This is a genomic window from Nostoc sp. (assembly GCF_036917815.1).
Classification (GTDB): Bacteria; Cyanobacteriota; Cyanobacteriia; order Cyanobacteriales; family Nostocaceae; genus Nostoc.
The window spans coordinates 57672-172238 of the sequence record NZ_JBALEK010000082.1; the positions used below are offsets into that span (position 1 = coordinate 57672).

At 42.0% G+C, this 114567-nt stretch carries 91 protein-coding genes, 4 pseudogenes and 1 riboswitch (1 of these 96 cut by a window edge); of the genes and pseudogenes, 50 read left to right on the forward strand and 45 right to left on the reverse strand.

Going from position 1 to position 114567, the window contains the following annotated elements; all coding sequences use genetic code 11:
* Nucleotides 1-1029: the 3' portion of an RNA polymerase sigma factor RpoD gene (rpoD, locus tag V7K97_RS24620; RefSeq protein WP_196525044.1), read on the forward strand. Its footprint begins 141 nt before the window's first position; only the last 1029 of its 1170 coding nucleotides appear in the window; its start codon lies beyond the left edge, outside the window; the stop codon is at nucleotides 1027-1029.
* 179 nt (nucleotides 1030-1208) lie between these two features.
* On the opposite strand, the gene V7K97_RS24625 is transcribed toward rpoD, so the two are convergent.
* From V7K97_RS24625 to gyrA, 3 genes are all read right to left on the reverse strand, one after another.
* Complete coding sequence (locus tag V7K97_RS24625) at nucleotides 1209-1394, reverse strand: chlorophyll a/b-binding protein (RefSeq protein ID WP_069073374.1); 186 nt, start codon at nucleotides 1392-1394, stop codon at nucleotides 1209-1211.
* 307 nt (nucleotides 1395-1701) lie between these two features.
* The gene (locus V7K97_RS24630; protein ID WP_334803611.1) at nucleotides 1702-2166 is read right to left on the reverse strand and encodes a GNAT family N-acetyltransferase; all 465 of its coding nucleotides are present in this window, start codon (nucleotides 2164-2166) and stop codon (nucleotides 1702-1704) included.
* Nucleotides 2167-2175: 9 nt separating this feature from the next.
* A complete protein-coding gene (gene gyrA, locus V7K97_RS24635; RefSeq protein ID WP_334803612.1) occupies nucleotides 2176-4722 on the reverse strand; it encodes a DNA gyrase subunit A in 2547 nt (848 codons plus the stop codon).
* A 516-nt stretch (nucleotides 4723-5238) separates the two neighbouring features.
* Here gyrA and V7K97_RS24640 point away from each other — a divergent pair.
* Entirely contained in the window at nucleotides 5239-5643 is a 405-nt protein-coding gene (locus V7K97_RS24640; protein ID WP_334803613.1) for a response regulator, read from the forward strand.
* 205 nt (nucleotides 5644-5848) lie between these two features.
* Here the strand turns inward: V7K97_RS24640 and V7K97_RS24645 are convergent, their stop codons facing one another.
* On the reverse strand, nucleotides 5849-6736 hold the full coding sequence (locus V7K97_RS24645; protein WP_334803614.1) for a tetratricopeptide repeat protein: 888 nt from the start codon (nucleotides 6734-6736) through the stop codon (nucleotides 5849-5851).
* A 145-nt stretch (nucleotides 6737-6881) separates the two neighbouring features.
* Between V7K97_RS24645 and V7K97_RS24650 the strand changes: the two genes are divergently transcribed.
* From V7K97_RS24650 to V7K97_RS24675, 6 genes are all read left to right on the forward strand, one after another.
* Complete coding sequence (locus V7K97_RS24650; protein WP_334803615.1) at nucleotides 6882-7520, forward strand: TetR/AcrR family transcriptional regulator; 639 nt, start codon at nucleotides 6882-6884, stop codon at nucleotides 7518-7520.
* Nucleotides 7521-7734: 214 nt separating this feature from the next.
* Entirely contained in the window at nucleotides 7735-8271 is a 537-nt protein-coding gene (locus V7K97_RS24655) for a hypothetical protein (protein WP_334803616.1), read from the forward strand.
* A gap of 137 nt (nucleotides 8272-8408) precedes the next feature.
* Nucleotides 8409-9971: an efflux RND transporter periplasmic adaptor subunit gene (locus tag V7K97_RS24660; RefSeq protein ID WP_334803617.1), complete on the forward strand. Its 1563-nt coding sequence runs from the start codon at nucleotides 8409-8411 to the stop codon at nucleotides 9969-9971.
* A 119-nt stretch (nucleotides 9972-10090) separates the two neighbouring features.
* Nucleotides 10091-11371, forward strand: a complete 1281-nt coding sequence (locus V7K97_RS24665; RefSeq protein ID WP_442936906.1) for an ABC transporter permease — start codon at nucleotides 10091-10093, stop codon at nucleotides 11369-11371.
* A 267-nt stretch (nucleotides 11372-11638) separates the two neighbouring features.
* Nucleotides 11639-12310, forward strand: coding sequence for an ABC transporter ATP-binding protein (locus tag V7K97_RS24670; protein WP_322704566.1), 672 nt, complete (start codon nucleotides 11639-11641; stop codon nucleotides 12308-12310).
* Nucleotides 12311-12427: 117 nt separating this feature from the next.
* Complete coding sequence (locus V7K97_RS24675; RefSeq protein WP_334803618.1) at nucleotides 12428-13864, forward strand: TolC family protein; 1437 nt, start codon at nucleotides 12428-12430, stop codon at nucleotides 13862-13864.
* Nucleotides 13865-14007: 143 nt separating this feature from the next.
* Here V7K97_RS24675 and V7K97_RS24680 read toward each other — a convergent pair whose 3' ends face one another.
* Nucleotides 14008-16272: a cation:proton antiporter domain-containing protein gene (locus V7K97_RS24680; protein WP_334803619.1), complete on the reverse strand. Its 2265-nt coding sequence runs from the start codon at nucleotides 16270-16272 to the stop codon at nucleotides 14008-14010.
* 420 nt (nucleotides 16273-16692) lie between these two features.
* A complete protein-coding gene (locus tag V7K97_RS24685) occupies nucleotides 16693-17511 on the reverse strand; it encodes a class I SAM-dependent methyltransferase (RefSeq protein WP_334803620.1) in 819 nt (272 codons plus the stop codon).
* A gap of 197 nt (nucleotides 17512-17708) precedes the next feature.
* On the opposite strand from V7K97_RS24685, the gene argJ reads away from it, so the two are divergent.
* Nucleotides 17709-18950 carry a bifunctional ornithine acetyltransferase/N-acetylglutamate synthase gene (gene argJ / locus V7K97_RS24690; RefSeq protein ID WP_334803621.1) on the forward strand — a complete coding sequence of 414 codons (1242 nt, stop codon included), beginning with the start codon at nucleotides 17709-17711 and terminating at the stop codon, nucleotides 18948-18950.
* 565 nt (nucleotides 18951-19515) lie between these two features.
* The gene (locus V7K97_RS24695; protein WP_334803622.1) at nucleotides 19516-19995 is read left to right on the forward strand and encodes a YbjN domain-containing protein; all 480 of its coding nucleotides are present in this window, start codon (nucleotides 19516-19518) and stop codon (nucleotides 19993-19995) included.
* A gap of 353 nt (nucleotides 19996-20348) precedes the next feature.
* Here the strand turns inward: V7K97_RS24695 and V7K97_RS24700 are convergent, their stop codons facing one another.
* Complete coding sequence (locus V7K97_RS24700; RefSeq protein WP_334803623.1) at nucleotides 20349-21332, reverse strand: CHAD domain-containing protein; 984 nt, start codon at nucleotides 21330-21332, stop codon at nucleotides 20349-20351.
* A gap of 179 nt (nucleotides 21333-21511) precedes the next feature.
* Entirely contained in the window at nucleotides 21512-21916 is a 405-nt protein-coding gene (locus V7K97_RS24705) for an NIL domain-containing protein (RefSeq protein WP_334803695.1), read from the reverse strand.
* Between the two features lie 239 nt (nucleotides 21917-22155).
* Here V7K97_RS24705 and V7K97_RS24710 point away from each other — a divergent pair, with 239 nt between their 5' ends.
* From V7K97_RS24710 to V7K97_RS24730, 5 genes are all read left to right on the forward strand, one after another.
* The gene (locus V7K97_RS24710; RefSeq protein WP_334803624.1) at nucleotides 22156-24744 is read left to right on the forward strand and encodes a 4Fe-4S binding protein; all 2589 of its coding nucleotides are present in this window, start codon (nucleotides 22156-22158) and stop codon (nucleotides 24742-24744) included.
* Nucleotides 24745-24986: 242 nt separating this feature from the next.
* Nucleotides 24987-26510, forward strand: a complete 1524-nt coding sequence (locus tag V7K97_RS24715) for a type ISP restriction/modification enzyme (RefSeq protein WP_334803625.1) — start codon at nucleotides 24987-24989, stop codon at nucleotides 26508-26510.
* 165 nt (nucleotides 26511-26675) lie between these two features.
* Nucleotides 26676-26930 carry a hypothetical protein gene (locus V7K97_RS24720; protein WP_334803626.1) on the forward strand — a complete coding sequence of 85 codons (255 nt, stop codon included), beginning with the start codon at nucleotides 26676-26678 and terminating at the stop codon, nucleotides 26928-26930.
* The gene (locus V7K97_RS24725) at nucleotides 26930-27061 is read left to right on the forward strand and encodes a hypothetical protein (RefSeq protein WP_334803627.1); all 132 of its coding nucleotides are present in this window, start codon (nucleotides 26930-26932) and stop codon (nucleotides 27059-27061) included. The genes V7K97_RS24720 and V7K97_RS24725 overlap by 1 nt, the downstream gene beginning before the upstream one ends.
* Nucleotides 27062-27313: 252 nt before the next feature.
* Nucleotides 27314-27652, forward strand: coding sequence for a hypothetical protein (locus V7K97_RS24730; RefSeq protein ID WP_334803628.1), 339 nt, complete (start codon nucleotides 27314-27316; stop codon nucleotides 27650-27652).
* Nucleotides 27653-27943: 291 nt separating this feature from the next.
* On the opposite strand, the gene V7K97_RS24735 is transcribed toward V7K97_RS24730, so the two are convergent.
* Nucleotides 27944-29035: a hybrid sensor histidine kinase/response regulator gene (locus V7K97_RS24735; RefSeq protein ID WP_334803629.1), complete on the reverse strand. Its 1092-nt coding sequence runs from the start codon at nucleotides 29033-29035 to the stop codon at nucleotides 27944-27946.
* Between the two features lie 282 nt (nucleotides 29036-29317).
* Between V7K97_RS24735 and V7K97_RS24740 the strand changes: the two genes are divergently transcribed.
* On the forward strand, nucleotides 29318-29464 hold the full coding sequence (locus tag V7K97_RS24740; RefSeq protein WP_334803630.1) for a hypothetical protein: 147 nt from the start codon (nucleotides 29318-29320) through the stop codon (nucleotides 29462-29464).
* A 321-nt stretch (nucleotides 29465-29785) separates the two neighbouring features.
* Here the strand turns inward: V7K97_RS24740 and V7K97_RS24745 are convergent, their stop codons facing one another.
* Nucleotides 29786-33145: a PAS domain S-box protein gene (locus V7K97_RS24745; protein ID WP_334803631.1), complete on the reverse strand. Its 3360-nt coding sequence runs from the start codon at nucleotides 33143-33145 to the stop codon at nucleotides 29786-29788.
* Between the two features lie 578 nt (nucleotides 33146-33723).
* Here V7K97_RS24745 and V7K97_RS24750 point away from each other — a divergent pair.
* Nucleotides 33724-38655 carry a PAS domain S-box protein gene (locus V7K97_RS24750; RefSeq protein ID WP_334803632.1) on the forward strand — a complete coding sequence of 1644 codons (4932 nt, stop codon included), beginning with the start codon at nucleotides 33724-33726 and terminating at the stop codon, nucleotides 38653-38655.
* A gap of 12 nt (nucleotides 38656-38667) precedes the next feature.
* Entirely contained in the window at nucleotides 38668-39747 is a 1080-nt protein-coding gene (locus V7K97_RS24755) for a hybrid sensor histidine kinase/response regulator (protein WP_334803633.1), read from the forward strand.
* A 488-nt stretch (nucleotides 39748-40235) separates the two neighbouring features.
* On the opposite strand, the gene V7K97_RS24760 is transcribed toward V7K97_RS24755, so the two are convergent.
* The 5 genes from V7K97_RS24760 to V7K97_RS24780 form a co-directional block, all read right to left on the reverse strand.
* Nucleotides 40236-41543 (reverse strand): CO2 hydration protein, encoded by a 1308-nt coding sequence (locus tag V7K97_RS24760; RefSeq protein WP_334803634.1) that lies wholly within the window; start codon nucleotides 41541-41543, stop codon nucleotides 40236-40238.
* Nucleotides 41544-41692: 149 nt separating this feature from the next.
* Nucleotides 41693-43189, reverse strand: a complete 1497-nt coding sequence (locus V7K97_RS24765; RefSeq protein ID WP_334803635.1) for an NADH-quinone oxidoreductase subunit M — start codon at nucleotides 43187-43189, stop codon at nucleotides 41693-41695.
* Nucleotides 43190-43493: 304 nt separating this feature from the next.
* A complete protein-coding gene (locus tag V7K97_RS24770; RefSeq protein ID WP_334803636.1) occupies nucleotides 43494-44207 on the reverse strand; it encodes a carbonic anhydrase in 714 nt (237 codons plus the stop codon).
* A gap of 51 nt (nucleotides 44208-44258) precedes the next feature.
* Nucleotides 44259-46136, reverse strand: a complete 1878-nt coding sequence (locus tag V7K97_RS24775; RefSeq protein WP_334803637.1) for an NAD(P)H-quinone oxidoreductase subunit F — start codon at nucleotides 46134-46136, stop codon at nucleotides 44259-44261.
* A gap of 541 nt (nucleotides 46137-46677) precedes the next feature.
* Nucleotides 46678-46863, reverse strand: a complete 186-nt coding sequence (locus V7K97_RS24780; RefSeq protein ID WP_334803638.1) for a hypothetical protein — start codon at nucleotides 46861-46863, stop codon at nucleotides 46678-46680.
* Between the two features lie 177 nt (nucleotides 46864-47040).
* Between V7K97_RS24780 and V7K97_RS24785 the strand changes: the two are divergent.
* Nucleotides 47041-47355: pseudogene (locus tag V7K97_RS24785) on the forward strand (Uma2 family endonuclease); the annotation flags it as partial.
* A 251-nt stretch (nucleotides 47356-47606) separates the two neighbouring features.
* Here the strand turns inward: V7K97_RS24785 and V7K97_RS32160 are convergent.
* Nucleotides 47607-47759: pseudogene (locus V7K97_RS32160) on the reverse strand (IS66 family transposase); the annotation flags it as partial.
* Between V7K97_RS32160 and V7K97_RS24790 the strand changes: the two are divergent.
* Both V7K97_RS24790 and V7K97_RS24795 read left to right on the forward strand, forming a co-directional pair.
* Nucleotides 47725-47853 (forward strand): pentapeptide repeat-containing protein, encoded by a 129-nt coding sequence (locus tag V7K97_RS24790; RefSeq protein ID WP_334803639.1) that lies wholly within the window; start codon nucleotides 47725-47727, stop codon nucleotides 47851-47853. The pseudogene V7K97_RS32160 and the gene V7K97_RS24790 overlap by 35 nt on opposite strands.
* A 5-nt stretch (nucleotides 47854-47858) precedes the next feature.
* Nucleotides 47859-48329, forward strand: coding sequence for a hypothetical protein (locus tag V7K97_RS24795; RefSeq protein ID WP_334803640.1), 471 nt, complete (start codon nucleotides 47859-47861; stop codon nucleotides 48327-48329).
* A 120-nt stretch (nucleotides 48330-48449) separates the two neighbouring features.
* Here V7K97_RS24795 and V7K97_RS24800 read toward each other — a convergent pair whose 3' ends face one another.
* Nucleotides 48450-49019: a Uma2 family endonuclease gene (locus tag V7K97_RS24800; protein ID WP_334803641.1), complete on the reverse strand. Its 570-nt coding sequence runs from the start codon at nucleotides 49017-49019 to the stop codon at nucleotides 48450-48452.
* Nucleotides 49020-49290: 271 nt separating this feature from the next.
* Here V7K97_RS24800 and V7K97_RS24805 point away from each other — a divergent pair, with 271 nt between their 5' ends.
* The 11 genes from V7K97_RS24805 (at nucleotide 49291) to V7K97_RS24855 (ending at nucleotide 61065) form a co-directional block, all read left to right on the forward strand.
* Nucleotides 49291-50838, forward strand: coding sequence for an FAD-binding oxidoreductase (locus tag V7K97_RS24805; protein WP_334803642.1), 1548 nt, complete (start codon nucleotides 49291-49293; stop codon nucleotides 50836-50838).
* Between the two features lie 23 nt (nucleotides 50839-50861).
* Complete coding sequence (locus V7K97_RS24810) at nucleotides 50862-51566, forward strand: actin-binding WH2 domain-containing protein (protein ID WP_334803643.1); 705 nt, start codon at nucleotides 50862-50864, stop codon at nucleotides 51564-51566.
* A 700-nt stretch (nucleotides 51567-52266) separates the two neighbouring features.
* A riboswitch (adenosylcobalamin-variant (AdoCbl-variant) riboswitch) is annotated at nucleotides 52267-52350 on the forward strand.
* Nucleotide 52351: 1 nt separating this feature from the next.
* Nucleotides 52352-53983, forward strand: coding sequence for a precorrin-3B synthase (gene cobG, locus V7K97_RS24815; RefSeq protein WP_334803644.1), 1632 nt, complete (start codon nucleotides 52352-52354; stop codon nucleotides 53981-53983).
* A gap of 55 nt (nucleotides 53984-54038) precedes the next feature.
* Nucleotides 54039-54665, forward strand: a complete 627-nt coding sequence (locus V7K97_RS24820) for a precorrin-8X methylmutase (protein WP_334803645.1) — start codon at nucleotides 54039-54041, stop codon at nucleotides 54663-54665.
* 2 nt (nucleotides 54666-54667) lie between these two features.
* Nucleotides 54668-55372, forward strand: coding sequence for a precorrin-2 C(20)-methyltransferase (locus tag V7K97_RS24825; protein ID WP_334803646.1), 705 nt, complete (start codon nucleotides 54668-54670; stop codon nucleotides 55370-55372).
* A gap of 260 nt (nucleotides 55373-55632) precedes the next feature.
* Nucleotides 55633-55956 carry an ArsR/SmtB family transcription factor gene (locus V7K97_RS24830; RefSeq protein WP_334803647.1) on the forward strand — a complete coding sequence of 108 codons (324 nt, stop codon included), beginning with the start codon at nucleotides 55633-55635 and terminating at the stop codon, nucleotides 55954-55956.
* Nucleotides 55957-56060: 104 nt separating this feature from the next.
* On the forward strand, nucleotides 56061-57125 hold the full coding sequence (gene arsB / locus V7K97_RS24835; RefSeq protein WP_334803648.1) for an ACR3 family arsenite efflux transporter: 1065 nt from the start codon (nucleotides 56061-56063) through the stop codon (nucleotides 57123-57125).
* 31 nt (nucleotides 57126-57156) lie between these two features.
* A complete protein-coding gene (gene arsC, locus V7K97_RS24840) occupies nucleotides 57157-57564 on the forward strand; it encodes an arsenate reductase, glutathione/glutaredoxin type (RefSeq protein ID WP_334803649.1) in 408 nt (135 codons plus the stop codon).
* Between the two features lie 112 nt (nucleotides 57565-57676).
* Nucleotides 57677-57841, forward strand: coding sequence for a hypothetical protein (locus V7K97_RS24845; RefSeq protein ID WP_334803650.1), 165 nt, complete (start codon nucleotides 57677-57679; stop codon nucleotides 57839-57841).
* A 489-nt stretch (nucleotides 57842-58330) separates the two neighbouring features.
* On the forward strand, nucleotides 58331-58996 hold the full coding sequence (gene arsH, locus V7K97_RS24850; protein WP_334803651.1) for an arsenical resistance protein ArsH: 666 nt from the start codon (nucleotides 58331-58333) through the stop codon (nucleotides 58994-58996).
* Between the two features lie 752 nt (nucleotides 58997-59748).
* Nucleotides 59749-61065, forward strand: a complete 1317-nt coding sequence (locus V7K97_RS24855; RefSeq protein WP_334803652.1) for a calcium-binding protein — start codon at nucleotides 59749-59751, stop codon at nucleotides 61063-61065.
* A gap of 818 nt (nucleotides 61066-61883) precedes the next feature.
* Here V7K97_RS24855 and V7K97_RS24860 read toward each other — a convergent pair.
* From V7K97_RS24860 to V7K97_RS24875, 4 genes are all read right to left on the reverse strand, one after another.
* A complete protein-coding gene (locus V7K97_RS24860; protein WP_334803653.1) occupies nucleotides 61884-62570 on the reverse strand; it encodes a PHP domain-containing protein in 687 nt (228 codons plus the stop codon).
* Between the two features lie 472 nt (nucleotides 62571-63042).
* A complete protein-coding gene (locus V7K97_RS24865) occupies nucleotides 63043-64179 on the reverse strand; it encodes an AIR synthase related protein (RefSeq protein ID WP_334803654.1) in 1137 nt (378 codons plus the stop codon).
* 77 nt (nucleotides 64180-64256) lie between these two features.
* Entirely contained in the window at nucleotides 64257-64463 is a 207-nt protein-coding gene (locus V7K97_RS24870) for a hypothetical protein (RefSeq protein ID WP_334803655.1), read from the reverse strand.
* Between the two features lie 429 nt (nucleotides 64464-64892).
* Nucleotides 64893-65366 carry a hypothetical protein gene (locus V7K97_RS24875; protein ID WP_334803656.1) on the reverse strand — a complete coding sequence of 158 codons (474 nt, stop codon included), beginning with the start codon at nucleotides 65364-65366 and terminating at the stop codon, nucleotides 64893-64895.
* Nucleotides 65367-65489: 123 nt separating this feature from the next.
* Between V7K97_RS24875 and V7K97_RS24880 the strand changes: the two genes are divergently transcribed.
* Entirely contained in the window at nucleotides 65490-65816 is a 327-nt protein-coding gene (locus tag V7K97_RS24880) for a Tn3 family transposase (protein ID WP_442936904.1), read from the forward strand.
* 270 nt (nucleotides 65817-66086) lie between these two features.
* Here the strand turns inward: V7K97_RS24880 and V7K97_RS24885 are convergent, their stop codons facing one another.
* The 3 genes from V7K97_RS24885 to V7K97_RS24895 form a co-directional block, all read right to left on the reverse strand.
* The gene (locus V7K97_RS24885; protein WP_334803657.1) at nucleotides 66087-66689 is read right to left on the reverse strand and encodes a superoxide dismutase; all 603 of its coding nucleotides are present in this window, start codon (nucleotides 66687-66689) and stop codon (nucleotides 66087-66089) included.
* A gap of 499 nt (nucleotides 66690-67188) precedes the next feature.
* On the reverse strand, nucleotides 67189-68796 hold the full coding sequence (locus V7K97_RS24890) for a bifunctional pantoate--beta-alanine ligase/(d)CMP kinase (protein ID WP_334803658.1): 1608 nt from the start codon (nucleotides 68794-68796) through the stop codon (nucleotides 67189-67191).
* Nucleotides 68797-68992: 196 nt separating this feature from the next.
* Nucleotides 68993-70099, reverse strand: a complete 1107-nt coding sequence (locus V7K97_RS24895; protein WP_334803659.1) for a septal ring lytic transglycosylase RlpA family protein — start codon at nucleotides 70097-70099, stop codon at nucleotides 68993-68995.
* Between the two features lie 895 nt (nucleotides 70100-70994).
* Here V7K97_RS24895 and glsA point away from each other — a divergent pair.
* From glsA to V7K97_RS24915, 4 genes and pseudogenes are all read left to right on the forward strand, one after another.
* Nucleotides 70995-71981: pseudogene (gene glsA / locus V7K97_RS24900) on the forward strand (glutaminase A).
* Nucleotides 71982-72332: 351 nt separating this feature from the next.
* Entirely contained in the window at nucleotides 72333-73406 is a 1074-nt protein-coding gene (locus V7K97_RS24905; RefSeq protein WP_334803660.1) for a class I SAM-dependent methyltransferase, read from the forward strand.
* 35 nt (nucleotides 73407-73441) lie between these two features.
* Complete coding sequence (locus V7K97_RS24910) at nucleotides 73442-74227, forward strand: DUF3598 family protein (RefSeq protein WP_334803661.1); 786 nt, start codon at nucleotides 73442-73444, stop codon at nucleotides 74225-74227.
* A 445-nt stretch (nucleotides 74228-74672) separates the two neighbouring features.
* The gene (locus V7K97_RS24915; RefSeq protein ID WP_334803662.1) at nucleotides 74673-75509 is read left to right on the forward strand and encodes an SDR family oxidoreductase; all 837 of its coding nucleotides are present in this window, start codon (nucleotides 74673-74675) and stop codon (nucleotides 75507-75509) included.
* Between the two features lie 111 nt (nucleotides 75510-75620).
* Here V7K97_RS24915 and V7K97_RS24920 read toward each other — a convergent pair whose 3' ends face one another.
* The 10 genes from V7K97_RS24920 to V7K97_RS24965 all read right to left on the reverse strand — a co-directional run bounded on the left by V7K97_RS24920 (nucleotide 75621) and on the right by V7K97_RS24965 (nucleotide 86297).
* Nucleotides 75621-76805: an AbrB family transcriptional regulator gene (locus V7K97_RS24920; protein WP_334803663.1), complete on the reverse strand. Its 1185-nt coding sequence runs from the start codon at nucleotides 76803-76805 to the stop codon at nucleotides 75621-75623.
* Nucleotides 76806-77034: 229 nt separating this feature from the next.
* Nucleotides 77035-77373, reverse strand: a complete 339-nt coding sequence (locus tag V7K97_RS24925; protein WP_334803664.1) for a hypothetical protein — start codon at nucleotides 77371-77373, stop codon at nucleotides 77035-77037.
* A 356-nt stretch (nucleotides 77374-77729) separates the two neighbouring features.
* On the reverse strand, nucleotides 77730-79085 hold the full coding sequence (locus V7K97_RS24930) for an aromatic ring-hydroxylating dioxygenase subunit alpha (protein ID WP_334803665.1): 1356 nt from the start codon (nucleotides 79083-79085) through the stop codon (nucleotides 77730-77732).
* Between the two features lie 125 nt (nucleotides 79086-79210).
* Nucleotides 79211-80005 carry a DUF3598 family protein gene (locus V7K97_RS24935; RefSeq protein WP_334803666.1) on the reverse strand — a complete coding sequence of 265 codons (795 nt, stop codon included), beginning with the start codon at nucleotides 80003-80005 and terminating at the stop codon, nucleotides 79211-79213.
* Between the two features lie 79 nt (nucleotides 80006-80084).
* The gene (locus tag V7K97_RS24940) at nucleotides 80085-80450 is read right to left on the reverse strand and encodes a Lin0512 family protein (RefSeq protein WP_334803696.1); all 366 of its coding nucleotides are present in this window, start codon (nucleotides 80448-80450) and stop codon (nucleotides 80085-80087) included.
* 62 nt (nucleotides 80451-80512) lie between these two features.
* Nucleotides 80513-81823, reverse strand: a complete 1311-nt coding sequence (locus tag V7K97_RS24945; protein WP_334803667.1) for a M16 family metallopeptidase — start codon at nucleotides 81821-81823, stop codon at nucleotides 80513-80515.
* 463 nt (nucleotides 81824-82286) lie between these two features.
* Nucleotides 82287-83219 carry an SDR family NAD(P)-dependent oxidoreductase gene (locus V7K97_RS24950; RefSeq protein ID WP_334803668.1) on the reverse strand — a complete coding sequence of 311 codons (933 nt, stop codon included), beginning with the start codon at nucleotides 83217-83219 and terminating at the stop codon, nucleotides 82287-82289.
* A 204-nt stretch (nucleotides 83220-83423) separates the two neighbouring features.
* Complete coding sequence (locus V7K97_RS24955) at nucleotides 83424-84560, reverse strand: cytochrome P450 (RefSeq protein ID WP_334803669.1); 1137 nt, start codon at nucleotides 84558-84560, stop codon at nucleotides 83424-83426.
* Nucleotides 84561-85446: 886 nt separating this feature from the next.
* Nucleotides 85447-86010 (reverse strand): TetR/AcrR family transcriptional regulator, encoded by a 564-nt coding sequence (locus tag V7K97_RS24960; RefSeq protein ID WP_334803670.1) that lies wholly within the window; start codon nucleotides 86008-86010, stop codon nucleotides 85447-85449.
* 77 nt (nucleotides 86011-86087) lie between these two features.
* A complete protein-coding gene (locus V7K97_RS24965; protein WP_334803671.1) occupies nucleotides 86088-86297 on the reverse strand; it encodes a hypothetical protein in 210 nt (69 codons plus the stop codon).
* Nucleotides 86298-86616: 319 nt separating this feature from the next.
* On the opposite strand from V7K97_RS24965, the gene crtD reads away from it, so the two are divergent.
* The 4 genes from crtD to V7K97_RS24985 all read left to right on the forward strand — a co-directional run bounded on the left by crtD (nucleotide 86617) and on the right by V7K97_RS24985 (nucleotide 90939).
* Nucleotides 86617-88131 (forward strand): C-3',4' desaturase CrtD, encoded by a 1515-nt coding sequence (crtD, locus tag V7K97_RS24970; protein ID WP_334803672.1) that lies wholly within the window; start codon nucleotides 86617-86619, stop codon nucleotides 88129-88131.
* 293 nt (nucleotides 88132-88424) lie between these two features.
* Nucleotides 88425-89564, forward strand: a complete 1140-nt coding sequence (locus V7K97_RS24975; protein WP_334803673.1) for a saccharopine dehydrogenase family protein — start codon at nucleotides 88425-88427, stop codon at nucleotides 89562-89564.
* Nucleotides 89565-89689: 125 nt separating this feature from the next.
* Nucleotides 89690-90022 (forward strand): hypothetical protein, encoded by a 333-nt coding sequence (locus V7K97_RS24980; RefSeq protein WP_334803674.1) that lies wholly within the window; start codon nucleotides 89690-89692, stop codon nucleotides 90020-90022.
* A 530-nt stretch (nucleotides 90023-90552) separates the two neighbouring features.
* Nucleotides 90553-90939, forward strand: a complete 387-nt coding sequence (locus V7K97_RS24985; RefSeq protein ID WP_334803675.1) for a hypothetical protein — start codon at nucleotides 90553-90555, stop codon at nucleotides 90937-90939.
* A 95-nt stretch (nucleotides 90940-91034) separates the two neighbouring features.
* Here V7K97_RS24985 and V7K97_RS24990 read toward each other — a convergent pair whose 3' ends face one another.
* Nucleotides 91035-92291, reverse strand: a complete 1257-nt coding sequence (locus V7K97_RS24990; RefSeq protein ID WP_334803676.1) for a cation:proton antiporter — start codon at nucleotides 92289-92291, stop codon at nucleotides 91035-91037.
* 237 nt (nucleotides 92292-92528) lie between these two features.
* Here V7K97_RS24990 and V7K97_RS24995 point away from each other — a divergent pair, with 237 nt between their 5' ends.
* Nucleotides 92529-92798 carry a hypothetical protein gene (locus V7K97_RS24995; protein WP_292720957.1) on the forward strand — a complete coding sequence of 90 codons (270 nt, stop codon included), beginning with the start codon at nucleotides 92529-92531 and terminating at the stop codon, nucleotides 92796-92798.
* 136 nt (nucleotides 92799-92934) lie between these two features.
* On the opposite strand, the gene V7K97_RS25000 is transcribed toward V7K97_RS24995, so the two are convergent.
* A complete protein-coding gene (locus V7K97_RS25000) occupies nucleotides 92935-94074 on the reverse strand; it encodes a glycosyltransferase family 4 protein (RefSeq protein ID WP_334803677.1) in 1140 nt (379 codons plus the stop codon).
* 63 nt (nucleotides 94075-94137) lie between these two features.
* Nucleotides 94138-95307 carry a glycosyltransferase family 4 protein gene (locus tag V7K97_RS25005; RefSeq protein ID WP_334803678.1) on the reverse strand — a complete coding sequence of 390 codons (1170 nt, stop codon included), beginning with the start codon at nucleotides 95305-95307 and terminating at the stop codon, nucleotides 94138-94140.
* Between the two features lie 785 nt (nucleotides 95308-96092).
* On the opposite strand from V7K97_RS25005, the gene V7K97_RS25010 reads away from it, so the two are divergent.
* Nucleotides 96093-98474: a hypothetical protein gene (locus tag V7K97_RS25010; protein WP_334803679.1), complete on the forward strand. Its 2382-nt coding sequence runs from the start codon at nucleotides 96093-96095 to the stop codon at nucleotides 98472-98474.
* Between the two features lie 117 nt (nucleotides 98475-98591).
* A pseudogene (locus V7K97_RS25015) lies at nucleotides 98592-99101 on the forward strand (DUF2887 domain-containing protein); the annotation flags it as partial.
* Here V7K97_RS25015 and V7K97_RS25020 read toward each other — a convergent pair.
* Nucleotides 99098-99997 (reverse strand): aspartoacylase, encoded by a 900-nt coding sequence (locus tag V7K97_RS25020; protein ID WP_334803680.1) that lies wholly within the window; start codon nucleotides 99995-99997, stop codon nucleotides 99098-99100. The pseudogene V7K97_RS25015 and the gene V7K97_RS25020 sit on opposite strands and share 4 nt — an antisense overlap.
* Before the next feature lie 181 nt (nucleotides 99998-100178).
* Here V7K97_RS25020 and V7K97_RS25025 point away from each other — a divergent pair, with 181 nt between their 5' ends.
* Nucleotides 100179-101360 carry an AGE family epimerase/isomerase gene (locus tag V7K97_RS25025; RefSeq protein WP_334803681.1) on the forward strand — a complete coding sequence of 394 codons (1182 nt, stop codon included), beginning with the start codon at nucleotides 100179-100181 and terminating at the stop codon, nucleotides 101358-101360.
* A gap of 55 nt (nucleotides 101361-101415) precedes the next feature.
* Nucleotides 101416-102021: a Uma2 family endonuclease gene (locus tag V7K97_RS25030; RefSeq protein WP_334803682.1), complete on the forward strand. Its 606-nt coding sequence runs from the start codon at nucleotides 101416-101418 to the stop codon at nucleotides 102019-102021.
* A 538-nt stretch (nucleotides 102022-102559) separates the two neighbouring features.
* Here the strand turns inward: V7K97_RS25030 and V7K97_RS25035 are convergent.
* From V7K97_RS25035 to V7K97_RS25045, 3 genes are all read right to left on the reverse strand, one after another.
* The gene (locus V7K97_RS25035; RefSeq protein WP_334803683.1) at nucleotides 102560-103888 is read right to left on the reverse strand and encodes an ATP-binding protein; all 1329 of its coding nucleotides are present in this window, start codon (nucleotides 103886-103888) and stop codon (nucleotides 102560-102562) included.
* A 339-nt stretch (nucleotides 103889-104227) separates the two neighbouring features.
* Complete coding sequence (locus tag V7K97_RS25040; protein WP_334803684.1) at nucleotides 104228-105517, reverse strand: tellurite resistance TerB C-terminal domain-containing protein; 1290 nt, start codon at nucleotides 105515-105517, stop codon at nucleotides 104228-104230.
* A gap of 143 nt (nucleotides 105518-105660) precedes the next feature.
* Complete coding sequence (locus tag V7K97_RS25045; RefSeq protein ID WP_334803685.1) at nucleotides 105661-107010, reverse strand: ATP-binding protein; 1350 nt, start codon at nucleotides 107008-107010, stop codon at nucleotides 105661-105663.
* Between the two features lie 87 nt (nucleotides 107011-107097).
* Here V7K97_RS25045 and V7K97_RS25050 point away from each other — a divergent pair, with 87 nt between their 5' ends.
* Together V7K97_RS25050 and V7K97_RS25055 are read left to right on the forward strand one after the other, a co-directional pair.
* Complete coding sequence (locus V7K97_RS25050) at nucleotides 107098-107418, forward strand: TMEM14 family protein (RefSeq protein ID WP_334803686.1); 321 nt, start codon at nucleotides 107098-107100, stop codon at nucleotides 107416-107418.
* A gap of 347 nt (nucleotides 107419-107765) precedes the next feature.
* Nucleotides 107766-108416, forward strand: a complete 651-nt coding sequence (locus tag V7K97_RS25055; protein ID WP_334803687.1) for a hypothetical protein — start codon at nucleotides 107766-107768, stop codon at nucleotides 108414-108416.
* Between the two features lie 300 nt (nucleotides 108417-108716).
* On the opposite strand, the gene V7K97_RS25060 is transcribed toward V7K97_RS25055, so the two are convergent.
* The gene (locus V7K97_RS25060; protein ID WP_334803688.1) at nucleotides 108717-109367 is read right to left on the reverse strand and encodes a PAP/fibrillin family protein; all 651 of its coding nucleotides are present in this window, start codon (nucleotides 109365-109367) and stop codon (nucleotides 108717-108719) included.
* A 552-nt stretch (nucleotides 109368-109919) separates the two neighbouring features.
* Nucleotides 109920-110543, reverse strand: coding sequence for a hypothetical protein (locus tag V7K97_RS25065; protein WP_334803689.1), 624 nt, complete (start codon nucleotides 110541-110543; stop codon nucleotides 109920-109922).
* A 628-nt stretch (nucleotides 110544-111171) separates the two neighbouring features.
* On the opposite strand from V7K97_RS25065, the gene V7K97_RS25070 reads away from it, so the two are divergent.
* The gene (locus V7K97_RS25070) at nucleotides 111172-111483 is read left to right on the forward strand and encodes a hypothetical protein (protein ID WP_334803690.1); all 312 of its coding nucleotides are present in this window, start codon (nucleotides 111172-111174) and stop codon (nucleotides 111481-111483) included.
* 283 nt (nucleotides 111484-111766) lie between these two features.
* Here V7K97_RS25070 and surE read toward each other — a convergent pair whose 3' ends face one another.
* On the reverse strand, nucleotides 111767-112447 hold the full coding sequence (gene surE / locus V7K97_RS25075; RefSeq protein WP_334803691.1) for a 5'/3'-nucleotidase SurE: 681 nt from the start codon (nucleotides 112445-112447) through the stop codon (nucleotides 111767-111769).
* Between the two features lie 513 nt (nucleotides 112448-112960).
* Here surE and psb32 point away from each other — a divergent pair.
* Complete coding sequence (gene psb32, locus V7K97_RS25080) at nucleotides 112961-113698, forward strand: photosystem II repair protein Psb32 (protein WP_334803692.1); 738 nt, start codon at nucleotides 112961-112963, stop codon at nucleotides 113696-113698.
* A 73-nt stretch (nucleotides 113699-113771) separates the two neighbouring features.
* Here the strand turns inward: psb32 and V7K97_RS25085 are convergent, their stop codons facing one another.
* Nucleotides 113772-114155 (reverse strand): DUF4346 domain-containing protein, encoded by a 384-nt coding sequence (locus V7K97_RS25085; protein ID WP_334803693.1) that lies wholly within the window; start codon nucleotides 114153-114155, stop codon nucleotides 113772-113774.
* Nucleotides 114156-114567: the final 412 nt, after the last annotated feature.

The window sequence follows — 114567 nt, forward strand, 5'->3', positions numbered from 1 at the left end:
TTAGAGCCTCAGTCTGATGAGGACGACGCAAAGTCTGGAAAAGCCGCTAAATCGCGTCGTCGGACACAAAGCAAGAAAAAGCACTATACCGAAGATTCAATTCGGCTTTACTTGCAAGAAATTGGGAGAATTCGGCTGTTGCGGGCAGACGAAGAAATCGAATTGGCGCGGAAGATAGCCGATTTGCTGGAATTGGAGAGGGTACGCGAAAGACTGTGTGAGCAGTTAGATCGCGATCCTCGAGATAGTGAATGGGCAGAAGCAGTACAACTGCCACTACCAGCCTTTCGTTATCGCCTCCATGTTGGTCGCAGAGCGAAAGACAAGATGGTGCAATCTAACCTCCGTCTTGTAGTTTCAATTGCTAAGAAGTACATGAATCGTGGTTTGTCGTTCCAAGATTTAATTCAGGAAGGCAGTCTCGGTTTGATTCGCGCGGCGGAAAAGTTTGACCATGAGAAAGGTTATAAGTTTTCTACCTACGCTACATGGTGGATTCGTCAAGCAATTACCCGCGCGATCGCAGATCAATCACGCACTATTCGTCTTCCAGTTCACCTTTACGAAACCATTTCTCGGATTAAGAAAACTACCAAGTTGCTATCTCAAGAAATGGGTCGCAAACCCACTGAAGAAGAAATCGCCACTCGTATGGAAATGACCATTGAGAAGTTGCGGTTCATTGCTAAATCTGCTCAGTTACCCATCTCACTAGAAACGCCAATTGGTAAAGAAGAAGATTCTCGATTGGGCGATTTTATTGAATCCGATGGTGAGACACCAGAAGACCAAGTTTCCAAAAATCTTCTGCGCGAAGACCTTGAAAAAGTCCTCGACAGTCTCAGCCCTCGTGAACGGGATGTTCTCAGACTGCGTTACGGCTTGGATGATGGTCGGATGAAAACCCTTGAGGAAATCGGCCAGATTTTCAACGTCACCCGCGAACGGATTCGTCAAATTGAGGCGAAGGCACTTCGCAAGTTACGCCACCCAAATCGTAACAGCGTTCTCAAGGAATATATTCGGTAGTTAATAGTCATTTGTCATTAGTCATTGGTCATTAGTGAATAAACAAAAGACAAATGACCTAGACGCACCAGCGGCTTCCCGCAGGGTAGGACAACTGACAAATGACAAACAAATAAAAACCTGGTAGTGAATTAGCACTCCAGGTTTTTTTATTTATAGGTCATCTTGGATATTAAAACTTACAGGATACCCCAAAAATGTAGGAAGCCTTGACCAGAAAAAACCTCAACCAAAATGGCTGCTGAAAAGCCAATCATTGCCAAGCGACCGTTCCAAATTTCTGCTTGTGGGGTAAAGCCCCAACGCCAAGCATTGCGATCTTCAATTACAGGAGTAGTGACTTTTGTTGTGCTTGCGTTTGTCATGGTTGGAACTCCAAATTTAATTCTTAAGGTTTATTGCCTTATGTAAACTAATATAACAAACATTTTTATAAAGGCAACATTTTTTATACTTTTGTTTCCATACCTTGACATAAATAGGAATAGCTATTTATACATATTAAAACATCTGCCTTCAGTGAGATTTACTGAGATAGAAGAAATGTTATCTAGACTTTCACCTTTATAAACAATATGGTCTTATTAAAATTAATTATCAAGTAATTTATTTACATTGCTTGCTTTCCGGCAGATTTAGTATCTTAAAATAAAAAATTATTGAAAATATAGGTCAGTAGCAGAGAATTTCCATTTCTTTTGAAGTCGAGACAAAACCAAGCTGATCGTAGATATGTTTACCATCCTCAGTGGTGTGAAGCCAGAGGCGTTTTGCGTCAGTTGTTCTCACAAAGCTGATAATTTCCTTTAATAATGCCGTCGCAATTCCCTGTCCTCGCCAGATCGGAATTGTATAAACGTTCATAATGTAGGCTTCTAAGCCTGAGAGATTGCCGTTGTAAGGGGGTCGTTGAAAAAATACCAAGCCGCCAGTGGCAACAATTTGATTATCCACTTCAGCAACCCAAGCGAAAAACTCACCTGACGGCATTTTTTCGCTAAGATATTTTCGAGTTGCTTCTGCTAGGTTTGCGGTGTCAGAGTCACCTTTAATATCCCCAGCCTCCCGCAGGAGTTCGAGACGCAGTTGGATCAGCGCCTCTAAGTCCTGCAAGTTGGCTTGTCGTAGGTTGAACATCACCCTAATTTACGATCGCACTTCGGCAACAGTGATGATTTTTTCATCGCGGTTGAGTTGGAGGATGCTTTCACCTTTGACATCTTTGCCTAAAATCGGCACTGTTTCCACAGGTATTCGCACTACCCGCTCCTTATTCGTCACTAAAGCTACTTCGCCAGATGCGTTGGCGTAGCCCGCCGTTCGCGTAGCGTCTCGTAGAGAAGGCATCGCCATGACCATCCCAGCTAAATTGTCAGTTTTGCTAGCAAATTTCAGCGCTTGCGTACCTAAATCGCCGCGATTAGCCGCTCTCAACTGACTTACAGCCATCCGTTTGGCGTATCCTTCTTGAGTAACTAGCAGCAGTTGGTCATCTTTACCGACAGTCACACAGCCAACCATTTGCTGATTTTTCAGTAACCGAAATGCTTGTAAGCCCATCGCCGTGCGACCCATGACCGGTAATTGTTCATCATTGACTGCAAAGCGCAACAGTCGCCCACCGGAACTAGCTAAAATCAGATGCTCCCCTGGAGCGGTGAACTGAGTAAACGACAATTCATCATCCTCTTTGAGCTTCAAAATCGTGATTCCGCGCCGAGTCAGGTTAGTAAATTCTTCCAGAGACAGACGTTTAATTCTTCCTTGTTTTGTTAAGAGAATCATTTGCCTAGTTTCGAGATTTTCTGGCAGCACAAAGCGGCTGACCACAGCTTCTTGAGCGCCTTGAGCAGTACTACTAAGCATAGTAATCAAAGGTTTTCCCCGTGGAGAACGTCCAGTGGTTAGGGGAATTTCTCCCACATTCACCGGATAGACTTTGCCGCTAGCGCTTAGTATTAGCAAGTCTTTCTCGGTGTTGGTCAACACAGTTTGGATAATAAAGTCATTATCGTGCAGACCATTTTCACTTTTTGACTTTTTCCCAGATGGCTGGATGCGGCGGACATAACCGCGTTGGGTAAATTCTAAAACTGCTTCTTCTGCTGGCTGTTCTAATTTTGGATTTGGGATTTGGGATTTTGGATTGTCTTCCTGGACTTTGTTCTTCTGATCCTCTACCCTAGATTTTTGCTCCTCTCCAATTTTTGTCCGCCGGGGATCGTTGTACTTGCGCTTGAGCGATCGCAAATCTTTTTTCAGCGCCTTGAGTAATTCCCGGCGATCGTTCAGTAATTGCTCTAATAAACTAATTTGTTCACTTATCTGCTCAAATTCTTGCTGCAAATTTTGCTTTTCTAAACCGGTGAGGCGGCGCAATGGCATGGACAAAATTGCATCACCTTGTACATCACTCAAATCTAGTTGGCTGCAAAGGTTAATTTTTGCCGTACTACCATCGGCAGCTTGCCGTAAAATTTCAATTACCTCATCCAAATTAGACAGCGCTTTCAGCAAACCTTCTACCAAATGCACACGACTTTGAGCTTTCCCCAACTCGTAATTGTAGCGACGGTTCAGCGTCTCTTCTCGGAAACTCAAAAATTCTTGCAACAGTTGACGCAAACTTAATTGGCGGGGTTGTCCATCCACTATTGCTAGGAGAATTGCCCCAAAAGTCACTTGTAAAGCAGTTTGGTGATATAAATGCTGGAGAATTTCTTGGGGATTGGTATCGCGTTTGAGTTCAATTACTACCCGCATTCCTTCGCGATCGCTCTCATCCCGAAGATCAGAAATTCCTTGCAAGCGCCCTTGATTTACTAAGTCCGCTACCTTCTCAATCCAGGCTGCCTTATTCACTTGATAAGGCAATTCTGTAATGATAATTGCCGTCCGGCGCTTGCTTCCCCGACTGGCTGGAATTTCCTCCAGAGTTGCGACTCCCCGCAGCAAAATTCCACCTTTACCTGTAGTGTATGCTTCCCGAATTCCCGTTTCACCCATTATTTCCCCACCAGTGGGAAAGTCTGGCCCGGGAATTAGCTCAAATAACTTCTCATCTGACAACTCTGGGTTGTCGATTAAGGCAATTAACCCATCGACCACTTCCCCCAAGTTGTGCGGTGGAACATTTGTTGCCATTCCCACAGCAATCCCAGAACAGCCATTGAGTAACAGAAACGGCAATTGAGCAGGTAGCACCGTTGGTTCTTGCTGGGAATTATCGAAATTCCCGACAAATTCCACAGTTTCTTCACCAATTTCTGTCAACATTCCCTCATGGCTGATGGGTGCGAGGCGCGTTTCTGTGTAGCGCATCGCCGCGGGCGGGTCATTATCGACGCTGCCAAAGTTACCGTGTCCTGCCAGCAAAGGATAGCGGCTAGAAAAATCCTGCACTAGCCTGACTAAAGCATCGTAAACAGATTGGTCGCCGTGGGGATGGTATTTACCCAACACATCACCCACTACACGGGCACATTTTCGATAGGGTCTATCTGGTACTAAACCGAGTTCGTGCATTGCATACAAAATCCGCCGATGCACTGGTTTTAAGCCATCACGCACGTCTGGTAGCGCTCGCCCGACAATCACGCTCATGGCATATTCTAGATAAGACCGTTGCATCTCGGTGTGCAGGGCTGTTGGAATTACCTGTCCCGTTGAGAGAAGGTTTAACTGTTTTGCCATGAGTTTTTTCCCTGAAATTTAACTACACAAAAGCCGATGGAACTCAACACTGCGGCAACCACAGCATAACGGATCAAATAAACTTATCCGCAATATTTTGATAGTCGCAGAAGAAAAAGCAGTAGTATCATCCTTGCTGGCGAGGATGCAATTGACTATTAAAAAGGATGCAGACGACTATAATCTACATAAACTTAGTAGCCATGATACTTACCGAAGAAGAATTCAGGAGCCAGAATCGAGAATGGATTCTGTGGGACTGGATAGAGAATCGAAGTTTAGAGCAAGGGATTTTAAACGCGCGTGTTCGCTCTTAGCGTCTCCCCTTCTCCCAAAGGGAGAGGCTAGCGCCAAGGGAGAAGAAAAAATTCTTTCCGTGACTCTTACCCCTAACTTGACTGCTGGGGTATTCTGAATTCTGAATTCTGTCTTCTGACTCCTTCTGATCATGATTGCATTTGTTAATTTTGAATTCTGGAATTCTGGAATCTCCTCACCTCTATAACTTAAATTCTCATGAAAACTGTTTTAATTGTCGAAGACGATCTAATTAATGCTCGTGTTTTTTCCAAAATTTTGTCCAAGCGTGGCGGCTTGGGTGTAAAACACACTGAAAATGTCGAAGAAGTCATAAAAATTGCCCAATCAGGAGAAGCCGACCTGATTTTGATGGATGTTTCTCTGTCCAGAAGTGTTTATCAAGGTAAATCTGTTGATGGAATCAAGATTACACAGATGTTAAAATCTGATCCAAAAACAGCAAACTTACCTGTTATTTTAGTCACGGCACATGCTATGGAAGGCGATCGCGAGAACTTTCTCAAGCAAAGCGGTGCTGATGGCTACATTTCTAAGCCAGTTGTTGACCATCAACAGTTTGTTGACCAAATCCTCGCACTTCTACCCACAGACAAACACTGAAAATTAACAACTTATTTCAGGAATACTCGCCCGCTAATATTTTTGGGCGACTAGTTCCTGTAATGGTTAGTATATATGTACTATGAAAAGGTACTATTAAGCAAGTGGGGAATCGGGAATGGGGAATCGGGAATGGGGAATCGGGAGAATGAAAAATTACCTCTTTTCCATCTACTCCCTACTCCCTACTCCCTACTCCCTACTCCTATTGCGTAGGCCGTTGTTCAGGAGCTGATGATGAATTTTCTCGTTGCAATAGGGCTGCTTGAATACGGGGTAATTCTAGGAATTTTTTCGTATCAGACAGTAGGCGATCGCCCCAGAGGTTCTCTTTGAGGAAATTCAAATTAGCATAGCGCGAATCGATACGGAGTGCAGCTTCTCCCAAGGTTATTCCTTTTTGACGATCGCCTTTACTATACAGTGCGACTGCCAAGGCCAATAAAGGTTCTGCGGCTTGCTTCTCAAGGGTTATAGCAGATTGCCATCGCTTAATCGCTTCGGGGGTATTACCCTGTTCGTAGTTGATTAAGCCAATATTGTTGAGCGCTGGCCAGAATTTTTTATCTTGGGAGACGGCTTTATCGTACTGCGCGATGGCATCTGGCAATTTACCCAGCAGGTAGTAAGCATTACCCAAATCAAATAACCCTTCTGGATCATTGGGTTTTAACTTTAAACCATCTTGATAATTGACAACAGCAGCCTGGTAATTTTTCTGCTGAAAATTAGCTGAACCCAACGCAAACAAAATATCACCATTTTTGGGGTTGAGAGATTGCGCTTTTTTCAGGCTGGCGATCGCCCCGTCAAACTCTTTAGTTTGCAACTGCAATCCACCTAACAGCAACCACACCTTATCATTCTTCGGAGCCAGTTGACTAGCCAGCCGCGCTCGTGGCAAAGCTAAATCAATCTGCTGAAACTGAGCTAGTTGAGCCGCCTCTTGTGCCAAGCTCAACCCCTGTTTCTCTAACTTTGTCCCATCTAGTTGCAGTGTATGGGGTATTAATGCCTGCGCGTTAGCGGCTTTTGGCATACTCCACAAACTACAGACCATTAGAAAAGAAATCAAACGAACATATTTAGGCACACTACCGCCTTTAAGCCACTAATCAAAGAATCTTTCAGCTAGCTTAAACGATCTGCGCTGTTGACGGTAGCAAAATCTTACGTCATTAGCTCTTGACATCCCCATAACAAAAGAAATACATTAATAAGTATCCACTTACTTATTTATGGCTCGTATACCCAGAATCACCAATCAGCAAATCTTAGAAGCGGCTCGTCAAATTTTCTTACAACAAGGATTTGGTGCTTCAACCTTGGAAATTGCTCAACAAGCTGGTATTTCGGAAGCTTCAATTTTCAAGCGATTTTCAACGAAAGAAGAATTATTTTTTGCGGCGATGGGAATTCCAGAAAAACCCCCCTGGGTGAACGAGTTGGAATCTCTTTGTGGCCAAGGCAATCTCAAAGAAAACCTCACCAATATTTGCTTCCAGATTATGGAATTCTATCGTGAGGTGCTGCCTCTGATCATGATGCTGCGATCGCGAGGCAATGCCCTCCCAGAACTTAGAGGTAAAGAACCAAGACCGATACTAGATGTCAAAGTACTAACTGCTTTCTTAGAGCGGGAGATCAACCAACATCGGCTTCGCCCTTGCGATCCCCAGACAGTGGCTCATATCTTAGTCGGATCGTTAATGAACTACGTTTTTTTAGAGCAGATGTTGTCCCAAGTCAATATACCAACTGCGGAATTACCAATAGGAACTTACTTAAATTCTGGAGATAGCCCCACGGAAATATCAGTATTTGTATTGAGTCTTGTGGATATTATCTGGCAAGGAATTGCACTAAGTCAGGATTAGAAAAACTTATGACTTTAGTCATAGAGCAGTGTGGAATTACTAATGACTTTGGTCATACATCGGTTTAGAGTTTTTGAGTGATAATTAATATGTATGAATTGATACGATGAGGTAGATATCAGACATCTTAATGCTAAAACAAAAGCAAATGTCTAAATTGCTGAATCGGAACCTAAGTAGAATAGAACTTGAATCTAAATAAGGAGTCAATTGTATGTTGAAACCAAACCGTGTATCGATAGTTTTAGCTGCTGCTGCCCTGATCGTTGTTCCCACTCTCTTAACTGCGCCTGCAAGTGCCCAGACGAAAGCCTACGTTGTTGCTCAAAGCGATCAAGGTAGGGATCGCGACGGCAGATCCAATTCTGGAGACTGGAACCGCGACGGCAGATCCAATTCTGGAGACTGGAACCGCGACGGCAGATCCAATTCTGGAGACTGGAACCGCGACGGCAGATCCAATTCTGGAAACTGGAACCGCGACGGCAGATCCAATTCTGGAGGAGTCAGAAACCCTACAGATCAGAGTAATTGGAACCATAACCACGAATACAATGGCAGAGCAGCCAGACTTGGCAATGGTGACATCAGATTGGCTAGTGGGAGAATTATTTATGGTAGAGACTTAGTCAAACTTCGTAATGGTTACTACAGACTTCCTGATGGAGTTATTCTTGGTCCCCATCTGGAATTTTTTGCTCCTGGCTACGTAATTCCTGCTCCTAGACCGCTAATCCAAATAAATCTTTAAAGTGTTGCGATTTTGCCCTTAAACTCTTTTTTGTGAAAATACTAAAAACCCAAGAAATTGTCAGTATATGGCTACCAGGCTATAGTTTTAGGCGTAAATAACTAGCTCGGTAGCCGTTCTTTATAGACAAAGTGGATATGCAGATTGATACACCAAATACCGTAGATTCCCCAGTTCCACTTCCAGAGGTCAAGAAAAAAAAAGGCAGACGTAATTGGCTTTCTTGGTTAATTGCTCTTTGCCTTTTGGGTGGAATTGGCTATGCAGTTTATTACCAAGTAACAGTTGCTCCCCGTCAAGAAGCCAGACGCCGGGTGCTGACAAACCCTGTACAAAGGCAGAGTTTAACAATCACAGTTTCAGCGAACGGAACAGTGAAGCCTGAACGGTCAATCAACCTCAGCCCGAAAAATTCAGGCATCTTGAAAAGACTGTTGGTGAAGGAAGGGGATCTGATCAAACAAGGACAAATTGTTGCCTATATGGATGATTCCAACCTGCGGGGGCAACTTACTTCTGCTCAAGGACAATTGGCACAAGCCGAGGCAAATCTGCAAAAAGCGATCGCAGGTAATCGCCCTCAAGATATTGCTCAATCACAGGGAGCCTTAGACGAAGCCGAGGCGAATCTGCAAAAGGTACAAACAGGTAATCGCTCTCAAGATATTGGCCAAGCACAGGCACAATTACAAAATACTCAAGCCGCTCTCAGTAAAGCAGAAGATAATTTTTTCCGCAATCAACAACTATACAAAGCAGGTGGTATTTCCCTTCAGACTCTCAACCAAACCCGTGCAGATCGTGATGGCGCCCAAGCCACGGTAAATGCAGCAGAGCAAGCACTGGGGTTGCAAAAAGCTGGGTCACGTCCAGAAGACATCGACCAAGCCAGAGCTGTGGTGAGGCAGAGACAACAATCTTTGGCACTTTTGAAAGCAGGATCGCGCCAAGAAGATATTGACGCAGCCCGCGCCCAGGTAACATCTGCTCGCGGCTCCCTGCAAAACATCCAAGCCGAAATCAATGACACAATCATTCGCGCACCTTTTGATGGTGTGATGACAAAGAAGTATGCTGATCCAGGCGCTTTTGTGACACCCACAACTGCCAGTAGTGAAGTAGCTTCTTCTTCTTCTTCTTCAATCTTGTCTCTAGCTTCCACAAATGAAGTTGTCGCCAGTTTAGCAGAAACAAATATTTCCAAAATCAGCCTTGGTCAAAAAGTCTCCATTAAAGCAGATGCCTACCCAGGAAAAACCTTTGAAGGTAAAGTCAGCCAAATTGCTGCCCAAGCAGTAGTAGAGCAAAACGTCACCAGTTTTGAAGTGAGAGTATCACTTTTGGACCCTGAAAGGCTACTACGGTCTGGGATGAATGCGGAAGTAGATTTTCAAGTCGGTCAAGTTCAAAATGTTCTAGTAGTGCCAACAGCCTCAGTGGTGCGCCAAGAAAATGCTACGGGTGTGTTTGTGGCAGGAAAGAATAACAAACCTGTGTTCACTCCCATTGAGACTGGCGTTACCGCGAATAACTTTACCGAAGTTAAATCTGGATTGACAGGAAACGAAAAAGTATTGCTCAGTTTCCCACCAGGATCGCGTCCGCAATCAACACCACGAGGAGGGATTTTGCCTGGTATGGGAGGAGGCGGAGGAGCCGGTGGCGGCAGAGGTCGTTCCGGCGGTGGTTCTCCTCCTTAAAGAAAGAATTCAGGAGTCAGATTCAGGATGAATTCGAGTCCGACTAGCGGATTAATCTGTGGGTTTTTGATTCTGAATTCTGAATTCTGAATTCTCCATTCTTCTTTAAATAAAACCTGATGTTTAAGATATTTAAGGGCTTTTACAAAGCTAAGAATACCCGCACAGTACCATTGCTGGAAATCTTGACAATGGCGGCAGAGACTCTGTGGAGTAACAAATTACGCACAAGTCTAACTATGTTGGGTGTGATTATTGGGATTTCTTCAGTCATTGCCATTACTTCTGTTGGTCAGGGAGTGCAAAAGGGAGTTGAGCAACAGATACAAGCATTGGGTACAGATGTGATCCAAATTTTGGCGGGTGCGGCAAGAAGCGGGAATGTCCGTCAAGGAGTAGGTTCCAGCAGCACCTTGACTTGGCAAGATGCGAAAGCGATCGCTACCCAAGCCCCATCAGCCCAGATGGTTTCTGCTTATCTCCAACGCAGCGCCCAAGTTGTATATGCAGGACAGAATACCTCAACAACTATTTATGGCACAGATTTAAACTACCCAGAAGTCAGAAATACCCACCCCCAGGAAGGGAGATATTTTACTCAGGAAGAACTAGATACTGCCGCACAGTTTGCCATTCTTGGCCCCACAGTCCAAAAAACACTCTTTGAACAGGGTGCCAATGTCATCGGCGAGAAAATTCGGATTCAGGGAGAGGCTTATGAAGTAATTGGGATAATGGAACCTAAAGGTTCTCAGGGACCGATGGATCGAGATGACCAGATTTTCATCCCTCTCACTACTATGTCAAAGAGACTGGTTGGTAACAATGCACTGGTAGGAGTTTCTGTCAATGGAATTTTAGTCAAAGGCGCTAATCAGGAGCAGTTAGAAGCCGCTCAGTTTCAAGCCACCAATCTCTTACGGCTGCGTCACAATATTTATCCGCCCCAAGCTGATGATTTTCGGCTGACTAATCAAGCTGATATTGTGAGTACCTTTACTAGTATTGTGGGTTTATTTACAGTAATGATAGTAGCGATCGCGGGAATTTCTCTAGTGGTTGGTGGCATTGGTATTGCCAACATTATGCTGGTTTCTGTGGTTGAGCGGACGCGAGAAATCGGGATTCGCAAAGCCGTAGGAGCTACAAATTCAGCAATACTTAACCAATTTTTAGCCGAAGCGATCGTGATTTCCATTGTCGGCGGATGTATTGGGATGGCGACTGGTATTTTATTAGCCTTTATAGCTGCAAGCACTTTCAAATTTCCCTTCGTAATTTCTTTATTGTCGATCATTGCTGGCTTTGGACTCTCATTGAGCGTTGGCTTAGTCGCTGGGGTGATTCCAGCACGTAACGCATCCAAATTAGATCCAATCACCGCTTTAAGAAGCGACTAAATAATTCGTAATTCGTAATTCGGGGAGCATCCCAATGAGAGCTTAAATCTTTTCCCTCACCCCCAGCCCCTCTCCCATCTTTGGGAGAGGGGAGACATTAACTCTAGTTCCCCTTCTCCCATCTTTGGGAGAAGGGGTTAGGGGATGAGGGCTATCAAGGTTTTTGCACATTTGGGATGCTCCCGTAATTCGTAACTCCCAACTCCTGTAGAGACGCGATTAATCGCGTCTCTACTCCCAACTCCCAACTCCTAACTCCTAACTCTTATGCCAACGATGATTTGGATGGAATCTATTACCAAAACTTACCACTTGGGAGAAGTTAGTGTTCCAATACTCAAGGGAATTGAACTCTCTATTGAAGAAGGGGAATATGTCTCGATTATGGGTGCGTCAGGTTCGGGTAAATCCACGCTGATGAATATTTTAGGATGCCTGGATCGTCCCACAACTGGAGACTATATTTTTGAAGGCAGAAACCTGACAACTTTTGATGATGATGAATTAGCCTATATCCGCAACCAAAGAATCGGTTTTGTTTTCCAACAATTTAATCTATTGGCGCGGGCGACAGCGCTAGAAAACGTCATGTTACCAATGGTTTACGCTAACTTGCCCAAGCCAAAACGCCGTGAAAGGGCATTAGAAGCCTTGGAAAAGGTGGGATTAGGGGGACGCATAGCTAACCGTCCCAGTCAACTCTCCGGTGGACAACAACAACGGGTAGCGATCGCTCGTGCTTTAGTCAACCGACCGGCATTAGTTTTAGCAGATGAGCCAACAGGTGCTTTAGATACTGAAACTTCTCATGAGGTGATGAGTTTGCTGACTGAACTTAATGACCAAGGGATCACCATTGTCATTGTCACTCATGAACCAGATATCGCTGCTCAAACCAGAAGGATTATTCGAGTTCAGGATGGTTTGATTGTGGGCTAATTTGTTAAGATAAACCCTTTGAGGAGGAAGTTAAAATTTAAACCTCTGTAGATCAATCAGGATGAAAACTTTTGATTGTATCCTCAAAGAAACCCGATTAATGACTACATCTAGATTATGAATTTCAGCTTATTCTTCGTGCATTCTACCTGGGTTAGCGTCGCGTTGGCGGTAGCCTTGCCGTCAGGTATCGCTATTCTTCTTCCAACTTTAGCAGGTGCAGCAACTCCCCTAAAACCCCAGAATTCCTCAAGTTCTGTACAGGTTCCCGATTACCTCAACCCCAATCCCAATCCTCTCCAATTTCCTACCAAACCGGAAGAAGTGAAGATTCAGAAAACTGTATCAATCAGTTTGGCACAAGCTTTGGAACTAGCACAGCGCAACAATCGAGACTTACAAGTAGCCATATTACAGCTAGAAGGCAGTCGTTCAGCCCTACGTCAGTCTCAAGCTGCCTTATTTCCGACTCTGGGAATCAGCAGTAATGTGACTAATAGTGGTAATGGTTTTACTAGCAGTTCATCTCCAGCTAGCACTTCTTTTAATGGTTCAGCACAACTGAATTATAATCTCTATACGTCGGGGAATCGACAAGCGACAATCCAAGCAGCTGAAGAACAAGTACTTGTGAATCAATTGAATGTTGAAACTCAGTATTTGACAGCTAGGTTGAATGCCGCGACTCAATACTACAATTTGCAACAAGCAGATGAACAAGTAAGAATTAATCAGTCTGCTGTGGACAGTGCCCAAGCTAGTTTCCGCGATACTCAAGCCAGAGAAGAAGCTGGAGTGGGTACGCACTTTGATGTGCTGCAAGCTCAGGTAAATTTAGCAAATGCCCAACAAACCCTGACTAATGCTATCTCGCAGCAGCAAATTGCCCGTCGTCAGCTTGCAACTACGTTAAGTTTGTCACAGTCAGTTAATATCACCGCCGGAGATCCTGTAGAGTTAGCAGGTCTTTGGCAGCCAACAATGGAAGAAACTATTATCCAAGCGTTTCAAAATCGTCCAGAATTGCAACAATATTTAGCACAACGTAATATTTACGAGCAACAGCGACGACAGGCACTTTCACAGCTAGGTCCGCAAATTAGTGTGGTAAGTGCCTACAATCTGCTAGATCGGTTTAATGATGGCATCAGCGTTACTGATGGCTATTCAGCAGGAGTTCAAGCAAGTCTAACTTTGTTTGATGGGGGCGCAGCCAGAGCGAGTGCAGATCAATCGAAAGCGAATATTGCGATCGCAGAGACTCAATTTGCTAGCCAGCGCGACCAAATTCGCTTTAATGTAGAACAGTACTACTTTCAATTACAATCCAATTTAAAGAATGTGCAAACTTCTACTCTGGCTTTAAGTGAAGCTAAGGAAGCTCTGGATATAGCAAGGTTGAGCTACCAAGCTGGTGTGAACACTCAAACAGACGTAATTGCTGCTGAAAGTGCCCTGACAACAGCAGAAGGTAATCGAGTCACAGCTATTGTGAATTACAATCTCGCTCTCGCTAATTTGCAAATATTAGTCACAGAGAAAGCTTCCCGCTAAGGTCTAAGGATTTTGGATTTTAGAATTTGCAATTTTGGATTGACCCTGCCTATAAGGGGACTTAGATCGAGGATTTTTTTATATCTGCGCTCGTGTAGCATAGCTATATTCAAGCAAACTAAATGCATCTCAACTTAGAATGACTATGGCACTGTAATAACCGCTACAGGGCAATGGGCTTTACTCAAAATTGCATCCACTCTGTGACCGAAGAAAACACGACCCGTAACCATTCGGATGTTACTTCCGAGAATAATTAGGTCAACTTGCTGGGTTTGGGCAAACTTGAGAATTTCCCTTTCTGGGCTGGTTCCTTGAAGAATATAGGTTTTGACATCAGCACCCAGATTGCGGCCAATTGCTGCTTGCTGTTCGAGCATATCGTGGGCAATTTCCTTGACTGGAGCTAGCGATCGCTGTTCGTAAAGAATATACTCAACCTGTGGCAAATTAATCACGTTAACGATCATCACTAATGCCCCAGTTTGAGCAGCGATCGTACTCGCCATCTCGACGGCATTTTTGCTATATTCTGTCCCCACCGTTGGCACCAGAATCTTTTTCAACTGTTGTTGAGCGATTTTGCATATCTCGCCTTTGGGGTGGGGTATCTGCGACTTCACCACCATCGTTGCACAAGGCGCTTCTTGTACTACCCGGTCTACAAGCAAATTGAACAATGCTTTTTGGGGGCGTATCTTTTCAGAAGCTCCCAGTACAATCAAGTCATAGTTTTTGTTCGCTTCATTCAGAATTACCTCCGCTTTATTACGCCCCGACTCCGTTTTTGTTTGCAGGTTGGTATCAGCAGGTAGCTGCATTTCTTCAGCAACAGTGGCTAGAGCAAGGTCTGCGGCAGTGTCTTTTACCTGGGTGGCCTCCATCCGGCGGGCTCTGCTTTGAGGTTGCTTATCACTCAGGGCATATAAAGATGTAACTTCTATGGAGTTTTGGTGAGCCATGTAACCCACTAGTTGCGCCGCCAGTTGGATGTTGGGGCCACCACTGGTGGGTATTAAGACACGCTGAATCTGCTTGATAAAGCTGCGGCTATCCTGTTCTTCTTGTTCCAAGCGTTTAGCTTCCTCTTCACCCATAACCACCTTCGACAAAGACCAGCGTAAAAGGGGTGGAGCCATTAGGGAAGTGACGATCGCCACCATCACAATAATCGAGTACATCTGGGGATTCAGCACTCCCAGAGATAAACCAATGGTCGCAACGACAATTTCCATCGCCCCGCGAGCATTCATCCCGGAACCCATGGCCAAACCTTCCCAATGACTCAAGCCGCCGACGCGAGAACCAATGTAAGCACCGATAAATTTCCCAACACAGGCCACAGCTAAAACAATCAAGCCAAATAGCAACGTTTGGGGGACTAACAGAGTTACCAAGTTAACTTTCAATCCAGCTGAAGCAAAGAAAATTGGCGCTAGAAAGGCTGCTGTGAATACTTCTAGCAGATGTCCAGCTTCATTACTAAAACGGCGCGATTGACCTGCCAAAATCCCCAGCACGAAAGCACCTAATGCTGCTTCTAGACCTAATGCGTGGGTAAGTGCGGCTGCCGAGAGCGAAAGAATCAGCACAACCGATATACTAGCAGAGATGCCGCCAACGTAGTCATCAACCCAGCGCAAAATCTGGTCTACAATAGTACGCCCAATTGTGAAGGCGATCGCTAAAAACAATATAGCCGCGCTCACAGAATGAAAAATTGTCCCAAAATCAAATTTGCCGCTACTAGCTAGACCTGAAACTACAGAAAGTAAAATCCAGCCGATGGTGTCGTCAGTCATCCCAGCAGCTAAGGTGACTTGACCAATGTCACGGCGAATCAGGTTCAAGTCCATCAGCACCTTAGCAATCACTGGTACTGCCGAAATACTCATTGCTGTGGCGATAAACAGACTGAATACTAATCGCTTATCTGGGTTGGCTAAAAAACTATCTGGCAATAGCCAGCCCAGTCCAAATCCGGTGATAAAGGGTACAATAATTCCACCCAGTGAAATCAATAGAGCCGTTTTGCCCTTACGAAGAATCAGCTTCAGATCCGTCTCCAAGCCAGTCACAATCAGCAAAAATAACACGCCTAACCAAGAAATCACCGAAAGTAAATCAGATTGTTCTTGACTTTTGGGAAAGATCAGCCCCTGTAAGTCTGGAAGGATTAAACCAAATAGAGAAGGGCCAAGCAAAACACCCGCCAATAATTCCCCAACAACGGGCGGTAGGTTAATCCGGCGCATCAACTCACCTAATCCCCGCGCTACCAGAAGTAATAGTGACAGTTGCACCAGCACCAACAGCAGATCATGATGACCGAGAGGTTTAATTAAAGCGTTACCTGCTGCTTTCTGGACGGCGAGTACAGGAACTAACATTAGGGGCAGGTTTTGCATAATGTCCAAAGGTGGGATTACAAATTTTTAAACTGGCTGTTCAAGTAAATCCTGAAAATGTTTACTTCCACATCGGCCTATGAGATTAAACTGTCATTGTCATTAGACATCTGCTGAAAATGATGTAGGCACAATTCGTGAATTGTGCCTACCGAAGATTTCGGGCAATACGCTGTATATTAATTTCACCAGATGTCTATTATTAACGGTAAGGTGATCAGGTGCGATCGCCCACAACCTTCAGAGGTTGTTTGAAAAGTCCTCTTCTTGGTAGCAAAACGTTCTAGATCCCCCTAAATCCCCCTTTTTAAGGGGGACTTTGATTCTTCCCCCTTTTTAAGGGGGGTTAGGGGGGATCTAGAAGTAGCTAAATACTTTTCAAACAACCTTCAGATTAAAAGCAAAGCTTTGCCGATCAACTTATTTTCGAGCGCGAACAAAGAATTTTGTCGTGTCTTCCCAAATACCTTGAGCAGTTGCTAGTTTCTCAATTTCAGCTTTGTACTCAACTTGCAACTGATTTAATTGTTCTTGTGATAATTTTGACAACAGGGGATTACCTTTAAAATTTATATTAATTGCTGTCCTAGATAATCTGTTATCCCGAAGATGGCGATAACGTCCTGATGGCTCAATCTTAATTTCGATATCTCTAAAACCTGCCTGATTAAGCAAATTGTGACATTTTTCTGGAGTCCCCAGTGGTTCCAGGATATATGGTAGTGATACGCCCAAAACTCTGGTGTAGATACTCTGATGAAGAGATGCCATATAAGCAGTTTCGGGAGGACAGGTAAATGCCACAAATCCTCCAGGTTTCAAGAAGCGATACCACTTTTGCAAAGTAGCAAGGATATCGGGAAAAAGTACAATGGCCTCACAGCAAAAGACAACATCAAAACTACTATCATTAAAGTTGAAATATTCTGCATCTGCCTCAATCAACTCGATATTTTGTAATCCGGCTGTGGCCAGCTTAAGTCTTGCTTGATCTAACATTTCAGGAGTCAGATCAATCCCAATCACATAACCCTCTGAACCAACTTTTTCAGCTGCGGGTATCGCCACTAAACCTGTTCCAGTCGCCACATCGAGAATTTTCTGTCCCAGTTCTAGCGGCACAAATTCAAGCAAAAGCTTGGCTTCTAGAGGATGGCGAGTACCTTCCTCATGGTCATAAGTAGTTCTACTACCATAAAATTCTCTTAGTTGCTGCTTATAACTATCCAAATCAGTCATAACCAAATGTCAAATTTTCTCCACTTTATAGTAACTCTTGTTGTGATATTGAGTTGCTTGCTGCTGAACCCAACCCTGACACGTCCATTTCTTGTAAAATAATCAGCCTCCTCAACCTGAAACCTGAAAATTTACCCTCAAAACTTTAAACTATTGAGGGGTTGTTAAAATCCCTCAATAGTTTAGAGTGAAGAATAATGACAGATTGGCAAAAAGTAACAGGTGGCATCACAGCGCCAAGGGGGTATCAGGCGGCGGGAATTACCGCAGGGTTGAAACCTTCGGGGTTACCAGACTTAGCTTTGATATTCTCAGAGGTAGAAGCGATCGCCGCAGGTGTTTTCACCACCAGCCAAGTCAAAGCTGCCTGCGTAGACTATTGTCGCCAACGCTTGCAAGCTAAACATAGCGCTCGTGCCATCCTCTGCAACGCTGGACAAGCAAATGCCGCTACAGGGACTCAAGGCTACCTTGATGCTTTAGAGTCTGCTATGGCAATAGCCCAAGCACTGAACATCCCATCAGAATCTGTGTTATTGGCTTCTACTGGCGTGATTGGTCAAAGAATTAAAATGGATGCTTTACGAAGCGGCATTCCCAAGCTAGTAGCAGCACTCTCAGACACAGGCTCAGATGCTGCCGCCGGAGCGATTGTCACTACAGACTTAGTAACAAAATCCATTGCCCTAGAGACAACTATAGGCGAGCGCCCGGTACGAATTGGCGGCATTGCCAAAGGTTCCGGGATGATTCACCCCAACATGGCAACCATGCTGGCATTTGTGACTTGTGATGCTGTGGTTTCGCCAGCCCTTTGGCAGCAGATGTTAGCAAGGGCGGCTGATAAAAGCTTTAATTCCATTACCGTGGATGGTGATACCAGCACCAACGATAGCTTAATCGCTTTGGCAAACGGTCAATCTCGCACCCCAGCAATTATAGAATGGGGCGCAGAAGCAGAGAAATTAGAGGCGATGTTAACAGCAGTTTGCCAGCATTTAGCCAAAGCGATCGCTCGTGATGGTGAAGGCGCAACCTGTCTAATAGAAGTGGAAGTAACAGGGGCCCATGATGAACTCTCAGCCCGACAAATAGCCAAAACCATCGCTGGTTCATCCTTAGTTAAATCTGCAATCTTTGGACGTGACCCTAATTGGGGACGCATCGCCGCCGCCGGAGGACGTGCAGGTGTGCCCTTTGAGCAAGAAAACCTGCAAATTAAGCTAGGGGATTTTTTAATGTTAGAAAATGGGCAACCTCTGCAATTTGACCGTGCAGCAGCTAGTGCTTATTTGAAAAAAGCATCGGCAGGTGCTTATCTCCAACAGGATACAGTATTAATCTCTGTTAATGTTGGCAATGGTTATGGTGTGGGTAAAGCTTGGGGTTGTGATTTAAGTTATGACTACGTAAAAATTAACGCCGAATACACTACGTGAACTACCCACAATTGTTTACGCTGTAGAGACGCGATGAATCGCGTCTTTACCCAAGGATGTGTTGCAATCATTAATTGAATTGGTATCAGAATAGTCTGACAGTTTCTCATGCTGTAGCTGGATAGGGAAAATGCCTAAGAAGCATATAGAACTTAGAAGAAAGAGATACTTCAAGCTCAGTTCACAAATCGCTCAGTTGGATAAATCGCCGTCAAGACGAAAGATTGATCCTTGTAGAGACGGCGATTTATCGCGTCTTTTAGAGACGGCGATTTATCGCGTCTTTTAGAGACGGCAATTTATCGCGTCTTTTAGAGACGGCGATTTATCGCGTCTTTGGATCTAGAATTTTCATCAAAAAACCTTAACCGAACCGTATTGGGTTAAGCTAATCCTCATTGATTTTTCCAGAATAATTCTTTGTTCCTCCCGCCACCATCTCGCATGGTGGCGGTAAGAACGCTGCAATCAGTAGAGGCAAATCATGAATTGCCCTTACAACTGCGTCCACAAGTTATAAAGTATGTGTAGATCAAACAGCAAGTATGTTGAGAAAAAAATCTGTATGACAAACTACCCAGAAACCTTAACTAGTAACGAATCCACTAAAGAGCTAATCGCCGAGACGACAAGCATTAACCATGTGGAGGTAATTGAAAATGTCATCGATTCTTTGGAACAAGATGATAGTGCGATGGTTAAACAGACTCCACAGGGTGGTTATCTTTGGAAGTTTAAGTACGGGAGTGTAGAAGTATTTGTCAAACTCAACGGGACAACCGATGAAGACACCATAACGGTTTGGTCTACAGTGCTAAATTTACCTGCTAAAGATGAACCCAGATTGCTGCGGTATCTTTTGGAGTTAAACTGCTCCAGCACTTTTGAAGCGCGTTTCGGTATTATTGAAAACCAGGTCGTTGTCATATCGACACGCACCTTAGCCGAGTTATCTCCTGGCGAAGTGTCTCGGCTAATTACCATTGTGGCAACGATCGCTGATAATAACGATGATGCTTTACAATCTGAATTTGGTGCGAGTTAAAGAATTTTTGATTTTGGACTTCGCCGTGACACCTGAATTTCTAATTTTGATTGTGGGTGGGATTGACTGGATTTTGAACTGTAGCTGATTATCTCAAAAACTCCAGCGAATCTGCAAGGACTTCTTTTTGTATACCAATTAAAAAGCGCCTGGGAGTGTTGCCGTGTTTCCACCCCAGACGCTTTTCATTTTTAACTTGCCCCTCACACAATTAGATAATATCACTGCTCTAATCGAAAAGCGAGTATATTGAGTGACACTTTCAAAACTGCACCACCAATTTAGTTTCTCATAAGTGGCTCCCCGATAAATTGGGGGACTTTGATTCTTCCCCCTTTTTAAGGCAGGGCTGTTTAATTTCTTACCCCTGAAAGCGGGTGCAATATTGTTAAATGAAAACTATGCCTGGTTTCAGCTTTCAGATACCGTTCTTGCAAGGGTTGCCACTGCTGCCACGACTGGTAACGATTTTCAGTTAACAAAGTCGCAAGGGTGGGCAACTGAGTCGGAATTTCTGACTTGAAAACATCTGCAAGCCAGTCAGTTAAGACGGCACTATCTTGCATCGTACCCAAAATTTCTTGGATACTTTTCACTTCTGCAATATAAGCTGCGTAAGACTCGCCATATAAGTCAGTAAATAACTCCAACTGGTAGCGTATGCGTTTAGCTTCTTTTCGCAAACTATGAAGAACTTCACCTTTTGTTGTCAATTGCTCTTCTATCTTTTGTGGTTCCCAGTTTTTCTGGATTTTAACTTCTGAGTCCACAAATTGGGTGCCAACTAGCCAACCCGGATGCAGTAAGAAGTTACTCACTTCTGGTAGAAGTAAGTCTGGTAGCACTTGCTGAATGGTAAAAGATGCTAAAGGTTGATAACTGGGTTTTTCTAACCACTTATCCAATGAATCTTTTAGAGACTTGTAAGATTCATCTTTTAACATTTTCTGTACACTCGATAGTACATCTTCACGTTGTTTAGCCAACACTGTGAAAGCTGTTTGCAGAGGTTCTTGCTCTTTGCGGGGTAAATTTGGTTTATAATCGTTTTCCAAACTTTCTTTTAGTACGTCTAAATCTCGGAGATTACCAAGACGACGGGCTATTTTAGCGATATTTTTATCGCTTACTGGTTTCGATACATCCACTGCTAGCCCAAACCGAGTTACTGCCGTCCGTAGGCGGCGCATTCCCACTCGCATTTGGTGCAGCGCTTCTGGATCTTCATCTTTCTTAACTGATTTTTCCCACTTAAAGGTTTTCTTAAAGTGTTTTTGAATCGCTTGGTAGGCGTAGTCACCGAGAGTTTTAACCGTGGGTTGTGTGGCTAATTTCATAATTGATTAATGACTACCTCATGAGGTTATTGCATAATAACATTAGTTAAAAGTTTGCATTTACTTTTGAGATTTTTTTATGCAATAAGGATTGTCAAGTATGTTTATGAGTAATAAATTACTCAACAAAATCGATTCTACCGCAGATTTTATGATCCAATCAAACTAAGAACTAACATCTAGAGATTTGTAGAAATTGCCTGTACGGGACAGCTGGGAATACACTGTTCACAAACGATACAGCGCGATCGCGTGAATGTCAATTTGGATGTCTCTGGGTGGAGGGTGAGGGCTTCGGTAGGACAAACCCCAGTACACAAGCCACAGTGGACACACGCATTCTCATCGATGGCAATTTCGCCTAATGTAGAAGAAACGTTAACATGGCGCGATCGCATCCACTCGATAGCCGCATCTAATTGATCGATGTCTCCTGATAGTTCTACTACTAGTTTACCGATTTGATTTGGGGCCACTTGGGCGCGGATAATATTGGCGGCGACGTTGAAATCTTTGGCCAGTACATAAGTGACTGGCATTTGTACGGCGCGTTTCGGAAAGGTGAGTGTGACTCGTTTTTTCACAGATTTAGCAGAGAGTTTTTTCTGTTCTAGCGTATTGACCAATAATTAGGTAATCTTGGCTGAAAATGCAACTCACCTTTATTTTAACCTCGGTGTTCAAATCCCCGACTTTTTAAAAAAGTCGGGGTATCTATGGCTTCCTCTTGCTAATTCAGAATTCTGAATTCATAATTTTGAATTCTTGATCCAGCTTTCAGGGATAATTCTGGTTATACAGCAGCCTGCACGGAGAAATTAATATGACATCTCCAGAAACGGTTATATGGCTACAAGAACGCACGACTTTAGGAATTCTCTCACCTGAAGTGTTAAATGCGATCGCCCAAGTAATTGAAAAACAAGTTGTACCAGCCGAAACTGACTTAGTTAGGGAAGGCACTGCTCCAGAAGCCCTTTATATTCTCCAAGAAGGTCAACTCGAAAGCAATAGCAGCAATGAAAGCAACCCAGCCTTAGCTTGTGGATTCCTCCCCGGAGCAGTGATTCACCTCAAAGAATTGCTGTTGGAAGAATTAACTCCATTCACAATTACTACGGTAACAGAATGTCATTTGTGGGTTGTACCTGCTGCTAAATTACGTGCTTTAGTCACCCAATACCCCGAAATTTCTCAGGCTTTTTCCCGCCAATTGGTTCAAGAATTAGCTCAGGTAACATCTGCACTTGGCTATGAACAAGAACGTTCCGTAGCTTTACGACCATATTTAGTCACCAAGGCGCAACGGGGAATTGTCGGTACAAGTCGCTATGCTGTGCGGCTGCGAGAGCAAATTCGAGAAGCGGCGGCCGATCGCAAATCAGTGGATATTTTCGGAGAACCAGGTTTAGAAAAAGACAATATAGCAGCCCTCATCCACTTTGGCTCTTCAAAACGGCGAGAACCAATTATTAAAGTAAATTGTGGTATTCTCCAAACTAGCGGTGCAGACTTATTTGGTCGCGCTGGCGGCAAACCAGGCCTATTGGAATGGTTGGGAGAAGGTACTCTAGTTCTCAACAACATCCAAGAATTGCCCGAAGAATTATTATCTCCGGTGACACAGTTGCTCAAAGCCGGCACATATACCCCCGTCAGTCGTTCTGGAGAGCCACCCGCCCAATCTCGTCCCAGTCAAGCCAGAATTCTGATTGTTTCCGAAAAAACTCAGCCGACAATTGAACGTTCTGTTGGTCACATTATTAAAGTACCGCCGCTACGGGTGCGGAAAACCGATATTCAGATACAAGTTGAATATTACACTAGTCTCTACACTCGATCTAGAGGCGTTTCTAAACCGCACATCACCCCAGAAGCTTTGCGTCGTCTACAGTCTTATGATTTTCCTGGGAACCTCAAGGAATTGAAAAATCTGGTAGAAAGAGCGATCGTGCAAGCTGAGGGTGCCAATGAATTAACAGAAGAAATTTTCTGGCCAGCCGAAACTAAGAAAAAACGATTTCGGCTGAATTTATTAAATGCCTATCCTCCTTTACGGCGGTTTTTACGTAGCCCCTGGTGGCCCGATCGCATTAACTATGGTTTGACTGCCACGGCTTTTCCCATCATCATTGCAGTGTTATTTATTGGACCGCAAACCCGCGATCGCAATTTCGTATTAAATCTATTTTGGGCTTGGTGGTGGCCTTTCTTCTTATTTCTCTTTCCCTTTTTGGGTCGTGTGTGGTGTTCTGTTTGTCCATTCATGATTTACGGGGAAATTACCCAAAAGCTCTCCCTCTGGCTGTGGCCTCGAAAACTCAAGCGCTGGCCCAGAGAACAAGCTGAAAAATGGGGCGGATGGTTCATGTTTGGTTTATTCTCCCTAATTTTCTTATGGGAAGAACTCTGGCATTTAGAAAATACTGCCTACCTCAGCGCTTGTTTGCTGCTATTAATTACCGCCGGAGCGATGATTTTCTCCGCCATTTTTGAGCGGCGGTTTTGGTGTCGTTATCTCTGCCCAATTGGGGGAATGAATGGTTTATTTGCCAAACTCTCAATGACGGAACTCCGCGCCCAGCAAGGGATTTGTTCTGCCAGTTGCACCACTTATCAGTGTTATAAAGGTGGACCGCAAAAGGGCGAGGGGATGGAAACCAATGGATGTCCTTTATATTCCCACCCCGCACAGTTAGAAGATAACAGAGATTGCGTACTGTGCATGACTTGCCTGAAAGCTTGTCCCCATCGTTCCGTGGAGTTCAACTTGCGTCCCCCTGGTATTGAACTGTGGACAACTCATGTACCCCGCAGCTATGAAGTAGCATTATTGTTTTTGCTGTTGGGTGGGATATATCTGCATCGCTTGCCAGAGTTGCTATCTCGCTTGGGGTTACAACTGGATTTAACGCAGTTTTGGCAGCACTTGGGATTATCGCTGCTAGTGTTAATTATCCCAGCCGCTTTTACCTTCGCATCCTACAAAGTAATACAAGTGTCTTACTGGTTAGCGAACTATGTCGAAGCAGCCAAATCCAAAATCCAAAATCCAAAATCCAAAATCCAAAATTGGATTAAGACTCGATCATTTGTAGAGCTTGCATACAGCTACCTTCCATTGGTGTTGGGAGGAAACTTGGCTCACTATCTACGTTTGGGCTTAGGTGAAGGTGGGCGAATTTTACCTGTTACCTTTGCTACCCTTGGTCTGAGTGGTGAACAGTTGCCAATATTGGTTGCTCACCCGGCTGTGATTGCTTTTTTGCAGGGTACAACCATAATTTTCTCCGTGTTGTTGACTATGTTATTAACGCAAAAGATCGCAAAGCAACCAGTGCTATCACTCCTTTGGCAACATTTAGTAGCGATCGCTTTGGGAGTTAGCATGTGGGCAATTATCGTGTTTTAAGGGAACTCCAAAAAATAAATAAATTATTCCATCTTGTGGGATGGGCATCTTGCCCGTCCTTAGTGATTAGCGGGCAAGATGCCCGCACCACAAGAAATTTTTGAATATTTTTTTATTTGGAAGTCCCTAAGCTGAACTATTTGCTCGTAAACCTGGAAAATCCAAGTCTCAAAAAGCAGCGTTGTAGAAAATAGCTCAGTAGTTGCACTTAAAAGATGCGACGTGTGAGCTTCAGAATTTGGATGTTGGAGTTAAAAGCACGACATTCCAAGTTCTCAGCTTCATTTTTTGAGTTCAAAGGCTCAACGTTCAAGCAAAAAGGTGCAACTTCCGAGTTCAAAGGCTCAACGTTCGAGCTGTCTTATCCTGGAATGCGTGAACGCTACCTGAATGTATTCGATCAGATTTGGATTGACTGCTTAAACGGAGATAAAAATGCTACAGGAAAGTTAACACCTGAAGGTAAACCAGATCCCAGTGTCTTTTCAACGGAGTGGAATAAAGAAGGAATTACAGTAGGAACTGCTATAGCTTTATTAGTTCGCAAAGAGGAGCATACGGAAACACAGAAGATTTTTTTCCAAAATATGTGGGGTATATCAAAGGGACTACAATTATTAAAAACATTATCCAATCCAAACCAGAGTTTATATCAGACAATAGAGCCTTCTTTAGGACTTGGTTTACCCTTCCAGCCAAGAAAAGTTAATGATGAATATCCTAAATATCCGTTATTAACAGAGATTTTTCCGACATTCTTTCCTGGTGTTCAAACAAAGCGAGATGAATTAGTAGTAGATATTGAGCGAGATAGATTAGAGCAGCGTATAGGAAAATATTTTGATTCATCTGTTAGCGATGAGGTAATGAAACAAATTTGCCCCCGATCAATGGAGAGTACAAATAGATTTAATGCTATTGCATCACGAAAATATTTACTAAAGCGAGGTTTTCTACCTAAATATATTGTTCGATTTTCTCATCGCCCATTTGATAGCCGTTACATTTACTGGGAACCAGAAACTAAACTCTTAGGTGAAAAAGTATCAGCCTATTTCCCTCATATATTTAATGGAAATATTTGGATTGTTTCTCAGAAAAAGCCCAGGCGAAATTGGTCAAGACCACAATTTATTCGCCCTCTTGGTTGCCTAGATTTGATGGATCGGGGTGCAAGCTGCATACCATTATTTCTCAAACCTGATCCAAAAAAACTTGATTTGTTTTTTAATGATCGAGTAGCTGCTTTGCTCGATCCCGAAAGTTCAGTTACAGGTGTCACTTCGGGAAAGATTTGTCCTGAACTACAAGTAATAGCAATAATTTCCCGTGTTACTGAAGGCAATTGGAACCCAGAGAATGACTTTGCTCTCACGGCAGGTTGGGGTCATACAGGTCAAAATAATGTCACTATGCCTGGAAGAGGCAGACTCACAGAACGCGAATATAGCTCTGAAGAACAAAACGCGATGGGTGAAGATATTCACCACCTTGGTAAAAATACTTGCGATATTTACCTAAATGACATTGCCTACTGGAAAAACATTCCTGCTAAAGTTTGGGATTATACAATCGGCGGGTATCAGGTGATTAAGAAATGGCTCAGTTATCGTGAAAAACCTTTATTGGATCGTCCGCTAAAAGTCGAAGAAGTGCGTGAGGTGACAAACATCGCACGACGAATTACTGCTATTGTGCTGCTAGAAACTGCCTTAGATACTAATTATGAAAAAGTAAAGCAATCCACTTACACTTGGCCAAAGTGAGAAAGGTAAAGAAGTGCGAATATAACAATAATTGCAAGAGGATAAGCTATATGCTGTCCTCCCTGTTGAAAGGGAAAATTCTAGGTTAGTTTTTTCAAGCAGCGATCGCCTTTCAACCCTGCTCATCCAGGCTCAGATATGGAAGAAGCAGGTAAAATTAATAGAATGGTAAAACAAAATTTTCAACCGGAACATACGCCGATATCTCCGTCAGATGGTTCTGAAAACCTGTCAACTACCATCAAGTTCAGCGAGATATGCAAATTAAGCGAACTTTCCTTTGACCCAAACGCTGTGCCTATTTGGGAATTGGTAGCTGAAATCTCTGCCCAAGTTCCTGATGAGGAATGGCAAAAACTACCCACAGACTTAGCTAGGAGATTTGATTACTACCAGAAACAGAAACAAGGAAAAGATTGATGCGGGTTGTGTTTGCAGATACAGGGTACTGGGTAGCATTGCTTAATCCTCGTGATGATTTACCGAAAATTTGGGTAAAAGCCCCGTCCTTCCAGGACGGCTTTACTCCAACATTCGAGCAAAAAGGTTGAACTTCCAAATTCAGAGGCTCAACGTTCGAGTAAGAAGCTCGGTGTTCCGAGTTCAAAGGCTCAACGAACCATATTGGGTTGGGAGTTAGTATGTGGGTGATTATCGTGTTTTGAACCTCACATATTCCACCAGGCGATGATAAATCGCCTGGAATTGCTGCAAAAAGTGAGTTAAAAACATTCTTCTTTCCTACGAACGTGATAGAAAATACTTAATATGATTTTTGATTCATAGTGTAAGGATTACAGATAATGCATGTTTTAAAAAGATCCATCAAACCAGCAACCTATATATCGTTCCTCCACATCTACCAAACTACTTGGGGGACTGCTGGTGATATTTGTTTAATCCGTGAATCTGTAGCTAATGAAAGTACAGCGAAGTTTGTCGGCCACAAAATCCAACTAGCAATTCCCAAAGGGCTGGAGCGCGATCGCATCGCCAATTGTCCGATCATCAAAGTTGCAGGTAATGTCGGCGACGGACATCCTAAAGAGCATCCATCCGAATGGGAGGCTTATGAAGGTGTAGATCCAGAACTAGCTCTAGCAGCTCTCAAACCTTGGGGCTTCCAGCTAATTGAACTCTAATGGGGCGATTTGAGGGACTTCTAAAAAATAAAACAGGAGTCAGTATTCACCAATTCTAAATTCAGAATTGGTGAATACTCCATCCTTAAAGGTATAGAGTATTCACTCTTGAAAAATACTTTAATTTTGTTTCGCCATAGGAGTTGCTCTACTTGGGGAGACTCTAGACGCTCCATAACTCGCTGACGCTGCGCTAGCACCAAGGGAGAAGACCTGACTTGCTCCACAATTCAGGGACTTCAATTCTGAATTCTGACTCCTAAGTTCTGAATTCTTCTTATAAAACATCCCCTAGCAAGGCAAACTAACACTGACAATAGTTCCTTTTTCAGGAATGCTATCGATTGTAAATTTACCACCAGATAATTTTACTATATGCTGAACAATAGCCAGCCCTAAACCAGAGCCTTGTTGTTCCCATAACTTTCGATTAAATTGTACAAAAGCTCCAATTTTATCAATCTCTTCAATTGTCATCCCTTTGCCATGATCAATTACATATAAATTAAACTTACTACCTTCTATCTTACTCATAACTTTAATTTCGCTGCTTGGTAAAGAAAATTTCAAAGAATTCTCAAGTAATTCTTCAACAAGAATACTCAAATTTTCTTCTGATAGTTGTACTCTAGATTCTTGGATATCTAGCTTTAAATCTTTTTGTCTAGAGTTTTCTGTAGCTTTTTTGCGAGCGACTTCACTAATAATTCTCTCAGCCAGACAACTATCTTTTTGTTCTTGGAGTTGACGGATTTTTTCGGGGTTTTTGGCTATCAATTCCAGATTAGTATATGATAAAAATCTTTTAATTAATCCATTCAAACGATTGGCAGATGTGTAAATTAATTCTGCAATTTCGACTCCTTCAGAGGCAGACGTGATATCACAATTTTCTATTAATAACTGCGACATCCCGATAATACCATTTAAAGGAGTATTCAGCTCATGAGGTAATGAGTGAGCAATATTCATACTGAGTTCGTCTAGTTTGGCTTGAGTTTGGCGCTGAACCAAAGCGTGTTTCTTAAGACGAGAAGCGATAGCGTTGAGTAGTTCTTCAGTAGTAAATGGTTTAGTCAAATAATCATCAGCCCCAAAATCCATCCCCTGACGAAAATCAGAACGCTCTGCTTTAGCAGTAACAAATATTAAAGGAATATTGATAGTTGCCTCATTTTTACGCAGAGCAGACAGCACACTATAACCGTCTAATTCAGGCATCATAATGTCACAGATAATTAAATCTGGTAATCTGGCTTGAGCAATTTCTAATCCAATCTTACCGTTTGGAGCTATCAAAGTTTCAAAATCAGAAAGTTGTAGAATTTCCTGAATGTTTCCCCTAACTTGGGGTTCGTCTTCTATGATTAAAATTGTGTTCATCTGCCATTAGTAAAGATAACAATATCAGTTTGATTGGTCTAGGATGAGATGGCATCCATATAAAGATTATCTTGTTTAACAAGAAAAATTAACTTTCAATAATACCGCAGCTTCACATACGTGTCTTAAGTATAAACACTGAAGTTTTGCCGGATAATTATTGTAGAATAATCTACTATTTACTATAGTTCAGCAAATGTAATTTTTGTATTTTCTGCGGTTAGTAATATTTGCAAGGGAGCATCTGACTTTTGTAAAAATACGCTTGCCCTGGCGAATGGAATGATGCCTCCGGCACGCCAAGGGCAAACGCGGCTATACGACAATACAGTTCAGTTAAGCATTTCCTCCTTCTCTCTGCGTTCTCTGTGCCTCTGCGGTACCCTGCGGGAAGCCGAAGCGTCTACGTTAAAAACCAAAGAGTTTTAGCCTTAACCCAAGCGTATTGGGCTATACGAGACTTTACCCACCCGACCTGGGTTTCAAATTCTTTGAGTCCGCGTAGGGGGACTACTTTTGTGTAGCCGCGATTTCTAATCGCCTGGTATATTTGCTGAGATAATCCCTATTTGTAATTTCTTCGTTTCATTCAAAATCAGCATTTATTTAGGATACTCAAGTAGCAACAGCTGATTGAGTTTTTTCAGCATATAGATTGCCATATTGATGTTTAAAATGCGAGAATAGATTCTCCAACGTGACGATTTTGTAAATAATATCCCGTACTTTATTGTTCCCTCAAATTATTTACTAATAACACATTAGATATTTTTCATGGAGGACACTGCTGATAATTAGTGGCAGTTCCACCCTAAATGTCGTACCTACTCCCACCTGGCTCGCGAAGGTAATTCTTCCTCCATGAAGGTCTATACAATTGCTGACTATTGCCAAGCCTAATCCAGTTCCTGGCGTATTGCCAACATTACTAGCTCGGTAGAATGGTTCAAATAAGTTCTGTTGTTCTTCTGGTAAAACACCAATACCTTCATCTTTAATTAGAAAAACTGCACTTTTATCTTGAACTAATAAATCAATTTCAACATTACTACTATCTGGTGAGTATTTGACAGCGTTTGAAAGCAAATTGCTCAGTATTTGTCGCAAAAGTTTTTTGTCAATACAAGCGACAAAGCGATCATTTGTTGATGAATTACCCAAATATTGGGGACAAAAGGCTAGGGTATGGTTGGGATAACTGAGTTCAATTTCCTCTACCAAAGAGCAACAGAAATCAACTAAATTAATACAAGTTGGTTCAAATACTAATTTTCTAGCTTCCGCCTTATTTATGAGCAAAATATCATCTAAAAGTTGAGTAGTATGTTGAATGTATGTCTGAATACACTGGAGATGTTTTTGCTTTTGTTGTTCATCCAGTTTATGGCTAAAACTTTTTAAGATTCCGGCAGAAGAAGCAATCACAGCTAAAGGAGTTCGGAACTCGTGGGAGGTCATAGAAATGAAACGAGATTTCAACTCACCAAGTTCTTTTTCTTTTTCTAAAGCTTTACAAATATTTTCTTCAGCTTTTCTACGTTCGCGCAGCGCAGCTTGTTGTTCGCGTATATCTTTAACTACCCCAATCACATAAATAGGTTTGCCAATGGGATCTCGAATTAGAGAAACCGTTATATTTACCCAAATTACATCACCATTTTTATGTAAATAGCGCTTCTCTATAGAGAATGTTTCTACATCTCCTGCTATTAATTGTTGCAACTTATTTAGATGGATTTGCATATCCTCTGGATGTGTGATATCTCGAGAATTTTTCTTCAGTATTTCTTCTTGGCTGTAGCCGATAATTTCACACAATTTTTGATTAGCTTTTAGAAAATCACCATCTAAAGTTTCTAGTTTAATTCCTACAGCGGCCTGATGAAAAATAGCTCTAAGTTCTGCCTCACTTTTTTGTAAGTCTAAAGTGCGTTGCTTAACCCTGACTTCTAAATCTTGATTGAGTTTTTGTAGAGCTTCTTGCGCTCGTTGCCGTTGCAGTTCAGCAGATGCTCTGGCTGCAAATACTTTGAGAATTCCTTCAAATTTATGTTGGTCAGGTATGGGTTTGTCATCTACTATACATAGTGAGCCAATGGGTTGACCAAAATCATCACTCAAAATAACTCCCATAGAACTTTCAGCTTCCATAGCAGCTAATCTTTTAGCATTAGGAAAGAGTTGCTGAATTCTCGAACTACAATGGTAAAATCCTTGCTTGAGCAAAATTTCACATGGCGTTGATTTTGGTTCATAGCAAATATTGGGTTGTAACTGCCCATCAGACCAAAATCCTAAAGTGTGAATTTCCCCGTCAATTAACTCAGTTACTAAAGTATTACGGACATCTAAAGTAGAAGAAATATGCTCAACTAATGCTGGAAAAAAGTCACGCCCTGTGGTATAAGCTGTACTTTTTATCAAACTTTCTAAGGCTATTTCATCTTGTTTGCGTTTTGTAATATCAATTCCGACTGCAACTGCGGCTGTATTTTGTTGATATTTTTGAGCGACTAGCAAGTAATTGAGTATTTTGCCATTTATTTGGACATCAATAACTCTAGAATCTGATATATCTTGCCCATCTAAAAATTCACGCATAAATTTTGTAAATTGTGGGCTGTTTTCCATAAAACCCAATTCTTGACTAACAAAAGCATCGGTAGTCAAGTTGAAACTTTCAGCTAAATGGCGATTAACCCCTAAATAATATCCATCAGAATTTACCCAAGAAACAAACCCAGGTACTGCATCTAAAACCGTTTGTAATTGCTCTTTTGCTTGTTGCAGATTTTTTTCTGCCCGTTTGTATTCTGTAACGTCCTCGAAAATAAACAACAGGTATTCGGGTTGTTTATCTTTGTCATACAAGGGAATTTTAGTTGTGTGTAAAATTCTTCTCCCAAAACTGGGGCTGTCAATATTTCCTTCAGAAATTTTTTCAATTACACCCCTATCAAAGGTTTCTAGGTCTTTTTGGCGGAAAAGGTCTGCTTGTTCTTTTGGGAATAATTCGTAATCTGTTTTGCCAATAGCCTGCTCTGCTGTGATGCCAAAAATATTTTCGCAGGTATGATTCCAGAGTTTGAATTTCCCAAAACTTTCTGGTTTGGCATCTTTAACAAAGACTGCCACAGGCAGATTATCAATCATCGACTGTAAAAAGTTGCGAGTCTGCTGGAGTTCTTCTTGGGCTTTTCGGCTTTCAGTAATGTCAATACCTGTACAGACTATATACTCAACTTGATTATCCCGATTAAGTAAGACCTTATTTGACCAAGAAATTAAGCGGCAATCGCTATTATTTGTAACTAAAGAAGTTTCGTAACGTTGAGGGAATTCTCTCTCTGCTAAATTTTGAAAAATATCTTTGAGACATTCTGTTATTTCAGGTAACAGTAGCACATCCCAAATAAATCTTCCTTTAATTTCATCAAATGCGTAACCGGTAGTTTGTTCACAAGTATGATTAAAGCGAAGAATTTTCCCCTGAGAATCTAGTACAATAACTAGAGCGTCTGTTAGATTCAAAATGGTAGAAACAAAATTACGCTCTAATCGCAGTTCTGCTTCAACTTTCTGGCGCTCTGCAAGTTTAACTCGTGTATAATTGTAGAGTTCGGCTTGTTGAATAGAAACTTCCAGTAGACTTGTAGGAGTAACTAATCCAATTAATTCTCCTTGCTCGCCTACAATGGGCAGATGGCAGATCCGATGCTGCCTCAGCAAATTTAACGCAGTAAAAACATCTTTAAAATCTCGGTTATTAAGTGTTATTAACTCCCTTGTCATCACTTCTGTAACACTGATACCCTCTAGATTCTTTCCTTGTGTTGTCAGCTTAATTAAATCTCGCTGCGTAATTATCCCCACCAACTGCGAGTTTTCCATAACTAAAACACAACTGGCAGTTTGAGATGTGATGCTATCTATGTCTTGACTTGATTTTTTCAAAGAATTGGTATCTTTGGCTGATAAACTATTACAATTGGCTTGTGCTTCATTGATTAGTGCAATCACATGGGTAAGGAGAATCTCAGAGTTTACAATGAGCGGATGACGAATGATAGTCAGTTGTAAATTATCAGAACTGAGAGAGTTAATGAACATTATATGCAGATGCCTGGAATAAAAATTTTTAAAGAAGTGTAAACAACATTTTTGCTGATAAATCTTTAAAAGACATCAGTATTTTCTATGATTAATTTATTTCTAATTTTTATTAAAGTTTTACATTATTTGCAATCAACTCCATCCATTTTGAAATCTGGAGTTTTTCAGGAGACTATATTATTATTGGGTTATTTATTGACGAGAGGCAGCAGCCCATTGGGAATACATTCAGACTGGGAACGAGGTTAGACAAGTCTTTGGGCTTTTCTTAGAGGATGTTTGAAAAGTCCTCTTATCGGTAGCAAAAAGTTCTAGATCCCCCTAAATCCACGCCACGTGCTTCTCCCAGGGGGAGACGCTACGCGAACAAGTCTCTTAACCGCAAGGGCGCAGTGGCTCCCCGATAAATTGGGGGACTTTGATTCCGGTTCCCCCCTTAAAAAGGGGGGATAGGGGGGATCCATCAGTGCCAAAAGTTACAACCAACCACTTTTCAAACTACCTCTTAGTGCCATTCCATCATGGTTGTCGAGGTATAATTTTTTGAAAGCGCGACGCGTTGATATTTTTCACTTATGAATCATCCTTCTTGCCTAACAATCCTGCTGATTGATGATTGCGTTCAAGATCGGCAAGCATATTCTCACTTCTTGCAGCAGGACAGCCTCTATACCTATCGCATTTTGGAGTTTGAGACGGCAACCCAAGCACTGAGATGGTGTCAACAGGAGATACCTGATATCATTTTGCTGGATTTTGTGTTGCCTGATGGGGATGGGCTGAAGTTTATTCAGCAATTTCGGCAATGCTGTAACCATACCGAAACTGCTGTGATTATGCTGACAGGACAAGGGGATGAAATCATTGCTGTGCGGGCGATGAAAAGTGGTGTCCAAGATTATCTGGTTAAAGATCAACTCACGGCAAAAGTGTTTCGAGGCGCAATTCATCATGCCGTTGAACGGATGCATCTTACCCGACAGTTAGAACACAGTCGGGAACAACAACAACTGATTGCTACGATCGCCTTAAGGATTCGTCAGTCTCTTAAACTAGAAGAGATTCTGCTAACCACCGCAACAGAAGTGCGGCAGTTTTTGAAAGCCGATCGAGTAGTTGTCTATCAATTTCAGCCGGATATGAGCGGCACAGTAGAGGCGGAGTCAGTGCTTCCAGGTTGGACGGTGGCTTTGGGGAAGCAGATTTTGGACACCTGCTTTCAACAGGGAGCCGGAAATGACTATCGCCAAGGGAAAAAACGAGCAATCGACGATATTTATCAGGCTGGCTTAACAAATTGCCATTTGCATCTTCTAGAACAATTTGAAGTCAAAGCCAATTTAGTAGTACCCATTTTGGTGAACGAGCAATTATGGGGATTATTAATTGCTCACCAATGTAGTGCATCTCGCCACTGGGAAGCAGTAGAACTGGATTTGTTAGATCAACTGGCGGTGCAAATAGCGATCGCCATTCAACAGGGAACTGCTTATCAGCAAGCACAGATAGAACTGGCAGAACGTCAACGCACAGAAGCAGCCCTAAAAGTCAGCGAAGAGAAACTCAAACTTACCCTGAATTTTGCTGGTATTGGCTACTGGGAGTGGAACCCAATCACCAATCAAATATTTGTTAGTGAGAATGCAATTCACTATTTGGGTTCTGAGCCGAGTGATGGGAACTGGACTTATGAAAAGTGGCTCAATCAGTTACATTTAGAAGATCGAGAATGGGTTGAGCCGGAATTGAGACAGGCGATCGCCACACAAACCGATTATGCTGTGGAATACCGAGTTGTCTGGCAAGATGGCAGCATTCACTGGGTATCGGTAAAAGGACGGGGAGTTTACGACGCAAGTGGACAAATGCTGCGAATGCTCGGCGTGGTGATGGATATTACAGAACGCAAACTATCAGAGGAAGAGCGGCGACACGCCCAGATGGTGCGAATTGAATTACAGCTCCTTGAGGATATCCTGGAAGCAGCACAGGTGGGTTACTGGGACTGGAATCTTCGGGACAATCAGGGATACTTTAGCCCAACCTTTAAGCGGATATTTGGCTATGAGGCTCACGAGTTAGTTAATCCCTCAGATAATTGGTGCTGTCTAATTTTTCTGGAGGATTTACCAGGGTTTGTGGAAAGCTTTCACCAATATTTTCAAACTTCTAGTCAAATCCCTTATTACAATGAGGTCAGATATCGACATAAAGATGGTTCTACTGTTTGGGCGATTTGCTGCGGTCGCGTCATTGAGTCGGATCAAGATGGCAATCCACTCCGCGTAGTTGGTTGCAACATTGACATTACCCAACGCAAACACGTAGAAGCCCAGTTATTAGCCATCACTAGTTTGCAACAAGCCATTTTAGATGGTACTGACTATGGCATTGTTTACAATAACTCAAATGGCATCCAAACCTTCAACGCGGCTGCTCAGAAAATGTTGGGCTACACAGCAGATGAGGTAATTGGCCAAATCCCAACTATATTTCATGACCCAGAGGAACTCAAGCAACGGGCAGCAGAACTCTCGCTGCAATTGGGTAGGGAAATTGCATCTGCTATGGAATTTTTTACTATCGTCACTCAAGACGGAAACGCCTATGAAAGCGAATGGACTCACATTCGCAAAGATGGCTCTCGCTTCCCTGTATTTCTGTCACTGAAAACCCTACACGCTCTGGAAGGACACAACATCGGATTTTTGGGTATTGTCAAAGATATTACCCAGCAAAAACAAATAGAGACAGCCCTTCGAGACAGCGAACTCCGTTATGCACATCTGGCAAAAGCGGCTCCTGTAGCGATTTTTCAGTTGGATGCCGTTGGTAAGTGTATTTACGTTAACGATCGCTGGAGTGAGATGACGGGTAGACCAACACAGGCAGCATTGGGGATGGGGTGGATAAAGGCTTTGCACCCAGAAGACCGCGATCGCATCATCAGGATTTGGTATAAAAGAGGATTAGATCAAACACGACTTTTTAGCAACGAGGGTAGGCATCTGCGTCCAGATGGCAGTATCAATTGGTTTCAGTCTTATGTGTTAGCCGAAACTAATGCTAATGGGGTTGTTATCGGCTATATCGGTACACTAACGGATATCAGCAATCGCAAACAGGCAGAAGAACAACTTCATCAACTATCGGAAAGACTGACCCTAGCACTCAAATCAGGACGATTCGGGATCTGGGAATATGATTTCGCCCAAGGAAGACAAATTTGGGATGACCGGATGCACGAACTATATGGGTTGAGCAACGGCGATTTTGCCGAAACATTAAATGCTTGGTTAAGCTACGTGCATCCAGACGATCGCAATCATGTATCGACAACTATCGAGCAAGTTGTGCAAGGCAAAAAAGAATATGATATGGAATTTCGCATCGTTAAACCAAGTGTGGAAGTTCGTACCCTCAAAGGCTACGGTATTATCAAGCGTGACCAGCAGGGTGAACCTGTAGGGATGATTGGGGTTAATTATGATATTACATCTCGCAAAAAAGCCGAACAAGAACTCATCCACAACAGGGATTTGCGAGAAGCAATTTTTAACGAATCTGCCGATGCCATCTTTCTGGTTGATCCGCAAACCCGACTCACCTTAGATTGCAATCGGCGGGCGGTAGAACTGTTTGAGGCGGTTGACAAAGCAGAATTGCTCAATATCAATGGGCAGACACTCCAGCGCCGTCCATTCACAGCCAGCGAAACGGGTGCGATCATGAGAGATATGCAGTCTAAAGGTGTATGGAGCTTAGAGATTGAATATGTTACTCTTCAGGGTAGGATTTTCTGGGGAAACATTGCAGCTAAACACATTACTGTAGCTGAACGTACCATGAGTCTAGTAAGGATCACTGATATCAGCGATCGCAAAGAAGCTGACGCAAAACTGCGGCAGACCAATGAGCAACTAGCCCGCGCCACTCGCCTCAAAGACGAATTTCTGGCAAACATGAGCCATGAACTACGAACACCTCTCAATGCCATTTTGGGGATGTCGGAGGGCTTCCAGGAAAGTGTATTCGGCTCCATCAACGAAAGACAAGCAAAAGCGATCGCCACTATTGAGCGCAGTGGCAGACATTTATTAGAACTAATCAACGACATTCTAGACTTATCTAAAATCGAATCTGGCAAACTGGAACTGCAATTGAGTGATGTTTCAGTCAGAAGCGTCTGTGATGGCAGTCTTGCCTTTGTCAAACAGATGGCTTTGAAAAAGAATATTCGTCTTAGTACTCATATCTCTAAGAATATTGACAATATCCAAGTAGACGATCGCCGCCTGCGTCAGATACTCATCAACCTACTGACCAACGCTGTCAAGTTTACGCCAGAAGGGGGATCTGTAAAGCTAGAAGTCCGGCTGGAAGAGGCAGGGGAGGCAGGGGAGGCAGGGGAGCAGAGGGGCAGAGGGGTAAATTCTTCCTCATCTTCCCTAAACGTTTGCTTCATTGTCACTGACACCGGCATCGGTATTGCTCCTGAAGAAATCGGCAAGCTGTTTCAGCCCTTTATCCAGCTTGACAGCAGCCTTAACCGCCAGTACAGTGGTACTGGTCTAGGTTTGGCACTGGTACGGCGGATTGCTACTCTGCATGGAGGAACGGTTTCAGTTAGCAGTGAAGTTGGCAAAGGAAGTTGTTTTACTGTCCGCATTCCCTACCATACCAACCTAACCACGCAGGTAACTAGTTCATTGCCCAGCTATCGCTTACCTGCTGGAAATGCTAAAGTTTTGATTATCGAAGATTCTATCGTGGCGGCTGACCAAATTACTCGCTACTTCGGCGAAATGGGAATGCAACCCATCATCTATTCCAAAGGTGAAGGAGCCGTAGAAGAAGTACTACGAGTTAACCCGGCTCTGATCATTCTGGATCTACAACTACCGAACCTATCGGGCTGGGATGTGCTAAATCAACTCAAGATCAACCCAAAAACCAAAGATATTCCAGCGATTATCATTTCAGTTGTAGATGAGCGTCGCAAAGGATTGGCTCAGGGAGCCTTTGAATATCTGGTCAAACCGATTACCCGCACTCAACTTCAGGTAACTATAGAGAAATTGCAATATTCTCCCCGTGCCGAATCGCCAAATTTGATTATAGTGCCAGAAGCCTCTCTGGACAAGCCTTTGATTTTGCTGGTAGAAGATAACCAAGCAAATATTGATACCATGTCCGGTTATCTTGAAAGTCGAGGGTATGATCTCATACTGGCAAACAATGGACAACAAGCTATTGACCTTGTGAGAGTTCAACGCCCCGATTTAATTGTGATGGACATTCAAATGCCGGGAATGGACGGGTTGGAAGCAATGCGCCGCATCCGTAATGAGCGCCAATTTGTGCATATTCCCATGATTGCACTAACGGCCTTAGCTATGCCTAGCGATCGCCAAACTTGTTTAGCAGCTGGAGCTAACGAATATTTGACCAAACCCATAAAACTTAAAGAGCTTGTAATCACAATTCAACTACTTTTAAGAAAGTAACGGAAATTCTCGATGAATAGTCAACCCTCTATTTTAGTAATCGATGATGAACCCGATAACTTTGATGTTGTTGAAACCTTGCTGGATGGTGAAAACTACCAGCTATACTACGCTCCTAGTGGTCAACAAGCTCTAAATCGTCTTGAGAGTTTTCAGCCCGATCTGATTTTATTAGATGTGATGATGCCCGATCTCGATGGGATTGAAGTTTGCCAGCTGATCAAAAGTGATCCACAATGGCAAGCGATGCCCATCATCATGGTGACAGCATTAACCGATAAAGAAGATTTGGCTCGATGTCTGGCGACGGGTGCAGATGACTTCATTAGTAAACCCGTCAATGGTGTAGAATTACGAGCCAGAGTTCATTCGATGTTGCGGATTAAGCAGCAGTATGACGATATGCAAGTCTTGCTCAAGCTGCGAGAAGACATGGTAAATATGATTGTCCACGATCTGCGAAATCCACTTGCCAGTATTGTCTTAGGAGCAGAGATTCTTCGGTTTGCAGGTTTGTCACCGAAACACCAGCAAGGAAAAATCGATCAAATTTTAATTGCTGGACAACAGCTACAATCGTTGATTGATAGCTTGCTGATCATGGCAAAACTGGAATCGGGCAAAATGCTTCTCAACTACACAGAAGTAGACCTTTGTGCCCTGTGTATCTCAGCTGTAGCAGATATTGAGGCGATCGCTGCCCAAAAGAACCTCACCCTGATTAGTGAATTACCCCAACCTGGTGGCATGATTGCAGTAGATGCAGTTATCTTTCGTCGAGTGCTGGATAATTTGCTCTCCAATGCCATTAAGTTTTCGCCATCCAAGTCTCAAGTCACCCTCCGGGGAGAGTATTTGCCCGCAGGAGGTGCGAAAGTACAGGTGGCTGATTCTGGTTCGGGAGTCCCTGAAGACTTACGACAAATCATTTTCCAGAAGTATGAAATTGGAAATTTGATGCCAGAAGTTTCGCAAATTGGTTTAGGATTGGCTTTCTGTAAAATTGCGATCGAGGCACATGGTGGTACAATTACCATCGAAGATAATCATCCGAATGGTAGTATTTTTACTGTATTACTCAAAAATCCCTAATTAACTCTAAAGTTGCGATCGCATTATTTTTTAATCTAGTCCACGGATATTATCAGGAGAAACCGTAAATCCACTAATAGCAAAAAACAATAAAAAACTCCACGCCACTTGCGGGATGGAGTTTTTAGTCATTAGTACCAATGACCAATGACTTTTGACTAATGACTAAAGCGGCGGGGCGGCTATCCCTCTACAGACACCTGGGGTGGAGTTTCCCGCCGCTTTTTATAAATAAAGCCCCCCTTTTTAAGGCAGGGCTGTTTCATTCGTTCAGATCAGAATTTTGTCAAGAGTATCAACCAGAAAATTTAGTGAGTTGGTAATCGAAAAATTACTGTTTCAATCGGTAAATTTAAGTGCGATCGCCTGGTTTTTGACCCAATTAGAGTGTTTAAAAACCTGATTTTTTTGACTGATACGCTTGTAAATTAAGGTCTTTTAGGGAATGAATCAGCCCTGCCCTTTTTAAGGGGGGTTGGGGGGATCTCTTATCGATAATCTTGCTTCTGAATACTCCCCAAACGAGCAGCATCACGAATATTATAGTCAGGTCGAGTAAAGCGATTTAGCTGCATTTCAAAGAAATCTCGATTGGCTTGCAAGTGCTTGGGATTTGGGTCATCTAATGGATATAAAAGTGCCGTTCGCAAAGCTTGAATTACCGCAGAAGTGACACAATACATTGACCGTTGAAAACTAACCCCTAACTGAATCAACATATCTTCTTCACCCCGGCAATGTTGGCTGTAGTAATCAATAAGATATGGTGGCAAAAAATGCAGCATATCTTGCATTAATAATGTGGGGGGAATGCCAGCCGTACCTACTGGAAATACATCAGCGTAAAGAATGCCATAGTGAAAATCTTTTTGGTCTTCTGGGACTTGACGCGCTTGAGCATTATAAGATTTTGTCCCTCGGAAGGGTGCGGTGCGGTAGAAAACTGCTTCGACATAAGGTAATGCGGCTTCATATAACCACATAAAACCCTTAGATTTGGGGACAATTTCGTAGCATTGTCCACGAATATAAACGTGATGGTAAATAGGACGACCTGCGATCGCAAATATACCATTAACTATGAAGCTCATCGCCTCTGGGACGCTGGTAATAGTACCTTCGTCATACCGGTCGGACATTTCAAAGAATACCGGAGCCATGATTTCCCAGAATAAGCCCAGGTTAGCGTAGTATGACATCTGGCGGCACTGTTCCAAAAACATATCGGGGAACAGCTTATAAAGCCCCAGCATAACGGGGTTTCCTTGGAAGTAAGCTTTAATTGCTCGGTCAGCGTTGGCTTTGTATTCTTCAGAATCTAGGTAGGGGTCAAATTGCCCACCCATCCCCCTGTGCCACAACATCGCTCGCATACAAGCTTCCGCAAATTCCATGTTAATGCGATCGTGGAACAAATGATGCAACAACTTGGGCATTTTGAAAGTCTCACCCTTCTCAATAAATGCCAAAAGTTCGGGATGTGCAGTAGCTTCGCCGCGCCAAATTCGTAAATCTGCATCATCACCAGCATAATGATTATGCAGTTCTAAATACTCTTTCGGCAAGAAGTATTTCAAGAAGGGAAGCGGGTTTAAAAATTCGCGTTCAGCAATATAAAGTAGGTCACGCCAGTAAAAATCCATCGGTACAGCATAAGCTTTGTATAAACCGATGATTTGCATCAAATTTTCTGGAGTATCGGGTAACATTGCACCGCCTGCTTCTAAGCGGTGAATTACTTCGGCAAATTCGTGATTAGAAGGAGGTAATTTAATTGCAGTTTTAATTGCTGTCATGGTAATCGTAAATTTGTAGAGACGCGATTTATCGCGTCTGGGGGGATAGGTTTTGAGACGCGATTTATCGCGTCTGGAGGGATAGGTTTTGAGTTTTGAGTTTTGAGACGCGATAAATCGCCGTCTCTACAAGTGTTTTGATGTATTTCCTATTTCAGCGCTACTTCTGAGATTACGGTTTTTTCTAAGGGGGGAATTGCAGCCACCATTGTTGTTGTTGTAGATTCACTCCAACGTACTAACCAACTGGGTTGTACTCCCAAAAAGATGATAAAAGCTGCCAAAATTAAAGCTGGTATTTTCTCAGACCATAAAACTTTGGGATAGTAGGCTAAGTTATCAAGTCTGCCAAAACAGGTACGGTTAAGGAGGATGACAAAATAAACTGCGGTTAATCCACTAGCCACTACACACAAAATTGTTGAGATGGGAAAGACAGAGAAACTACCTTGAAAGACAAGGAATTCCGCGATAAATCCGGTTAAACCGGGAATACCTGCACTAGCCATCCCACTTAAAACTAGTAAGGCGCTAATTAGAGGTAAACCACGTATGGGACTCATTAAACCATTGAGTTTATCTAACTCGCGGGTGCCAACTTTCGCTTCCACAACTCCCACCAGGTGGAAGAGAATCGCCAGGATGATACCGTGGCTAAACATTTGGGCGACTGCACCCACAAGTGCTAGGGAAGTACTGGCGGCAGCAGCTAGTAAGATATAGCCCATGTGACCGACGGAACTGTATGCTACCATGCGCTTGATGTCTTTTTGAGCGATCGCAATTACTGCCCCATAGATAGCGCTGATTGCTCCCCAAATCGCTAGAGTCGGTGCAATAATACTCCAAGCGTGGGGAAACATACCCAATCCAAATCGTAGCAGTCCATAGGTTCCCAGCTTTGCTAACACGCCACCCAGAAGAATGGCAATTGGTGCTGAAGCCTCAACATAAGCATCGGGTAGCCAAGTATGGAAGGGAATTAAGGGAATTTTAATGCCAAAACCTAATACTATTCCTGCTAGTAAAAGGATTTGTTTTGCTGTTGACAGATTTTCTGTAGAGACTGCATCAAAAGCGAAATTGGTAGAACCACTCAGCCACACCATACCCAAGAATGTTGCCAGAATTAATGCTCCCGAAACAGCAGTATAAATCAGGAATTTCATCCCAGCATAACCCCGTTTTGACCCTCCCCAAATGGAAATTAGTAAGTAGAAGGGGATTAATTCTAGTTCGTAGAATAGGAAGAATAGTAGCAAATTCTCTGCTACAAAAGCACCTGCAACTCCTCCACTAACTAATAAAATCATCGAGTAGAATAACCGAGGACGTTCAGTTTCTTTGCTACTGCTGTAAATAGCAATCCAAGTGAGCAGGCTATTTAACACCAACATCAATATAGAAAGTCCATCAACCCCTAATTGATAGGTTAAGCCAAGGGTTTCATTCCAGGGTAAATATTCTTTAAATTGCATTCCTGGATTGCTGATATCAAATTTTAGCAGGATAAACAGGTTCCAGAAGAGAACTATGCCAGAAAAAATTAATGCTGTTAGCCGAATACGATGACTAGGAATGCTTACAGGTAATATTGCTATCAAAAAAGCGGCGAAAATTGGCAGCCAAATCAAGACACTTAACATGGTATTTTTGTCCTTTGTCCTTTGTATTTTATGACTTACTCTTAGAGGTTGTTTGAAAAGTATTTAGCTGTGATTTTAGGCACTTGTTGATCCCCCCTAACCCCCCTTTTTAAGGGGGGAACCGGAATCAAAGTCCCCCAATTTATCGGGGAGCCACTGCGCCCTTGCGGTTAAGAGACTTGTTCGCGTAGCGTCTCCCCCTGGGAGAAGCACGTGGCGTGGATTTAGGGGGATCTAAAACGTTTTGCTACCAAGAGAAGGACTTTTCAAACATCCTCTTAGCCAATGACCAATGACAAAAATGCTAGACTACCATACTGATTTTGCCAGTATCTAAATCGTAATAAGCTCCAACTATTTTCAGCTTTTCTTCATCTATTAACTTAGATAAAACTGGTGATGATTTTAATTTTTGAACTTGTGCCAAAACATTTGCTTTACAAGCGTTTTCTATCTTATCTCCCGATTGGTCTTTTGAGCTTTCTACACTGGGTTTAATTGCCTCAATTAAACTCCCAATTTTTCCTGGCACTTCACCACCTTTAATTGCAGCACTCACAGCACCACATCTTTCATGTCCCACTACCACAATCACTTTGGAACCTAATACTAAGCTGCCAAATTCTAGGCTACCAATTTCTTCTGTTGTCGCAATATTACCAGCTACACGACAGACAAATAAATCTCCCAGTCCTTGATCAAAGACAATCTCTGAAGGTACCCGTGAATCTGCACAACCGAGAATCGAAGCAAAGGGTTTTTGACCTTTAGCAACTTCGACTAAACGCGAATGGGTTTGGTGGGGATTGCGGCGTTTTGTTTGGACAAATCTTTCATTTCCATCTAATAATTCTTGCAATGCTTTGTCGGGGGTAATATCATCTTCTACTGGGGCTTTTTCGGCTGCAAGTAAGTTTGAGTTAAGTCCGGCTGTCAATACACCTGTACCGATGGCACCTGCACCAAATTTGAATAAACTTCTTCTGGAAAGATTTGTCTGTCGATGTTGTCTGCTCATGGAATTATTCTCACAATATTAAACTGTTAACTTTTAGTAGGATATTTGCTGCTACCCTAATGTCGAGATTTGAAAAACCAAATTTAAAAACTGCACTCCCCAAAATGGCCAAGTTACCCACATTCCTAAAACACTTACTCCGAGAAGAACAGTTAAGGCATAAAACTGGGTTTGTCCAGAGGTGCTGTGTTTTAGACCTTCGCCACCTAATAGGGAAAATAAACCAACAAAGTTAACAATGCCATCAACTACAAAACGGTCAATCATGTCGGCAAGTTGGGAAATTTTGGCAACACCGAAAATGATGGTTATCCGATAGAGTTTGGGGGTGTAAAAGTCGTATGCAAATAAATCTTGTAAACCTTGCCAAGGGAGACGAATCGGTTTAGGAATGTTGCCTAAATAAATAATGCCAGTGATGCTGCAACCGAAAATACTCGACCAAATTAAAAGCAGTGTGACATCTTTATTTAGGCTTGCCCAATCGGGTAAAAGTGATAAGCTTTGCAAGACTAAAGGCAGATGTAGACTAATGCCAAGTAAAATCATCATTGGGAGAATCATTGGCCAGTGGGCTTCAGGCGATCGCTGACTCATTTGTGTCGCTTTACCACCAAAAATTAAACCAAATTCTCTGGTTAAACTCACGGCTGTTAAAGCATTTACCGCTATCACTACTCCCACTAACCAAGGTTGCGTTGCCCACAACCCATCGGCTAATTTCACCAATGCCCAAAAGCTACCCAAGGGTGGAAAACCAATTAATCCCAATGTCCCGACGATAAAAGCGATCGCAGAAATCGGGCGGCGTGTCCACAATCCGCCTAATTGGGTAACATCTTGGGTGATGCTATTCCAAATAATTCCCCCAGTACTCATGACTAACAAGGCTGCGGATATGGCATGGGTGAGTACTAACAATAGTGCTGTTTCGTATTGTTGCGTTCCCACGGCGATGAATACTAAACCCATGTATGCACTGACAGAATAGGATTGGCAGCGTTTAAGATCAATTTGAGCGATCGCAATTAACGAAGCACCCAACGCTGTTACTACCCCAATGGCCACCATTGCGGAGGAAACTATGGGCGAGATGGTTAACACAGGTTCCAATTTAATCAGCACCCATGCACCACTAGCGACTACTACCGAATTCCGCAAAATGGTACTAGGAACTGGGCCTTCCATTGCTTCATCCAGCCACAGATGCAGGGGGAACTGGGCGCATTTACCCATCGGTCCGGCAATTAAGGCTAAACCGACAAGTCCCATTGTTGTGGGGTTGACGTTAGCAGTAGCCGCCCATTCAGCAAGTTCTGTGTAATTCCAGGTTCCGGCGAGAGGCCATAATGCCAACACGCCCATCAGCAAAAATAAGTCTCCCACCCGCTTGGTTAAGAAAGCGTCTCTCGCACCTGTGACTACCAACGGCTGGCTAAACCATAAACCAACTAATAAGTAGGTTCCCAGTGTGAGGACTTCCAAAATTACATAGCTGAAAAACAAGTTATTACACAGAACAAGGGCGCAAAGTCCCGCTTCAAATAATCCTAATAAAGAATAGAAGCGTCCCCAACCCCAATCCATTTCCATGTAGCCGATGGCATAAATCTGCGCCAGCAAATTCAAGCCGGTAATCACAACCAAAGCACCGACACTGACTGAGGATATTTCTAAAGCAATGGTTAGGTCTAAACCAGCCGTAGATAACCAAGGGATAAATACTTCTTGGGCTGGCTGATTCCAAGTTGATTGTAAGGCGATCGCACTATGGACAAAGGCCATAAATGTCATCACCAGGTTTAGATAACCCGCCGGTCTTGGCCCTGTTTTCCGAATGATTCCCGGCGACCAAGGCACCGCTAATAAGCCACCGATTAAGGCATAGCACGGAACTAGCCAAACAGTCTCTAGTAGAAACTGAGCCATCAACTTACCTCTATATTTTCATCAAAAGTTGGGGGTTTTGAATCAACTAGCGTTGATCCCTGTTAACCCAGCGATGTCTACGACGGGCGATGACGCTCTCGACGAGACGCTAAAAGCGAACGCGGACTCGCTAACGCAACGCTTACGGCGTCGCAGTTCAGACAAATTTATCTTTATTTAATCTTGTTAGAAACAGCTTACCGTTATATCTGTCAAAAGGGAATTACTTTATCTAAAGAAATTTGAGATAATTACTCTAATTAATTCTTATATAATCGACTATTTGATTAATCAATAATAGCTATGGTTTTTTATCTATGATTTGAGTGTGGTATTAATCAATAGTTATCATTAGTTTTATCAATTGAGATTAAGTAGGGTAACAGTTGAGCCAGGGCGAATAGAATTCGCGGCTATACAAATAAAGTCCGCCTGCGCGGACTAAGGAAAAATTACCCACGGAGGTGGGTAAAGCCTCGTGTAGACGCGGTTTCTAACCGCCCTTTTAACTGTGCCCCTAACGCGTGCTGCTAAATTTAAATTACACTTCGGCAATTTTGTCAATCTGCCAAAAAACAGAAATAACCGGAGGTGTTTGGCCAAGTTGGCTGATGGGGGCGGGTTTCATGTCGCGGTAGTCGAGCAGTTGGACTAGGATGAGGTAGGCGATCGCTAAAATGATCGAAATCGCACCTGTAAGAATGGCAATTATTTTTGAGCGGTTCATCAGTATTTCCTGTAATACAACTTATTCTGCTTATCTCCACATTAATACTTGACACACTCACCGATATACATCGCTCTGATAAGCTCTCAGTAAAATAGTAATTAGTTGCTGTTCTTCATCCACCTGATAAACAACTCGCCAGACACCAACTCGATAGCGAAAAAGACCCGCGAAGTCAAATCTACCCTAAGTTTGGGCGCATCAATACCTTTGGTAATTGAGGTTGTATCAACCAACTGGCGGGACGATTACTATTTGAAATATGCTGACTGTGAAGAGATGGGTATCCCTGAATATTGGATTGTCGATTATGCTGCTTTGGGTGGACGTAATTTTATCGGTAATCCCAAACAACCAACAATCTCAGTCTGTAATTTGGTTGATGGAGAATATCAAATCAGTAAGTTTCGAGATAGCGATCGCATTATCTCCCAAACCTTTCCCGAATTGCATCTCACCCCAAACCAAATTTTTCAAGCTGGTTTAGTCTAGGTAAAAATAGTAACATTAATTCTCCAAGTCTCTAGCCACTTGTGTCGCTACAATCACTTGTGCTTCTCTTAGAATATAGCGGTTTCCATTCAGATGCGGTACAACATTACATCACAAGGTGTAGGGGCACGGCAGTGCCGTGCCCCTACGGGTGTACCTCACGTAAACGAGAACCGCTATACGATCACCATATAAATAACCCCGTACTACTTCCTGAATTACGGTATTGTCGTAAGGATTCAGGTCTAAACTTAAGGTATTAAAGATGGGATCTGTACAACAGAGTTAAGCATCGCTTTTATGGCTTGCTCAAAAAACTGAATTACAGAACGTCCTTGACGACGACAAGTCTGTATAACCGTCAATAAATTGGCAGTATCTTGGAACCGCTCTAACCTAGCAGATGCCAGTTTTATTAGCGCTATCCTCGGTAAAGCTAATTTGCAAGATGCCGATTTGTCAAGAGCAAAACTCAAACAAACGCAATTAGTGATTTAAAAAATATGATCACAACTGCACTTGGGCAGCCTAAATCTTATACGCAAGGAAATACCATCATGTCAGATATCAGTGGCATCAATATTGAAGGTAGCAGTAATGTTAGCGGTATCGCCGGCAATAATTCTATTGCTAATCTAGGAACCATTAGCGGTAACGTGAGTATTGCCCTCAATCAGTTACCTGATGCAACCGATGCCGAGAAACCAGGAATTAAAGAATTATTGTCGCAGTTGCAAGATGCAATCATCCAATCCACATATTTACCAGAAGAAGACAAAGCCGAAGCGCTAGAACAGGTGAACACTTTGGCAGAAGCAGGTAAAAATCCCCAAAAATCCACCAAGCAGAAGACTGCAAAAACAGCAATCACTATGTTGAAAGGGATATTTACAGGCTTACCTGCTGTTGCTTCTCTAGTTGAAGCGACCAATAAATTATTACCTGCGATCGCAAAATTATTCGGTTTAGCATAATTTAACGTGAGTTCAACGAACCTCTCCCAACCTTAAACTAAAGCTCAATTCTCTCCCTCTCCGCATCGGAGAGGGACGGTTTTACGTAGTAAAACCAGGGAGAGGTCTTATAAAAAATCCCTAAGCCGTTAATACTTGCTGGGCTGTCAGTGTTAACTCAGGGAAAGTCGGAGAATATATCTGCTGGTTTCCTGTAAATACTGTTTGGTTATAACGTCCTTCATCCCACAAACAGACTGTCACCTTTGCCTCTAGAGGATCAACAATCCAGTATTCAGGGATGGAAAAGGCTGCATACTCAAGTGGTTTCCTTTGATAATCTCGCTTCACAGACTCAGTGCTAACCACTTCTACTGTCAACAGTGGTGGTAACTCAAGCACGGCCGATTTACCCTGAATAGATTGTCGCTGTTCTTCAGTCATCACAATTAAGTCAGGGAGACGGGATTTTTTCACGGAGGTACGAACGCCAGTACCGCTAGGGCGAACCTGCCAATCTAACCCTAGTCGTTGAATTTCCAGATAGAAACGGATTAACAAAAAAGTAATGATAGCTTCATGCAAATCTGAGGCTGGAGGCATTTCTAGCAGTACCCCATCTTCAAGTTCATAGCGCTTGTCAGCGCCATCATCGTAGGTGAGATATTCCTCAAAAGTATACAGACGTTCTACAGGTTTTGTCGTGGACATACTCTTGTAATTCGTAATTGCCTATGATCATATCTACTTTGTTGATTATCAGGTAGCTTTGGAATATAGAGTTGAGTTTTTCCAAGTGTCTTTAACTTCGGTAACTACGGTGTACACACAAGTCGAATTACCCCCCTTAATCTCCCCGATGTATTGGGGGGAAAAAATAAATCTAGTTCCCTCCCCAATACATACGGGCAGGGTTAGGGTGGGGTAAAATACTTTCTTCATTCTCAGGTAGCTTTAGAATGTAGAGTTGAGTTTTTCCCAAATGTCTTTAACTGAAGAAATTCTTTCCCAATTACCCGGCGATGTATTAGCAGGATTACGCCAAAGCGATCGCATCTTAGCATCTCTGCGCGAAAACACCGCATCTATCCCAACGTTAGTTAAAGAAAGTCAACAGCCTTTAGGTATCGCAGACTTCGATGTAATTATCTGCGGTGGCACCTTGGGCATTTTAATTGGTTGCGCCTTGGCGGTGAAGGGACTGCGGGTGGCGTTGATGGAACGGGGAATTTTGCGGGGGAGGGAACAAGAGTGGAATATTTCTCGCAAAGAATTAGATGTGTTTGTGGAATTGAACTTGCTGACTGAGGAAGAATTAGCAAGTGCGATCGCCACTCAATATAACCCAGCGCGAGTTAGTTTTGCTGGTGGTACAGAAGTTTGGGTAGAGGATGTTTTGAATATCGGCGTAGATCCAGTTTATCTACTGGCTACTTTAAAAACTCGATTTCTCGCCGTTGGTGGAAAATTGTTAGAAAATACACCTTTTACTGAAGCGGTAGTTCATCCAGATGGGGTGATGCTAAATAACCAATTCAAAACTCGGTTATTAATCGACGCAATGGGACATCTTTCACCCATCAGCCAACAAGCACGCCAAGGGAAAAAACCAGATGCTTTATGCTTAGTTGTGGGAAGTTGCGCTCAAGGTTTTCCCGAAAATAACTCAGGGGATTTAATATTATCATTTACATCTTTGCAAAATCAATGTCAGTATTTTTGGGAAGCCTTTCCAGCCAGGGATGGCAGAACTACTTACTTGTTTACCTACATAGATGCACATCCCCAACGTTTAACTTTAGAAGCTTTATTTGCAGAATATCTGCGTCTATTACCAGAATATCAGGGAGTGGAATTGAGCAAGCTGAAATTTCAGCGATCGCTATTTGGTTTCTTTCCCACCTATCGCCAAAGTCCCCTAAAAACCCCTTGGAATCGCATTTTACCAGCCGGAGATAGCAGTGGTAATCAATCTCCCTTAAGTTTTGGTGGTTTTGGGGCAATGGTGCGTCACCTGAAGCGTTTAACTTATGGCATTTACGAAGCGCTAGAAACAGAACAATTATCTGCACAAGCCTTAACACTGCTGCAACCCTATCAGCCGAGTTTAACTGTCACCTGGTTGTTTCAAAGGGCGATGAGTGTTGGTGTAAATCAGAAAATTGCCCCAGATCAAATTAACCAACTACTCTCGGCAGTATTTGAGGAAATGCAACAGTTGGGTACACCAGTGCTAAAACCATTTTTACAGGATATAGTGCAGTTTTCGGCATTAACGCAAACACTGTTAAAAACTGGTTTATCTCATCCGGTATTAGTTGCCAAAATAATTCCGCAAGTAGGTTTAGGGAGTTTATTAGATTGGACGGTGCATTACAGTAATTTAGGTGTATATACTGCCTTATTTTGGTTCAGTCCAATGTTAGAAACATGGATGAAGAATCAACCAAAAGAACAACAATATTATTGGCATCGTTTGATTGATGCTTGGAAATATGGTTCTGGCGGTGATTACTCAGATGAAACTTAGAATTTTAGCTGTGTGAGGATAACATGATTGAACGGAAATCTTTAGGAATAAAATACTTCGCGGTGCTGATTGGATTCCTGCGCGATCGCCAAGGATTTCTAGAGGAAGTTCGTCAAGGTACGAGATTACCAACTAAAATCATTTCGCTGCTAGTTTGCAGTTCCTTATTTATCGCTGCTTATGGCGGAATCATTGGTGCATACCATAGCTGGATGCAAGCTATATCTTCCGCCATTAAACTCCCAGCCCTCTATTTAATCACACTTTTGATTTGTATCCCGACGCTATACTTTGCTAACATTATATTTGGTTCCAAGCGGACTTTTGGACAGCATTTAGTATTAGTCTTAACTGCGGTTTCAGTCACAAGCGTACTTTTATTTAGCTTTGCCCCAATCACACTGTTCTTCTTAATTACCACCAACAATTACCAATTTTTAATTCTCTTAAACGTCTTTATCTTTGCCATCACTGGATTTATTGGTATTTCGTCTTTATATCAAGCCACAAGTTTAGTTTTAGAACAAGACAATGAAGGTAGTAAGACACGCCAGAAGATTTTACAATTTTGGCTACTTCTTTACGCTTTCGTAGGCAGTCAGTTAGGATGGACTCTCAGACCATTTTTTGGCACTCCTGGTTCTGCCTTTGAACTATTCCGCGAAAGAGAAGGTAATTTTTATTTAAGTGTAATTCAAGCTATTAGCTATCTCTTAGGAATCCGTTAATTAGTCATTAGTAACTCTATAAATATCTGATTTCCTCTCCTGATATCTTGCACCAGGCGATTAGAAATCGCGGCTACACGAGGCTTTACCCGCACTTCGACAAGCTCAGTGACCACCTGCGCGGGTTGAAAACCTTGATTTTGCATTAGTCCGCGTAGGCGGACGAGAGTTTGTATAGCCGCGATTTCTAATCGCCAGGGCTAGCTAGGTGCAAGATATGAGTCTCTGCGCTGCGCCAGTTGCTTCTCCCCCTGGGAGACGCTACGCGTAGCAAGATCCCCGGAGGGGTACAAGTCGGCCATTGCCCACCCAACGCACTGGCTCCCAAGCGTTACAGTATAGCGGTTCTCGTTCACGTGAGGTACACCCGTAGGGGCAATTCATGAATTGCCCCTACACTTTGCGATCTAATTTTGTACTGCATCTGAGTGGAAACCGCTATATGCCCTACCCCAATACAGTTCAGAATGAGCAACAAAACACTTGTAGAGACGGCGATTTACGCGTCTCGAAAACTCGAAAACCAAAAATTGTTGCCAGTAGCCCTTAACCCAAGCGTATTGTGCCCTACCCTAGTTGCATTGCTTAACTGAAAAATTCCGGTAAGTTAAGAAAATACCAGTAGAATTTACGGCTATGGTAATGTAAGATGATTATCTTGCTGATATCTATAACCTAAACAGAGTCTAAATTACTAAAGCTGAGAGTTGGGAAACTCCGGTGAAATTCCGGGACTGTGCCGCAGCTGTGATGGGATCACCCAAGTCAGAATGCCAACTCTCAGGATGTCTTCAAGACACACTCACCGTCTACTCCCTGCGTTGCACGGGGAAGGAGTTCTAACTTTGTTTTCTGGATTTGCCACTTGTCCTGGCTTGTTTTATCCTACTCCCGCCGCAGATGGTATATTATCTCGCGTTAGAATACCAGGTGGAATTATTAGTAGTCAGCAGTGCCGTGCGATCGCAGATATAGCAGATAATCACGGTGGCGGCTATGTGGATGTGACTAATCGAGCTAACCTGCAAGTTCGTGAAATCCGCACGGGGATAAATGCTGAGGTTCTGAAGTACTTACAAGATATGGGATTGGGTTCTGGCAATACTCTTGTAGACCAAATCCGCAACATTATGACCAGTCCAACTGCTGGTATCGACCCCCAGGAATTAATTGACACTCGTCCTTTTGTCCAAGGTTGGGATGATTATATTGCTGCACATCCGGCGCTTTCGGGACTGTCGGCAAAATTTAGCGTTTGCTTTGATGGTGGTGGAATAATTCAGGTGTGCGATCGCTTAAATGATATCGCCTTTGCTGCTGTCTTAGTTGACGATAATGTTTACTTTCGCCTTTATCTTAGTGTCGGCGACAAGGGTCAACCGCCCAGCGATATGGGAATTTTGTTACCACCAGAGGAATGTTTGCCCGCCTTGGCAGCTTTGGCAGATGTCTATCTAGCTCATAGTCATACTAAGAGTAAGCGGCGGCTACGTCTCTTAGAGTTATTGAATACTTTGGGTTGTGAAAATTATCTCCAGGAAGTTGAGCAGCGTCTACCTTTTTCTTTTTTAGGGAGTGAAATCAGAAAAGACCTAACCCCCCAACCCCCAACCCTTGTAGCGTTGGGGGAGAAATTCTCCCCTCTCCTTGTAGGAGAGGGGTTGGGGGAGAGGTCAAATGCTAAGTACAAGCATATTGGTATCCATCCACAACGTCAGCAAGGCTTATTTTACATTGGTGTCCTCTTACCCCTTGGGCGATTGGAGAGTAGACAGATACGGGGTTTAGCAGATTTAGCAACAAAATACGGCAGTGGAACTCTCAGACTAACCCCTTGGCAAAATTTGCTCCTTACAGATATTCCTCAGCAATGGGTTAATGATGTCCAAAATGAAATTGCTTTCTTAGGATTAGATTACTCTGCAACCAGCATCAAGAGTGCATTAGTTGCCTGTTCTGGAAAAAAGGGTTGTGCCGCTTCTGCCACAGATACTAAAAGTCATGCGTTGGCATTGGCAGAGTATCTTGAAACTCGCGTTACTCTGGATTGCCCAGTTAATATCCACTTTAGCGGCTGCGAAAAATCTTGTGCCCAGCATAGTAAGAGTGATATTACTCTCCTCGGTGTCAGCATTGAGGCTGACAATGGAACTGTGGAAGGCTATCACGTTTATGTTGGTGACAGCAAGCAGAAATTCGGACGTGAACTATATCAATATGTAACTTTTGCCGAACTACCTGCATTAATAAAGCGGATGCTAGATGTATATAAAATTCAACGCTTAAATTCTGATCAGTCTTTTGGGGAATTTGCTAATCGCTATCCACTAGCCCAATTACGCCAGTTATTTAATATTATTCCTAAATCATTCGTCAACAACAAGATTCCTAACTTTTTAGAGAAGTTAGGAATCTGAGCCTTTCGATTTTTATATGTCAATCCCAAATCCAAAATCTAAAATCCCAAATTGAATGCCCGACTACATCCGAGATGCCAACGAAATTTACCGTAATTCCTTCGCAATCATCCGGTCAGAAGCGAACCTCGATGTGCTGCCACCAGATGTAGCAAAAGTTGCTGTACGTCTGATCCATGCCTGTGGAATGACGGATATTGTTACTGACTTGGGATATTCATCAACAGCAGTACAATCCGCCAGGGCTGCACTGGCAGCAGGAGCGCCAATTCTCTGCGATTGCCGGATGGTTGCCGATGGCGTTACTAGGCGACGGTTGTCTGCAAATAATCAAGTTATTTGTACCCTCAATGAGCCGGAAGTGCCAGAAATTGCCCAGGGTATGGGTACTACAAGGTCGGCAGCAGCTTTAGAATTATGGCGATCGCACCTCGAAGGATCGGTAATCGCAATTGGCAATGCACCCACAGCACTGTTCCGACTTTTAGAAATGCTCGATGAAGGAATGCCCAAACCTGCGATTATCTTAGGCTTTCCAGTGGGTTTTGTCGGTGCAGCCGAATCGAAAGCAGCATTGGCAGCAGACAGCAGAAATGTACCATTTTTAACATTACACGGTCGGCGCGGTGGAAGTGCGATCGCCGCAGCAGCAGTTAACGCCCTGGCAACGGAGGAAGAATGAATATGAAACCCAAAGGTCGTCTTTATGGAATTGGTGTCGGACCAGGCGATCCAGAACTATTGACTCTGAAGGCGCTGCGGCTATTGCGTGCCGCTCCTGTGGTAGCTTATCAATCAGCCACAGATAAACAAAGTATTGCTAGAGCGATCGTAGCGCAGTATCTTCCTGGCAATCAAATCGAAGTGTTATTTCACCTCCCCCGTGCTTTGGAACCAGAAAAGGCCAAGTCTATTTATGACCAGGAAATTCAACCAATCGCTGACCATTTAGCAGCCGGTCGAGATGTCGTTGTGTTATGTGAGGGAGATCCATTTTTCTATGGCTCATTCATGTACCTGTTCACCCGGTTATGTGACCAGTACGAAACAGAAGTTGTCCCTGGAGTTTCTTCATTGATGGCTTGTCCAGTAGCCTTGGGTGTACCTTTCACCTACTACAACGACATCCTCACAGTCTTACCCGCCCCATTGCCAGCAGAAGAACTGACTACACATCTGCTGATAACCGACGCAGCCGCAATTATGAAGCTAGGTCGTCACTTTACCAAAGTGCGGGATATCCTACATAAATTAGGGCTAGCATCACGGGCAAGATATATTGAGCGAGCATCAACATCACAGCAACGCATCGTACCTCTGGATGAAGTTGATCCAGCTGAAGTACCATATTTCTCGATGATTGTGATTCCCACTAAGAATAGACTATAGACAAATGGCACTAAGAAAAGCTCTAAGCTTTGCCTTAACGGGTTCCCAGCCTGGAGGCTGGGAACCCATTCTCGGAGGGCTGCCGCCTCCTCTTTCTTGACCAGAGGCAGCAGCCCACTCGGAATACATTCCCAGCCTGGAGGCTGGGAACGAGGCGACATAAGTCTTTGGGCTTTAGAAGCGTGCCATTCGACTATAGACCTACCTTTCTTTTTGGTAAAAGTATTGTTTACCATAAAGAAATACTTCAAGAAAATTTGATGGCTCCTAATAGCACCTTCACTTCTGAAACGATCGCGGCTGGCTTTCATGCCCTGTCTGACCCCCTACGGATTCAGGTCTTAGAACTATTGCGCTCTCAAGAACTATGCGTATGTGACCTGTGCGACCACCTGGGAACCACTCAGTCTAAACTATCTTTTCACCTCAAAACCCTGAAAGAAGCTGGTTTAGTTCGCGCTCGTCAAGAAGGACGCTGGATTTATTACAGCCTCAATCTGCCACAGTTTGTTGCCCTAGAGCAGTATCTAGCAGAATTCCGCCGCTTTAGCCCAATATTACCTACTCGTCCCTGCGAGACTTAAAAATCCATCAACTTTTTTTATAATGTTTTGTTTACTTCTACCTCTACAAGCATTGACAAATCAATTTTTTTTGAAATGATATAAATATGCTCTTGTATAGGTCAATGAACAAAAAGACTTCAAAACGCCTCTCCTTTATTGACCGCTTCTTGACCCTGTGGATTTTTTTAGCAATGGCGATCGGTGTTGGTCTGGGCTATTTCTTTCCTGGAGTAGAAGCGTTTATCAACCAGTTTCAAGTAGGAACAACCAATATACCGATCGCCATTGGGTTAATTCTGATGATGTACCCACCCTTAGCCAAGGTGCGATACGAAGAATTAGGGGATGTATTTCGCAACGGAAAAATTCTTGGTTTGTCACTAATTCAGAATTGGATTATTGGGCCAATTTTGATGTTTGCTCTGGCGACTATCTTCTTACACGGTTATCCAGAATACATGACGGGATTGATTCTGATTGGATTAGCCCGATGTATTGCAATGGTAGTTGTGTGGAGTGATTTGGCACGAGGAAATACGGAGTACACGGCTGGATTGGTTGCCTTCAACAGTATCTTTCAAGTCATCTTTTATAGTCCTTATGCTTGGTTTTTCATCACTGTACTGCCGCCACTATTTGGATTACAAGGCAGTGTTGTGAATGTTAGCATTGCCGAGATTGCCAAAAGCGTGTTTATCTATCTTGGTATTCCCTTTTTAGCTGGATTTTTTACTCGTTTCTTCTTAGTAAAGGTGAAAAGTAGGCAGTGGTATCACGAAGAATTTGTACCTAAAATCAGTCCCATCACGCTGATTGCTCTGTTATTTACAATCGTGGTCATGTTCAGCTTGAAAGGGAATTTGATCGTTCAGATCCCCTTAGATGTGGTGAAGATTGCAATTCCAATGATCATTTACTTCGCGATCATGTTTGTGGTCAGCTTTTACATGGCTTGGCGGATTAAGACAGATTATTCTAGAGCCGCAAGTGTGGCCTTTACAGCCGCCGGGAATAATTTTGAATTAGCGATCGCAGTGGCGATCGCAGTCTTTGGCATTAATTCGGGTGTTGCTTTTGCCGCCGTCGTCGGGCCTCTGGTGGAAGTGCCTGTATTGATTGGTCTGGTTAATGTTGCCTTCTGGTTTGAAAAACGTTATTTTTCGCCATCTGAATCGAGAACCTTTTAAATTTACTCAAATTATTTGGAGGAGTTGAACCATGAAACGTGTAATGTTTGTCTGCAAAAAGAATTCTGCCCGTTCCCAAATGGCAGAAGGTTTTGCTAAAACTATTGGTAAGGGAAAGATTGAAGTAATTAGCTCTGGGTTAGAAGCAAGTCAGGTAAGACCAGAAGCGATCGCCACCATGAAAGATGCAGGTATTGATATTAGCAATCAAACCTCGAAAGCTTTGAGTGAATTCAAATCAGAGAATTTTGATGCGGTGATTTCCTTGTGTGGGTGTGGTGTAAATTTGCCTCCAGAGTGGTTAACACGGGAAGTATTTGAAGATTGGCAATTGGATGATCCGGCAGAGCAACCAGAAATTTTTCCTCGTGTGCGCGATGAAATCAGAGAACGGGTGACTCGCCTAGTTGAATCTCTGCAAGTTGCATCTGTTGGATGAGGCTGAAATCTTTTGACTGTATGAGTTTTGCCCTCACCCCCAGCCCCTCTCCCATTTTTGGGAGAGGGGAGCAAATTCTCTAGTTCCCCGAATCCCAAGATGGGGTTAGGGAATGAGAGCAACTCTGAAACGCCTTCTCTTACCTGACTTCTACTGGCGTGGCAAGCAAAAAAATTATGCATTAGACGTAGGTTGGGTGGAGCGGAGCGCAACCCAACATCCTGATATATGTTGGCTTTGGCAAAGCCTCCAACGCCACTTGCTACAACGCTCTTAACCCGCGCAACGCAGTGGCTCCCCAACAAAGCAATTTTTTTGCAACATTTTAGCCTTGCCACACCACTACGTTAAGTTGACACCAATGAGTATTACTGTGCCCCTACGGATGTACCTCATGTAAACGAGAACCGCTATAGTCATAAAAAAGCGTTAATTACTATTAGATATTGGGAGAAAAAATGGATGAAGATTGGTGGAAGAAGTTAAAGTCCGAAACGATAAAAGATAGGCTACCAGGGTTATTCATCATCGGTGCAGCAGGACTAATTTCATATTTTCTACTCGTTGTTTTTTTATTGATCTGCCGTCCCTGGCTCAACAAACCCAAGGCAAATTTTCACGAAAATTACAGCAGATTTCAAGTTTCTGAAGTACACAAGCTAAGTCTCAAAGCGAGGTAGAAATAACCCCTTAATCCACCTGTTTTTAGTCTCTGTAGCTCTGCACTTATCTGTCCCAGCTATTAATTTGTATACTAGACATCTATATGACGACATTTGACCATCCCCCCAGAATTTTATTTTTGTATGGCTCCCTACGTGAGCGTTCCTATAGCCGCCTCTTGGCAGAGGAGGCGGCACGCATCATCGAAGAATTTGGGGCAGAGGTGAAGTTTTTCGATCCGCGCGAACTGCCAATTTATGGCAGCGTACCTGACACTCACCCAAAGGTGCAGGAGTTGCGCCAATTAAGCTTGTGGTCAGAAGGGCAGGTCTGGTCTAGCCCAGAGTTGCACGGTCAGATTTCTGGCATTATGAAAAACCAAATTGACTGGATTCCGCTTACTATCGGAGCGGTTCGCCCGACTCAAGGCAGAACTTTGGCTGTGATGCAAGTGAGTGGAGGATCTCAGTCTTTTAACGCCGTCAACACATTAAGAATTCTTGGGCGCTGGATGCGGATGTTCACTATCCCCAATCAATCTTCAGTGGCTAAAGCATACGAGGAGTTTAAGGAAGACGGCACAATGAAAGATTCGCCCTACCGCGATCGCGTTGTCGATGTGATGGAAGAACTTTACAAATTTACCTTGTTATTACGTGACAAAGTTGATTATCTCACAGACCGCCACAGTGAACGTCAGGAAAAAGCTGCCAAAGAGACAATCATGATCGCTTCTCAAGCTCTTGAACTTAACTCTAATATAGCTTAGTCCCCTCCTCGCTTGCGGGGAGGGGAGACAAAGCGTAGCTTTGGCGGGGTGGGGTTCTTCGGGTTTAATAAGCATCAAGTGGACATGATATAAAACCTTGTATCTCCGTGCTTGTTTCCAAACAAGGATTTTTTAGCTTTGTTGATTAAGCAAGGCTTTGACAAAAATTCCCAGTCAGTATATTATTTTTATCTCTTCACAAATTCAACGATTAAAAATTAAAAATTGAAGACATTTTTAGACGGTAATTTAAACTCTCATTAGATAATATTTACAGCTATTTTCAGGTAAATAGACGACGCGGTAAGGGTTTAGCATTGCTAAACCCCTACAACAGATGTGGCTCAAATATTATGAAATCGGCGATAATTTTGTAAAAAAGAATGGTAGTATTTGTCATAGCGTACTACTACGCTAAAGGACTTCCAAATCAAATAATACTCAACTACTTCTTGTGGGGTGTGCATCTCGCCCGCCCGCCTTTCGCTGCGGTTAAAATGCCCACCCCATAAGATTGGATAATTTATTTGTTGGAAATCCTTAATGACATTTTAACTGAAGATAAATCCACACCAAACGTTTAATTAGGAGAGAAAGTTTTATGGCTAATACCATCCTATTTCAAGGTAACAGGTACATTGGGGATACTACTTCTCTTGCCCAATTCTATGGGGCGCAAACTGCCACCAATTTTGAAGTACTCTATGGCAGTGGAGTTCTAGACTATAGTGCTATAGGTGTCAATTTCACCTATGGTTCAAACGGATTCTTTAATTCTGGAACCATCACTTCTCAATTTTCCTTCGGAACTGACGTGCCAACTCATAGAGCAGGACACAAATCTGAATATTGACGTTGCCACAAGACAGAGCCTTTTAACTGTCGGCACGTCAGGATACGACTATAGTCAATATGTTTATCGAGGTAATGACAGTTTCCTCGGATCTGCGGGTGATGATAGTTTTGACGGCTCCAAGGGTAACGACACCATCAATGGTGGGGCGGGTATTGATGTCTTAAGCTTCCAAAAATTTAGTGAGGGAGTAATTGTTAATCTCTCAACAGGACAGGCAATTACTTCTTATGGCACATCGGTTATTTCCAACGTCGAAGATATCGAGGGATCAGCATTCGGCGATATACTGACTGGGAACTCTGGAAATAACCAGATTCAGGGGTTTGGCGGCGCTGATAGAATTGATGGCGGTGCAGGATTTGATACTGCTGTCTATTTCGACGCTAATTCACCAGTCAATGTTAATTTATCCACCGGAGTTGTTACTGGTGGTAGCGGTAGTGATACCTTAATTTCCATTGAGCGAGTGATAGGATCTCGTTTTAATGACGTGCTGACTGGTTCTAATGCCAATGAAACTTTCGTAGGCGGATTGGGTGACGATACTATCAATGGTGGAGGTGGCATTGATACCGTTGAGTACAGTTTTGTCGGTTCCGGGGTTACTGTAAATCTTGCAAATGGATTCGCTAGTGGTGGTGCGGGAAACGATGTTATTTCCAACGTTGAAAACGTCAAAGGCTCGATTTTCGATGACATCCTCATCGGTAACTCTGGAGCCAATCTTCTTAATGGCGATAATGGAGATGATCTTTTGTATGGTGGTGTTAGTGGTGCTGACACTCTAACTGGTGGCCAAGGCGCAGATGTATTTTTCTTGCAGTTTGGACAATCAATAGTATCATCAACTAATCGCATTACTGACTTCACCATTGGCACAGATAAAATTGCTTTACTTACTCAAGGGGGACTAGCTGCGAATACACCTAGCAGTTTTAGCCGTGCTGCTGATAGCACTGCCACCACCTTACTAAATTTAGAAAATCAGGTATTTACCGATGCTAATGGAGCCTTAGCCGGAAATCAAACTTTAGGGGTGAATGGTGCAGCCTTAGTCAAAGTTACAAGTGGAGCGATCGCTGGAACTTATCTGGCGATCAACGATAGCACTGCTGGTTTTCAGGCAAGTAGTGATTTGTTAGTCAATTTAACAGGATTAACAGGTACTTTACCCGCCTTGGGAAATATTGCAGTCAGCAGTTTCTTTGTTTAGTTAGATCAGCAGAAGCCTCACACCCACTTTTAGGGGTGTGAGATGAATGCGCGGGAGTGGTGAGATATAGTAATTAATGTATTTTGGCGTAGCCAATAGAGTTAATTGCTGTGTCGAACCATGACCCATATTCATTATTTTCCTAAGAGAAATACCACGATTAATGGTATTATAGGTAAGTACAGACCAAGCCGAAAATGCTGGCTGTACATTGAACCTAGACAATCTAGAATATGGGGTTCCATTCAAGAATAGATATTTTTGTATCGTTTCCGTGAATGGGTAAAATTCTAGCGGTTAAGGCAAGAACATACTTTTTGTACTTGTTCAAATCTGCGGCAGGGCATGACGTGGATTCAAAGGTGAGCTTCAGTCAATGTCTTCATAGAAGAGTCGCTGAGAAGCCTACACTGTATGCAAGCATCAGTGTAGGTATGTCACTTAGAGCAAATACCCTGATTTTCAAACTAACCTGCGAAATGTGGGTTGATAAGCTGAAAAACATCTAATTTGCATAACTGAATTAAACATAAGTCTTGTGGGGTGGGCAACATGAGCGCCCTAATCATGCAATTTATATCATGTCCGCTTGATTGCTTATTAAACCCGAAGAACCCCACCCCCGCCAAAGCTATGCTTTGTCTCCCCTCCCGAAGAGCGGGGAGGGGCTGGGGGTGGGGTGTATTGACTGTGGTTAGCAAGCCCTAATTATGCGGACATGATATTAAATGTGATATCAGGCTTGCCTCTTCATCAATACCCAAAAAAATAACCTCCTGGCAGATTGAACCAGGAGATTTAAAAAAATGCATTCATCTTTACAAGCGTTGTAGCAGACTCAAACCGTGGGTATCAGTACCACAGGTATTGAGAAGAAAGTATTCATCAGCTAACTTTTGCACTTGTTCTGATTCTAAGACGCTGGGTTGCCAGGGGTTAGGGTTATTGTAGGCATAGAAAGTTTCCACGCCATCGATACCCTTTTGGGATGCGGCTGGAATTAAGTCAAAATGCGATCGCTTGTAACGAGCTGGATGAGCCAAAACTGCCAATCCCCCAGCTTCATGAATCCCTGCAATTACGTTACTTGCCTGATATTCTTGCCCTGTAGTCGGCCTTCTTTGCAGATAGGGTTTTATACTAGGGTGTTCTGGTGCAAACGCATAAGCCAAAATGTGAACTTCTGTATCCAAAAGGTTGGCATTGATTTCTGCGCCACTCCACAGGTGAGGAGTGCTTACACCAGGATTATTCCACTTCCAATCTTCTAACCAAGCAAGTGATGCTTGATAGCCGATAATACCATGATGATCGGTGATGGCTAACCCTTTTAGTCCAATAGCGATCGCCTGCTCCATCAATCCACTCGGCTGCAACCTTCCATCGGAGTAGACAGTGTGCATGTGAAAGTTGAATAACCTTGGACAACTATGTGCATCAATGTTATGGAATACTTGCTTCAAAAGTTCTGCCGAAGCAGTAGTCTGAGCTAAATTTACAGCCATAACTCCCTCTGAATAAAAATATATATTCTCAACACACTAAAACGCCACATCTACGAGATTAGAAATAACCCGCACTAAAAATTAGTGTTGGCTGCTACTTTCTCAGCTTTCTCAGCAAATTTTTCAATATGTTAAGACTACGTTAGCAAATCTTAACGTCAGTAGTCATGGGTGTTTTGAACTACTTTGATTTTAAGTAGTACTAAAAACTACATCCAATTTTTCGTGAATACGCTTATATTATCTGTGGTAAAAGACCTAGATACTATAGGTTTAGTAGAGTAATTATCTATAATCAGCCGGAAATACAACTCTATATTGCGTATAAAAACTATTACCTATCTCAGTGATTACAACTTTTGTCTAACTAGTAATGAATTCAGCCTAGGCGTAGCCCAACCCAGGCATCGCACAAATAAGCAAATCCTGTGAGTTTATAACAGGTCTCACAAAACTAGCGATCGCTTGTGAATTATACCCCTCGCGCAATCCCAAAAGAATCTCCCTTCAACGTGACCCCAAGGGATTCTACCACCACCTCACGACTAAGGGACGCTTCAACCCTTCCGGCAATCACAGCCGTTAGCTGATGTTCTCTTGCAAGGATGACAATTTTCTCTGCATCCTGCTCCGACTCTGTATAGAATGCAAATCCTGCACCATAATTGAATACAGAAAGCATCGTTTCGGCCCCGCCCTCGAGATGACCCTCAACAAAGGTAAATATCTCCGGCACCGGGAGCATCGTTTTGATGACGTACCGAAGTGGCTTCACCGACCGCATCAGCTTTTGCCAGCCATGTCCAGTGATATTCTCCATCGCAGTGGGACGAATTCCCTCAGCAAGTACCGCCTGTACAAGGGGAGTATATAGATAGGATGCAGCATTCATCGCTTCCCAAAACTCCTGCCCACTTGGAAGTTTCGTTCTGTAGCCATCAGGGAGCGACTCGGCAAGCTTTCGCAGTGGGGTAAAGCCATTCTCATGGGGGCCAGAACTCTCAACGAGAACAATGGTATTTCCGGCATCCAGACGCGAGCTATCAATAGGAGCAACACCAGCCGGCATAACCCCAAAAACTGAGCCGGCAATGTCGAGCCGCCCTGGAATCATCTTCGTTTTTAGTTGAGGAGTTTCCCCTGAGAGATAGACACACCCCACTTGTTTGCACCCCTCAACCACTCCATCCAGAAATCCATCAAGAAAAGCGGGGGTAAAGATTGTTTCAGGAGTGCTTGACGGCAGATAGAGACCAAGAAGTATAGTCTGCATACCTGAAGTTGCGGCATCGTTGGTCAGACACGAGATAATCTTGATGCCGATATTCCACCAGAATCGTCGAAGCTCTTCTTCACAGAGGTCGTCAGGGCGGGTATCGTCTGCGGTGCCCAGTCCTTCGGGGACAAGTGTCATAGAAAGTTCTTTAGCCCCAGCCTCTAGGAAGGCAGCGAGGTTGAAGCTGAAAGCGTTGGCACTTGCTCCGAGACCTGACGCAGGCACAATGCCATAAGCGCTAGCAAAGCCAAGTGTGCGTTTTGCAGCATCGATGAAGCGGCGTTTTGCGGCATCGAGAGTATCGTAATCGACTTGATCGAGAGCTTGAGCCATCAGATTGCGTTTTCAGTGAGAAGTTAGGATGTTAGGAGTTAGGAAAACTCATAGCTCATAGTTCATAACTCCTCACTTTAAAATACCTCATCTTCAATACCGCGCCACCATTCCCCCAAATTCATCAAGTCTTTGTGAATATCTTCTAATTCTTTGGTGTAGACATCGTTTGTAAGGGTAACTCGACGCTCTTGCAATTTCTTTAGGCGCAGTTGTACCAATAGCCAAGGTTTGGTGATGCTATTAGTTGCTTCGATGTATTCCGCTAGTTCTTTGCTATCCATGTATTTTTATATTTTGATTCTAATCGTTTTCATCAGCTTTAAGTCTTTCTTTATGTGATTAGAATCTAAGCAAGGCAAGAGATTAGGTTGCGTCTGTAAACTAAAAAATCGATGATGTTGAGCTTCTGAGTATTACTAGTACAGCACGGCGGAAATAAACCACCCATTCCAAATCAATTAAATGCTTACGCTATATTGATTTTTAATTTTTAATTCCGCCGACCTGTACTAGTGGTCTGCCAACCCAAAATTTCTGGGTGGAGGTCGGCACAGGAGCAGGGGAGAGGTTTGTAAAAGTTCTTTCCCCTCTGCACCTCTGCACCTGTGCTTGCCACCACGCAAAGTTTGTATGGCGAACCACTAGGTTCATTTGATTTATCCCAGATTCCGCAGGTGCCCTCGGAAATGCTGCATTTTAGAAGCATGACCTTACTGAGTGTTCAGTTCTGCCGTGATGCATCGCTCAACGATGACAGCATTCTTACCAGTAGAGCCACTGACGCGCCAGTAAGGTGTAATGGTGTGGGTTCCTGCTGGAATTGGTATAATAGCAATTACACTACGGGTCGCATAATACTCTTGATAGTTGGCAAAGTTACCTGGACCATACTGATATTCTTGCGGAACTCCACCATCAATCGAGTAAGAAATACGTACTTCAGCGTCATTAGTTATACCTACGTCCGCACTGACATGGATAATAGCATTGTTGGTAGTATAATTGTAGTTATTAACTGTGAGGCTTAAGCCGGGAATTGGTTGAGCGCCGTTATCGGAAATGAGACTCACCAAGTTTGATGCACATTGTCCTTGAGATAATGGAATAGCCTGTGTCGGTAACACACCAACTATCATGTTGCTTAGTAAACCACACGTACCGATAAATGCTATAGACTTTTTCATTATTTTTGTACCTCTATCCTGTAATACTTTTGACAGTTTTCGGCATCTGTTATACTCTTAACTGTTAAAAATATGATTATTTGATATTTAATACAAGTATTGTTAATAATTATATATAGTCAGATGCGAGGAGAGCAACGCGATTTCTCTTCTGAAAAGTTGCACATTTTTGATGGTGTTAATAAAAACTCACCTTTGTCGCCACTTTTGGGTGAGAAAATAAATGTCAAATTGATTGCTACTTGCTGGAATGATATTCTCAGACTGGTTACATCCGTATCAAAAGGAACAGTCGCTGCTTCTCTGATGATGCGTAAGTTAGTATCATATTCTCGCCAAAATGAATTAGCGCGTTTTTTCGCTCCGATTCACCGGAGGTGTGGCAATATTGCTTTGATTCTTCTGCACCGCATCCCGTACCGCCATCGCAGCGCTGCAACTACCATTTAGCCAGCCGTTTATCTCATCATTCTTGTTTCAATGTGGGCTTTTGATTTTTGTTGAGTAATTTATTCCTTGGAAGTCCCTTGTCTCTCCTGCGCCATACTATGCTTATTCCCCGCCTCTGGAGAGAGCGGGGAATAAGCTAATGAGCATTTAAGTTCCATAAAACCAGGGAACTAAAACGCTTCCTAAAAGCGAATCAGTCTGGAAAAATGAATGGCGATTAGCATAGCTAGCAAAAACCTCTCTCATAATCAGTTCAAAACTGATATATGATTATGCATGAGCCAAGTTTTCAGCAGCGAAGTCCCAGTTGATTACTTGGTCGAGGAAGTTTTTAATGTATGCAGGACGGGCATTTCTAAAATCGATGTAATAGGCGTGTTCCCAAACATCTAAGGTTAGGAGTGCTTTCTGACCATGAGCTAGAGGGTTCTCTGCATTGGGTGTCTTGATCACCTTCAGCGTACCACCATCATCAATCAACCAAGCCCAACCACTGCCAAACTGAGTTGTAGCTGCATTAGAGAACTCTTCCTTGAGTTTATCGAAGCTGCCAAAAGCTTGATCAATCTTGGCTGCGAGTTCACCAGTAGGTGCGCCACCACCTGCGGGCTTCAAGGAGTTCCAGAAAAAGGTGTGGTTCCAAACTTGAGCCGCGTTATTAAAGATTCCCGCTTTCGAGGAATCTTTAAAGGAAATTTTAATTACCTCTTCCAAAGACTTATCAGCAAGTTCTGTACCTTCAGTGAGCTTGTTTAGGTTATCTACATAAGCCTTGTGATGTTTGCCATAGTGATACTCGAAAGTTTCAGCTTTCATGCCATAAGGCTCTAGAGCATTAAAGTCGTAGGGTAGGGGTTCTTGTACAAATGCCATTTGTGAAATCCTCTCTTTACCGGTTTCCAGTTGAAAGCTATTGCAGAAGCTTCGGAAATTAGCAGCTCTGTTTTTGACAGTTTTATGTATTTCATGATGAAACATAAAACTTAACATCGTCATTCTACTACCAAAGTGAAGACGAAAACAAAGTACTTCGGTGATAAGTCAAATCGCTAGGAATTCATGACTATAAATAAAAATAGCTAATACTTCATAGCGAAAGGCCAATAAGTAATTAGCATTTAACAATTAAAGCTTTCATACTTCTATCTTTAGTAAGATTAGTTGCAATGTAAGAAGTCAGTCTAAAGCGAGATGCTTTAATGTTTAAATAAATTTACAATTTTATTTACTAGAAACGGTTGATTATCATAAAAAGATAGCCCATAGTCAAATTATCTATTTTGTTTCTCAATGCAGTTTTGAGGATGGTAAGTGAATAATCACTCACCCACCACCCTTTGAGACTAAAAGAACTAACAGCAAATCACGGTAACTACCACTGGGATAAACGTTGCTGGTAGTAGTTAACAATTTGTGCCGTGACTTCAGACACTTTTAGACCATCAGTTTTAACTTCAATCGCATCCCTTGCTTTTTGCAAAGGGGAAATTTTGCGAGTGCTATCTTTCCAGTCACGTTCGGCAATGTCGTGTTCCAGCTGCTCTAAACTCACTTCGGGTAGACCTTGGTTGCTAAAGTCTTGCTGGCGACGACGGGCGCGTTCAATTACAGAAGCGGTTAAGAAGATTTTCACTTCGGCATCGGGAAATACATGAGTACCGATGTCCCGTCCTTCAGCAACTAACCCACCTTTTTTACCCCAGTTTTGCTGTTGTTTAACCAGTGCTTGACGTACAGACTTTTGGGCTGCGATCGCTGATACCTGAGATGTTACCTCAATGGTGCGAATTGCCTGGGTAACATCGGTATCGTCAATCCAAACCCGCCCGGTCGATTGCAAATCCTGATGGGGAGTAAGTTCAATTTTACACTGGTTAACTAATTCAGCGATCGCACACTCATCATCAATGGCAATCCCCTTTTGCAGTACTAACCAAGTGACAGCACGGTACATGGCTCCAGAATCTAGATAGACTAAATTCAGATTTGCTGCCACTTGACGCGCCACTGTGGATTTACCAGCCCCGGCTGGGCCATCAATGGCGATAATGGGTTGGCGATCGCGCAATATGATATTGTCAATCAAACGTGTAGCACCAAGACGAGCTGCGATCGCCAACATTCCTTCCTCCTCAACTTTTTCTAAAGACATTAACGTAGTCGGTTCAACTAATTCAATATATTCCAGTAAAATCGTGCTGACCATTGCCACTTCTTGCTGTACCATTGCTATCAACTTGTCGCGATCGCGATCGCCTGCAATGAATGCAGTTTCAGCTCGTCGCAAGCCGCGATATAACACGGCTGCTTGCTCTTTTGCCGTTGCAGACAAATATTGATTCCGAGAACTGAAGGCCAGACCAGACGCTTCCCGCACTATTGGACAAGCAACAATTTCTACTGGCAAATTTAAGTCAGCGACTAAGCGTTTAATAATTGCCAGTTGCTGACCATCCTTTTGACCAAAGTAGGCACGGTCAGGCTGTACCAAGTTGAAAAGTTTGGTCACAATCGTAGCGACACCCTGAAAGTGACCTAGCCGAGAAGGACCACACAAGCCTGTTATCATAGCAGATGGGGGGATAACTTGTGTAACCGTTGATTCTTGTATACTCTTCTGGGGAACTGCCATTTCTTCTGGAGTCGGCGCAAAAATTGCATCTACCCCAGCTTGTTGGCAAAGTTGTTGGTCTGGCTCTAAAGTGCGGGGATAACGTTGATAATCCTCATTGGGAGCAAATTGCAGGGGATTGATGAAAATACTCACAATCACCGTAGAATTTTCTTGCCGCGCTCGTTGGATCAAGTTTAAATGGCCTTGATGCAAATTCCCCATTGTCGGCACCAAACCGACAGCCGTCTGGTGCCAGCCAGTCATCTCATCTAGTCTCAGATCCTCAGTAACCGCAATCAGCTTGTTTTCTGAGCAGCGTTTAGTTAAATAGCAGCGTAAAGCTGCGACTGTTGTCAGCAGGCGCACAAAAATACCCCTAATTCTTATCGATCCCTCCCCCGTTAGTTTATATCTGAATAGAGGGAAGAGATGATTGAACTAGGGTAATTGTTATGGGAATGGCGAATGGGGAGTGGGGATTGGGGATTGGGGAATGGGGAATGGGGAATGGGAAAAACCCTACTCCCTACTCCCTACTCCCTACTCCCCACTCCCTAATAAATTATTTCCCCAAAACTTCAATATGCACCGGTGCCACGCCACTGCCCATCATTCCCAAAATCCGTGCCGCGCCAGCTGACAGGTCTATGACTCGACCCCGAACGAATGGACCCCGGTCATTTATCCGCACTACCACAGAACGACCATTGCGGGTGTTGGTGACACGAACTTGCGTACCAAAGGGTAAGCTGCGGTGGGCGGCAGTCAAGCCTTCTGGATTGAACCTCTGACCGCTAGCAGTCCGATTACCAGAACCATCATAGCCGTAATAGGAAGCCATACCTCTGAAAGAGATTTTCACTGGGCCGACGGAAATCTCTTGGGGCAGTTTGGGTATTGATAGTGGCAGACGCACTGGTAAATTACCAATTTCTTTTAAGGGAGATGCATTACCTAATAGTCTCCGCAGGCGATTGGTTGCTTGCAATGCATCTTGCGCTAGATTGTTAGTAGTACCTGCTAATTGGGTACCTTCGTTGATTTCGACCAATTCTTCGCCATTAACTTTAATTACATAGCGATCGCCATTTTGCTGGAGGGGGGCGCTTTTGTTTTGCGCTTGATTCGCAACTGTAGATTTGTCCCCTGCTTGCCAACTTACGGTAATCTGACTCCCGTCCACATTTTCTCGGTTCAACTGGTTGATCTTGGCTGCTATTACACCAGCTATCTGAACCGGATCATTGTCAACAGAGTTAATCTGGTTACTCACTCCGATTACGTTACCAGTACTCACTATCTCTGGTGACTTGCTAGCAATAAGGGCGTACGATTGTACGCCCCCAGCATCTCCAACTTCACCAACTTTTTTACTTTCAAGATTTGTATTTGATACAGAACTCAAAAAGGTGAGAACGGGTATATTTCGGATAAAAAGGGTTGCCGCCTTACGTCCCTTAACGTTGTGAGGATGAATTTCTGTAATCACAGCATCCAAGGTTTGTTTTCCTGCTGTTGATTGATACTCTCCCACCTTCGTCACATTAGGGGCAGGTGATTTTTGGGATGCTAGCGCATTTACCTTGGTGGTTTGAGTGCAACCGACTGAGGGTATACCCAAAACAGTCATAAACAGGGCAACAATAGTCCACAAATGTCTTTGATTCATGCGTCCATTTTTAAAGCGACTGTAGAACTTAAGTCTTATGATTCGTCGGATTTGTCAGTTTCTAAAAGTGACTCCTCTTTGGAAAAACTTGAACTCGTTCTTTTCATTTTTTTATTTATAACTGCAACACACTAGCATGAACCTTTTGGCTTGGGGATCAGGGTTTTAGCGTAATTATTGGCAGCTTTGTCAAATTCCAATTCCAGTTTTAAGGGTGAAACCTTTCTCAAATGAGGGCTTTGGCTATGTAACGCTTTTTTTGTCAAGTCAAAATTTTCTTAAAAAAACTTGACGCTGATTGCACGCCAAAATGACGATACCCTATTCACATCGGTTCTAAAGGCTCGCAACTACCCGTGTATTCTAGATAACATCTGTATTGGCTATTTCCTATAAGAAGGTAATATAACTTTAATTAAATAGCATCGGCATAAATACTTAAAATCACTTATTTAATGAAATATTTAGATTTCTCTATGAATAAGTCGTGACATGAGTTACATCTGAGATAACTATGCAAATTAGTTTGAGCTTAATATCTTTTTCAAAGTTTTTTCTACTTAGATCAATAATGACTTTTATCCCGTACAATTAGACTGAAATTGGTGATAAATATAACTTTTAGTAACAGTATTACTGAGTATCAAATAAAGGATTATACTCAACTTAATATTTTTTATGATTAATGATGAAAAAATTAGGAAATCTTAGCGATCGCTTGTGTAACAGATTAGATGTGTAACAAAAGTGACGGCATACCTTCTTTAACCTCAGTAATTGCTCAAGTATGATTTTTTAGAGCAAGCTGTATTTTCAAAAATCTTTGCAACTGTAGGGATGTGCGCTCTTACTATATCTATATATAGTAGATATTTTGGGAAATGCTATCAGCCTGATGACAGACCAAGCAGATCAAGGAGATTTAGAAATACAACCATCGCCATTAAAAGCTGTTCTCAACGAGTTGCATTCCCAGTACAAATCATTGCAGGAGGGTGCAGTAGCAAAATACATTCCCGAACTGGCAAAGGTAAACCCGGATTTATTCAGCATTTGCATTGTGACAGTAGATGGTCAGGTTTACAAAGTTGGGGATTACGAGCAGATGTTTACTATTCAGTCAATTTCTAAGGTATTTGCTTATGGACTTGCCTTAGAAGATCATGGACTGGATTACGTTTTAACTAGAGTTGGCGTAGAACCGACAGGGGATGCATTCAACGCGATTATTTTGGATGAGCAATCGAAGCGACCTTATAATCCAATGGTAAATGCAGGTGCGTAGGCGTAGCCCGTCGTAGACATCGCTACTACCAGTTTAATTAAAGGTTCTGGCCCAACTGAACGCCTCAACCGAATGCTAGATATGTTTCGGCGATATATTGGCCGGGATGTATTTGTTGACATTTCAGTTTTTACCTCAGAACGGAGTACAGGGCATCGTAACCGCGCAATGGCTCATCTGATGCTCAACTTTGGCATGATTGACCGGAATATTGAAGAGTCGCTGGATCTTTATTTCCAGCAATGTGCTGTGATGGTGAATTGCCAAGACTTAGCGGTGATGGCGGCTACCCTTGCTAACACGGGTATTAACCCGATTACCAAAGATCGGGCGGTAGATAAGCGTTACATCAAAGATATTTTGAGTGTGATGTATACCTGCGGAATGTACAAGTTTGCAGGTGAGTGGGCTTATAAAATTGGGATTCCGGCGAAAAGCGGTATTTGTGGCGGGATTATCGCCGTTGTACCCAATAAGATGGGCATTGGAGTATTTTCGCCACTGCTAGATGTGCGTGGTAATAGTGTAAGGGGGGTAAAGGTGTGTGAAGAACTTTCCCAACGGTTAGGTTTACATTTATTTGACTGTTCAGGTTAAGAGGCGAAATTTGATTGAAAAATGCAGGAGGCTGATTCTTGCTCCTATTCCCTGGTCTAAGGTGGTGTAGACAAATCAAAAAAGCTCGATTTACCTATTTAGCGCTCGCCCTTCATAAAAAACTTTTTGGCTTACTGTTCAAGATAATATCTCAATCAAGTATCATCTAAACAAGATTAAATCAAGAGAGTCACAGATGGTTTCTTCCAACAGCAAGATAGGTATTATCGGCCCAGGGACATCAGGGGCTGATCTTGGCAATTTCTAGCGATGCCGAAGGCAGCTAAGGATATCGCATAAAAAACAGAACACTAAAAGATCAGTCAGTTTTCTAGGTATAATAAATACATTATGAATAAGATATCAAGTATAGTAGCTGAAAAGCTTTTGCCACAACAGGGAGGTGATTCTGAGAAAGAACGCCAGTTATCTGAAATCAAGCCAGCTCCCTATATGAGGAAGCTTCTTGAAAGAGTATCTTCTCAAACCCCGGAGTCTCAGCATACAATTCTTAAAAGCACAGAAGCAAGGGAGTTTATCACTCAATTTACTGTTTTTCAGGACTTAGCATGGGAAGTGGTGGATGCCCGCATAAATCATGATTATCAAAGAATTATGAGTGTTGCAATAAATGCAATTGGTGACGGTTCAGGTTTACACCTCAATCCTCAGATCAGAACATCTAAGCAACACCGAATGACTGACATTCATCGGATGCCGGGGGGTTATTTATCAGACACAGGAAATGAAGATATCCTGGCTGGATTAAGATACATGAACTATCTTTATCTATTATCAAACGATAGTGCTTTTGACAGTTTTTCAGATAACTTAGTCCCAAGGGTCAAGGATGAATTTATCGATAATCAATTCCCCAAGCTGAAACCAAAACGAATAATAGATTTGGGTTGTGGTATAGGGCACAATACTATATCTCTAAAGAATTTGTATCCCGATGCAGAGGTAATAGGGGTGGATTTTGGAGCCGCTATGCTGCGATATGCCTATGCAAATGCAAGGTTACTTAACCGGGAAATAAAATTTTATCAACAGGATGCTAGGTATACTGAGTTTCAAAATGAACATTTCGACCTAGTTACAAGTTTTCTGCTACTTCACGAAATACCGAACACATCAATAAAACAAGCGATGAGTGAATGCGCTCGTCTTCTTCGTCCTGGAGGAGTTATGATGCATTTTGATTCAGGAGTATTTCTCGATCCACAAACCAAAGAAGCGAAGGTAATTCGGGATATTCAAACAGCGTGTAACAATGAAGTTTTTATCGTGTCCCCTCCTTTATCTCAAATACAGAAGATAATCGAAGAGTTAGGAATGAAACCCGTTGTCACTAAAATTGGCGATCAAAATCCTGTGAATAATAATTTAGGACGGTGGCAAATAGTTGCAGGTATAAAGCTTTAACAAGGATATTTTAAATATACAAAGGACACAATATTATGGATGTAAAAGAGCGAAATTGGAATTACTTGACTAACCATTTGTTCAATTGGCATGGAATTTGGACGCGATATACACCACAAGGTGATGTCAAAGAATCGTTTCAAAGTCTGAGAAGTTTTAAAAGCAATCCAGAAAAGACTAAAATTGCCCAAACCAATACTTATATTTATGCAAATGGCGAAAATAAGCAAGAGAGTTGGGAATTTAATTTTCTGTCAAATAGCTTATCTAATGGACTTTTTCACCCATCACGCGAGACGATGCGAGGATATTTCTTTGCTGACGGTCATGCTACTTGGGCAACAACGAAGTTAAAACCAAGCTCGTATTTTGGGATAGAATTATTCTTTCGATATGAAGATTTACGGCATAGTGTAGGTCTTGTTTACGACGATAGCGGAAATTTATTTCATATAGCAAATATTCGTGAAGATTGTAATGGATTACCTAGTAAATATTGGTCAACTGAATTAAATCAATTACCAGAACGGGATTTTAGTGGTGATTGGCAAGGGATATCTATGACTATTACTCCCAATCTGAAGATTGCCGAACCAATACTAACTCAATTTAATTGGCATAGACAAGGGCATAAATATTACTATTTACCTGACGGTGTTTCTGTTAATTGTCCCAGTTCAATCAGTATAGGCACTCCCTTTTCTCTAATTGCCAATTGGTTGATTAATAATTATCAAATGTCTCAACTAATTGCTAATTATGATGAATTTGGAGTATTTTCTTCGCTGACGCTAGAAACATTCTTAATATCCAATGTTTAATTTTTTGATCCACTAACATATAAACTATTACGTTAGTCAATTGCCCCTGATGATTAAATCCAGTAAACCTCTTGTAATTAGGGACTAGCGTGGAAATAAAATACCAATTAGATAATTGAGATAAAGCAGAAAAGTTATAACTAATTGGTACATTATTAAATTGCAAGTCCAGGGCAAACGCATCTAAATTACTCTTGATCACAACCAAGGTTAAGAACCAACGAAAAAATCAGCATTTTGCGTTTGATTTATTTTCCAAGCTTCAAAGCGATCGCTAAACCTATGTCAATAAGCAGCTATTAATGCGACTACTTTTAGATTTATTGAGAATAAACTCTTCTTGTTGACATGATGCGGCCGCCCTGATTGCAAGTCCATTACAGCAGAGATTGATATAATCGCTGCTCAATCTTACAAGAAAACTAAAAGGTAAAATAAATAAATAATGAACGTCGCTATTATTGGCTGTGGTTATGTTGGTACTGCTATTGCTCGTCAACTAAGTGATTTAAGCTATTTAGTTACTGCAACAACAACAACTTTAGAAAGGGTGACAGAATTACAAGCAGTTGCACAACGAGTGCTAGTAGCAACTGGAGATAATAAAACCTCCTTGCTTGCAGCTTTGGAAAACCAAGATGCGGTGATTGTGACCATTGCTCCCACTGGAAACGAGCAAGTTGATGAAGATGGTTACAAAGCAACTTACCTGCATACTGCTAAAAATCTAGTTGGGATATTGCAACAAATGCCGACGGTAAAACATCTGATCTACACTGGTAGCTGTGGTGTATATGGCAATCGCAATGGAGAATGGGTGAATGAGGAATCATCTGTTGTACTTGATAACGAATATGCAAAGATATTGCACGACACTGAAAAAATCTTGTTAGCTGCGTCAAGTCTGAACCTCAAAGTTTCTATTCTCCGTCTTGGTGCAATTTACGGTTACGGACGAGAAATTGGCAAGCGCTTTAGTAAACTTGCTGGTACAACCCGTCCAGGAAATGGCGAGTATTTTACCAATTGGATTCATCTCGACGATATTGTATCGGCTGTGAATTTTGCTCTTACCTACGAATTACAAGGTATATATAATGTGGTAAATGATACGCCTCTCACCATTAGCGAAATGCTTGATCGTGTGTGCGAAATGAATCATCTTCCCCTGGTTGAGTGGGATGCATCGTTACCGCGAAATAAAACAAATAACCAACGTGTATCGAATCAAAAACTAAAGGAATTGGGATACAAGTTAATACACCCTGAAACGGAAATTTGAATTGGCTAAAAGCACTGAAGCGATCGCACTTTTCCATGAAAGCTGCATATACTAAGCCACTGCCAACAAATCAACCTGAAAACATTGCGATCGCAAATAGATTAGGAAGAATTAAACTGTTTCTGAAACTTTCTCATCCAGACGGCGAAACAAAAACACCCAAAGAGGTAGGGAACTGTTAATCGCAATCAACCGCACTAAATGACCAGTTGTGACAATTTCAACATTATGATTCAATGCTAGGGAAACCAGAATCATTTCTGCCGATCCTCCTGGTGCTGTAACTAAGAGACAGGTTAACCAGTCCCAAGAAGTTAATTGCATGGCAAGTATAGCAGCGATCGCACCAGCTATGAGGGTCATGGCCACACACATTAAGGCATAGCTGACAGTCCGCTTCTGAAAGTTGGGTTTGTCTCCCCAATATTCACCAATGGTAATTCCCAGAAGCATTTGACCCAATAAGTTAATTAAAGGCGGCGGACTAAAGCTAATATCACCCACAAAAGGGAGCCAATGTAGCAAAGGATTAAATCCAATACCAATCAACAATGCCCCAAAGAAATCGCCGGCGGGAATTTTAAATAATATAGCTGGATAAACTACTAATCCAGTAAGTAGCAGTAGTAACAAGAGTAATGGTAGTTGAGAAAGATCGAGATTGAGCCAAGCAGCGTTGATTGGGAGTGTTTGGGGATAGTAATTACCAACTGATGCCCTAGCGATGAAGGGAATCAAAACAACTACAGAGGTGACGCGAATCGCTTGAACTAGGGCAACCAAGCTGACATTTTGATTGTAATCGGCAGCGATCGCTGCCATAATTCCGACACCACCGGGAACTGTAGCCAACATTGCTGTCAATAAGTTAGTTTTGCTGATGCGGGAGTAAATATAACCAATACAGATGCCACTCAGCAGTAGAAACAAGGTAAGAAAAATAAATATAGGAATACCAGAAGCAATACTAGCTAGATTAGCGTGGGCATTGGAAGCGCCCACAGTTAAGCCGACAAGTGCCATTCCCACTTTTCTCGCAGTGCGGTTAGGTTGCGGGGAATATTGATAAAAAATTCGACATCCTTGAAGAACTACTGTACCGGCAGCAATTCCGCCAAAGATCCAAGCAATCCTGCCAATGTGGAAGTTGGCGAGGAGTAAACCCAGAGGTAATGCCAGAAGCATTTCCAAGAGAAGGACAATTAGTTGCTGCGTAAATAGCTGTTGTTTGGTAACAACAGGATTTTCATGAGTGTGTTCTTCCAGCCTGGGAGTACCACTTACACTTTGATTCATCGATATGAGCTTTTTTATTAATTTAACTGATGTACTCAAGCTAGCGCGATCGCACAATATAACTAGAGTCTATCAAGTCAAGTTTACTGGGTTCGTAGTGAGCGCTTTAGCGCTCAAATCAAGGACTAAAGTCCTTACTACGAACTTATTGCCTATAGAGAGAGGACAGGGGCACAATGATCATTGTGCCCCTACAAATAATTAGTATTCCTGGCAATGCTTTAGCCGTTTAATCTTCGTCAAGGGCTGGGAAAGCTTCTTCAAGCTGCCACAACCGATCTTTATTTTCAACGAACCAAATACGAGTTTTTGGAGTTAATTTACTCCAAATGTCTTCAACTGGGATGTGAGGAGATGCATATTGGTAGTGTTGACCAAGTGATTTGAGATTGTCCGCTACATCATGGGGAATTCCGAATTGTTCCCAGTCAACTGTGATGTGTCTTCCCGAAACTCCGGCTGTGGGGTCGAAAACCAATTGTGCTGATCTGACTAAATCAGCAAAGTGTTTCGGTTTTAGTTTGGTAATTTCCTGAATTTGAAGTGATTCGTTATACTCTTGAGACATGATCGCCGCAGTGGTAAAGATTAGTGGTGTAATGAATTTACTGCCAGAGATTTTTATCCCAATGTTTTTACTTTAGCGCAGAGCCGCTAACTTGATCATGACTAAGATTATAAATTAGGAATCAGGTGTTAGGAATAATTCAGATTCCAACCCCCAATACCCAGACGCTATTTTAGAGGTTGTTTGAAAAGTTTTTTTATACGCCTAACCCTTGGAGATCCCCCTAAATCCACGCCACGTGCAACAAGAGTGGCTCGCCGCCCAACGCAGTGGCTCCCCAAGTAGAGCGACTGGCATGGGTTAGGGGGGATCTAAAAGTGCCTAAAATCACACCTAACTACTTTTCAAACAACCTCTTAGTGACGAGTGTAGGAACGCTCAAAGAAAGTTTTGAATCTCTGTGCCGTAGTGGATATTGCAACTGCTGCTAGAGAAAGCGATATTGCTGCTATTTTGATTCTAGAATCATCTGCAAGTATTGCTACAGCAGCTAGAGCGATCGCTACCCCTATACAACTTTGTTTGACCCTATTTGTCACTTGATAAGCTTGATTACAGGAATGACAAATAAGTGTATGTTGCGAGAATCGGTCTAAGGTGATCAACTTTTGATCGAAATCGCTACTACCGACATTTTTTGAGGTAGAATAACCTTGATAAAACGGCAAAGATGTCCCAAATTTATCTAGCCACTTGCGATACTCAACTACTAAAGTATCAGATGTTTTGAGCGGTAAATACACCTCTTTGAGATTTTGTCCCAAACGCTCAATTTGTGCTTTTTGTTCAACGACTAATTGCAAATCACCTTCTAATATTTTGTTTCTTAGTAATATGTGATCTAACCAGGGAGGCGTCAGCTTAATTTTTTTGGTAAACAAGTTACCATAACTTCTGATCAGAATCCGACATCTATTCTTACCTAGTGGAATTGAATACAATGCTGTGCCCCCAAACTTACCTTGCTGTTCATTACCAAATTTGTAGAGAATCAAATTAGGAGCAATAAAATCTAATGAAATCCAAGGTTGATTGAGTGTCCGTGTTCGCCGCCACCTTCCTTTAATTCCCTGAATGTTGCTGTCAATGACTTCTAATTCCAGCGCTTGGGCATCTTTTCGACTTCCCATGATCCCATCGTGGCTGATTGGAACATGAGCTGGGTCAATAATGTTTTCAATAAAATAACTTTGGTCGTAAGGTAGGTCACGTACATAATCTAAGTTGAAGCATTCCGGCTTATCCCAATCTGGTAGAGATGGAATTAGTGCATCAATAGCCGTTTCAGCTTCCCCAGCCCACATCCAAATGATCCCTTTATTTTCCAAGACTTTAAAGGATGACACGCAAGCATTTACCGGAATTTTGGCATCGGTTGGTAACTGGGGAATATGTAGACATTGACCATTATTGCCAAACTGCCAACCGTGGTATGAGCATTCTATTTTACCGTCAATAATTTGTCCATCAGAAAGTCTCGCGGCACGGTGAGGACAACGATCTGTTAAACAGATAAGCTGTCCATTTTGGTCTTTAAACAAAACGAAAGGTTCATCGTACAACGAAAAAGTATAAGGATGATTTGTGGGAAAATCTTTGAGAAAACAGACAGGATACCAAGATTGTCTCCAGTTAAATTCTTGCTTATTCTCAGGTGTCTCAAAGGCAGAAGTTGTTGGCGTAGCTTGTAAAATCTCTGTTTCTAATGACATAGGTTTCGCAATTTTTCTATTATTTTAGACCTTTGTATTAGCAAATGCTTAATCCCAGAGATAGAATGTTTCTGAAATTTTCACAAATGTAAAACCTGGTAATGATCAGCCAACTGTTTCATCTGCTAATCTTGCAAGCGAAACACTTCAGAAATCAACAATGTGAATGCACCTGAATCATCGTATTTAGCCGTAAGGCGTTTATACTCGTTTTCTGCAAATAACTTCCCAGCTACTATCTCAAATTCTTCTCCCACAGGCAACTTTTTAGGAATATTTAAAACTACACTATCGGGTAAGTGAAAAGTTTCATTTTTGCCATTAGTCGGGTCTAAAATCATCTCGCTAATTTCTTCTGGATCAGAAACTTTTAAATCAGAGGTAATAGATTCTTTTGTGCCCATCCAACTTCCTGATAGACTGGTTATTTCCTCACTTGTTCTGCTGTCAGGAAAACTATTTAAATGTTCGCGTAGATGTAGAATTTTCTCTAAATCACCATTTTCTGTATATATACTACCTATGCTAGTATTCCAATCTTGATGCTTTAAAAATAACTCAACGGAGAAACTACTTCCCGATTCCAGTTTTCTGGTAAGCCAAGTACTGGAACCATAATCAACAAGAGCTAATGCCCTTTTAGATGGGTCTGCTGGATGCAATAATCCATCAGGCTGATTACAAGTTTCCTTGTGAATTTGCCATTGTTTTTCTAGCGTAGTCCCGTCTGGTGAAGGAAACTGATTTGTGTGAGTAATTACCGTTTTATCGGCATTGGGGCGCAAATTTCTAATACCTTGAGAAGACTTAATGATTTCTTTTGCTGGTGAGTAAACAGTCCATATACCATACATAGACTGTCCTTCTGTGGTGAGGAATGCAAATAATTTTTCCCAGTGTTGCTCTTGGAGATTGGTCATTTTATTAAATGAAAGGGAACAGGGAACTCTTTTTGTTCATTTCACGATTTTAGGTCACGATTTTAGGTATTGACCTTAATTACTCATTTTCGATCAGAACTGTAACGGCTGCGATCGCAATCAACATTTCGTCATTTTTATCGTTGAGTTCAGGAATCGCCCGCCCTTGAACGATCATCCCCCCAGATTCTACAGTGAGGGTTTTTCGACCAAATGGTAATACAGCTAATACTTCTTCTTCTCTAACTAGCTCTGGGTATGGAACTGCTACCTGAACCTCTATAATCATTTCATTGGGGTGACTTAAGCCAGCAACTTCCCAAACCCCAGGTAAAGCATTGTGAGCGATCGCATTTCGTACTGCTCTAGATGCTGCTACTGTTGGTTCTTGTCCATGCTGATCTATTCCCATCCCCATCTCAATAATCAACCGTTTACGCACCATTACTACCTCCGGTAAGTTCTGCACCTTTGACTTGATATTTATGCTGTACTAGTGTGAGTAGTTCAGGGCTTGACGAAAACTACACCATAAGCATCTGGAGAAAGATACTCTTTGGCTGCTTGCATCAAGTCTGTTGCATCTTGGCTCTGAATGATCGCTGGGTAGTTAAAGGCGGGTTCCAAATCTCCTACCAAAGACTGATAATAACCATACAACCCAGAGCGATCGCTTGGTGTTTCGTTACCAAAAACATATCTGTTAGCTACTCGCCGCCGTATACGGGCAATTTCTGATTCTGTTACCAACTCTGTTTGTAGTTTGCCAATGTGTTGAGCGATGGCATCTTCTACAACTGATAAATTTTCCACTGCACATTTAGCTGAAATATAAAATATCCCTTGCAAATTATTGCTCATGTTGCTCACAGAAATTGAAGAAACTAATCCCCGTTCTTCTCGTAAATCCCTTACCAGTCTTGATGTCCGTCCATGTCCCAAAATTCCTGCTAAAATATCCAGTCCATAGGTGCGATCTAACTGGGTCATTCCTGGAACCCGCCAAACCATCACTAGCCTTGCTTGTTGCAGACTTTTATCGATAAATTCTCGACGAACAATTTCTGTAAATGGTGATTCAGGATTCAGTGGAGAGTGGGCAGAGATGCGATTAATCGCGTCTGTATTGGGGAGAGACGCGATTAATCGCGTCTGTACAGTGGCTTTTGTAAATCCTTCCGCAACAGTTGCAATTAATTCTTCTACGGGTAAATTGCCCACAGCCACAGCCGTAATTGACTGGGGTTGATACCAATTACGATGAAAATCTCGCATCTGCTGGGGTTTAAGTCCGGCAATCACCGATTCTGGCCCCAATACCGGACGGCGATAGGGTAGCTGATCAAAGGCCGTCTCCATCGCCCGCCGAAATATACGCCGTTGGGGATTATCCTCTGAACGCCTAATTTCTTCTAAAACTACCAATCGCTCACGTTCAAAGTCATCATCAGGAATACTCGCATTGGATACGACATCTATTTGTAATGGCGCAAGCTCGGCAAAATCTTTGGGGGCAGTAGTTATATAGTAATGAGTATAGTCTTGGCTAGTAGCGGCATTGGTAACAGCACCCCGCTCTTCAATTCGACGTTCAAATTCGCCGCTAGCCAGTCGTTCTGTTCCTTTAAAAATCATGTGTTCTAAAAAGTGAGCCATGCCGTTAATCGCATCAGGTTCTACGGCGGAGCCAACTTTAATCCATAAATTGAGGTTTACGGCTTCAACTGGCATTTGCTCGGCAATGATTGTCAAACCATTGGGCAACTGGTGCAGTGTTGGGGCATTGAGACGGGGAAGTTTCCGCAGGGTTGAGGTCATTGCTACTTGTGCGTGAGGAGCGATGTTACTTCTTTATCTTATCTGCGACTGAAAATAAGCATCGTAATTAGACATCTCCAGAAAAGAAAAAGACCCCTCTCCAAACCTCTCCCCGAAGCGGAGAGAGGCTTTAAAATCCCCCTTCCCTACCAGGGAAGGGGGGTTAGGTCTGCCTATAATTGGTAAGCTAAAAATCTTTTAATTTGCATCCTCAAAAAAATGAATCTCTTGTGGGGTGGGCAACATGAGCGCCCTAATTGTGCAAATTAAATGCGCGACAGCTTATCTAAATCTTTTCTGGAGATGATTACATAGCGATCGCCTCTCTATCCAATGATGATGAGAAGCGATGCCTGGGTTGAGCTACGCCTACGCCCATTTCAACTATTCCTATAACAGAACACTCAAGCTTTCCAGTCTATGTACCAACAGTGTTGGATTTGCTTCAAGAGTCTGGGTTGAGTCAACGCGAAGATGAGGAAATCTTTTTCTTAAATTCAAATTTCACACCGGTTAGTTTTTCCGATACAACCCATAGTTTTTTGGCGATCGCTTTGTCTTTGGATAATTTGTTCGTTTCGGCTTTTATTGGATAGCCGCGCATCGTCATAAACCCATTGGGACCGAAAAATTCCGCGCCTTTCAAGTCTGCTTCGATTGCCGCCCGTAGAGTTGGTAATGCGCCCATCGTGATATCTTGAGCAAAGATGCTGCTGAGATATTCCATAAAGCCCCAAGTTCTCTGCAATTCCGTTGCCGTCCAGCCCGGATGCGAGGCGGTTACAATTATGTCGATACCATTATCTTTTAGTTTTCGGTCGAGTTCGTAGGTAAAATAAAGGCTGGCAAGTTTGCTGTCACCGTAGGCTTTCCATTTGTCATAACTTCTCTTTTCCCAATTCAAATCATCGAAATCTATCTTGCCCATAATATGTGCGCTGCTCGAAAGATTGACAATTCGTGAGCCTTCGGTGCCGATCAAAAGTTGCAAAAGCTGTCCCGTCAAAGCAAAATGTCCGAGATGATTAGTGCCGAACTGCAATTCAAAACCGTCGGTCGTTTTTGAATATGGCGGAATCATCACACCCGCATTATTAATCAGTAAATCCAGACGCAAATAATTTTTCTGAAAGTTTTCAGCGAAATTTTTAACTGATGCTAAATTCGCCAAATCAAGTTCCATCACCTTTACGTCCGCATCTTTATTCTGTTGAAGAATTTTTGCCAATGCCTTGTTTCCTTTGTCCAAATTGCGAACCGCAATGATTACAGACGCTTGTTTATTAGCTAAAACCCGCGCTGTTTCATAACCAATCCCGCTACTCGAACCCGTTACAATTGCTACTCTTCCTTTTTGACTCGGAATATTTTCTGCGTTCCATTTTTGATTTTTCATTTTATTTACTCCTACTTAATTAACCGAATATTCGTTTAATTAATTCTCAAAAAAAGAATTAATTAATTCATTACTGCATCCCATGCAATTTTATTGGAGATCGCCCCAACCCCTCTTAAAAAGGCTTGCTCTTAGAGTTTCTTTTCCCCCCTTTTTAAGGGGGTTAGGGGGGATCTTCAAGTTTGAAAACAGTCCCTACTATTCCTATAACAGAACACTCAAGCTTTCCATTCCATGCACCAACAGTGTTGGAATTGGTTTAAGAGTCTGGGTTGAGTCAACGCGAAGGTTAGGAAATTCCTCCAGCAAAGCTTTCAGCACAATCTTAGCTTCTAGTCGAGCTAAAGGTGCGCCCAAACAGAAATGAATTCCATTACCAAAGGCAAGATGTTTATTAGGTTCTCGATCAATGATGAAGCGATCGCCATTCTCAAACTTAAGTTCATCTCGATTGGCAGAACTTATCCATGGCCACACAAGTTGCCCTTGAGGAATTATCTGGTCTCCAATTTGGGTTTCTACTTGGGTGTATCGTTGTAAGTGAGTAATCGGGGAGCGATAACGCAGTACTTCTTCAATTGCAGTCGGTAATAGAGACAAGTCATTCCGTAATCGTTGGTTTTCCTCAGGATGCTCATGCAGACACCAAATGCTATTTGTAATTAAGTTAGTTGTGGTCTCATTCCCAGCTACCAAGAGGATCATGCAAAAATCAACGAGTTCCTGTGCGGTCAACTTTTCTCCCCCTTCATAAGCCGTAATTAAATCACTAATTAAGTCTTTCTTTGGATGCTTTTGCCGCTCATTCAGTAATTGCCGGAAATAGTCAGCCATATCTTTAATAGCAGTTTGATCTCTAGCTATGATCCCGTCTGACCAGCGCTTGAAATCTTCCCGATCTTGAAAGGGTATACCGAGAATTTCTGCAATCACGATTATCGGCAGTGGAATTGCGAAAGTATGTACTAAATCGACCTGTTTGTGTTGCTTCATTTGCTCCAACAACTCGTGAGTAAGTTCGGTAATCCGAGGAGCCAATGCTTCAACTCGATTTTCAGTAAATACCTTCTGTACTATTGAGCGCAGTGATTTATGTTTAGGCGGATCGGTGGAGGCTAAAGACTGAGTTAAATCTTTTTGTTCGGGGGGTTGCGGCACTTTAGATGAAAAGGTTTTCCATTCGCTTAATACCCGTGCCACATCGTCATAGCGAAACACCATCCAACATTGATGCTCTGTGTCGTAGAAAACAGGTGCTTCTCGACGCATTTTAGCTAACCAAGAAAAAGGACTGAGTAGGAATTGTGAATCGCTCGGTAAGAATTGTAAAACGGCAGTCATAAAAATCTCCTTTATTGTGTAAAAAATTGCAGGTTGAACTGAGCCAGATGCTGTTACCATTTGGCACATCATCGACTATGAAAAATCTGTTGTGTAATTACGGAGTCAGGGGTAGAGCAATCGCGCTGACTCCAGATGTAATCAACACAGCTATGACAAAAATCTCTAGACACAAACACCCTCTTAGAGGATGTTTGAAAAGTCATGATTGATGTATCAAATATTCTTTTACCCCACCCTAACCCTCCCCTTATAAAGCAGGGCTGTTTCATTCGTTCAGATCAGAATTTTGTCAAGAGTATCAACCAGAAAATTTAGTGAGTTGGTAATCGAAAAATTACTGTTTCAATCGGTAAATTTAAGTGCGATCGCCTGGTTTTTGACCCAATTAGAGTGTTTAAAAACCTGATTTTTTTGACTGATACGCTTGTAAATTAAGGTCTTTTAGGGAATGAATCAGCCCTGCCTTATAAAGGGGAGGGAACCGGATTTCCTTGTTTCCCCCCTTTATACCGGATTTCCTTGTTTCCCCCCTTTATAAGGCAGGGCTGTTTCATTCGATCTCTTAGAGATTTTGTCAATAGTATAAGTCAGAAATTTGCTTGATTTGGTTATCGAAAAGATACCACCTCAACGAGTAAATTTCAGTGCGATGTCTACGACGGGCTACGCCTACGCGATTTTCTCGCCCAATCAGATTTTTTAGTCACCTGACTTTTTTGCTTGAAACGCTTGTAAATCAGAGCCTTTTAGGGAATGAATCAGCCCTGCTTTATAAGGGGGGATTAAGGGGGGTAATCATTCGATTAGTATCACAAGAACTTTTCAAACAACTTCTTAGGAAAGCGCCCAAATCAAGCCTTTTTAAAACTGTCTTAATTACGAATTACTCTCGCGCTAGTTTCAGCAGAGTTTCAATTACCTGCTTTTGCAAAGACTCCTCCGGGACTCCAAGACCAAAGAGGTGGACAAAGGATAGACCATTGATCGCTAGATAAATCACAGTTGCGATCGCTGGATCGAGTCCACTTGCTTCAATTTGCCGTTGCCAATCAGCAAAGTTTTCTTGAGCTGGCTTCAGTAATTCTGGATTTTCAGCAACTGCTGCTAGCAAACTGAATTGAATTGCACTAGAGTGACCATCAAACTTTCCATGTGACCGGATATAGGCTCTGAGCCAATGTCCTGGTGTATTTGGTGCATCATCTTGCTCTAATTCATGCTTTAGTAATACTGCCTTTTGATCAATTAGCTGTTGCAACATCCCAGCAATCAAGGCTTCTTTGTTGGGAAAGTGGTAAAGTAATCCACCTTTACTGACACCTGCTTCGCGGGCAACTGCCTCCAACGTTAATGCTTTTGAACCATGTGCTACCATCACTCGCCCTGCTGCTTCTAGCAATGCATTACGGGTGACAGACGTAGATTTTGTTTTTTTGGTAGCAGTCATAGAGCTTGAATGATGGAACTAGATAAATTGTCCGGTGAACACAGTTTATCTGGCAACGAGATTGTCAATATTTTCTCTCATTGCTTTATCTGTGGGGCAGCAAGGCTATAATTAAATTTATTGGGTATACTTGCTCTGTTTGAAAATCGGTGGGATGCAATCATACTGTATAAAGTTTCATCCAACAAATCCGTAGCACGTCGAAGCTGAAAATTTTGAGACAGCAGCAAATTGCTATGGGAACTGAAAGCAGTTTGATTAGCAAAGGGATCTGCAATGGTAAACATAATATTCTCAATCCAAGATTGATAGAGATTGGATTCAAGTATCTACTATTTAAATACCGTCTGGACGGTTCAGCAAATATATAGTACCGTCCAGACGGTAAAGTGTCAACTAGCTAGTTTGAGATTTTGGATAATTAATTCCTTGGAACTCCCTACTTAGGGACTGACAAATAAAAAAATATCCCAAAACGGACACAAAACCCTCTCTATTTATCCTCTCTCTGTGTTCTCTGCGCCTCTGTGGTTCGTTTATTTGGCTATTTTCTTGGAACTCCCTACTTATGAGTAGTAATATTGAAGATTGTAAAGATAAATATCAATGTCCAGCATTTATGTTGACAAAAGTAAAACTCGTGTTGTCGTTATCGGTGCAGGAATCGGTGGTCTGACTGCTGGGGCATTATTAGCTCATCGAGGTTACAGCGTCTTAATTTTAGATCAAGCCCTGGTACCGGGAGGTTGTGCTTCGACATTTAAACGCCAAGGATTTACCTTTGATGTGGGAGCAACTCAGGTGGCGGGGTTGGAACCAGGGGGAATTCACCACCGCGTTTTCTCAGAATTGTCAATAGATTTACCCGCAGCAACGCCTTGCGATCCGGCTTGTGCGGTTTATCTTCCTGGGGAAGCGACACCAATCAACGTCTGGCGCGATCCAGAAAAATGGCGAGAGGAACAACAACGACAATTTCCTGGTAGCGAAGCATTTTGGCAGTTGATGGCAACTTTATTTGATGCTAGTTGGGAATTTCAAGGACGCGACCCGGTGTTACCACCGCGTAATTTATGGGATTTGTGGCAGCTAATACAAGCGGTGCGTCTCAGTACATTAATTACCGTACCTTTCACCTTATTTACGGTAGGAGATGCTTTACGTTTATGTGGATTGGGAAATGACCGACGACTTAGGACTTTTTTAGATTTGCAACTGAAGCTATACTCCCAGGTGGATGCAGAAGAGACAGCATTACTTTATGCCGCCACAGCATTGAGTGTATCGCAATTGCCCCAAGGATTGTTTCACCTCCAGGGAAGTATGCAAGTATTAAGCGATCGCCTGGTACAATCCTTAGAAAGAGATGGCGGCAAATTGTTGATGCGCCACACTGTAGAACAAATCAAAGTAGAAAACGGTAAAGCCAATGCTGTAGTCATTAGAAATCAGAAAACTGGCGAAGTGTGGACAGAAGCAGCCGACCACATAGTTAGCAATATCACCGTGCAAAATTTGGTGCAGTTATTGGGAGAACAAGCGCCATCTGGTTATAAAAACCGCGTGGAAAAATTACCTCAAGCATCGGGTGCATTTGTGGTGTATTTGGGTGTAGATGCCAGCGCGATTCCGCCTGGTTGTCCTCCTCATCTCCAATTTCTGTATGATGCTGATGGCCCAGTTGGCGAGAATAATTCCCTATTTGTTTCCGTGAGTCATCCTGGAGACGGTCGCGCCCCGGAGGGGAAAGCAACGATTATCGCTTCTTCATTTGTCGATCCTGCGCCGTGGTGGGAGACTGATGATTATGAAGGACTAAAACAAAAGTTTACCGAAGAAGCGATCGCCCGGCTTGCCCAATACTTTTATCTCAAACCAGAAACGATTATTTATCAAGAAGCCGCAACACCCCGCACCTTTGCCCATTTCACAGGGCGCGATCGCGGTATAGTTGGCGGTATTGGTCAAAGAATCCCCACCTTTGGCCCCTTTGGCTTTGCCAATCGTACACCCATTGAGCATTTATGGTTAGTTGGTGATTCCACCCATCCAGGGGAAGGCACTGCTGGGGTGAGTTACTCAGCGCTAACAGTTGTCAGGCAAATTGAATCCCAAATATAGTATTTTGTCAAGTTAGTAATGAAGAGTTTGTAGTATAGCGTTTCCTAATCATAGAAGGTACATCTTAGCCCCCTCTCGAAGAGCGGGGAGGGGGTTGGGGGTGGGGTTCTTGTACCTCACTAAACCGAGAACCGCTATAAGCACTTTAGTGCTTAGAAAATAAGGACTGAAGTCCTTACTACAAACAAGTATTAGAGCAGAAGTTTTATTAAATGGTATAAATCATACTTATAACCGATGGCAAACAGGACGCAAAACTGATGAAATAAGGTTAGTGTTGCTGACCCGGAGTAATGACAGACAGAGTTTTAATTCTTGGTGGACGAGGGCGGATTGGTAGCAGTGTTGCTGAGGATCTAGCTACCCATACGCAAGCACAAATTACGATTACTGGACGTTCTGCGGAGTTTGGCAAGGCTGTTAGCTTGTCTTCGGGGGGGCAAGTGCAGTTTCTGATATTGGACTTGGCAGAAGTTGACAAGTTGCGAGGTGCGATCGCAAACTCTAACTTAGTCATCCATTGTGCTGGGCCATTTCACTATCGAGATACTAATGTTCTTGAAACCTGTATTGCTCAAGGCGTTAATTATGTAGATGTCAGCGATCATCGTTCTTATACCAGCAAAGCTCTAAATTATCATCAACAAGCGGTTGCTGCTGGGGTTACAGCAATTATTAATACTGGCATTTTTCCTGGTATTTCTAACAGCATGGTACGCCAGGGAGTTGAACAATTTGATCAACCAGAAAAGATTCATTTAAGTTATTTAGTTTCTGGTTCTGGCGGTGCTGGTATTACAGTGATGCGAACAACTTTTCTGGGGTTACAGTATCCTTTTGAGGCTTGGATAGATGGAAAATGGGAGATAGTCAAGCCTTATAGTGAAAGGGAAATAGTTGAGTTTCCATCTACTTATGGACGCAACGGAGTTTACTGGTTTGATATGCCAGAAACCTTTACACTTCCTCACGCCTTCCCATCAGTGAAAACTGTAATTACTAAGTTTGGCTCTGTTCCAGATTTTTACAATCACCTAACTTGGATTGCGGCACACATTTTTCCTAAGTGGTTAATGCAGCGTCGTTACATGATTGAATTTCTGTCTCATGTCAGCCATTCGATGACAGATGTGACTAATAATTTTAGTGGAATTGGGGTAGCAGTTCGTTCTGAAGTTACAGGGCAAAAAAATGGTGAAACCGCCGTTTATTGTTCAACGATAGTGCATGACAATACAGCCGTGGCTTCTGGTTGTGGTACGGGTAGTATTGCCCAATTGATGCTAGAAGGTAAACTCAATAAACCAGGAGTATTTGCTGTAGAAGAAGCACTACCGACAAATTTATTTGAAGAGGCAATGCAAAGCCGAGGAATTAAAGTTAATCACAGTTGGTTATATAGCGGTTCTCGTTTACGTGAGGTACACCCGTAGGGGCACGGCACTGCCGTGCCCCTACACCTTGTGATGTAATGTTGTACCGCATCTGAATGGAAACCGCTATAGCTTAATATTTTTGTGTTAGAAATAAAATCTGGTAATGGAAATGACAAGATTTTATGGCTATATTCATTGATAATTTTCTAACTGATTCTGAAGTTAAAGAAGATTTAATTAATACTATATGGGAAGACGAATTAGAGTGTGAGCTTGAGTTGGAACGGGGAAAATTTTTAGTTTATCGTAATACACTACTAGAAGTAGTATCTAAGAGTTATAGGCAAAATAATTATCAGATTGGTTTTGGTAATTATTATGTAGCCCAAATAGCAATTGGAGGAGTTAAAGAATTAAATTCAGGTATTTTATACCCAATTTACTGCTTTGCTACTATATTTTATACGTTTGATAAAAAGCTAATAACTGTGGATATTCACTCGGAAATGCGATGAAATTCGCTAGTTACCAAATACTACCGTAATCAGATCCTGACTTTTCACGTTATGTGGAAAAGCCACGAAACACCTAACCCCCTTCCCGATGAAAATTCAAAGTCTCTCTCCTTATAGGAGAGAGATTTAGAGAGAGGTTTTCCAGATCCCGTGAAAAGTCAGAATCAGATCGACCGAGCAAATATACCTGGCGATTAGAAATCGCGGCTACACAAACCAAGTCCGCCTGCGCGGACTCAAGAAATTGGAAACCCACGGAGGTGGGTTTTGTATAGCCAAGCCAGTGCAGTCTTCTCCCAAAGGGAGAGGCTAGCGCCAAGGGGGTTTCCCCCACGAGCAACTGGCGTGCGAATTCTATTCGCCAGGGCTAGATATATTTTTACGAAAGTGAGATGCTCCCGTTAAAAATTAATATACCCTGGGATAGAAGTAATAACTGTACCTAAACATTTAGGATGCCTGTGAGTCTTGAATATCGAATCTATTTATACACGATAGAGACTCATCACAGAAAATTAAGGGGTTTTTCCATGCAAAAAATCGTATTAACTTTAAAGCAAGTATTTTCAAGTATTTTAGTTGTTGGCTTGATGATTTTCATCGGCTTGTCAGGTTCGTTTATTTTCGTTCAGCAAGCTAGTTATGCAACTACTCTTGAAGAATTGAAGCTAATACCTCCAGACTACAAACCAAATTCTGGAGAAAAGATTAATCGGGCTAACGAATATGATCCAGGTATTGGCGCTCAAGAAGAAGAACGACAAGAAGCTTATGAACAAGCAAAAAAAGATTCAACAAACCTTAATACTATAGAGAAGACTTACGAAAGGAATTTGAAAGCTGAGAAAGAACAAAATCCCCCAGAAAGTTTTGGTGAAAAAGCGAAAGAAGTTATTCAAAAGGTGACAGGTAAATAGTTAATAAATTTAAATTGTAGAGTATGTTCTCGTCGAGAGTCCGGCATTATTAAGAATTTAAGGAACATACCCTACATTTTTGAAGTAGTCTTTCTCTAATTAGCAAGATTCCGCTCATACCACTTCATTAATGGAGTTGCACTAATTCCATGCACAATCACCGAAACTACAATAGTAGTGTAAGTTATCCAAGCAATTTGTTCGGCAACTTCACCTTTTAAGCCATGACCAAAGGCATAGGCGAGATAATATAAAGAACCAACACCGCGAATACCAAACCATCCAAATAACCAACGAGTTCCGGGGTGGAAGGTTCGGCGGCGTGATTCTAGAGGGCGTTTACCTATTGTGCTAATCCAAACTCCTACAGGTCTGATAATCAAGAATAACAAAATTATCACTAACAAAGATTGCACAGCATAGTTGAGCATTGGTTTAAATAATAATATTGAACCCAATAGCAAAATTGTCCCAACTTCTAGTAGCTTTTCAGCTTCCTCAATAAATTCTAACTGTGCTAGCGGTTTTTCATGATTTTTGTAACTGCGTTGGACAACTAACCCAGCCACAAACACTCCCAAAAATCCATAACCATTAACTAATTCTGTTAATGAATAAGTTAGCAGAATTATACTGAGTGCAATGAAATCTTCCATCAACTCATTAGAAGGTAGACTATTTTGAATTTTGTCGTCAATCCAAACTATTGATTTAGCAACAACAATTCCCATAAAAATAGCAGATGCGATCGCCCAAATTAAATCAACTGCAATCCACTGTTTAAACCAGCTACCCCAGTTATCGTTTTCTAATGCATGAAGGCCAAAAAAAACGAAGGGGAAAGCTAAAGCATCATTTAACCCACCTTCAGAAGTTAAACCAAATCTCAACTCATCTTGGTCGTTTATATTGGTTAGTTGTACTTCTGATGCTAATACTGGATCTGTTGGTGCGAGAATTGCTCCTAATAAAATCGCTTCTCCCCAATTCATCCCTAAAAACAATTTACCCACAGCAGCCAGAGCAAAAATTGAAATTGGCATCAGAAAGATAATCAATCGTACCGTAATATCCCAAACCCTCAAATTTAGAGGACGAATAATTTTTAAGCCGCAGCCAAACACAGAGATAATCACTAATAGTTCTGTTATTCTCTCCAGCAGTTCGTTGTTGAAAACTTGATCTCGACGTAATTGAATCAGCCCTAATGCATAAGGGCCTAGAAAAATGCCAACCAGTAGGTAGATAATTGCAAAAGAAAGAGGTAAGCGAGCAATCCAACCTGACCCTAATGTGACCATCAGCAAAAGTAGACCAATCACAAATAGGTCAATAATATACATATCTACCATATAGCTATTTGTATAAAATTTGGGTGTTGCTTTGTCAGCTTAGTTGCAATAGCTTTTTATTAGGAATTACCTATGGGCAGATTTTCTGGTAATGGTCTATACTCCCTACTTTCTCACTCGGACTATTGCCCATCTTAGTACAAATATACTATAATGGATATAGCGTTCACAAAGCCTAGCCAAATGGATAACGGCTCTGTGAAAACCTTCTGGAAGATGGATTTAAGGGTTAGTTCGATGATGAAGCATTACATTCTCAACCTCAATCCGACTGCCAAGCATGAATGGGATCGGTGTATTTTACGCGATCCCCTGACTGCCAAACGCCCAGACATTGCCAAATTAATTGCTGAAGCGGTTGGTGCTGATACAGGCAGTTATTTAGTAAGCGTGAATATCGAAGTTCAAGTTTTGCAGCAAGCCGCAGTACCTCAAGCCGAACAACTCTCCCTTTCATTTCCAGAGGTGAGTGTGCCGTCACAACCACAACTGCGAGAAGTGGCTTGATGCGATGCGATCGCCTAAAATATCTGCATAACCAGTTCACTGTCCCTAAAAAGGGTTCGTAGTAAGGACTTTAGTCCTAGATTTTTAAGCCCTGAAGTACTTACTACAAACTCATCAAAATTAATCAAACAGACGACTAGAATCTCTGGGACAGCAGTTGGGCAATTTGCTGATTAATAGTTGCAACATCAAAACGCCGACTAGCCATATTCTTGGCATTATTGGCTATAGTTTTAGTTATTTCCGTCTCCTGAAGACAGGTGGTAATCACTTGTGCAAGTTCCTGAGATTCTCCTGGTGTCACTAGAAAACCATTAAGTCCATGCTCTACTAATTCCATTACACCCCCAGCTTTTGCTGCAACTACAGGCTTTCCACATAGCATTGCCTCAACAATTACTCTACCAAAGGGTTCTGGGGAAGTAGAGGTATGTGCTACTAAGTCACAAGCTGCCATTAACTGAGGAATATCTGAACGAAATCCTAAAAATTTGACACGGTTTTCTAGTCCCAGTTGGGCAACTTGTTGATGCAACTTTTGGACATAATCTTGTTCGCCAAACAGTGCATCACCCACTAAAATTGCTATCACCTCTGGCGGACATTTGGCAAGGGCATCAATTAAAATATGTTGTCCTTTCCAAGGTGCAAGGCGGCTAAAGTGTCCGACGACAAATTTTCCTTCTAATCCTAAGTTTTGCTGTAATTGCTTAATGTCAGACTCATCAGTTTGATAAATTTTGGGTTCAAAGCCGTTATAGACAACTTCGATGATATCTGCGCGTCCTCCCGCTTGTATAAAGGCTGTTTGACTAGCTTGGGAATTAGCAATTACTAATGATGCAAAACGATTAGCTAAGTTAACAGCAATACGAAGATTAGTTTGGCTAAAATGTTCTTTGGAAAGAATATCATGTAAATGATAAACTAGAGGACGACGACTAAAAAAACTTGCTAACGCTCCTACAACTAATGCTTTTTGAGTGTTGGCATAGATTAAATCGTATTCACGCGCTATTTTAACTACCTTGGTAATTAGAGGTGCAAGTTGTCCCAAACTCTTTAATCCTTGTACCAAGCTGCTTTCTTTGCGAACTTGGATTGCTTGAGTTGCCAAAACTTCTACTGGGATATGATTTTGCTGTAGTAAATCTTTAAATGCGCCATCTGCAAATAAACCTACCAAAGCGCGATCGCCATAGGGTTTAGCAATATCTATTAAACATAATTCGGCACCGCCTGGTTTACCGCTTTGATCTAGGAAAAGAATTCTCATTAAACCTCTATTTTATCTAATTTTACCTGCGTAGTGCCCCTAATATTTATTAAATTCACTTCTTTAAGCTAATAAAATATTCCGTACTTTTTGAGCGATTTGATTCCAATCGTAGTGTGTAGTTGCATACTGGCGACAGGCTGATCGTGAAGGTATGGGGATATTACCCAAAAGCGCTTGTTCTAATTTTTCAGCAATCGCTGAGGCTTCTGTTGAAGTAGTAATTAAATCGGGTGAAAATTCTGATAAAATTTCTGGCATTCCCCCAACTGGCGTACATAAAACGGGAGTGCCACAGGCCAGAGATTCAACTATTACTAATCCAAACCCTTCAAAAGATTGACTAGGCATAACAGTTAATTCAGCAGCTTGGTAAGCGATAGGTAATTGCTCATCAGGTAGAAAACCTAAAAATTTAACGTTGTCGTCTAGTCCTAATTCTGTAGCCTGTTGTTGTAGTGCAGCTTGGATGTGACCACGACCTGCGATCGCTAGCCAAACATCTGGTATTCTAGGCTTAATTATAGCCAGAGCTTGCAATAATTTGTCAACTCCCGTTCGATGTACTAAGCGACGTGATGTAAATATAATCCGGCGATTACTAGGCCAGCCTAGTTTTGCACCAGCCTCTTGGGGTGACAAGTTTGGTTGGAACCAATTAATATCAACTCCACCAGGAATAATATTAATTTTGCTCCACGGTACTTGATATTTATCATGTAAGATTTTACCAAATGCTTTGCTTAAAACAATGAAGCGATCGCAGCGATTATAAGTGTTTTGTTCTATTAGCCAGTGCTTAATTAAAAGACTGAGGTTTTTATTAACAACTTCCTCCTGACTCTCAGAAGCCCAAGGCCCATGAAAGTTAAAAGTAACTGGTACTCCCTTGGGTAAAATATCTAAAATAGGAAAGCTATATAATGCAAAGTGCAAATTAATAGCATCTGGTTTGCTGGTTCTTGTTTTCTGAAAATTAGTGCGAATCGACCATAATCTTTGCCAAATAGCACTATCGGGAGAAGCCAAGTTAGTTAGCTTAATCGGTGAATTGATTTCAGCCTCCGGTAAACCGACTCCGCATAATTCAACCTCGTCTTTATTTGCTGCTAATTTATGAGTTAATTCATAAATATACCTTTCTAATCCTCCGGGACTTTTGGGAAACCAGCCTAACCCAAGGGTGAGAATAGATGCTGATTCTGAATGAAAATTTTCTTGTTTATTTTCCATCAATGTGTATTATATAAATGTATTAAAACAGTTAGTTAACTTCAGCCTTGGCGAATATAATTCGCGGCTACACAAACAAAGTCTGCCTCCGCAGACTAAGAGAAAATTAAGGTTTTTCAACCCACTTAGGTGGGTTTTGCCCGTGTAGATGCGGTTTCTAACCGCCCTTTTAACCTGTGCCCCTACAGCGTGTTGTATCCCAATCTTGATTACTATAATTTCCTAATACACATTACTAGTAAGATTTTTTTGATAGAACACCAATTTATAAACTATTTATATGCCAACGTCAATAATGAATTCAAACCTGTATTTTTCTTAACTAAATAACACTGACTACGATATATAGCGTTTCCTAATCATATGATGTACATCTTAGCCCCCTCTCGAAGAGCGGGGAGGGGTTGGGGGTGGGGTTCTTGTACCTCACTAAACCGAGAACCGCTATATACTATACCTGACAGTCAAGAAGCTAAGTGGTAGACAGGGAAAGGAAAAAATCACTGATGAATAAAGAATATTGTATTAATATTTACAATTAGTATTTAATCCCAAGTAAATATTAATACATGGAAAAATATTGTTTAATATATTTCCTAGAATTTTAAATAATCATGTGATTTCTATAAAGTTTATGTAAATAATAACTTTTTTGGTTTGTTGATAGATCATCAGATGTCGCACCCCTACATAGCTTGTATCTTATTCACTTTAAAAATAGTTATATTTTGTGCGGATTTCATAAATCCTAATTGTATATAAATAATTAAAAGCTGAAAAATTATATGATAAATAAATTACTGACGCAGTTGGTACAACTCCGTCAAAATCTCAATCAGCACATCAAAAAATTATCTAAGACTAGATATTTACAAAAAAGTAAAACTTTCAACTTTTCACTCAGTCTGACAGTTGCAGTCATTGTTACTACCCTTGGAATTACAACAGACTGGGCGATAACTGGAACACCCACGCTTACTTACAAAACATCGTCGGTAAGTAATACTATTAGCAGTGAAAATCTGCTGGTAGAAAACAATACTGCAACACCCAAGCTTACATATAAAACATCGTCGATAACTAATACTATTAGCAGTGAAAATCTGCTGGTAGAAAACAATACTGCAACACCCAAGCTTACATACAAAACATCGTGGATAGGTAATACTATTGGCAGTGGGAATCTGCGAATACAAAACAATATTGAGGCAATGTATGTTGCCCCTGATGGCACAGTTTATACCAACAGCCATTGGGATGAGGCGGGAATGGAGGCAGCCATATATAAAGATGGTAAGGTTATTGGTGCCATTGGGGATACTCACGGCTGGAGTCGTGGAGGTGGCATAGCTGTAACAGCAAATAGTAAATATATTTACCTTGCTATGACTCAAGGTTCGAGGGGTAAGATAAATGAAGATTACCCATCAGAAGGAACAAATTGGCATAGCGTTAGACGTTATGACTTGTCGGGAAAACCTGCGCCGTTTCCGAATGGGCGTGGTTGGGATAAAAGTATGTTGATTACTAGTACTAAAAGTGAAGTCACTGGATTAGCAACTGTGGAAAGCGAGTTGTATGTGAGTGATTTTGCTGCTAACCGCATTCGTGTCTATGATACTGATACGATGAAAGAACTCCGCAGCTTTACCTTTGCTAATCCAGGAGCAATAACTATTGATCAACAAAAAAATCTCTGGATTATTCAAACTAAAAATGGTAGTAATCCTGCGAAAATTGTACATTATTCCCAAAGTGGAAAGCAATTACCCCAACAGATTGCAGATATCGTTGAACCAACTGCGATCGCAGTTAATCATGAAGGTAAGCTGTTAGTAGCAGAAAATGGTTCACGTCAGCAAATCTTGATTTATGACATCAAAGATCAGCCGGTGCAAGTCGGTAGTTTTGGTTCTAAAGGCGGTATTTATGCAGGAGTTTCTGGTGAAGTTCGAGATTTGAAACTTTATGGACTTACTGGAGTTGGTACAGATGCTTCAGGTAATATCTATATAAATAGTAATGGTTTCAACAAATCGGGAACAGATTTGCGGAAATTTTCGCCATCGGGTAAACTGCTGTGGCGATCGCTAGGATTGATATTTGTGGATAATGCAGATGCCGATCCTAAAACTGATGGTGTAGATTTATTCACCAAACAAGAACACTATCTCATGGATTACAGTCAGCCTGCTGGTAAGCAATGGACTTACAAAGGCTACACTTTAAATCCTTTCAAATATCCTCAAGATGCACGACTGCATACATCTCCAGATGGAACCTTTGTTCGCCGTATCCAAGGGAAGCCGTTTTTGTTCCTCACAGATATGTATAGCAGCTTTCTGCAAATATACCGTTTTAATCCAGCCACAGATGGCCAAATTGCCATCCCCGCCGGAATGTTTGTTGGTACCAATGGCGATAAAAAATCAATAGCGGGAAATTGGCCACCCCATCAACCAGAACAAGGCGAATGGATTTGGCGGGATAGTAATGGAAACGGTGCCTTTGAAAAGAACGAATACGATCGCAGCAAAGATTATCCCTATCTTGGCGGCTGGTGGGTAGACAGCAAAGGAGATGTTTGGAAAGCTTTGCGAACCCAAGATGGCAATGGTATCCGACACTATCCTTTACAAGGAATAGATGCCAAAGGCAATCCCATCTACAGCTATAGTTCGATGGAAAAGCAAACAACTCCCAAAATATTTAACGACTTGCGGCGGCTCGAATATTTCCCGCAAACAGATACCATGTATTTGTCAGGTTTCACAGCAGATCACCCCGCCTTCGGCGACGATACAGGAGTTGCTGGATCTGAGATTGCCCGTTTTGACAATTGGAGTCAAGGTAATCGTACTGCTGCATGGCGGGTTGTGATTCCTTACGACAGCACCGGCAAACGTGAAGTATCTACAGCCGCAATCAGTGTGGCAAAAGATTATGTATTTGCCGTGACAGTTAAAACCGCAGAGGTATATGTCTACAATGCCACGACGGGAATACAAGTACAACAGTTAAAACCAGGCCCAGAAGTTGGTAGCGAAAGTGGCTGGATTGATATACCTTATGGTATCCGGGCTTTTCGGCGTTCCAATGGTGAGTATTTGGTATTTGTAGAAGAAAATTGGAAAGGAAAAGTGATTATGTATCGGCTGGCGGGGTGAGTCTTTACAGCAATTACGATAGAACACAGCCTTGACTCTAAGCTTAACCAAGCCGCAGATCCCCGACTTCTTTGATAAGTCGGGGATCTTGTTTCTGCGCGTTTGATTATGTAAAATCATCGGGGATTTCTGAACAGTAACCAAGTACATCGGGTATATTTGGATGAATTAGGCGATATTCGCCAATTACCTTTATGGGTGGCACTGATGGTACTAACTACGGTAGAGGAAGAACAAGCACCTGAAGAAGCAAGGTATTTGTTAACGAGAACTCGGCAAGAAGTACCATTAGCAGCGAGTCGCGCCATAATAGAAATGGTAACAACGATAATGATGTACAGATTTGAACAATTGAGTCAAGCGCAGGTAGAGTCTATGCTAGAAATAACACTACAGCAAACGCGAGTTTACCGAGAAATCAAGGCAGAAGGACGAGAAGAAGGACGAGAAGTTATGGCTAATGCTATTTCCCGACAATTGACTAAGCGCCTTGGAGAACTGTCTGAGGAAATGCGCTCCTCTGTTTCTGGTTTATCTTTGTCTGTTCTCGCAGATTTGAGCGATGCACTGCTTGATTTTACTACCTTAGCTGATTTGCAATCTTGGTTACAAGGGCGAATAAATTAAACTACTTCTTCCTGCTTTTGACTTAAATACATGGCAATTCCTTTCTCGTAGTAAGCTGCCTCATTAATAAAAATAGGATAAACAGTAGAAGCTCCCTCATAGAAAATATCTTTTCCTTCAAAAGTCAGAAACATTGGATCGCCGGGATTCAGAGGTTCATAATCCCGAAACTGAAGTTGGGGATGAATCATGGCTTGAATCTCCCCTCGTAGACTCAGCCTACCGTCAGCATCGCTTCTAGGATAATCGACAGTTCCAATGTATTTATAAAGTGTAAGCTGGCTGCTTGTCTGCGGAATATTCCCCTGGTTGCACCTTTCAAAATAATCTAAAACTGCATAAATAAGCTGCTCTGTTTCCTGAAATAATTGGGCGCTTAAAACATTCTGAGCCACAGCACCAACTTCTATCACAAAACCCAATTCGCACAAAGAACGGAGAAAACCATTTTCTTTAGATTCCTGATTAATACAGACTTTCACCAAAGGATTAATAGAACTTAAATAAGCACCTAACCGAAGTAATAAAGGATGCATATCACAAAAAATCAGAGTTAACCCCATGTTGGCAGTTGTGCTGTGCAAATCAACAATTACATCGACAAAGGGCTGATTTTGGGGTTGCAATATTTGGTGAATTGCTTTTGCCCGCGTATCTTCATAACTTGAGAGTTGGGGATTTTGTAAGCCTTGATTGGTGAAGCAACGATTTAAATCTTTTTCAATGTATCGTTTGCCTTCTTCAATAGCTTTGAGATTGCCAAGTAATGCCAGAGTTTCAAAACTTGCTCTGTTGATTAAATTAGGAAACTTCTGAAACTTTTTAACTAGATGTACTCCTGTTAACTCATTACCGTGGTTTCCTCCAACGATCGCAACTCGTTTAATCTGACTCATAACAACCTCACTGGCTCCCCTACGGTTATTGAGAATGGTGCAAGATACAAGATAGAAGTATACCTGCTGCTGACTAAATCTTGTAAAAGACTGACGCGATGTTTACGCCTACGCTCCATGTTCGAGCCAAAATATGATAACTGTTAAGCTGTTGGTTTTGGTACAAAAGGGAAGGAAATTTATGGAGTATAATTTTCAAGCGCTCGCAGAACTTTACAAAAACGCTCTCCTCAACGACGTACTCCCCTTTTGGGAAAAATATTCTCTTGATTGGCAGCAAGGCGGCTATTTCACCTGCCTCGATCGCCAAGGCAAAATTTATGATACAGACAAATTCATCTGGCTGCAAAACCGCCAAGTGTGGACTTTTTCGATGCTTTACAACCAGCTAGAAAAGCGCGAGAACTGGCTAAAAATTGCTAGCAATGGTGCTAATTTTCTCGCCCAACATGGCAGAGATAGCGATGGTAACTGGTACTTTGCCCTCACCCGTGAAGGTAAACCATTAATTCAACCTTACAACATCTTTTCTGATTGCTTTGCGGCGATGGCATTTAGTCAATATGCACTCGCTGGCGGCGAAGAATGGGCAAAGGATGTGGCAATACAGGCTTACAACAACGTATTACGCCGCAAGGATAACCCCAAGGGCAAATATAATAAAACCTATCCCGGCACACGCCCAATGAAATCATTGGCTGTACCAATGATTTTAGCCAACCTAACTCTAGAAATGGAATGGTTGCTGCCAAAGGAAACCTTAGAAAATGTCCTAGCTGAAACCGTCCGCGAAGTAATGACCGATTTTCTCGACCCAGAACGGGGACTAATGTACGAAAACGTTTTCCCTGAAGGTTCCCACATAGATTGTTTTGAGGGACGGGTGATTAATCCAGGTCACGGTATTGAAGCTATGTGGTTTATCATGGATATTGCGCGTCGGAAAAACGACACCAAAACGATTAACCAAGCCGTTGATGTGGTGCTAAATATCCTGAATTTTGCTTGGGATAGCGAGTACGGCGGATTGTATTACTATATGGATGCAGACGGTCATCCTCCACAACAATTGGAATGGGATCAAAAACTGTGGTGGGTTCACCTAGAGTCTTTGGTTGCATTAGCAATGGGCTATCGCCTAACCGGACGTGAGGTTTGTTGGGAACGGTATCAAAAGATGCACGATTACGCCTGGTCACATTTTGCTGATTCAGAATACGGTGAATGGTTTGGCTATCTGAATCGGCGTGGAGAAGTATTGTTGAACCTTAAAGGTGGCAAATGGAAAGGATGTTTTCACGTCCCGCGTGCATTGTACCTATGTTGGCAGCAATTTGAGGCATTGCAACGCCTGCGGCAGTAACAACGCAGTCAGTTTAATCTCTGTTACTGTACAAATAGTATTGGAAAGATGTCTCATGAATGCTGTGACACCTAAACGATTTGCGATCGCAGAATACCATCAATTGATTGAACTCGGATTTATCACAGAGGGCGATCGTATTGAATTAATTCGAGGGGAACTGATTCAAATGACAGCAAAGGGAACGCCTCATACAGTTTGTAGTTCTATCCTATGCCGTCAATTGGATCGGCTATTAGGCGATCGAGCAGTCATCCGTGGACAAGATCCCATCACCCTTCCTAATCAAAGTGAGCCTGAACCGGATGTTGTCATTGCAAGAGGAAGAGATGAAGATTATCTCGCTCATCATCCATATCCCGAAGATATTTTGTTAGTAATCGAAATTTCGGATAAAACCATAGATTACGATCAAACAACCAAGTTGTCTTTGTATGCAGAAGCCGGAATTTCTCATTACTGGATTGTAAATTTGCCGGCTCGTCAAGTTGAGCGTCACAGCCAACCGTATCAAAATGCTCAAAATAAATTTAGCTATCTCAGCAAGCAGATTTCTCTATCAAATCAGTCAGTGGTGATTCCTGGATTTGAAGATGCATTATTAGACTTGAGTCGGTTGTTTCCAGAGAGTGCAGTCACCCCCGTAGTTGAATACGATTGAACCTTGTAGAGACGGCGATTTATCGCGTCTCGAAAGCTTAAAATAGCGCATTCGTAGGTTGGGTGGAGCGGAGTGCAACCCAACATATATCAGGATGTTAGGTTACGCAAAGCCTCCACCCAACCTACAATTTTTTTGCAATATTTTAGCTTTCACATACTAATAGGTCGAATTTCAGAAAAATACTCTCCCTAATGCTTGTTGCTAACTTAAGTAATCTTACAGTGGGGCCGTAACAAATAGGAAAGCTATAAAAGCAACAAAGCTTTGGAGTCATGAGCAAATAAACAAAAGCGATTTCAATAGATATTACTTGACAATATGGGCAGGTATAAAAAAATATGTAATTTCCAGTAGTGAACTTGATGTTTTTACTGTAACTCTTTTAGAACTTGACTGGCTAGCTCATGAGATTAGCGATTGGCTTGGCTTACCAATTACTAAGAAATAAATTTTGTAGCATGATTATATTACAGATAAAAAACTCGTTTAATTTAAAAAATAACAAATTGTAAGTCACTAAAAAAATTTATATTAATCACAAACTAAATTCGGCTGCCCCATCCTCATCTACATCTGCATCTTCACCCATAGCAGTAGGTTTAAATTTAGAACCATGAATTAATTCAGCAAACGCAATTCCTGGATTTTGGTGAAGAATATTCAGCACACTCATAAAATCTCGCACAATTTCCCCTGGTGTAAGTAATGCTTCTGCACCCAAGCGATTAATAACTTCTTGTACAAACTCCTTCAACTCACGATTTGTCAAAGTCTGTTCATACCCAAAATTGAGTGCATGAATCTCAGCTAAACGTTGCAGAAGCGTCAAAATTTCTGCTTCACTCAACGGATTTAGCCGAATCACTGGCCCTAAATGTTCCTGAATATTAGCTTGGGCAACAAAACGGCTTTCTTTGGTACGTCTTTGCCAAGCTTGGTCTGCAAAAAGTCCCCGTTTGGGGTCTTCTAAAAACTTAGTTGTTCCACCAACGACAATGCCAAGATGTTCAGCTTTGCACTGCATGGTGTCGTTAAACATTGCCAGAAGTCGATTATAATTCTTTTCCCGTGTAACCGTAGTAGATATTTGATATAAATGTACAGCTTCATCAACTAAAATTAACAGTCCTTTATAACCAATCTCCGCGACAAATTTCGCAAACAGTTTTATATAGTCATACCAACTATCATCATCAATAATCACGCGCACTCCTAAAGCTGCTTTCGCCTCAACCTTAGTAGTAAATTCTCCCCGCAACCAGCGCATCGCCGCATTTTTTAAATCATCATCATCCAATCGATAGCCACGCCAATAAGCGATAATCACACTACCAAAATCAAAACCGTGAACTAAATCTTCAATATACTGAACTACTTCCCTAATTTTCGATTCAACTTGGTCATCAAAACCATCGTCATTGGGACGCATTTCAGTTTCTTTAACCACTTCTTGTTGAATTTTATTAATCCATCCTTCTAAAATCGAGACTAAAGCACCACCATCAGGACGAGTTTTTGTAGCTAGGTGACTCATTAATTCTCGATAGGTAGCTACACCTTCATTGTTGCTTCCTGCTAATCGGCGTTCCGGGGATAAATCTGCATCAGCTACTACAAAACCTTGCTCCATCGCGCGATTACGAATTAGTTGCAATAAAAAACTTTTACCGGAACCGTAGTTACCAATGATGAAGCGAAATGCTGCTACACCCTCTGCAATATCATCAAGATTTTGTAATAGGCTTTTGAGTTCTTTTTCTCGACCTACTGCTATATATTCAACTCCCACTCTTGGTACTACCCCCGCACCAAGGGAATTGATTAAAGCAGTGGAGATTTTTTTCGAGATTTTGAGCTTTGCCATGTATTACACTTCACTTTATTCTAAACGCAGAAGCACGCAGTACTTAGCCTTGGCGAATAAAATTCGCGGCTATACAGACAAAACCCACCTCCGTGGGTTTCAAATTCCTAGAGTCTAGGAAAATGTTGCAAAAAAATTGTAGGTTGGGTGGAGGCTTTGCCAAAGCCAACATCCTGATACCCAACATCCTGATATATGTTGGGTTGCGCTCCGCTCCACCCAACCTACGTCTACGTCTAATGCAGTATTTTAGCCTAGAGGGTCCACTACGTGCATTTCAAAAATCAAATACTAGTCCTATATTCACCTTACTACTAATCCGACGACGGCAATAATAATTTAATTTGACGAAGCATGTCTAGCCATGAGGTCTTCATACATTGCAATCATTTTTTTGACATGGGTTATATGCTCAGGGTAAAGATTTGGACTTTCTGAATCTGGATTAATTATTAATTCACCAATAGTATCATTTGCCCGTTCATTTATAGAATCGATTAATAGATTTGGCATAGTGATGTTTGCTTCGGCGATTTTTTTAATAGCACCATTGGGATTATCTTGTTCAACTATCGCTTTTAATACTTGTAACTCATATCCTGGGAGATTTTCTAGAAAATTAGTCCATTCTTCGGGTATATTCTCCGATGTATCAACTTCTGAAGTGTCAATAATGGCTGAAGTTTCAATTATTTCAGAAAAAGGAAACAATTCAATGTCATCTTCTTGGGAATTCTCAGATAAAGGCTCTGGATTAAATGTTTCTACTTGTTGGAGTAATTCCCATACTTGATTTTGTAATGAGTCTCGTTCTTCTTGTAATAATGAAATTTGCCCTTGTAACTGCTGTAATTCGGCTTTTTGTTCTGCTATTTGGGTTTGTGAAGAATTCAGGATAGCTTGGATATTTTCTGTTTCAGCTTTTGTTGCTACAAGCAATTGATTTTTTTGGCTTGTCTCAACTTCTAGCTCTTGAATTGCAACTCGCAATTCGTATAGTTTTTCTTCTAATTGGGGTTTGAGTCTGCCTAGAAGAGTTAAATTGCTTTCAACTTCTTGTTTCTCATCTTGCAGTTCAGAAATTTGACTTTGCAACTGGGTGATTTCAGCACGAGATACATTACAATTCGATTCTAGACGGCGCTTTTCTGCTGTGAGAACAGAAAAAGCATTGTTCAATTCTGTTTGATTTTTATGTAAGTTATTAATTTCAGTTTGCAGGCTATTGATTTCGCTTTCTAATTGCTTCTTTTGTCCGGTAAATGTTCTTAATTCTCGATGTAGACTATCCCTTTGATTACGGCTTTCTGTAACTTGATTTTGCAGTTGTTGTGATTCAGCATATAATAAATTATGATGTTCTTCGATTTGATTGATTTCTCTGACAACACGAGCCTTTAATCCCTCCATCTCTTTAATTCGCTTGCGGAGAGAACCTAAAACAAACATTTCATAATTTCGGCGTCGCTTATCTACGAATACTGCTGCTGTATAGATAGTAGCGGCAGTAATTACACCTGTGAGAAAGGCTTTATTCAAATCCCAGCTTGGGACAAGGCTAAGTCCAAAACTCACACTAAAGGCAACTATCACTAGTATAAATCGATTGCTGATCATTACTGATTGCATATTGCTGCTTTTTAGGGTATTTAAATTATCAGAATAAGTGGTTCTTAAGGTCATTACCCCTCTCATAGTCGTTCTTAAATCTCTAGTTGGAGTTACTGGTGCCTAACATTGTTCTGTAAATAACAAATAGATTAATTTTAATGTTAAGTGTTGTCTGTATTGTTATTTGCATGAAAAAGTGTTAAATCTGCTTTTAAAAAATCAACAAACTGCCGTGCGGTACGTCCAGAACGACCATTATGGCGAGTTGCCCATTGTAATGCTTGAAATTCCAAATCTTCTTCGGTAATATTAATTTCAGCTTGGGCGGCGAGATGTTGTACAATTTTTAAATACGTTTTCTGATTGGCTGGTTCAAAGGTCAAGGTTAAACCAAAGCGATCGCTAAACGAAAGCTTCTCCTGCATCGTATCCCAGGCATGGACTTCCTCGTTATCCTTGGGCGTAGGTCTATCCACAAAAAACTCCCGAATCAGGTGACGGCGATTGGAAGTAGCGTACACAACTACATTTTGCGGCCGCGCGGTTAAATTACCTTCTAAAACTACCTTGAGGGATTTAAAAGCATCATCATCTTCTTCAAAGGAAAGGTCATCGACAAAAATAATAAATTTTTGTGACGCATCCCGTAAATGTTCCACAATTTTTGGTAAGTCTTTTAAGTCAGATTTTGCTACTTCCAACAAACGGAGGCTACGATTACTATATTCATTTAACAAAGATTTCACCAAAGAAGATTTGCCAGAACCGCGACTACCGTAAAGTAATACGTGCAGTGCCATCTCTCCTGATAATAAAAACTCTGTATTTTTTAGTAAAGCATCTCTTTGAGACTCGTAACCTACAAGGGCATTCAGCTTAATTGGGTCAGAATACCGGATACCGATAAACTGGCCACCTTGCCAGCGTAAAGCGCGATATTCTGCAAATAAACCAGAGCCACATTGCCGATAATAAGTTGCTAACTCTTCTACAGCATCACCCCAATTGTCTAACTCTTGTAGATATGTAGCGAACTTTGTCTCTACTCCTACCAATTCTTGCCCTTTATACCACACTACTGGCGAAATCGGCATATTAGCAACGCCTTGTACCCACTCGCTTAAAGAAGCGCTACTACATTCATAGAGACTTTGCAATATTTGTAAATCATGCTGAACTGCTGCTACTAAAGCCGGAGGTAAATCTTCAAATTCTCGCTGTTGGGCCAGTCTTGTGAAAGGATTCTCAGAGAAGAGAAGTTGAGTAATTAAGTAGTCTTCCCAGTTTTGATTTATAGCAGCCAAAGCGTGGAAGTAAATACCGTAGGCTTGGAGACAACCGCGTGCATCGGCGTTAATGTAACGTATAGCTTGCAACAGTTCCAGAAATGCCATCCCCACTTCGCCTTGCAGAACAGATTGGTACAGTAAAAGTGAGGCTGCTTGGCGCTGGAGATGTTGAACCTTTGTATATGAGGAAGTACTTGCCATTGACATCGTTTGATTATCCATCAATCAAGTGTGTGATATAGCTAAATAGCTATGGTAAATTGTCTGCTGACCCTGGCAGTAAAGTCAAAGTCTACATAGGTTTTAACAATGAATTTAAGTATAATTGCTGCTTTTGCCTACGGCATCTTAGCGATTGTTGGTGGCATTATTGGCTACATTCAGGCTACAAGTATAGTTTCACTCCTAAGTGGTAGCATTAGCGGTCTATTACTAATACTTGCCGCTTATTTTCAACTCCAAGGGCAAAGCTGGGGTTCAATTTTAGCGCTGTTAGTTACTGCTGTTTTAGTAGTCTTCTTTGCATTTCGATTGGCAAAAACACGTAAATTTATGCCTGCGGGATTGATGACGATTTTGGGTATGCTGGCATTGGTGGTGATGGTGAATCAAATTGTGGCTTTAAGGTAGCATCAGTCTCTAAGCAATAACCATCCTCCTGTTTTTTTTGGCATGGTGTGACTCTCCCTGCTTTGAATTATATTAGTACATTTATATTACTGTGACTAGCTACTTAGAACAAAGAGCTTAAGCCCCTTGTCTCACCAAGCTTGATTTTGTGCAGTTTCACAAATAATTGGTATTACTTACTGTTCTATCAAATTAACGTTGTTAAGTTACTCAGCAGGTGTAGTTCTCACCTCCAGGCTGTGTTAAATATTGTGACGTTAAACAGGAGTCTAGATACGTTGCTAAAGCTTTCTCCAGAGTCTCCTCTATTTATTGTGTTAATCATTATTAGTTTTCTAGTAGTAACTTTGTCAACTTGGTTATCATCTAAACCATTCGTTTTAAAACCATTTGGGGTTAATGATATTATTCAGTTACTTACATTACAGTTATTTATTTCTTTGTTGTTAGAGCGTTCTTTAGAAGTTTTTATAACTACTTGGCGTGGTCCATTTATCGAGCAATTAGATATTAGTATTCAGCAACAAAAGGCTCGAATATCTGAACAGATAAAACTTCTAGAAACCCAACAGAAACAATTTACTTCTTTAGAATCCAATCAAGTCAGTGGACTACCACCTGAAGGAATGAGTTTAGAACAGCAAATAATTCAAAACTATACACAAAATCAACAAGACTCATTAAAAATGTTCAAGCCCCAAATTGATGATATAAATGAAAAAGAGCGCCAAAGAACAGCCTATAAATCTGAGACGCGAATAATTGCTCTATGGACATCCCTTTTATTTGGTCTTTTAATTGGTGCAATAGGTGTTCGCTCAATCGAGCCGCTTGTAGTTATTGATTTAGATAATCGAATTCAAGTAGTTATTTTCCGTTGTTTAGATGCATTGCTGACAGGAGGTTTAATTGCAGGCGGTAGCGAGGGAATCCATCAGATAATAAAAGTTTTTCCTGACTTTATGGAAGCGACATCTAAACAAATAAAAAATCAGTGATTATGTTGTTGCGTATTTAATTTGTATATTGGACGCGGGCAAGATGCCCGCACTACAATATTTTTGGGTTTTCTTGTTATAAAATTTAGCGGCACATCAGCTTATGTTGATTAAATGATGTATTTCTCCTTCCACAATCCAGGATAATATTGTAAATATCCATGATAATTACATTATAGGACTTACGCAAGAGTTACGGAATAACGAACCACAGAGGCGCAGAGGACACGGAGAAATAAGAGTTTGAGAGATATATGGTGGCATCTTCCCATAAATAATCTTTAATTCCAAATCCAAAATTTAAAATTCGGTGAAGTCAGGTAAATCATGGGATTTAGTAAGAATGAATAAACTTCCATCTCCTCCACGTCCAATTCTTAAGGTTTCATCTAAGTAAGTAATGTCAAGTGTGGCAGTTCTGCTGGTAGGATTATTAGCTGGGATAACCTTAAATGGGTTTAGTTGGGGGGTATTAATGCCAACAATCTTCTCAATCGATAGGTAGCGTTTGTCAAAATAAACGTTGAGGCGTTTGTTCTGTAGAGGCTCTAAATCTTCTTTGGCTGGCTCAAAGCTAGCTGTAACTTTGACATATCCCGATACTATTCCAAGAGAATGTTTAACTTTAGCTAGATTGAAAAACAATTTATTTGCAACATCAATCACTTGATAAACTTTACCCAGTTTTAATCCCAATGGGAGGGAAGCTAAAGAACGGATTTCTCTGGCTGTGGAGTATTGCAGTTGCCAAACACCCTCCAGCAAAGAAGTAGCGTAGAGAAGAGGATTGAGATTGGGATTAACGCTCTCCAGTTCCGTTGTCAATTGTTCAATTTCTTTGGCTAAGGTTTTGTCTAGCTGCAAATCGGTAACGGGAGAGCCATCGCTCTTGGTTTGAATCTTCTCAAGTCTGGCTTGTAATTTTTCCTTAATTAAAAGTTGATTGTTCAATGGTTGAAGATTTTCCTTTACATCTCCTATTACTTTAGTTTAACTTTTATGCGGTAAATGCATAAAAGTTGAATTAGGGACTTCCAAATAAAAAAATATCCGAAAACTGAGGCAAAAACCCTCTCTATTTCTCCTCTCTCTGTGTTCTCTGTGTCTCTGTGGTTCGTTTCTTTGGATAATTTATTTCTTGGAAGTCCCTTATCTATAGGAATCCGATTTGATTTCTGAAAAAATCTAAGTATGTATAGGGTGTGTTATCGACGAGAGTACGGCACCAAAGCATAAAGGATGGTGCGTTAGCCAGAGGCATAACGTACCCGACTGGAACAACACAGCTAAAATAGCGTATTAGACTTTTGTTGGGTGGAGCGGAGCGCAACCCAACAGATATCAGGATGTTGGCTTTGGCAAAGCCTCCAACGCCACTTGCTACAACGCGGGAAACCCGCGCAACGCAGTGGCTCCCCAACAAAGCAATTTTTTTGCAACATTTTAGCCTTGTCACGCCACTACGTATATTTCCAAAATCAAATATGAGTCCTATAGATAAGATTAGTCAATGAGTTGTGGGGTGGGAATTTGGGTATCGATATCTGCTTGGGAATAAGTGGGAAGCAACCAGCTACTCTCACCTGCCTTGAATACTTTGGCAGGTTCAATATTTAATTCAATTGCACCTGTGGCTGGATTGGTTCTAGCAATAGACTGTGTACCATCAACAAACTTGACGGCAATTGCTTCAGTCAGTTCTTCTGGTTGAGCGTTCGGGCTGAGAACCACTTGAGAACCTACGGGTAAGTAAATGCCATCGCAATCCCAATCATCATCTGTGATTGTTCCTGTGCCCAGGAAGTAGAGTTGGGTTGGAGATTTTTTCGGTTTATTGGCATAGACAGCCAACGTCTTTCCAGTTTCATTGCGGCACTGTGCCCGCTTCGTAGCTGTTTCTATGGTATTTTTCTGAGACTGCAATTGTGCTAGTCGTTGCTGGAACTGCTCAGGTGTATAGCCAGCTTGCTCTGGTGTATCCTTTACAGTTAGAAGTTGATTGAGCGCCTGAGTTACCTCAGTATAGTCGGCCCCCTTGGTAAAATCCTTACCTGCCCAAGAGGGTTGAGCAATTATCAGGTTCACCATCAATACGAGAGCGACAAGAACAATTTTGAGAAACTGCATATTGTTCTCCTTTTTTTGAAATTAGTGTTCAGTACCACTGAAACTTTACCAGATTTCAAAATCATTGAAAATTTTGATCGCGATCGCACCAACAATAGCCATAAGATTAATAGTTCTACAAGCTCTCCCCAATGTCTAAATTAGGCTGTACTGAATTTAAGAAAGTAAATTTTTATTCTAGGTTTATGAAAACTACACTTAGGCAGATGTTTGTGACTAATGTTTAGTCAATTGTCGAGCCAAATGCAAGCAACAAGGATATAATTACTGGGACTTAATTAGACTAAAAACTTAGCTCGATTAAGAGTATCAATTTTAACTAGATTTAACTTAATATTGGTTAAGTTTTGGGAAGCACAACTTTGGATAAACTGAAGCTAATTTTTATTAACTATATCTGAGGAGGGGTGACTAATCATTTTAGATATGTAGTCAATAATTTTGATTAAAATTTTTAATCAATTAATTACCTATAAGTAGCTAAATACAACATTGGGTAGAAGCATCAAAAAAATCAAATTACACATATTATGATAATGGCAGTGTTATCTAATGTTTGTACTGAGATTAATTATTTCAATTGGTATTAGGAATTTTACTAAAAATCTCAAAATTAGGGTGTAAAGAAATGATTTCAGCAGGAGTCGAAGTAAAAATAAATCGCTTAGAATCTATTGTTGAGCAAATTGGGGAAGCAGTACTCTCTACAACTGAGACAATTGAACGTCTTGCAGAAAGATTGGAGACTCTCAGCATCCAAGTTGAGGCACAGGGACAGCAGGTGCAACAGCAAGGCTATCAAATTGTCGCGTTGTGTGATGCGGTACAGACTCTTACAGAATCTCACCATAATTCACTACAAAAACTCAATCAACTAACACAAACTGTAGATCGGTTTATTTCCTTAATTCAAGAATTAGATGACTCAAATAATTCGTAATGACGCTCTCTACGAGACGCTAAAAGCGAACGCGGACTCGCTACCGCTACGCTAACGTAATTCGTAATTGCTGAATGGAGTAACTAAAAGTTATTACTTATTACCCTATAGGATTACTATTTGATTTTTGAACAATACGTAGGGTGTGTTATCGCCGAGAGTACGGCACCATTTTCAAGGGTTTGGTGCGTTATGACTTTAGTCTAATGCACCCTACAAATACTTAATTTTTTTCAGAAATCAAACCGGATTCCTATATAAACTGGTAACTGTTAACTGAATGTCAAACCCTTAACTGAGTTACCGCGATATTGCCGGAAAAACATACATCCACATCGCTACCAGGAGTACGATCGCGTTTGCCATATTCGCCTACATAATAAAAATCATCGCCTTCAATTCGGTAGTTCACGGGCAAAGGTTTGGTACAGGGTTGGCAAAACACCACATTCGGATCTGGTTCTCCTGGTTGCAGATGCGGCAAATTCACATTCCAGAAGCTTCCCGGTTCTAGGGGACGTTTGAGTAAGTCCGCTAAAACTTCATCTGTCAATTTAGCGGCTAAATCCCAATCAAAATTCTGCTTGGCTTTGCGATACTGGGAAATGGCAACTCCAGGAATACCGTGCATTGCGGCTTCCCGCACGGCGGCCACTGTCCCAGAAATGTAGGCATCTACTCCTAAATTGCCCCCAGCGTTGATACCTGAAAGTACAAACTTGACATCTGTGATAATTTGTGTTATTGCAATTCTTACACAATCGGCGGGAGTACCTGCGATCGCATATTCAGTTTCAGAACGTCGCTGGAGCTTGATAGCACGAGTAGTAGTAACTTGATGTCCACAGCCAGACTGATGATCAGCAGGGGCAGCGATAATAGTATTTTTGCCATTTACAGCTTTGAGCAGCGCTCGGATACCGGGGGCATCAATGCCGTCGTCGTTAGTTAAAATTATAGTCATGTATATATTATTGATGTAGTTTTAGCTAAAATATCAGAAAAATGCAGATATCAGCCATGAATCGGTAGAGTAGAAAAAGTTACTTGCAGATATGAAAAAATATACTAGACATCTCCAGAAATTAAATATGCGTTACCCATAACCCTTGTAGAGACGTAGCAGTGCTACGTCTCTACATTTTTTTTCACCGGGTCGCGCCATTCCTCCCCGACTGTCTACTAGATTCTGCCAAAAATATTGATCATACGATATCATCTTGAGATGGTTTGCAAATTCCGCCCATTTTGGGTTAATTCCCAAAATGGGCGGTATTTCTTGTAACTAGTAAGAGTGTTAGCAACAAGTTAATCCTTGCAACCGCCCTCAAAACAAGTTTGTGCAATCAAAAAATCCCGTAAAATATATATCTGCTGGCAATATCAGAAATTTCATCCTGTAGAAAACCGGGAACAAGGTGATTTTTGCAGTGGTTATGTAGTATTTTTGGTGCAAGTCTGTCTTAGGGATCACGCGATGAAACAGCTCCTCAAACGAGTATTTAGAAGTCAAAAACACCTCATCTGGCTAATTCTACCTTTGGTGACGGTTATTTTAGCAGCCTCGCTGTTTGCCGCACCTGCTTTAGCTACAGGTGTGTATCAAATACCCAACCTCACAGCAGCAAATGACACCTGGGTTTTGGATCAAGGTGAAGTAATCAGCCGTCTGAATGAAGGCAAAATTAGCAGCGCTTTCAAGGATTTGGCCAAGCAAACTGATAAGGAAGTCAGAATTGTCACTGTTCGCCGCCTCGACTACGGCGAAACACCGGAAAGCTTCACCAAAGAACTGTTTAAAAAATGGTTTCCTACAAAAGAAGCCCAAGCTAATCAAACTTTATTGGTTCTTGATACTGTTACCAATGGTACTGCCATTATTACTGGGGATCAAGTTAAGCCCTTGCTCACGGACTCTATTGCCGAGAGTGTCGCTACTGAAACAGTAACTGTGCCCTTACGCAATGGTAACAAATACAATCAGGCATTTCTAGATGCTAGCGATCGCCTTGTCGCTGTTCTCTCTGGTAAAGCCGATCCAGGTCCACCCAAAATAACTGACAATGTACAGGTAGAAGGCACTTTCAAGAAAGCAGAAGAAACCAACCAAGGTAATGCTACTGCTTGGGTAGTAGGATTGTTAATTGCCGCCACCGTTATCCCAATGGCGACTTACTATATTTATCAGATAAATCAGCCATCATCTGATGGGTAATGCGGGAGTGGGGAGTGGGGAGTGAGGAGTTATGAATTTCTAACTCTTAACTTTTAACTCCTCACTCCTAACTTTAATCTTGAACATACTCTTGCTCTGTGACTAAAGCTACCTCAGCCCGAACAAATTCTCGACCCAAATAAGCGGCATGATTTAATTGAGTTACAGGAGAGGGCTGAGTTTCTTCAAAAATCTTGACGCAAAGTTCTTTCGCTGTCCTCGCGCTAAAAGCCGTCGTTTGAGTTCGTTCTACCTTTTCTCGCGCCGGAATTACCTTTCCTGTTTCTGGATCGACAGCTAAACCGCGATCGTCAATCACATTTGTAAAATGCTTGGCATAAATTAACCCCGCTTCTCGATCTAAGTAAATAATGAAATATCCACCAGGATCAAGGTCAATATGACGCTGGGAAAGTTTATCATCAATTGCGGCTAAATCTTCAACTATTAAATCCATAAGCATTATAAAAAGAAAATTTCTTTTATCAGGGTTTTTACACTATATATCAAGTGTAATTCCTATCTTCTTTAGTATTATTCATATCTTTAGCATTTTTGTGAATACTTTTACTCAATAACTTGTAATAAATTACACTTATAATTTAAGCATATGCAATAGACATCTCCAGAAAAGAAAAAAGACCCCTCTCCAAACTTCTCCCCGAAAGGTCGAGAGGCTTTAAAACCCCCCTTCCCTCGTAGGGAAGGGGGGAAGGGGGGTTAGGTCTGGGTGCAAATTTGTGGTATCTAAATCTTTTTCGGAGATGTCTAATAACTGGAGTTTAGACTAAAAGCGATATGAGAGAAGGCAAATCAAATGGAATTAGAGATTAAAAATATTATCTTGTCAGCCTCAAAGCATCCGCGAC

Coding starts and splice junctions, on each gene's coding strand:
- V7K97_RS24975 (WP_334803673.1), top strand. CDS start 88,425: ATGACAGACAGAGTTTTAATTCTTGGTGGACGAGGGCGGATTGGTAGC.
- V7K97_RS24920 (WP_334803663.1), bottom strand. CDS start 76,805: ATGAATCAAAGTGTAAGTGGTACTCCCAGGCTGGAAGAACACACTCAT.
- V7K97_RS24795 (WP_334803640.1), top strand. CDS start 47,859: ATGATCACAACTGCACTTGGGCAGCCTAAATCTTATACGCAAGGAAAT.
- V7K97_RS24855 (WP_334803652.1), top strand. CDS start 59,749: ATGGTTCAAACGGATTCTTTAATTCTGGAACCATCACTTCTCAATTTT.
- V7K97_RS24915 (WP_334803662.1), top strand. CDS start 74,673: ATGAACGTCGCTATTATTGGCTGTGGTTATGTTGGTACTGCTATTGCT.
- V7K97_RS24750 (WP_334803632.1), top strand. CDS start 33,724: ATGAATCATCCTTCTTGCCTAACAATCCTGCTGATTGATGATTGCGTT.
- V7K97_RS25030 (WP_334803682.1), top strand. CDS start 101,416: ATGAATGCTGTGACACCTAAACGATTTGCGATCGCAGAATACCATCAA.
- V7K97_RS24775 (WP_334803637.1), bottom strand. CDS start 46,136: ATGGCTCAGTTTCTACTAGAGACTGTTTGGCTAGTTCCGTGCTATGCC.
- V7K97_RS24910 (WP_334803661.1), top strand. CDS start 73,442: ATGGATGTAAAAGAGCGAAATTGGAATTACTTGACTAACCATTTGTTC.
- gyrA (WP_334803612.1), bottom strand. CDS start 4,722: ATGGCAAAACAGTTAAACCTTCTCTCAACGGGACAGGTAATTCCAACA.
- V7K97_RS24985 (WP_334803675.1), top strand. CDS start 90,553: ATGCAAAAAATCGTATTAACTTTAAAGCAAGTATTTTCAAGTATTTTA.
- V7K97_RS24800 (WP_334803641.1), bottom strand. CDS start 49,019: ATGTCCACGACAAAACCTGTAGAACGTCTGTATACTTTTGAGGAATAT.
- V7K97_RS24710 (WP_334803624.1), top strand. CDS start 22,156: ATGACATCTCCAGAAACGGTTATATGGCTACAAGAACGCACGACTTTA.
- V7K97_RS24865 (WP_334803654.1), bottom strand. CDS start 64,179: ATGGCTCAAGCTCTCGATCAAGTCGATTACGATACTCTCGATGCCGCA.
- V7K97_RS24685 (WP_334803620.1), bottom strand. CDS start 17,511: ATGACTGATTTGGATAGTTATAAGCAGCAACTAAGAGAATTTTATGGT.
- V7K97_RS25040 (WP_334803684.1), bottom strand. CDS start 105,517: ATGCAATCAGTAATGATCAGCAATCGATTTATACTAGTGATAGTTGCC.
- V7K97_RS24955 (WP_334803669.1), bottom strand. CDS start 84,560: ATGACTGCCGTTTTACAATTCTTACCGAGCGATTCACAATTCCTACTC.
- argJ (WP_334803621.1), top strand. CDS start 17,709: ATGACAGATTGGCAAAAAGTAACAGGTGGCATCACAGCGCCAAGGGGG.
- V7K97_RS24715 (WP_334803625.1), top strand. CDS start 24,987: ATGTTGGAGTTAAAAGCACGACATTCCAAGTTCTCAGCTTCATTTTTT.
- V7K97_RS24925 (WP_334803664.1), bottom strand. CDS start 77,373: ATGTCTCAAGAGTATAACGAATCACTTCAAATTCAGGAAATTACCAAA.
- V7K97_RS24650 (WP_334803615.1), top strand. CDS start 6,882: ATGGCTCGTATACCCAGAATCACCAATCAGCAAATCTTAGAAGCGGCT.
- V7K97_RS25025 (WP_334803681.1), top strand. CDS start 100,179: ATGGAGTATAATTTTCAAGCGCTCGCAGAACTTTACAAAAACGCTCTC.
- V7K97_RS24665 (WP_442936906.1), top strand. CDS start 10,091: ATGTTTAAGATATTTAAGGGCTTTTACAAAGCTAAGAATACCCGCACA.
- V7K97_RS24830 (WP_334803647.1), top strand. CDS start 55,633: ATGGCTCCTAATAGCACCTTCACTTCTGAAACGATCGCGGCTGGCTTT.
- V7K97_RS25085 (WP_334803693.1), bottom strand. CDS start 114,155: ATGGATTTAATAGTTGAAGATTTAGCCGCAATTGATGATAAACTTTCC.
- arsC (WP_334803649.1), top strand. CDS start 57,157: ATGAAACGTGTAATGTTTGTCTGCAAAAAGAATTCTGCCCGTTCCCAA.
- arsH (WP_334803651.1), top strand. CDS start 58,331: ATGACGACATTTGACCATCCCCCCAGAATTTTATTTTTGTATGGCTCC.
- V7K97_RS24995 (WP_292720957.1), top strand. CDS start 92,529: ATGATGAAGCATTACATTCTCAACCTCAATCCGACTGCCAAGCATGAA.
- V7K97_RS25020 (WP_334803680.1), bottom strand. CDS start 99,997: ATGAGTCAGATTAAACGAGTTGCGATCGTTGGAGGAAACCACGGTAAT.
- V7K97_RS24720 (WP_334803626.1), top strand. CDS start 26,676: ATGGTAAAACAAAATTTTCAACCGGAACATACGCCGATATCTCCGTCA.
- V7K97_RS24735 (WP_334803629.1), bottom strand. CDS start 29,035: ATGAACACAATTTTAATCATAGAAGACGAACCCCAAGTTAGGGGAAAC.
- V7K97_RS24820 (WP_334803645.1), top strand. CDS start 54,039: ATGCCCGACTACATCCGAGATGCCAACGAAATTTACCGTAATTCCTTC.
- V7K97_RS24880 (WP_442936904.1), top strand. CDS start 65,490: ATGCGAGGAGAGCAACGCGATTTCTCTTCTGAAAAGTTGCACATTTTT.
- V7K97_RS24960 (WP_334803670.1), bottom strand. CDS start 86,010: ATGACTGCTACCAAAAAAACAAAATCTACGTCTGTCACCCGTAATGCA.
- V7K97_RS24905 (WP_334803660.1), top strand. CDS start 72,333: ATGAATAAGATATCAAGTATAGTAGCTGAAAAGCTTTTGCCACAACAG.
- V7K97_RS24680 (WP_334803619.1), bottom strand. CDS start 16,272: ATGCAAAACCTGCCCCTAATGTTAGTTCCTGTACTCGCCGTCCAGAAA.
- V7K97_RS24745 (WP_334803631.1), bottom strand. CDS start 33,145: ATGTTCATTAACTCTCTCAGTTCTGATAATTTACAACTGACTATCATT.
- V7K97_RS24935 (WP_334803666.1), bottom strand. CDS start 80,005: ATGACCAATCTCCAAGAGCAACACTGGGAAAAATTATTTGCATTCCTC.
- V7K97_RS25010 (WP_334803679.1), top strand. CDS start 96,093: ATGATAAATAAATTACTGACGCAGTTGGTACAACTCCGTCAAAATCTC.
- V7K97_RS24810 (WP_334803643.1), top strand. CDS start 50,862: ATGATTGAACGGAAATCTTTAGGAATAAAATACTTCGCGGTGCTGATT.
- V7K97_RS24895 (WP_334803659.1), bottom strand. CDS start 70,099: ATGAATCAAAGACATTTGTGGACTATTGTTGCCCTGTTTATGACTGTT.
- V7K97_RS24870 (WP_334803655.1), bottom strand. CDS start 64,463: ATGGATAGCAAAGAACTAGCGGAATACATCGAAGCAACTAATAGCATC.
- V7K97_RS24630 (WP_334803611.1), bottom strand. CDS start 2,166: ATGTTCAACCTACGACAAGCCAACTTGCAGGACTTAGAGGCGCTGATC.
- V7K97_RS25035 (WP_334803683.1), bottom strand. CDS start 103,888: ATGGCAAAGCTCAAAATCTCGAAAAAAATCTCCACTGCTTTAATCAAT.
- V7K97_RS24770 (WP_334803636.1), bottom strand. CDS start 44,207: ATGAGCAGACAACATCGACAGACAAATCTTTCCAGAAGAAGTTTATTC.
- crtD (WP_334803672.1), top strand. CDS start 86,617: ATGTCCAGCATTTATGTTGACAAAAGTAAAACTCGTGTTGTCGTTATC.
- cobG (WP_334803644.1), top strand. CDS start 52,352: ATGTCTTCAAGACACACTCACCGTCTACTCCCTGCGTTGCACGGGGAA.
- surE (WP_334803691.1), bottom strand. CDS start 112,447: ATGACTATAATTTTAACTAACGACGACGGCATTGATGCCCCCGGTATC.
- V7K97_RS24930 (WP_334803665.1), bottom strand. CDS start 79,085: ATGTCATTAGAAACAGAGATTTTACAAGCTACGCCAACAACTTCTGCC.
- V7K97_RS24655 (WP_334803616.1), top strand. CDS start 7,735: ATGTTGAAACCAAACCGTGTATCGATAGTTTTAGCTGCTGCTGCCCTG.
- V7K97_RS24965 (WP_334803671.1), bottom strand. CDS start 86,297: ATGTTTACCATTGCAGATCCCTTTGCTAATCAAACTGCTTTCAGTTCC.
- V7K97_RS24675 (WP_334803618.1), top strand. CDS start 12,428: ATGAATTTCAGCTTATTCTTCGTGCATTCTACCTGGGTTAGCGTCGCG.
- V7K97_RS25045 (WP_334803685.1), bottom strand. CDS start 107,010: ATGGATAATCAAACGATGTCAATGGCAAGTACTTCCTCATATACAAAG.
- V7K97_RS24725 (WP_334803627.1), top strand. CDS start 26,930: ATGCGGGTTGTGTTTGCAGATACAGGGTACTGGGTAGCATTGCTTAAT.
- V7K97_RS24695 (WP_334803622.1), top strand. CDS start 19,516: ATGACAAACTACCCAGAAACCTTAACTAGTAACGAATCCACTAAAGAG.
- V7K97_RS24780 (WP_334803638.1), bottom strand. CDS start 46,863: ATGAACCGCTCAAAAATAATTGCCATTCTTACAGGTGCGATTTCGATC.
- V7K97_RS24700 (WP_334803623.1), bottom strand. CDS start 21,332: ATGAAATTAGCCACACAACCCACGGTTAAAACTCTCGGTGACTACGCC.
- psb32 (WP_334803692.1), top strand. CDS start 112,961: ATGAAACAGCTCCTCAAACGAGTATTTAGAAGTCAAAAACACCTCATC.
- V7K97_RS25000 (WP_334803677.1), bottom strand. CDS start 94,074: ATGAGAATTCTTTTCCTAGATCAAAGCGGTAAACCAGGCGGTGCCGAA.
- arsB (WP_334803648.1), top strand. CDS start 56,061: ATGAACAAAAAGACTTCAAAACGCCTCTCCTTTATTGACCGCTTCTTG.
- V7K97_RS25005 (WP_334803678.1), bottom strand. CDS start 95,307: ATGGAAAATAAACAAGAAAATTTTCATTCAGAATCAGCATCTATTCTC.
- V7K97_RS24625 (WP_069073374.1), bottom strand. CDS start 1,394: ATGACAAACGCAAGCACAACAAAAGTCACTACTCCTGTAATTGAAGAT.
- V7K97_RS24845 (WP_334803650.1), top strand. CDS start 57,677: ATGAGAGCAACTCTGAAACGCCTTCTCTTACCTGACTTCTACTGGCGT.
- V7K97_RS24765 (WP_334803635.1), bottom strand. CDS start 43,189: ATGTTAAGTGTCTTGATTTGGCTGCCAATTTTCGCCGCTTTTTTGATA.
- V7K97_RS24825 (WP_334803646.1), top strand. CDS start 54,668: ATGAAACCCAAAGGTCGTCTTTATGGAATTGGTGTCGGACCAGGCGAT.
- V7K97_RS24660 (WP_334803617.1), top strand. CDS start 8,409: ATGCAGATTGATACACCAAATACCGTAGATTCCCCAGTTCCACTTCCA.
- V7K97_RS24805 (WP_334803642.1), top strand. CDS start 49,291: ATGTCTTTAACTGAAGAAATTCTTTCCCAATTACCCGGCGATGTATTA.
- V7K97_RS24990 (WP_334803676.1), bottom strand. CDS start 92,291: ATGGTAGATATGTATATTATTGACCTATTTGTGATTGGTCTACTTTTG.
- V7K97_RS24950 (WP_334803668.1), bottom strand. CDS start 83,219: ATGAAAAATCAAAAATGGAACGCAGAAAATATTCCGAGTCAAAAAGGA.
- V7K97_RS24740 (WP_334803630.1), top strand. CDS start 29,318: ATGATGCCTCCGGCACGCCAAGGGCAAACGCGGCTATACGACAATACA.
- V7K97_RS25050 (WP_334803686.1), top strand. CDS start 107,098: ATGAATTTAAGTATAATTGCTGCTTTTGCCTACGGCATCTTAGCGATT.
- V7K97_RS24760 (WP_334803634.1), bottom strand. CDS start 41,543: ATGACAGCAATTAAAACTGCAATTAAATTACCTCCTTCTAATCACGAA.
- V7K97_RS24640 (WP_334803613.1), top strand. CDS start 5,239: ATGAAAACTGTTTTAATTGTCGAAGACGATCTAATTAATGCTCGTGTT.
- V7K97_RS24940 (WP_334803696.1), bottom strand. CDS start 80,450: ATGGTGCGTAAACGGTTGATTATTGAGATGGGGATGGGAATAGATCAG.
- V7K97_RS24980 (WP_334803674.1), top strand. CDS start 89,690: ATGGCTATATTCATTGATAATTTTCTAACTGATTCTGAAGTTAAAGAA.
- V7K97_RS25065 (WP_334803689.1), bottom strand. CDS start 110,543: ATGCAGTTTCTCAAAATTGTTCTTGTCGCTCTCGTATTGATGGTGAAC.
- V7K97_RS24670 (WP_322704566.1), top strand. CDS start 11,639: ATGCCAACGATGATTTGGATGGAATCTATTACCAAAACTTACCACTTG.
- V7K97_RS24875 (WP_334803656.1), bottom strand. CDS start 65,366: ATGAAAAAGTCTATAGCATTTATCGGTACGTGTGGTTTACTAAGCAAC.
- V7K97_RS24860 (WP_334803653.1), bottom strand. CDS start 62,570: ATGGCTGTAAATTTAGCTCAGACTACTGCTTCGGCAGAACTTTTGAAG.
- V7K97_RS24885 (WP_334803657.1), bottom strand. CDS start 66,689: ATGGCATTTGTACAAGAACCCCTACCCTACGACTTTAATGCTCTAGAG.
- V7K97_RS24730 (WP_334803628.1), top strand. CDS start 27,314: ATGCATGTTTTAAAAAGATCCATCAAACCAGCAACCTATATATCGTTC.
- V7K97_RS25070 (WP_334803690.1), top strand. CDS start 111,172: ATGATTTCAGCAGGAGTCGAAGTAAAAATAAATCGCTTAGAATCTATT.
- V7K97_RS24755 (WP_334803633.1), top strand. CDS start 38,668: ATGAATAGTCAACCCTCTATTTTAGTAATCGATGATGAACCCGATAAC.
- V7K97_RS24945 (WP_334803667.1), bottom strand. CDS start 81,823: ATGACCTCAACCCTGCGGAAACTTCCCCGTCTCAATGCCCCAACACTG.